72 protein-coding genes (1 of these 72 only partly in view) are annotated in these 97,626 nt (G+C 71.2%); 32 read left to right on the top strand and 40 right to left on the bottom strand.

The window, feature by feature from the left end; genetic code table 11:
• Nucleotides 1-264: 264 nt before the first annotated feature.
• Genes ABD817_RS24630 through ABD817_RS24620 form a run of 3 tightly spaced genes read right to left on the bottom strand, consistent with a single transcriptional unit; the run spans nt 265 to nt 6,470 of the window.
• Nucleotides 265-3,759 (bottom strand): condensation domain-containing protein, encoded by a 3,495-nt coding sequence (locus tag ABD817_RS24630; protein ID WP_344920479.1) that lies wholly within the window; start codon nt 3,757-3,759, stop codon nt 265-267.
• Nucleotides 3,756-6,203 carry a non-ribosomal peptide synthetase gene (locus ABD817_RS24625; protein ID WP_344920478.1) on the bottom strand — a complete coding sequence of 816 codons (2,448 nt, stop codon included), beginning with the start codon at nt 6,201-6,203 and terminating at the stop codon, nt 3,756-3,758. The genes ABD817_RS24630 and ABD817_RS24625 overlap by 4 nt, the downstream gene beginning before the upstream one ends.
• A 54-nt stretch (nt 6,204-6,257) precedes the next feature.
• Nucleotides 6,258-6,470: an MbtH family protein gene (locus ABD817_RS24620; protein ID WP_329080205.1), complete on the bottom strand. Its 213-nt coding sequence runs from the start codon at nt 6,468-6,470 to the stop codon at nt 6,258-6,260.
• A gap of 118 nt (nt 6,471-6,588) precedes the next feature.
• On the opposite strand from ABD817_RS24620, the gene purF reads away from it, so the two are divergent.
• From purF to ABD817_RS24600, 4 genes are all read left to right on the top strand, one after another.
• Nucleotides 6,589-8,043, top strand: a complete 1,455-nt coding sequence (gene purF, locus ABD817_RS24615; RefSeq protein ID WP_344920477.1) for an amidophosphoribosyltransferase — start codon at nt 6,589-6,591, stop codon at nt 8,041-8,043.
• Nucleotides 8,044-8,075: 32 nt separating this feature from the next.
• Nucleotides 8,076-8,774 carry a class I SAM-dependent methyltransferase gene (locus tag ABD817_RS24610; RefSeq protein WP_344920476.1) on the top strand — a complete coding sequence of 233 codons (699 nt, stop codon included), beginning with the start codon at nt 8,076-8,078 and terminating at the stop codon, nt 8,772-8,774.
• Entirely contained in the window at nt 8,771-10,105 is a 1,335-nt protein-coding gene (locus ABD817_RS24605) for a DegT/DnrJ/EryC1/StrS family aminotransferase (protein WP_344920475.1), read from the top strand. Before ABD817_RS24610 ends, ABD817_RS24605 begins: the two co-directional genes overlap by 4 nt.
• Nucleotides 10,106-10,166: 61 nt before the next feature.
• On the top strand, nt 10,167-11,183 hold the full coding sequence (locus tag ABD817_RS24600; RefSeq protein ID WP_344920474.1) for an ATP-binding protein: 1,017 nt from the start codon (nt 10,167-10,169) through the stop codon (nt 11,181-11,183).
• Between the two features lie 142 nt (nt 11,184-11,325).
• Here the strand turns inward: ABD817_RS24600 and ABD817_RS24595 are convergent, their stop codons facing one another.
• Nucleotides 11,326-12,816 carry a cation:proton antiporter domain-containing protein gene (locus ABD817_RS24595; protein WP_344920473.1) on the bottom strand — a complete coding sequence of 497 codons (1,491 nt, stop codon included), beginning with the start codon at nt 12,814-12,816 and terminating at the stop codon, nt 11,326-11,328.
• Between the two features lie 235 nt (nt 12,817-13,051).
• Here ABD817_RS24595 and ABD817_RS24590 point away from each other — a divergent pair, with 235 nt between their 5' ends.
• Genes ABD817_RS24590 through ABD817_RS24580 form a run of 3 tightly spaced genes read left to right on the top strand, consistent with a single transcriptional unit; the run spans nt 13,052 to nt 16,337 of the window.
• Nucleotides 13,052-13,768 (top strand): LmbU family transcriptional regulator, encoded by a 717-nt coding sequence (locus ABD817_RS24590; protein ID WP_344920472.1) that lies wholly within the window; start codon nt 13,052-13,054, stop codon nt 13,766-13,768.
• A gap of 14 nt (nt 13,769-13,782) precedes the next feature.
• Nucleotides 13,783-15,585 (top strand): non-ribosomal peptide synthetase, encoded by a 1,803-nt coding sequence (locus ABD817_RS24585; protein WP_344920471.1) that lies wholly within the window; start codon nt 13,783-13,785, stop codon nt 15,583-15,585.
• On the top strand, nt 15,582-16,337 hold the full coding sequence (locus ABD817_RS24580) for a thioesterase II family protein (protein ID WP_344920470.1): 756 nt from the start codon (nt 15,582-15,584) through the stop codon (nt 16,335-16,337). Before ABD817_RS24585 ends, ABD817_RS24580 begins: the two co-directional genes overlap by 4 nt.
• 19 nt (nt 16,338-16,356) lie before the next feature.
• Here ABD817_RS24580 and ABD817_RS24575 read toward each other — a convergent pair whose 3' ends face one another.
• Complete coding sequence (locus ABD817_RS24575) at nt 16,357-17,715, bottom strand: MFS transporter (protein WP_344920469.1); 1,359 nt, start codon at nt 17,713-17,715, stop codon at nt 16,357-16,359.
• Between the two features lie 70 nt (nt 17,716-17,785).
• Between ABD817_RS24575 and ABD817_RS24570 the strand changes: the two genes are divergently transcribed.
• From ABD817_RS24570 to ABD817_RS24560, 3 genes are read left to right on the top strand one after another with little or no spacing between them, the layout of a single operon-like run.
• A complete protein-coding gene (locus ABD817_RS24570; protein ID WP_344920468.1) occupies nt 17,786-18,595 on the top strand; it encodes an FkbM family methyltransferase in 810 nt (269 codons plus the stop codon).
• Entirely contained in the window at nt 18,592-19,824 is a 1,233-nt protein-coding gene (locus tag ABD817_RS24565) for a cytochrome P450 (RefSeq protein WP_344920467.1), read from the top strand. The genes ABD817_RS24570 and ABD817_RS24565 overlap by 4 nt, the downstream gene beginning before the upstream one ends.
• 12 nt (nt 19,825-19,836) lie before the next feature.
• A complete protein-coding gene (locus ABD817_RS24560; RefSeq protein ID WP_344920466.1) occupies nt 19,837-23,055 on the top strand; it encodes a non-ribosomal peptide synthetase in 3,219 nt (1,072 codons plus the stop codon).
• Nucleotides 23,056-23,205: 150 nt separating this feature from the next.
• Here the strand turns inward: ABD817_RS24560 and ABD817_RS24555 are convergent, their stop codons facing one another.
• Nucleotides 23,206-25,143 (bottom strand): B12-binding domain-containing radical SAM protein, encoded by a 1,938-nt coding sequence (locus ABD817_RS24555; RefSeq protein ID WP_344920465.1) that lies wholly within the window; start codon nt 25,141-25,143, stop codon nt 23,206-23,208.
• Nucleotides 25,144-25,317: 174 nt separating this feature from the next.
• On the opposite strand from ABD817_RS24555, the gene ABD817_RS24550 reads away from it, so the two are divergent.
• Nucleotides 25,318-26,085 carry a HalD/BesD family halogenase gene (locus tag ABD817_RS24550; RefSeq protein WP_344920464.1) on the top strand — a complete coding sequence of 256 codons (768 nt, stop codon included), beginning with the start codon at nt 25,318-25,320 and terminating at the stop codon, nt 26,083-26,085.
• Between the two features lie 171 nt (nt 26,086-26,256).
• Here ABD817_RS24550 and ABD817_RS24545 read toward each other — a convergent pair whose 3' ends face one another.
• From ABD817_RS24545 to ABD817_RS24535, 3 genes are all read right to left on the bottom strand, one after another.
• Nucleotides 26,257-26,448, bottom strand: coding sequence for a DUF6203 family protein (locus tag ABD817_RS24545; protein WP_344920463.1), 192 nt, complete (start codon nt 26,446-26,448; stop codon nt 26,257-26,259).
• 96 nt (nt 26,449-26,544) lie between these two features.
• Nucleotides 26,545-27,408 carry a helix-turn-helix transcriptional regulator gene (locus ABD817_RS24540; protein ID WP_344920462.1) on the bottom strand — a complete coding sequence of 288 codons (864 nt, stop codon included), beginning with the start codon at nt 27,406-27,408 and terminating at the stop codon, nt 26,545-26,547.
• Nucleotides 27,409-27,502: 94 nt separating this feature from the next.
• Nucleotides 27,503-28,294: a TetR/AcrR family transcriptional regulator gene (locus ABD817_RS24535; RefSeq protein ID WP_344920461.1), complete on the bottom strand. Its 792-nt coding sequence runs from the start codon at nt 28,292-28,294 to the stop codon at nt 27,503-27,505.
• A gap of 76 nt (nt 28,295-28,370) precedes the next feature.
• Between ABD817_RS24535 and ABD817_RS24530 the strand changes: the two genes are divergently transcribed.
• The gene (locus tag ABD817_RS24530) at nt 28,371-30,728 is read left to right on the top strand and encodes an ATP-binding cassette domain-containing protein (RefSeq protein WP_344920486.1); all 2,358 of its coding nucleotides are present in this window, start codon (nt 28,371-28,373) and stop codon (nt 30,726-30,728) included.
• A 109-nt stretch (nt 30,729-30,837) separates the two neighbouring features.
• Here ABD817_RS24530 and ABD817_RS24525 read toward each other — a convergent pair whose 3' ends face one another.
• The 5 genes from ABD817_RS24525 to ABD817_RS24505 form a co-directional block, all read right to left on the bottom strand.
• Complete coding sequence (locus ABD817_RS24525) at nt 30,838-31,254, bottom strand: SgcJ/EcaC family oxidoreductase (RefSeq protein ID WP_344920460.1); 417 nt, start codon at nt 31,252-31,254, stop codon at nt 30,838-30,840.
• 195 nt (nt 31,255-31,449) lie between these two features.
• A complete protein-coding gene (locus tag ABD817_RS24520) occupies nt 31,450-31,830 on the bottom strand; it encodes a hypothetical protein (RefSeq protein ID WP_344920459.1) in 381 nt (126 codons plus the stop codon).
• A gap of 88 nt (nt 31,831-31,918) precedes the next feature.
• A complete protein-coding gene (locus ABD817_RS24515) occupies nt 31,919-32,350 on the bottom strand; it encodes a DUF397 domain-containing protein (protein WP_344920458.1) in 432 nt (143 codons plus the stop codon).
• A gap of 16 nt (nt 32,351-32,366) precedes the next feature.
• Nucleotides 32,367-32,603 (bottom strand): DUF397 domain-containing protein, encoded by a 237-nt coding sequence (locus ABD817_RS24510; RefSeq protein WP_344920457.1) that lies wholly within the window; start codon nt 32,601-32,603, stop codon nt 32,367-32,369.
• On the bottom strand, nt 32,600-33,457 hold the full coding sequence (locus ABD817_RS24505) for a helix-turn-helix domain-containing protein (RefSeq protein WP_344920456.1): 858 nt from the start codon (nt 33,455-33,457) through the stop codon (nt 32,600-32,602). The genes ABD817_RS24510 and ABD817_RS24505 overlap by 4 nt, the downstream gene beginning before the upstream one ends.
• A 354-nt stretch (nt 33,458-33,811) precedes the next feature.
• Between ABD817_RS24505 and ABD817_RS24500 the strand changes: the two genes are divergently transcribed.
• Entirely contained in the window at nt 33,812-34,312 is a 501-nt protein-coding gene (locus ABD817_RS24500) for an ATP-binding protein (protein ID WP_344920455.1), read from the top strand.
• Between the two features lie 762 nt (nt 34,313-35,074).
• Here the strand turns inward: ABD817_RS24500 and ABD817_RS24495 are convergent.
• The 6 genes from ABD817_RS24495 to ABD817_RS24470 form a co-directional block, all read right to left on the bottom strand.
• Nucleotides 35,075-35,293, bottom strand: a complete 219-nt coding sequence (locus tag ABD817_RS24495) for a DUF397 domain-containing protein (protein ID WP_344920454.1) — start codon at nt 35,291-35,293, stop codon at nt 35,075-35,077.
• Between the two features lie 125 nt (nt 35,294-35,418).
• Nucleotides 35,419-36,048, bottom strand: coding sequence for a hypothetical protein (locus ABD817_RS24490; RefSeq protein ID WP_344920453.1), 630 nt, complete (start codon nt 36,046-36,048; stop codon nt 35,419-35,421).
• Nucleotides 36,045-36,230, bottom strand: a complete 186-nt coding sequence (locus ABD817_RS24485; RefSeq protein WP_344920452.1) for a hypothetical protein — start codon at nt 36,228-36,230, stop codon at nt 36,045-36,047. The genes ABD817_RS24490 and ABD817_RS24485 overlap by 4 nt, the downstream gene beginning before the upstream one ends.
• Nucleotides 36,227-36,463 (bottom strand): hypothetical protein, encoded by a 237-nt coding sequence (locus tag ABD817_RS24480; protein WP_344920451.1) that lies wholly within the window; start codon nt 36,461-36,463, stop codon nt 36,227-36,229. Before ABD817_RS24480 ends, ABD817_RS24485 begins: the two co-directional genes overlap by 4 nt.
• A 187-nt stretch (nt 36,464-36,650) precedes the next feature.
• Nucleotides 36,651-37,505 (bottom strand): Scr1 family TA system antitoxin-like transcriptional regulator, encoded by an 855-nt coding sequence (locus tag ABD817_RS24475; RefSeq protein ID WP_344920450.1) that lies wholly within the window; start codon nt 37,503-37,505, stop codon nt 36,651-36,653.
• 4 nt (nt 37,506-37,509) lie between these two features.
• Nucleotides 37,510-38,025, bottom strand: a complete 516-nt coding sequence (locus ABD817_RS24470; RefSeq protein ID WP_344920449.1) for a DUF6879 family protein — start codon at nt 38,023-38,025, stop codon at nt 37,510-37,512.
• Between the two features lie 649 nt (nt 38,026-38,674).
• Between ABD817_RS24470 and ABD817_RS24465 the strand changes: the two genes are divergently transcribed.
• The 4 genes from ABD817_RS24465 (at nt 38,675) to ABD817_RS24450 (ending at nt 44,806) form a co-directional block, all read left to right on the top strand.
• The gene (locus tag ABD817_RS24465; RefSeq protein WP_344920448.1) at nt 38,675-39,436 is read left to right on the top strand and encodes a Mut7-C RNAse domain-containing protein; all 762 of its coding nucleotides are present in this window, start codon (nt 38,675-38,677) and stop codon (nt 39,434-39,436) included.
• A 161-nt stretch (nt 39,437-39,597) separates the two neighbouring features.
• Nucleotides 39,598-40,380: an SAM-dependent methyltransferase gene (locus ABD817_RS24460; RefSeq protein ID WP_344920447.1), complete on the top strand. Its 783-nt coding sequence runs from the start codon at nt 39,598-39,600 to the stop codon at nt 40,378-40,380.
• A 359-nt stretch (nt 40,381-40,739) separates the two neighbouring features.
• A complete protein-coding gene (locus tag ABD817_RS24455) occupies nt 40,740-43,490 on the top strand; it encodes a glycosyl hydrolase family 95 catalytic domain-containing protein (RefSeq protein ID WP_344920446.1) in 2,751 nt (916 codons plus the stop codon).
• 152 nt (nt 43,491-43,642) lie between these two features.
• Nucleotides 43,643-44,806, top strand: coding sequence for a cytochrome P450 (locus ABD817_RS24450; protein WP_344920445.1), 1,164 nt, complete (start codon nt 43,643-43,645; stop codon nt 44,804-44,806).
• A 65-nt stretch (nt 44,807-44,871) separates the two neighbouring features.
• Here the strand turns inward: ABD817_RS24450 and ABD817_RS24445 are convergent, their stop codons facing one another.
• Nucleotides 44,872-46,308 (bottom strand): dihydrolipoyl dehydrogenase family protein, encoded by a 1,437-nt coding sequence (locus tag ABD817_RS24445; protein ID WP_344920443.1) that lies wholly within the window; start codon nt 46,306-46,308, stop codon nt 44,872-44,874.
• Between the two features lie 73 nt (nt 46,309-46,381).
• On the opposite strand from ABD817_RS24445, the gene ABD817_RS24440 reads away from it, so the two are divergent.
• Both ABD817_RS24440 and ABD817_RS24435 read left to right on the top strand, forming a co-directional pair.
• The gene (locus ABD817_RS24440) at nt 46,382-47,299 is read left to right on the top strand and encodes an AraC family transcriptional regulator (RefSeq protein WP_344920442.1); all 918 of its coding nucleotides are present in this window, start codon (nt 46,382-46,384) and stop codon (nt 47,297-47,299) included.
• 106 nt (nt 47,300-47,405) lie between these two features.
• Complete coding sequence (locus ABD817_RS24435) at nt 47,406-48,392, top strand: NAD-dependent epimerase/dehydratase family protein (protein ID WP_344920440.1); 987 nt, start codon at nt 47,406-47,408, stop codon at nt 48,390-48,392.
• 72 nt (nt 48,393-48,464) lie between these two features.
• Here the strand turns inward: ABD817_RS24435 and ABD817_RS24430 are convergent, their stop codons facing one another.
• A complete protein-coding gene (locus ABD817_RS24430; protein WP_344920439.1) occupies nt 48,465-49,790 on the bottom strand; it encodes a hypothetical protein in 1,326 nt (441 codons plus the stop codon).
• Nucleotides 49,791-49,959: 169 nt separating this feature from the next.
• Between ABD817_RS24430 and ABD817_RS24425 the strand changes: the two genes are divergently transcribed.
• The 4 genes from ABD817_RS24425 to ABD817_RS24410 all read left to right on the top strand — a co-directional run bounded on the left by ABD817_RS24425 (nt 49,960) and on the right by ABD817_RS24410 (nt 52,538).
• Nucleotides 49,960-50,607: a glycosyltransferase family 2 protein gene (locus ABD817_RS24425; RefSeq protein ID WP_344920438.1), complete on the top strand. Its 648-nt coding sequence runs from the start codon at nt 49,960-49,962 to the stop codon at nt 50,605-50,607.
• A complete protein-coding gene (locus ABD817_RS24420; RefSeq protein WP_344920437.1) occupies nt 50,604-51,248 on the top strand; it encodes a TIGR04282 family arsenosugar biosynthesis glycosyltransferase in 645 nt (214 codons plus the stop codon). The genes ABD817_RS24425 and ABD817_RS24420 overlap by 4 nt, the downstream gene beginning before the upstream one ends.
• On the top strand, nt 51,245-51,856 hold the full coding sequence (locus ABD817_RS24415; protein ID WP_344920436.1) for a class I SAM-dependent methyltransferase: 612 nt from the start codon (nt 51,245-51,247) through the stop codon (nt 51,854-51,856). Before ABD817_RS24420 ends, ABD817_RS24415 begins: the two co-directional genes overlap by 4 nt.
• 148 nt (nt 51,857-52,004) lie before the next feature.
• Complete coding sequence (locus tag ABD817_RS24410; protein WP_344920435.1) at nt 52,005-52,538, top strand: YetF domain-containing protein; 534 nt, start codon at nt 52,005-52,007, stop codon at nt 52,536-52,538.
• Between the two features lie 82 nt (nt 52,539-52,620).
• On the opposite strand, the gene ABD817_RS24405 is transcribed toward ABD817_RS24410, so the two are convergent.
• On the bottom strand, nt 52,621-54,216 hold the full coding sequence (locus ABD817_RS24405) for a sulfatase family protein (protein ID WP_344920434.1): 1,596 nt from the start codon (nt 54,214-54,216) through the stop codon (nt 52,621-52,623).
• A 269-nt stretch (nt 54,217-54,485) separates the two neighbouring features.
• On the opposite strand from ABD817_RS24405, the gene ABD817_RS24400 reads away from it, so the two are divergent.
• Both ABD817_RS24400 and ABD817_RS24395 read left to right on the top strand, forming a co-directional pair.
• Nucleotides 54,486-55,838 carry a molybdopterin-dependent oxidoreductase gene (locus ABD817_RS24400; protein ID WP_344920433.1) on the top strand — a complete coding sequence of 451 codons (1,353 nt, stop codon included), beginning with the start codon at nt 54,486-54,488 and terminating at the stop codon, nt 55,836-55,838.
• Nucleotides 55,835-56,380 carry a hypothetical protein gene (locus ABD817_RS24395; protein ID WP_344920432.1) on the top strand — a complete coding sequence of 182 codons (546 nt, stop codon included), beginning with the start codon at nt 55,835-55,837 and terminating at the stop codon, nt 56,378-56,380. Before ABD817_RS24400 ends, ABD817_RS24395 begins: the two co-directional genes overlap by 4 nt.
• On the opposite strand, the gene efeB is transcribed toward ABD817_RS24395, so the two are convergent.
• From efeB to efeU, 3 genes are read right to left on the bottom strand one after another with little or no spacing between them, the layout of a single operon-like run.
• Nucleotides 56,353-57,606, bottom strand: a complete 1,254-nt coding sequence (gene efeB, locus ABD817_RS24390) for an iron uptake transporter deferrochelatase/peroxidase subunit (RefSeq protein ID WP_344920431.1) — start codon at nt 57,604-57,606, stop codon at nt 56,353-56,355. The genes ABD817_RS24395 and efeB overlap by 28 nt on opposite strands.
• A 35-nt stretch (nt 57,607-57,641) precedes the next feature.
• A complete protein-coding gene (gene efeO, locus ABD817_RS24385) occupies nt 57,642-58,796 on the bottom strand; it encodes an iron uptake system protein EfeO (protein WP_344920429.1) in 1,155 nt (384 codons plus the stop codon).
• A gap of 21 nt (nt 58,797-58,817) precedes the next feature.
• Complete coding sequence (gene efeU, locus ABD817_RS24380; RefSeq protein WP_344920428.1) at nt 58,818-59,705, bottom strand: iron uptake transporter permease EfeU; 888 nt, start codon at nt 59,703-59,705, stop codon at nt 58,818-58,820.
• A gap of 714 nt (nt 59,706-60,419) precedes the next feature.
• On the opposite strand from efeU, the gene ABD817_RS24375 reads away from it, so the two are divergent.
• Nucleotides 60,420-62,351, top strand: coding sequence for a fibronectin type III domain-containing protein (locus ABD817_RS24375; protein ID WP_344920426.1), 1,932 nt, complete (start codon nt 60,420-60,422; stop codon nt 62,349-62,351).
• A gap of 146 nt (nt 62,352-62,497) precedes the next feature.
• Here ABD817_RS24375 and ABD817_RS24370 read toward each other — a convergent pair whose 3' ends face one another.
• From ABD817_RS24370 to ABD817_RS24350, 5 genes are all read right to left on the bottom strand, one after another.
• A complete protein-coding gene (locus tag ABD817_RS24370; RefSeq protein WP_344920425.1) occupies nt 62,498-62,701 on the bottom strand; it encodes a hypothetical protein in 204 nt (67 codons plus the stop codon).
• The gene (locus tag ABD817_RS24365) at nt 62,698-63,852 is read right to left on the bottom strand and encodes an inorganic phosphate transporter (protein WP_344920423.1); all 1,155 of its coding nucleotides are present in this window, start codon (nt 63,850-63,852) and stop codon (nt 62,698-62,700) included. Before ABD817_RS24365 ends, ABD817_RS24370 begins: the two co-directional genes overlap by 4 nt.
• Nucleotides 63,853-64,022: 170 nt before the next feature.
• Nucleotides 64,023-64,913: a sulfotransferase family protein gene (locus ABD817_RS24360; protein ID WP_344920422.1), complete on the bottom strand. Its 891-nt coding sequence runs from the start codon at nt 64,911-64,913 to the stop codon at nt 64,023-64,025.
• An 83-nt stretch (nt 64,914-64,996) separates the two neighbouring features.
• Nucleotides 64,997-66,154, bottom strand: coding sequence for an alkaline phosphatase PhoX (locus ABD817_RS24355; protein WP_344920421.1), 1,158 nt, complete (start codon nt 66,152-66,154; stop codon nt 64,997-64,999).
• A gap of 235 nt (nt 66,155-66,389) precedes the next feature.
• The gene (locus ABD817_RS24350; RefSeq protein ID WP_344920420.1) at nt 66,390-67,034 is read right to left on the bottom strand and encodes a TetR/AcrR family transcriptional regulator; all 645 of its coding nucleotides are present in this window, start codon (nt 67,032-67,034) and stop codon (nt 66,390-66,392) included.
• 357 nt (nt 67,035-67,391) lie between these two features.
• Here ABD817_RS24350 and ABD817_RS24345 point away from each other — a divergent pair, with 357 nt between their 5' ends.
• The gene (locus tag ABD817_RS24345; protein ID WP_344920419.1) at nt 67,392-68,777 is read left to right on the top strand and encodes a sensor histidine kinase; all 1,386 of its coding nucleotides are present in this window, start codon (nt 67,392-67,394) and stop codon (nt 68,775-68,777) included.
• Between the two features lie 149 nt (nt 68,778-68,926).
• A complete protein-coding gene (locus ABD817_RS24340) occupies nt 68,927-70,015 on the top strand; it encodes a right-handed parallel beta-helix repeat-containing protein (protein ID WP_344920418.1) in 1,089 nt (362 codons plus the stop codon).
• A gap of 284 nt (nt 70,016-70,299) precedes the next feature.
• Here the strand turns inward: ABD817_RS24340 and ABD817_RS24335 are convergent, their stop codons facing one another.
• From ABD817_RS24335 to ABD817_RS24325, 3 genes are all read right to left on the bottom strand, one after another.
• Nucleotides 70,300-71,574: a lysine N(6)-hydroxylase/L-ornithine N(5)-oxygenase family protein gene (locus ABD817_RS24335; RefSeq protein ID WP_344920417.1), complete on the bottom strand. Its 1,275-nt coding sequence runs from the start codon at nt 71,572-71,574 to the stop codon at nt 70,300-70,302.
• Between the two features lie 76 nt (nt 71,575-71,650).
• Nucleotides 71,651-72,682: an iron-siderophore ABC transporter substrate-binding protein gene (locus ABD817_RS24330; RefSeq protein ID WP_344920415.1), complete on the bottom strand. Its 1,032-nt coding sequence runs from the start codon at nt 72,680-72,682 to the stop codon at nt 71,651-71,653.
• Between the two features lie 92 nt (nt 72,683-72,774).
• The gene (locus tag ABD817_RS24325; RefSeq protein WP_344920414.1) at nt 72,775-85,008 is read right to left on the bottom strand and encodes an amino acid adenylation domain-containing protein; all 12,234 of its coding nucleotides are present in this window, start codon (nt 85,006-85,008) and stop codon (nt 72,775-72,777) included.
• A gap of 166 nt (nt 85,009-85,174) precedes the next feature.
• Here ABD817_RS24325 and ABD817_RS24320 point away from each other — a divergent pair, with 166 nt between their 5' ends.
• Nucleotides 85,175-86,488 carry a salicylate synthase gene (locus tag ABD817_RS24320; RefSeq protein ID WP_344920413.1) on the top strand — a complete coding sequence of 438 codons (1,314 nt, stop codon included), beginning with the start codon at nt 85,175-85,177 and terminating at the stop codon, nt 86,486-86,488.
• A 248-nt stretch (nt 86,489-86,736) separates the two neighbouring features.
• Here ABD817_RS24320 and ABD817_RS24315 read toward each other — a convergent pair whose 3' ends face one another.
• Nucleotides 86,737-88,344, bottom strand: a complete 1,608-nt coding sequence (locus ABD817_RS24315; RefSeq protein ID WP_344920412.1) for a (2,3-dihydroxybenzoyl)adenylate synthase — start codon at nt 88,342-88,344, stop codon at nt 86,737-86,739.
• A 3-nt stretch (nt 88,345-88,347) separates the two neighbouring features.
• On the bottom strand, nt 88,348-88,755 hold the full coding sequence (gene panD / locus ABD817_RS24310) for an aspartate 1-decarboxylase (protein ID WP_344920411.1): 408 nt from the start codon (nt 88,753-88,755) through the stop codon (nt 88,348-88,350).
• Nucleotides 88,756-89,047: 292 nt separating this feature from the next.
• Between panD and ABD817_RS24305 the strand changes: the two genes are divergently transcribed.
• The gene (locus ABD817_RS24305; protein WP_344920409.1) at nt 89,048-89,461 is read left to right on the top strand and encodes a hypothetical protein; all 414 of its coding nucleotides are present in this window, start codon (nt 89,048-89,050) and stop codon (nt 89,459-89,461) included.
• Nucleotides 89,462-89,542: 81 nt separating this feature from the next.
• Here the strand turns inward: ABD817_RS24305 and ABD817_RS24300 are convergent, their stop codons facing one another.
• The 3 genes from ABD817_RS24300 to ABD817_RS24290 all read right to left on the bottom strand — a co-directional run bounded on the left by ABD817_RS24300 (nt 89,543) and on the right by ABD817_RS24290 (nt 95,192).
• Nucleotides 89,543-93,037: a non-ribosomal peptide synthetase gene (locus ABD817_RS24300; protein ID WP_344920408.1), complete on the bottom strand. Its 3,495-nt coding sequence runs from the start codon at nt 93,035-93,037 to the stop codon at nt 89,543-89,545.
• Between the two features lie 110 nt (nt 93,038-93,147).
• Nucleotides 93,148-94,176: a FecCD family ABC transporter permease gene (locus ABD817_RS24295; RefSeq protein ID WP_344920407.1), complete on the bottom strand. Its 1,029-nt coding sequence runs from the start codon at nt 94,174-94,176 to the stop codon at nt 93,148-93,150.
• Complete coding sequence (locus tag ABD817_RS24290) at nt 94,173-95,192, bottom strand: FecCD family ABC transporter permease (RefSeq protein ID WP_344920406.1); 1,020 nt, start codon at nt 95,190-95,192, stop codon at nt 94,173-94,175. Before ABD817_RS24290 ends, ABD817_RS24295 begins: the two co-directional genes overlap by 4 nt.
• Before the next feature lie 355 nt (nt 95,193-95,547).
• Between ABD817_RS24290 and ABD817_RS24285 the strand changes: the two genes are divergently transcribed.
• The gene (locus ABD817_RS24285) at nt 95,548-96,012 is read left to right on the top strand and encodes a nuclear transport factor 2 family protein (RefSeq protein ID WP_344920405.1); all 465 of its coding nucleotides are present in this window, start codon (nt 95,548-95,550) and stop codon (nt 96,010-96,012) included.
• Between the two features lie 165 nt (nt 96,013-96,177).
• A complete protein-coding gene (locus tag ABD817_RS24280) occupies nt 96,178-96,819 on the top strand; it encodes a response regulator (protein ID WP_344920404.1) in 642 nt (213 codons plus the stop codon).
• A gap of 195 nt (nt 96,820-97,014) precedes the next feature.
• On the opposite strand, the gene ABD817_RS24275 is transcribed toward ABD817_RS24280, so the two are convergent.
• Nucleotides 97,015-97,626 carry the end of a sensor histidine kinase gene (locus ABD817_RS24275; RefSeq protein WP_344920403.1) on the bottom strand. The gene runs 1,101 nt beyond the window's last position, so only the last 612 of its 1,713 coding nucleotides appear in the window; its start codon lies off the right edge, out of view; its stop codon occupies nt 97,015-97,017.

The following is a 97,626-nucleotide window of genomic DNA, read 5'->3' as shown; positions in this document are numbered from 1 at the left end:
CCTCTACCGCTACCGCGACCTCAACCCCCACGACGGCAACGGCGACGACATCACCGGCCACGGCACCGTCGACACCAACGGCTGGTCCCAAACCCTCCTGTCCGCCCAGCCCAACACCGTCAGCTAATCCACAAGCACGCGATGACCCGGGCATTCCCGCTCCCAAGCGGGAATGCCCGCAGTCTTGTGCCCGGCGACGCGGACCACGCCGGATGACCGGTTGAGGTGAGGCGACCTCCGCGCGGGGAGGCCGCCTCACCGGCGTCAGCCGAGCAGCTCCGAGATCCTGGTCTCCGGTTCCACCACGGCCCGGGTGAGCAGCGTCGCCACCCGCTCCAGGCGCTCCTCGATCTCCTTTCGGTCCCACAGTTCGACGGCGTACTCCAGGTCGAGCACGACCCGCTCCCCCGCCATCCCCGCGTACATCTCCAGCTCATACCGGTTCGCCCGGGTGTGCACGTAGTCGAACCCGACCTCGCACCCGGCCAGCTCCGGGATCGCCGGCCCGTCCCCCGCCCAGTCGGACGTCACCTGGAACAGCGGCATCCGGCGCGGATCCGGGTGAATTTTCAACGCCCGCACCACCTCGTTGAACGGGGTGCTCTGGTGGGCGTACGCCTCCAGCACGGTCCTGCGCACCCGCCCGGTCAGCTCGGCGAAGGTGGGGTCGCCGCCGCAGTCGACGCGCAGCGCCACCATGTTGACGAAGCAGCCGACCACGCCCTCCAGGCCGGGCAGCGGCCGGTTGTCGGCGGTGGTGCCGATCACCACGTCGTCCTGGCCGCTCCACCGCGCCAGCATCGCCGCGAACGCGGCCGTGACCAGCATGTAGGGGGTGGCCCTGCTCTGCCGGGCCAGCGCGAGCAGCCGCCGTGACTCCGCGTGCGGCAGCCGGTGGGCGATCATCTCGGTGTCGCGGCCCTCGCGCCGCCCGTCGCGCGTCCTGGGCAGGACGAGCTCGGGCGCCTCGCGCAGCCGTTCGCGCCAGAACCGCTCCGAGGCCGCGGCCTCGGGTCCGCCGAGCCAGGCCTGCTCCCAGGCCACGTAGTCGGCGAAGCGCAGGTGCGGCGCGGCGGGCGCGGCGTCCCGCTCGGAGTACAGGCGGCCCAGCTCGCCGACGAGCAGTCCGATGGACACGCCGTCGGTGACCAGGTGGTGCTGGATCAGCGCGAGGACGTGGTCGTCATCGCCGAGCCGGTAGAGGACGGCCCGGACGAGCGGCGCGGTGGACAGGTCGAAGCCTCTGCCGGCGTCGCGCGCGGTGCGGCGGGCCGCCTCCCGCGCCCGTTCGTCCTCGGGCAGGGCGGTGAGGTCCTCGACGGGCAGTTCGACGCGTACGCCGGGGTCGAAGCGCAGCACCGGCACGTCGCCGACGAGCGCCACGCGGGCGCGCAGGTTCTCGTGCCGTGCGACCAGCGCGTCGAACGCGCCGCGCAGGGCGTCCACGTCGAGCGGGCCGCGCACCCGGTAGGTGACGGCGGCGATGAAGTCGCGGGCGTCGCCGCCCGCCAGCTGCTCGTTGATCCAGATCTGCAGCTGCGCGGTGGACAGCGCGCTGGTGTCGGGCTCCTCGCCGTCCCGCTCGACCTCCCCGGCCGCGACCGTACGGCCCGTGCGACCGGCGCGGCCCGCGTCGCCGAGCGTGCGCTCCAGCGCGGGGTGCTTGGCCGCCATGTAGTCGGCCAGGTCGGCGGGGGTGCAGTTCTCGAACAGGGCCATCAGCGGTACGCGCACGGCGAGCACGGAGGCGATCTCGCGCACCAGCCGGGCCGCCAGCATCGAGTGGCCGCCCAGGGCGAAGAAGTCGTCGTCGGGCTCCACCTCGTCGAGGTTCATGACGCGCGCCCAGATGACGCAGAGCGCGGCCTCCAGGGCGGGCAGCTCGGTCCGCTCGCCGCGTTCGCCCGCGTCGGGCAGCCGTCCGGTCTCGACGCGGCCGTCCTCGGTACGCGGGATGTGGTCCACCGGCACGATGACGGCGGGCACCATGTACTGCGGCAGCCGCTCGACGAGGGTGGCGCGCAGCGTGTCGGGTGGCGGCCCGGCGACGGTGTAGGCGACCAGTTCGCGGCCCGCGCCGCCCTCGACCGCCACGACGGCGGCGTCACGTACGGCGGGATGGGCGCGCAGGACCTCCTCGACGTCCTCCAGCTGCACCTGGAACGGGCCGATCCCGACCAGCCGGTCCTCGCGCCCGCGCTCGACCACCCGCCCGTCGGGCCTGCGGATGGCCAGGAGGCCGGTGGGACCGGCTCCGCCCTCGCCGGAGCGGCGGACCAGCTGGCCGACGGCCCCGGCGGGCAGCACGTTGCCGTCGTGGTCGAGCACGGTCATGTCGCCCTGGGTGAGGGTGGCCCGCTCCTCAGGAGTGATCATCGGGATGTCCGACAGGGGCTGGGCGGGGTCGTCGGCGACCGCCCGCAGCACCCGGTCGTAGTGGCGCATCACGCGGGCGATCGTGGCCTCGTCGAAGAGGGCGTCGTCGTACTCGACGAAGAAGTCGACCCGGTCGCCCCGGCGCACGGCCTCGACCGCGACGTCGAAGCGGGACCGGCCGCGCGTCACCTCGACCTCGGCGGCGGGCACGCCGCCGATGGAACGCGTCGCAGCCCCGGCGTCCCACATGGTGAAGACGACCTGCACGAGGGGGGTGTGCCCGGCGTCGCGCTCGGGTTGCAGGAACTCCACGAGCTTCTCGAAGGGCACGTACTGGTGGTCGAAGGCGTCGAAGGCGGCCTCGCTGACCGCGTCGGCCAGGTCGGTGAAGGGCGTCTCGCCCGCCGGGCGCAGCCGCACGGGCACGATGTTGGCGAAGAAGCCGAGCGCGTCGTCGAACTCGCGCCCGGGGCGGCCCGGGGCGCCGGTGCCGAGCACCATGTCGCCGCGCCCCGTGTAGCGGTAGAGGGTGGTGGCGAAGGCGGCGAGCAGCACGGTGAAGACGGTGCCGCCGACCCGTTCGGCGACCTTGCCGAGCGGGCCGGTCAGGCCGGGGTCGAGGGGGAAGCGCTCGCGCCTGCCCGCGCTGGCCCGGCGGCGCGGCCGGGGGCGGTCGGCGGGCAGTTCCAGCACGGTGGGCGCGCCGTCGAGTTCCTTCCGCCAGTGGTCGACGTCGGCGGCCAGGCGGCCCCCGGCGAACTGCTCGCGCTGCCAGCGGGCGAAGTCGCCGTACTGGGCGGGAGGCTCATCCCACGGCTCACCCTGCGGCTCTCCCAGCGGCTCGTCGCGTGGCCCGGGGGGTGGCCCACCGTGTGCCCCGTTCTGTGACTCGCCCACCGCCCCACCGGGGGGTTCGCGCCGGTAGGCGGCGTCCAGCTCGTCCAGCAGCAGGTTCATCGAGAACCCGTCGCTGATGATGTGGTGGACCCCGAGCACCAGCGCCTGCCTGCCCGCGCCGAGCGTGACGAGCGAGGCGCGCAGCAGCGGCCCCGAGGCCAGGTCGTAGGGGGCCTCGGCGACCTCGCGGGCGTACTCCATCAGCGCCTGCTCGCCGCCGACGGCCGCCTCGCGCAGCACGGGACCCCGCTCCCAGACCGCCTGCACCGGTTCCGCTCCCTGGTAGACGAAGGTGGTGCGCAGCACGTCGTGCCGCGCGACCACCCGTTCCAGCGCCCGCCCGAGCCTGGCGGCGTCGAGCGCGCCGTCCAGGACGAGCACCTTCAGCTCGTTGTACGAGCCGTTGCCCGGATCGTCCTGCTCGACGAACCAGAGCTGCTCCTGGAGGTAGGACAGCGGGGCGGTGCGGACGGGCAGGCCGGTCACGAGGGCCCCTCCGTCTTCCTCGCGATCACCCAGAGGAAGCGCGACTCCCCGAGCGGTGTCCGCTGCGCCACGACCTCGTCGCGTTCGGGGACCAGGCCCGCCTCGCGCAGCAGGCGCAGGTTCTCCTCGGTGGGGAAGCCGGAGAAGAACATGGTCGAGCCGAACCACTCCTCCACCGCGCCGGGGATGTCCTCGGTCATGAGCGTGGCCAGCAGCAGGCCGCCCGGCTTCAGCCAGCGGGTGATGCCCTCCAGCAGGCCGGGCAGCTCCTCCCTGGGCAGGTGGGTGAGGGTGTAGATGGACACGACCGCGTCGAAGGAGGCGTCGGGGAACTCCGCCTCGGCCATGTCGGCCTGGACGAGCCTCGCGCCGGGCAGGGTCTTGGCGGCGAGCCTGAGCTGCTCGGCGGAGATGTCCACGGCGGTGAGGTCGTGCGCCTCGGCCAGGCGGCGCGACGACTCGTGGCCGCCGCCGACGCCCAGTTCCAGCACGGCCGCGCCCTCGCCGGGCAGCATCCCGAGCAGGTGATCGGTCCAGGTCATCCGGGGGCCGTCGGAGAACTCCGACTGGAAGGCGGCGTAGCGGTCGGCGATGTCGTCCCAGCCCTCGCGGACGATGTCCTTGATGTCGGAGCGGACCTCGGAGTCGACGGCGTCGGCGACCCCGGCGATGGTGGGCCGGTCGAAGAACTCGACGACCGGCACCTCGATGCCGAAGATCGTGCGTACCTTGCCGAGGAGCTGGATGACCTGGATGCTGGTGCCGCCCAGTTCGAAGAAGTGGTCGTGCGGGCCGAGGGAGTCGACGCCGAGCAGCGGTTTCACGATCTCCTCGGCCACCCTGCGCCGGGTCGGCGTCCACTCACCGTCGTCGGTCTCGGTGGTCGTGTCCGTGCGCTCCCCCCTGGCCTGGGCCAGGGCGTCGTGGTCGACCTTGCCGGCCGGGGTGAGCGGGATCTCGGGCACGTGGACGAACTCGTTGGGCACCAGCGGGGCCGTCAGCCACCGGGCCGCGGTCTCGCGCAGCTCGGTCACGCCGGGCGGCTCCTCGGCGGTGGAGGCGACGTAGGCGATCAGGCGGGCGTCGCCGTCGTCGCGCGCCTCGGCCTCGACCACGGCGTGCGCGACCTCCGGGTGCCTGTGGAGGGTCGCCTCGATCTCCTCCAGCTCGACGCGGACACCGCGGACCTTGACCTGGCGGTCGGCCCGCCCGGCGAAGACCAGCTCGCCCTCGGGGGTCCAGCGCACCAGGTCGCCGGTGCGGTAGAGCCGCTCGCCGGGCGTGGTGGCGAACGGGTCGGGGACGAAGGAGGCCGCGCTCGTGCCGGGGCGGCCCAGGTAGCCGCGTCCGAGGCCGGGTCCGCCGACGTACAGCTCGCCGACCGTGCCGATCGGGACGGGACGCATCGCCTCGTCCAGGGCGTAGGCCCGGTGGTTGGGCATGGCGCGGCCGATGGGCGGTGAGGTGTCCCAGCTTCCCTCGCACTCCTGGGTGATGACGCCGACGGTGGTCTCGGTGGGCCCGTAGCTGTTGACGAACCTGCGCCCGGCCGCCCAGCGGGTGGTGAACTCGCCCGAGTAGCTCTCGCCGCCGACGGCGACGACCCGCAGGTCGGGGAAGTCGCCGGGCTCCAGGAGTCTCAGCATCCCGGGGGTGCCCATGTAGACGGAGATGCGGCGTTCGCGCAGCAGGTCGCGGAAGCGCGTCGAGGAGGTGCGGGTCTCGGTGGAGGCGACGTGCAGGGCCGCTCCCGACAGCAGCGCCCCGAAGGCGTCGAAGGTGGAGACGTCGAAGGCGATCGAGGAGAACTGCACGAAGCGGTCCTGCGGCGAGAGCCCGTACAGGTGCTGGGCGCCCCGGACGAACGCGGTGACCGCGCGGTGCTCGATGAGGACGCCCTTGGGCGCGCCCGTGCTGCCCGAGGTGTACATGACGTAGGCGAGGTTGGCCGGGTGCAGCGGCACGCCGGGGTCGCTCTCGTCGCTCCCCGGGTGGTCGTCGACGTTGACCACGCACCACGGGCCCGGCGGCACCTCGGCCTCGGTGGTGGAGTCGGCCAGCACCACGGCGGTGCCGGCGTCGCGCAGGATCGCCTCGACCCGCTCGGGCGGGTTGCCCTCGTCGATCGGCACGTACGCGCCCCCGGCGGCCAGTGTCCCGAACATGGACACGACCATTCCGGCCGAGCGGCGCTGGTAGACCGCGCAGCGGTCCTCGCGGCGCAGGCCGAGGCCGAGCAGGTGCCCGGCCAGGCGGTTGGCGGCGCGGCGCACCTCGTCGTAGGTGAGGGCGGTGCCCTCCTCGTCCGTCAGCGCCGGGGCGGCGGGCGACCTGGCGACCTGGGCGGCGAACCGTTCGATGACGGTCGCCGGCTCGTCGGCCAGCTCGGTGCGGTTCCACTCCTCGACGACCAGGCGCGCGTCGTGCTCCTGGATCGTGTCCATCGGCTCCTCCTTAGGGGACCGTCCTCGGGGACCGTTCGTCGGCGGGCCTGCGGGTCAGGATCGCTCGCCGTCCATCCAGCGGCGCAGGCTCAAAGGACGCATGTCCGTCCACACCTCCTCGATGTGGGCCAGGCACTGCTCGCGGGTGCCGCTGTGGCCGACGCTCCGCCAGCCCTCGGGAATGTCACGGTCGGCCCACCATATGGAGTACTGCTCCTCGTGATTGAGCACCACGGTGTACTCGGCGGTCTCCACGGACTCGGCCATTCGGGTCTCCTTTGCTTCATTCACCATTCGACACGACGTTGCAATCAAACAATGCCATGGTCAAGCAGAAGCGATTTAACGTACTTTCCGTGAAATGTTAGGGTTTTGAAGGGGAGCTATGTGTGGAATAGCCGGCGTATCTGTTCTCGACGGGACCGCCGGGCAGCCGGCCTTCGACGGGCTCGTCACCCTGCAGCACCGCGGCCAGGAGTCGTGGGGCATCGCGGTGGCCGGGCCCGGCGGCGTGCAGGTCCGGAGGTCGCTGGGATTCGCCTCGCGCTCGGAGCGCGGTGACTCGGCCCGCGACGCCCGCGACGACTGGCCGGCCGGGAGGCTCGCGGTCGCCCACACCCGGTACTCCACCACGGGCGCCACGCTGCTGGAGAACTCCCAGCCCCTCGTCCACGAGGCGCGGCGCATCGCGCTGGCGCACAACGGGGACCTCACCAACGCCGCCGACCTGCGCGCCCGGCTCTGCCGCGAGGGCTACGGGTTCCGCTCGACCAGCGACTCCGAGGTCATCCTCGCCCTCCTCGCGGGCGCCCTGGACGCCCCGGAACCTCGGCACGGCGATCCGATCGTGGCGGCGGTCGCGCGGGCCGTGCGGGAGTTGCGCGGCGCGTACTCGGTGGTGTGCGCCGTCGGCGACCGGCTCGTGGCCTTCAGGGACCCGCACGGCATGCGCCCCCTGGTCGCCGGGTTCGCCGAGGGCAGGGCGGTCGTCGCCTCGGAGACCTGCACGCTCGACGCGCTCGGCTGCTCCGGGCAGCGGGAGGTGGAGCCGGGCGAGCTGCTGGTCCTGCGCGACGGCCGCCTGGCCGGGGAGCACCGGGTGGCCGACCCCGCCCCGCGCAGCTTCTGCGTGTTCGAGCACCTCTACCTGACCAGGCAGGACTCCAGGATCGACGGCGCCAGGACCGGCGCGACGCGGGTGGCGTTCGGCGAGCGGCTCGCGCTGGAGTCCCCGGTGGACGCCGACCTGGTCGTGGCCGTCCCCGCCTCCGGGGTGCCCGCCGCCCGGGGGTACGCGCGGGCGGCCGGGCTCCCGCTGTCCGGGGCACTGGTCCGCGACGAGCAGGTGGGCCGGACGTTCATCGAGCCCGACCGGCGGCAGCGCGAGCGCAAGCTGCGGCGCAAGTTCTCCATCGGCTCGCCGGTGGACGGGGCCAGGGTCGTGGTGGTCGACGACTCGATCGTGCGCGGGTCCACCATGCGGCGGATCGTCACGCTGCTGCGCGAGTCGGGGGCGAGCGAGGTGCACGTGCGGATCGCCGCGCCGGCGCTGATTGCGCCCTGCCACTACGGGGTGGACATCGTCGACACCGGTGAGCTGGTGGCGACCGGCCGCGAGGTCGAGGAGGTGTGCCGGATCATCGGCGCGACGAGCCTGGCGCACCTGTCGGTGGCGGGCATGCGCCGGACGGTCGGGAGCGCGGCGGGCGAGGGGCTGTGCGAGGGCTGCATCACCGGCGAGTACCCCACCCCGGTGAGCGCGGGACGCGACAAGTTGAAGCTCGTACCCGCACAGGCCCCGCGGCACGCGGCGCCTCCGGCGGCCGTCCACCCCCGTTGACGGTGATCAAGGCCACGCCTAGCCTCCGCCAAATGGGACCTAACACACAGCCGAACGGCTACGACGACGGTGGTTGCGACGCCCGCTACACCAGGACCGCCTGCCTGTGGGGGCGCAGGCCGGACCAGATCTCCGACGCCCTGGGGGACGCGCTCTCCCTGCCCGGAGCCCCCGGGGAGATCGGCCCGCCCGCCACCCCGCCCGGCGCGGGCGCGCCCGCCGTCCTGGACGTGGGGTGCGGTGAGGGACGCAACGCGGTACGGCTCGCCCAGCGGGGCGCGCGGGTGCTGGCGATGGACGTGTCTGCCGCCGCCCTGGAGAACGGCGCGCGGGCGTGGGGCGACGCCGGCGGGATCGAGTGGCGGCAGGGCGACGCGCGCACCGCCGGGCTGGAGCCCGCCTCGTTCGACGGGGTGCTGGCGTGCAGCGTCCTGCACTGGCTGGAGGACGAGGATCAGGTCGCCGGCGTCGTCGCCGCGCTCCAGGCCGCGACCAGGCCGGGAGGGGTCAACGCCCTGCTGATGTTCAACCGGGGCCACGCCTACCTGCCTCCCGCCGGCGAGATGCGCATGCCGGTCCTGCTGCCCCACGACTGGTACCTCGCCAGGTACGCCGGGTGGACCGTGCTGAGCGCCACCGACACCGACTCCACGCACACGCACAAGGGCCACGAGGAACCGCACACCCACGCGGTGACCAGGCTCGTGGCCCGCAGGGGGGACGGCTCATGAGCCCGCTGAACCCCGCGGGCGCGGACGCGCGAGGGATCGGGACCACCGGCCGTACGGACGCGCGGGAGACCGAACCCACCGACCGCGCGAACGCGCGAGGGACCACGGCCTCCCCGGGTCCGCCGCACCCGCTCGAGTGGCCGGTCTACGACGACGGCGTGGCGGCCAGGGTCGCCGAGCTGGTCACGCTGGGACGCACGTTCGACTACGACTACGGCCCCGAGCTGGCCGAGCTGGAGCGGTCGTTCGCCGAACGGCACGGCCGCGCCCACGCCCTGGCGCTCACCTCGGGCACGGCGGGGCTGCTCGCCGCCTACTTCGCGCTGGGTATCGGGCCCGGCGACGAGGTGATCGTCCCGGACCTCACGTTCTTCAGCACCGCCTCGCCGCTGTTCCTGCTGGGCGCGGTGCCGGTGCTCTGCGACGCGGGCGACGCGAGCGGGAACGTGGCCGCGGCGGACGTGGAGGCGCTGGTCACCTCCCGTACGGTCGCGATCGTCGTCACCCACCTGTGGGGCCACAGCTGCGACATGGACGCCCTGCGCGCGGTGGCCGACCGGCGCGGGCTCGCCCTGGTCGAGGACTGCTCGCACGCCCACGGCTCCACCTTCCGCTCCCGGCCGGTGGGCTCCATGGGCGACATCTCGGTCTTCAGCGTGGGCGGCAGGAAGCTGATCTCCGGGGGCATGGGCGGCATGCTCCTCACCGACTCCGAGGACGTCTTCGCCCGCGCGTGCCTGCTGACCAACTTCCGGCACCGCACCGACCTGACCATCGACGCCGTCCGCTACAAGCCGTTCCTGCTCACCGGTCTCGGCGGCAACTTCCGCATCTCCACGCCGGGCGCGGTGCTCGCCCAGAGCCACCTCGACCGCCTGGACGAGCTGGTGGAGCGCAGGGTGGCCAACATGTCCGCCCTGGCCGCGGGGCTCGGCGAGCTGCCGGGCGTGCGCCCCTCCCCCGTCGCCGAGGGCGTCACGATGGGGGCGTGGTACGACGGGGTCGTCGAGGTGACGCCGGAGTGCCCGTTCAGCCGGGACGGGCTGGTGGTGGCCGGCCAGGAGCGCGGCCTGAAGGTGCGCGCCCCGGCCACCCGGCCGCTGCACGTCTTCCCGCTCTTCCAGGGCACCGCGCCCGACTGGTCACCCCAGGTCGCCGCCGCCGTACGGGCCGCCTCGGCGGTGAACGACCGGCCGTTCCCGCGTTCCACGGAATTGTTCGCCCGGTGGATGAAATTGCCGGTGAATTTTCTCTGGGAGCCGAACTCACCGCTGGTCGGCGCGTATCTCGACGCGTTCGACGACGCATTCTCGATGGCGCGCACCGCGTAACGTCTTTCCTGTTTCCAGCGTTTCCAGCGTCGATTCCGGAGTAATCCACATGAGCCGACAAATGTCCCCCGTCATCCACGCCGTCGCCCCTGCCAGCCTGGAGAGCTGGTTCGGCCACTTCGTCGACCTCGGCCCGCAGGACCGGGTCGTCTTCACCGGCGAGGACCACCGCGTCGATGTGGCCCCGCTGCTCGACGCGATCGGCGGGGCGCCGCAGGCGACGGTGGTCTTCCACTCCAGCCACACGACCCTCGGCCGCGACCAGCTGCTCGCCTTCCGGCTCCGCGAGCTCGGTCACGGGGCCGAGTGCCAGTCGCGGCTGTGCGCCTCGCTGGGCAGCGACAAGATCCTGATGAAGGAGTTCTTCGACCGTTACCACCTGGTCTCCCCGCCGTGGGCGCGGGCCGGCGAGCCGCTGCCCGACGCGGGCCCCGACACCCCCGTGGTCATCAAGGACCGGCACGGCACGCAGAGCGTCGGCACCCGGCTGGCCCGCGCGGGCGAGTGCGACCTGGCCCCCAACGAGCTGGGCGAGCTGTACGTCGACGGGATCGAGTACTCGGTGCTGATCTACCGCGACGAGCACGGCACGGCGACGTTCCCGCCGGTCTGGAAGGGGGCGACCTCACCGGACCTGGTCCCGCCGTGGCGGCGGCTGCGGCTGTGCCCCAGCCCGGCGCTCGGCGGCGCGTGGGAGCGCAAGCTGCGGGCCGTCGGCAAGCGGCTCGCCGACCTGGCCGAGGCGCACGGCTACCTGGAGGTGGAGTTCCTGCTGACCCGCAGTGGCGAGGTGCACCTGCTGGAGATCAATCCCCGGGTGTCGGGCACCATGCGGCTGGCCGCGATGGCGACCCGGCTGCCGATCTTCTCCCTGCACGCCCGGCCCGAGCTTCGCGACCATCTCTGCGCCGCCCGCTTCAGCGGCGAGGTCCCCTACAGCGGCGACCCGATCACCGACGCCGACGGCGAGGTGTTCGCCACGTCCCGGCTCACCGTCGCCGGGGAGAGCCCCGACGAGGTCCGTGCCAAGCTGCGCGAGCTGGGTACGGAGCCCCAGGCGCTGCCCCGCGCCTCCTGACCCCGCCCTCTCGGAAACCCGCGCCCCGCTCTCCCTCTGCCTTTGAAGCCCCTGGCCCCCGGAACCCGATCCTCGAAGCCCAGCCCTCGAAGCACCGGCCTCGGGCCTCCAGGCCGGACCCCCGTCGGCCCGTGTCCCCCGCTCAGGCGGATCGGCGCACCGCCCCCGCCTCCTCGGGTTCCCCCGGCTCCTCCGGCTCCCCCGGCTCTCCGGGCCCTCCGTCCCGGACCTCCCCGTCGCGCCGCGCGTCCCACCGGTCCAGCAGCCCGAGCAGGGGCGCGGTCGCGGCCGTGGAGAGCAGGGCGACGATCACCAGCATCGTGAACAGCACCTGGGTGATGATGCCGAGACTGAGGCCGATGCTCAGGATCACCAGCTCGGTCACCCCCCGGCAGTTCATCAGCACCCCGAGCCGCATCGCCTCCCGCCCCGGCACCCCCATCGGCCTGGCGATGACCAGCACACCGCCGACCTTGCCCGCCACGGCGACGACGAGGATCAGCAGGCACCAGCTCCACATGGCCAGGTCCTGGCTGAGCAGCCCGATCTGGGTGTTGAGCCCGACGAAGGCGAAGAAGGGCGGCAGCAGGAAGGAGGTGGTGAAGTCCTGGGTGCGCTCGCGGACCCGCCGCAGCCGCACGTCGCCGTCGCGCGGGAACAGGGCGCCGAACAGGAACGCGCCGAAGATCAGGTGGATGCCGATCAGCTCGGTCAGCAACCCGGAGACGAGCAGCCCCACGATGACGATGGGCAGCGTCGCCTCCTGGGAGAGCCTCCGGCGCAGCAGCCGGGTCAGCAGTGGCCGTACCACCCCGACCATGACGGCGGCGAAGGCGACGGTGAGGCCGAGCGTGCGCAGCGCCTCGGCGGGCGAGGAGCCGTTGGCCATGGTGATCGCCACGGCCAGCAGCAGCCACGCGGTCACGTCGGCGATGGCGGCGCAGGTGATGGTCAGCGCCCCGGTCGGGGTGTGGAAGAGCCCGCGTTCCAGCAGGATCCTGGCCAGTACGGGAAACGCGGTGACGCTCAGCGCGGCGCCGATGAACAGGGCGAAGACCGGGAACCCGACGGGCGCGGTCGCCAGCGGCGTGTAGATCAGCAGGGCCAGCGCGACACCGAGCGCGAACGGGATCGCCACGCTCGCCTGCCCGCAGAGCACCGCGACGCGGCCCCGCCCGCGCAGCAGGTCGCCGCGGAGTTCCAGCCCGACCAGGAACATGAAGAAGGCCAGCCCGAACTGGGCCAGCAGGTTCAGGTACGGCATGACGGCGCTGGGGAACAGCGCGCGGTGGGCCTCGGGCCACACGGCACCGAGCAGGGAGGGGCCGAGCACGATGCCCGCGGCCATCTCCCCGATCACCCGGGGCTGGCCCAGCCCGCGGAAGACGGCCCCGCCGAGATGGGCCAGCGCGATGACCACGGTGACGGACAGCAGCAGCAGGGGCGTGGCCGGAACCGCCTCCTCCCGCCCCGGCTCCACCGAGGGCACGGGGACGGGACCGGTGGCCGTTCCCGGGTCGAGCCCCAGCATCAGCAGCGCCAGCACGGAGGGCAGCACGACCGCGAGGCCGTACGCGACCAGGGAACGGCGCAGCGTGCGGGTATTCGCCGACCGAAACCGTGAATACGTCATGATCGATTCCATTTCCGAGAGGTTGAATTCCGAACCGGCGCGTATATCACAGAGCAAAAAAAATTGCCAAGCTGATTGAAGACTCAGCTGGTCAACGGCTTGATTCCGTCTTTCCGTTGTACCTCAGGAAGACCATCTGAAAATTACTCATGATCGAAAGTGCGCTTTACAGAACGGCGGGTAAGGGATCGTCCTGACTCACTCCAAGTGCACAGAAATCCGGAGGAACAGTCGCATGCAGGTGCTCTCCCCCAACCGAGAGGCGAACCGCCAAGCCCCGCCATCCTGCGATGAGAGGCCCCCCGTCCCGGCTCCGCGCCGCCCCACGTCCCAGGGCTCCAAGCTGGCCCTGGACGCGTCCGCCAAGCCGCGGCGAACCGGGCTCCAGCTCCCGTCGAGCCTTCCCTTCGACACCTGGCGGCGGATCGGCCACCAGATCTCCCTCATCGCCGACTCCTCCGCCTGGTGGCTCGGCGACTGGCTGGTTTACGGCGAAACCGAATACACCGACCGCTACAAGAGAGCGGTCGAGGAGAGCTCCCTCGATATCCAAACCCTGCGCAATTACGCCTGGGTCGCCCGGCGATTCCCGGTATCCCGCCGGCGAGACAAGCTCAGCCTTCAGCACCACGCGGAAGTGGCCGCGCTTCCCGAACACGAGCAGATGCTCTGGCTCGACCGCGCCGAACGCTTCAACTGGTCCAGAAACCGTTTACGCAGCCAGATCAAGGCGCACCGCACCGCCGCCCTGTCCGCGTCGGGCCGGGCCGCGGAGGCCGCCAAGGAGAAGGCCGTCATCCACATCGACGTACCGGTCGACCAGGAGCAGTCGTGGCGTGACGCGGCCCGCCGGATGAACCGCAGCGTGGAGGAGTGGGCGAGGCTCGTCCTCAACCAGGTCGCCACCGGCCAGATCCCCGCTCGCGGGATCCCCGACACCAAGGCCGGGTGAGGAACGGAGGACAGGTGGGCGCCGTCCACACGCTGTTCGAGAAGAAGGCGTCCGAGGCGCCGGACAGGACGGCCCTGGTCTCCGGGGCCGTCCTGTTCACGTATCGAGACCTCGACGCCCGTGCCAACGGCCTCGCCCGGTCGCTCCTGCGACGCGGCGTCGGCCCCGAGACCCTGGTCCCCCTGCGGCTGGACCGCTCCCCCGACCTGCTCGTCGCGCTGCTCGCCGTCTGCAAGGCGGGCGGCGCGGCGGTGCTGCTCGACCCCGGCTGGCCCGAGGACCGCGTCGTCGCGATCCTCGACGGCGCTCCCGTGGTGATCGACGGCCCCCTCGGCACCTTCGACGCCGAGCCCTCCGCCGAGAGCCCCGGCGTCCCCGTGCACGAGGACCAGCTCGCGTACGCGGTGCACACCTCCGGGTCGACGGGGCGGCCCAAGCTCGTCGGGGTGACCCATCGGGCGATCGCCCACCGGGTCGCCACCCACGCCGAGGCGTACCGCATCACCCCCGCCGACCGCTCCAGCTGGCTGGCTCCCCCGGCCTCGTCGGTCTCGGTGGTGGAGCTGTGGCCGTACCTCTGCTCCGGTGCGAGCGTGCATGTCGCCGACGCGGCGACCGCGGGCTCGCCGCCGGAGCTGCGCGACTGGATGGTCGCCTCCGGGATCACCCGCGCGTACGTGAACATGCCGCTCGCCGAGCTGCTGTACGGCCTGCCGTGGCCCGGGGAGACGGCGCTGCGGCTCATGACGGTCGGCAGCGACGCGGTGCGCGTGTGGCCCTCGCCCGGCCTGCCGTTCGAGGTCGCGGTGGAGTACGGCTCCGCCGAGGCCAACGGCGTGACGAGCTGCCTGGTCCCGCTGGAGGACCGCTGCACCTCGGCCACCGCCGACGAGACCGCCAGGCGCGCCCGGCCCCCCATCGGGCGCGCCTGGCCCGGCGTCGGCGTCCCCGTGCTCACCTCCGCCATGGAGCCGGTCGCGGCGGGCGAGGTCGGCGAGCTGTTCGTGTCCGGGCCCGAGCTGGCCCGGGGCTACCTGGGCGAGCCGGCCCGCACCGCGGAACGCTTCCTGCCCGACCCCTCGGGCGGGGGTGGCCGCGTCTACCGGACCGGTGATCTCGTACGGGAGCGGCCGGACGGGCGGCTGGAGCACCACGGCCGCGTCGACCAGCAGGTCAAGATCCGTGGTCACCGGGTGGAGCCCGCGGAGGTGGAGGCCGTGCTGCTCGACCACCCCTCGGTGCGCGAGTGCGTCGTGACGGGTGTGCCCGGCCCCGGCGGCGACCTGAGACTGTGCGCCTACGTCGTCCACGCCACCACCTCGAACGGCACCTCGAACGGCACCGCGGACGGTGTCCCGGGCGGGTCGTGGGCCGGGGAGCTGCGCGCCTTCGCCGAGGCACGGCTGCCCGCCCCGATGGTGCCGGCCTCCTGGACCGCGATGGAGCGGCTGCCGCTGAACTCCAGCAACAAGGTGGACCGCCGCGCGCTGCCCGCCCCCTCGTGGGGCGATCCCCCCGGAACCGGGGCCCCGGAGGCCGCTCCCCCGAAAGCGGAAGACGGCGAGCGCGAGGAGGGCGCCGACCCGGTGACCGCGGGGGTGCTGGAGCTGTGGGAGCAGGAGCTCGGGGCGCGCGGCGCGCTGGGCGACCACTTCATCCGCTCCGGCGGCGACTCCCTGTCGGCCACCCGCCTCGTCGACCGGATCGGGACCCGCTACGGCGTGCGGATCCGGCTGCGCGACTTCCTGCGGGCGCCGACACCGGAGACCCTCATCCGGAGCATCAGGAACATCAAGGCGGAAGGAAGAACCAGATGACCGAGAGGAAGCGGAGGAGGAGCCGCCCCACGTGGCTGCTGCGCACCCCCGACCCCGAGGCGAGGGCGAGGCTGTGGTGCCTGCCGTACCCGGGGTCGGGGGCGTCGATGTACCACGGGTGGCCGGCCGAGGTGGACGGGATCGAGCTGTGCCCCGTGCAGCTGCCCGGAAGGGAGAACCGGCTGCGCGAGCCGCTGTTCGAGAGTTACGCGGCCGTCGCCGCCGAGATGCTGGAGGGGCTGGAGCCCTACCTGGACCGGCCGTTCGGCTTCATCAGCCACTGCGGCACGGTCTTCATCGGCTACGAGGCGACGCTGCTGCTGATGGAGCGCGGTGGCCCGCTGCCCGGCCACCTGTTCGCCTCCTCGATGGTCCCGCCGCACCGGGCGTCGTGGCCGAGCATCCTCAAGCTCGACGAGGAGCAGGTGGGCGCGCTGGTGTCGGACCTCATGCGGGCGCGCGGCGCGGAGCCGCTGCCGGAGCTGGTGGACATGGCCGCGGGCGTCATGCGCGCCGACGTGGCCGCCTACAGCCGCTTCGACAAGACCGACCCGGTGGAGCTGCCCTGCCCGATCACCGCGATCGGCTGGTCGGACGACACGCAGATCCCCCCGGAGCAGATGGCCGGTTGGGAGGCCTACGGCGAGGCCCGCTACACCGTGCTGGACGGCGGGCACTGGAGTTACCTCCAGGCGCCCGCCGCCCTGCTGGACGAGATCTCGCGGAGCATGTCCGCGCGCGTGCCGGGCTGAACGGGTCGAACGGTTGACCTCAGGTGTCCTTGCCGTCCTCGCGCCCGCCGGGTCCGTCGGCCTCGGCGGGCTCCGGGTCGTCCCGCAGAAGCTCGGCGTCCTCGAGCCTGCGCAGGTTCGGCACCGGCGACAGGAACAGCAGGATGATCCAGGGCAGCAGGAACGCGGCACCGGCGTAGATGGCGGGCTTGACGCCGATCAGCTCGCCCAGCACCCCGGCCAGCATCGCGGCCAGCGGCAGGATGCCGAGGTAGACCGCGCGGCTCGCGCCGATGACCCTGCCCCGCAGGTGGTTGGGGATGACGTACTGGAAAAGCGTGAGCTGGCCGATGTTCCCGGCCACCACGCCGAACACCGTGACGAACCAGATCACCGAGAACAGGGTGATCTGCAGCCACTGCGGACCGGCCACGAACGGCGTGAAGCACAGCACCCGGAAGGCGATCAGGGCGGTCATGATGCCGCGCCCGTAGCCGAACTTCTCGAACAGCTTGCTCGCGAAGACGGCGCCGACGACGCCGCCGATGCTGCCGACGGCGTAGATGAAGCCGATCCAGGTGCCCGACATGCCGAGCTCCCTGGCCGCGTACAGGATGAACAGGGTCAGGATCATCATCGACCCGAAGTTCGCCCCGGCGGAGTTGAGGATCAGCGGCCGGGCGTAGTCGTTGCGGTAGGTGACCCTCAGGCCGTGCTTGATGTCGTGGACCATCGCCGCGACGGCGCCCCGGCCCTGGTTGCTCCGGCGCTCGACGGGCGGCTCGACGTGGCGGATGCGCGACAGGGCGAAGGCGGAGACGAGGAAGGAGATCGCGTCTCCCATCATCACGTACGCGGGCCGGAACATGTCGATGAGCACGCCTCCGGCGCTGGAGCCCGCGATGGCGCCCACCGACTCGGTCGCCGCCATCCGGCTGTTGCCGTCGACCAGCTGCTCCTCGCTCAGCAGGGTCGGCATGTAGGCGGCGTAGGCGATCTCGAAGACCACCGAGAGGCCGCCGACCACGACCGCGACCACGTAGAGCACCCACATGTCCATGAACCCGACGAAGGCCGCGATGGGGATGAGGGCCACGACCACGGCACGCCCGATGTCGGAGCCGACCATCAGCGGCCTGCGGCGGTAGCGGTCGATGAGCACACCGGCGATCAGCGTGAGCAGGAGGGCGGCGATCGTGCGCATGGTGTTGAGCAGGCCGACCTCGAAGGAGCTGGCCTGCAGCATGAGGATCGCGGTCAGCGGGAGTGCCAGGGTGGTCAGCTCGGAGCCGAGGACCGAGATCGACTGACCGGCCCAGAGCCGGTTGAAGTCGGGGTTTCGCCAGAGGGAGGGCGGCTTTTCCCTCGGCGCCCTGACTTCCGTTCTCTGAGTGTCCATAAGATCATTCCGTCCTTGTCGGGTTTCACCTCTGGTTGACTGTAATAAGGTTTTTGTTAAGGGTGATGATATGCGAAATCACCGGAGAGGCACACTGGAAAACAATCAGCGAGTACGTCAGATGACACTCCCCGACGGTCATGTGGTATTCCAGCTCAATCCCGCCGAGACCAGCCTGCAGTATCGCAGTATCGTGGGCGACAGAAGCTACTTCAGGCATGACGTGCGCCTTGAGCCGGGAATGACGGTGTTCGACGTGGGGGCTAACATCGGAATCGCCGCCCTGGCGTTTCATTGGGAATGTCCGGGCACGCGTATTCTCGCCTTCGAGCCCGCCAGGCCGCTTTACGACGCGTTGTGCGCGAATCTGTCCGCCCACGGCCTGAACGCCAAGGCGTTCGACTGCGCGCTCTCCCACACCCCGGGCACGGCGGTTCTCACCGTCTACCCGGAGACCACCGCGATGTCGGGGATGTACACCGACGTCGGCCACGACGCCGAGGTGACCAGGACGTTCCTGGCCAACAGCGGTTTCGCCCCCGAGGACGTCGCCGACATGGCCGAGGGCAGGCACGTCACGGAGAAGCAGGAGTGCCAGGTTCGGACGATCTCCGAGGTGATGGCCGCCGAGGGCGTGGACCGCATTGGACTGTTGAAAATCAACGTCGAGAAAGCCGAATGCGATGTCCTGGACGGAATCGCTCCCGGCGACTGGGAGGCGATCGATCAAATCGTCATGCAGGTCCACGACATCGACGGCAGGCTCGCGTCCGTGCGCGACGATCTCACCGGTCGTGGATTCCAGGTCGACATCGGCCAGGACCCCCTGCTGAAGGACACGGACATCTTCGACGTGTACGCACGGAGGAATTCCCCATGACAGTGGACACGACCGTGAATCTGAACGATCTGGATCTGGCGGATCCGGACATCTACACGGCCCCCGACTCCGGCCTCGGCGTCCTGCATTACCTGCAGGAGCACCGGCCGATGTTCTGGAACAAGAGGTCGGACGGGCCGAGCTTCTGGGCTTTCACCAAATACGCGGACGGCGTCGCCGTCTATCTCGACAAGACGAATTTCACCTCCGAGCGGGGCATGCAGGTCGGGCAGACCGAGTCCGCCGCCCGCGCCGCCGCGGGCAAGATGCTCATCGTCACCGACGGCCGCCACAGCCAGCTGCGCGACGTGATGAACCCCGCGCTCACCCCCCGGGTGGTACGCCGCCTGGAGGGCGCGATGCGCGAGACGGTGGGCGGGATGCTGGAGGAGAACGCCCAGAAGGACTCCTTCGACTTCGTCGACACGGTGGCGGGCAGGCTCCCGCTGTCGGTCATCTGCGAGCTGCTGGGCGTGCCCCGCGCCGACTGGGACCTGATGATCCAGTGGACGCGCACCGCGTTCGGCTCCGCCACCTCCGACGACGTCATCTCCGACGCCGAGAAGGCCGAGGCGAACGCCAACATCTTCGCCTACTACGCCGACCTGCTGGCCGAGCGGCGCGACAACCTCGGCGACGACGTGATCAGCGTGCTGATCCGGGGGCAGATCGACGGGACGCCCCTCACCGACGAGGAGATCCTGCTCAACATCAACGGCCTCATCACCGGCGGCAACGAGACGACCCGGCACGCCTCGGCGGGGGCCGTCATCGCCCTGGTGGAGAACCCCGATGAGTGGAGGCGGCTGCGCGAGGACCCCTCGCTCATCCCGACCGCCGTGGAGGAGGTGCTGCGCTGGACCGCCCCCAGCCTCAACGTCATGCGCACCGCGCTGCGCGACACGAGGATCGGAGATCAGACCATCCGGGCCGGTGAGCGGGTCAGCGTGTGGCACCCGGCCGTCAACCGCGACGAGGACGCCTTCCCCGACGCGCGCCGCTTCGACGTCGGGCGCACCCCCAACCGGCACCTCACGTTCGGCCTCGGCAAGCACCTGTGCATCGGCGCGGCGCTGGCCAGGTTCGAGCTGCGCGTGCTGCTGGAGGAACTGACCGGCCGGGTGGCCCGCATGGAGCTCACCGGGCCGGTCAAGCGGCTGCGCTCGAACCTCATGTGGGGCGTCGACCGCGTCCCCGTCCACCTAGAACTCGACCACGCCGGGCACTGATTGGAGCACCCCATGCCGGACAGTAAGACTCCGCTGTCGCCGATCCAGGAGAGCGGCTGGAGGTCCTACCGGGCAAAACCCGCAGGGGACCACACCGACCAGATCACGCTCGCGGCGCGGTTGCGCGGGCCCGTGGACGAGAAAGCCCTGACCGCCGCGCTGGAACGCGTGCTGGAGGCGCGCGAGGACCTGCGGCCGGCGTCGCCCGGCGGCTCCGGCGCGGAGCCACGGCCCGTCACCGTCCCGGATCCGGTGGAACTGGGCAGGCACGACGCGAGCCGCCGCGAGGAGGCGCTGGCCCGGCTCGTCTCCGAACAGGCCAACCGGGGCCTCGACCTGGAGACCGGCCCGCCGGTCCGGATCGCCCTGGCCCGGATGGCCGACGACGACCACGCGCTCGTCGTGACGGCGCACCGGCTCGTGGCCGACGAGCGCGTCCTGGCGGGCCTCGCGGAGGAGATCTCCCGGGCGTACGAGGACGCGTCGGGCACCCCGCGCGCCACCGCGTCTCCGAACGCGTCTCCGAACGGCCACCACTCCCCCGCGGCCTCGTCCAACGGCCACGCCGCGAACGGCACCGGCGGGGAGGCCGCCGACCTCGCCTACTGGCGTGACCGGCTCGACGGCACGCCCCCCGCCCTGGACCTGCCCGCCGACCGAGGCCGGCCCGCCGTACCCGGCTTCGCGGGTGCCCGGGTGACCTTCACCGTGCCGCCGGAGACGGCCGCGCTGGTCGAGACCGTCGCCCGCGAGGCGGGCACCGGGACCGCCGCCCAGGCGGCCCGGACGGCTCAGACGATGGCGCTGTCCCGCTGGTCGGGCCAGGCCGAGGCGACCCCGGAGACCGGTACCGACACCCGGGCCGTCACGCTGGCCGCGTGGGCGATCGCGCTGTGCCGCTGGTCGGGCCAGGACGAGGTCGTGGTCGGCGTACCCGTGCCGGGCGACGGGCGCGCCCCCGCGTTCCCGATCCGGATCGGCTGCGAGGACGATCCCTCGTTCGCCACCGTCGTCGCCCGGGTGCGCGACGCGCTGGACGGGGCGGCGGCGCACGGCTCCTACCCGGCGCACCGGCTGGCCGAGGAGCTGGGGCTGGACGCCTCCAGCGGCGTGCAGCCGCTCTACCAGGCGGAGTTCGACCAGGTGACCCCGGCCTGGGACGCGCTGCGGCTGCCCGGCGTGCGGACCTCCGAGCTGGTGGCGGGCCGTTTCCCGCTCGCCTCGGACCTGGCGCTGGTCCTGGTGCCGGGCTCGCTCGACGGGGAGCTGCGCTACGGGCTCGACCTGTTCGACGCGCCGGGCGCCCGGACCAGGGCCGAGCAGTACGTCACCCTGTTGTCCGAGGCCGTACGCGACCCCGGGCGGCCCGTCTCGTCGCTGTCCCTGCTGGACGCCGAGCAGCTGCGGCTGGTGGTCGAGGAGTGGAACCGCACCGAGGCCCCCTTCGACGAGGAGGCCGGTGTCGGCGCCCTGTTCGAGGCGCGCGCCGCCGCCGCGCCGGACGCGCTCGCGGTGCTCGCCGGTGAGCGGCGGCTGACCTACGGGGAGCTGGACGAGCGCGCCAACCGGGTGGCCCACCGGCTGGTCCGCGAGGGGGTGCGGCCCGGCCACGTCGTCGGCTCGATGACCGGCCGCTCGGCCGAGGCGCTCGTCGCCTTCCTCGGCATCGTCAAGTCCGGTGGCGTCTACCTGCCGCTGGATCCGGCGCTGCCGCCCGACCGGCTGGGCTACATCCTCGACGACAGCGGGACCCGGCTCGTCCTCACCGTGGCCGAGCACTCCGGCCGGGTGCGTGACGACCGGGTGCGCACGATCGAGCTGGACGCCGGGTGGCGCGCGATCGAGGCGGAGGAGCCGGGCACCAGCCCCGGCGTGACGCCCGCGCCCGACGCCCCCGCCTACCTCATCTACACCTCGGGCTCGACCGGGCGGCCCAAGGGCGTGGAGGTGCCGCACCGCGGCGTCGGCAACCTCGCCTCGGCCCTGTCGCGGGAGTTCTCCCTGACGCCCGACGACCGGGTGGCGCTGTTCGCCTCGCTCAGCTTCGACGCGTCGATCTGGGAGATCACGATGGCGCTGCTGAACGGGTCGGCGCTGTGCGTGCTGGACCCGTCGGCGATGACCCCGCAGGAGACGGCGAAGGCCATCAGCGACCAGGGGGTGACCGCGGCCACGTTCCCGCCGACGTTCCTCAGCACGCTCAGGGGCGACGAGCTGGGCACGGTCAGGCTCATGGTCGTCGCGGGCGAGCAGTGCCCGACCGGGCTGGTGCGGACCTGGGGTCCCGGCCGTACCTTCGTCAACGCCTACGGGCCGACGGAGACGACCGTGTGCGCCACGATGGGGACCTGTGATCCCGCCGCCGCGTACGCGCCGCCGATCGGCCGGCCGCTGGCCAACTTCAGGACCTACGTGATGGACCGCTGGCTCAACCCGCTCCCCGCGGGCGTGCCCGGCGAGCTGTACGTCGGCGGTACCGGCCTGGCCCACGGCTACCGGGGCAAGCCCGCGCTGACCGCGCAGTCGTTCATGCCCGACCCGTACGGCCCTCCCGGCGCGCGGCTGTACCGGACCGGCGACCTGGTCCGCTACCTGCCCGACGGCCGGCTGCAGTACGTGGGCCGGGTGGACCACCAGGTGAAGATCCGTGGTTTCCGGGTGGAGCTCGCCGAGATCGAGGCCGCGATCACCCGCTATCCGGGGGTGCGCGAGGCGGTGGTCAGCGTGCGCGACGACCGGCTCGTGGCCTACGTCGTGCTCGACGACGCCTCCAGGATCATCGCCGACCGCAGCGGCCTCACCGGCGAGCTGCACCGGTTCCTTCAGGGCTCGCTGCCCGCGTACATGCTGCCCTCCTCGTACGTGACGCTGGACGCGATGCCGCTGACCTCCTCGGGCAAGGTGGACCGCCAGGCGCTGCCCGAGCCCGGTCTGGACGGCGGCGAGGACGGCGACGACGACTTCGACGCGCCGCAGACCCCGACGGAGCAGACGATCGCCGCGATCTGGGCCGAGGTGCTGAAGCTCAGGCGGATCGCCCGCGAGGACGACTTCCTGGAGATCGGCGGTCACTCCCTGGTGGCCGCGCAGGTGATCACCCACGTGCGGGAGAGGTTCGCGGTGAACGTGCCGATCCGGGTGCTGTTCGAGAACCCGGTGCTCGCCGACTTCGCCGAGGCGGTGGACGGCGCTCTCGCCAAGGCCGAAGCCAAGGCCGGGGCGAAGGTCTGAGCGGGGGACCGGCGGGCGGGGCATCCCGCCCGGCGGGATGCCCGGCATGACCCGGCACGACGAGGGCCCGTGAGGATCATCCTCACGGGCCCTCGTCACGCGCGGCCCCGGTGCCCTGCGGGCGGTCCGGCGTGCGGTCCGGAAAGCGGCTCAGCGCCGGCCGGGCAGCGCGGCGGTCTCGGACTCCGGCCGCCAGGTGGGGAGATACTCCCGCAGCCGCAGCACCATGCCCTGGCAGTAGGAGGCGTTGTGCTCCAGGCTGCGCTCCGGCATGAACGGCAGCTTGCGCCCGCGCGGGTGGTCGAGCTCCAGACGGGTCAGGTGCTCCTGACCGGCCTCCAGGCCGGTCACGTCGAGGTCGATGAGGAGGGCGGCCAGGTCGGCGGGCATGTCCACGACCGAGGTCGTCTTCCCGCGCGCCCCGGCGCGCGACTCGACGCCCAGCTCGGCGAAGTCGTAGCGGGGCGGCTTCGGCTTGGCCAGGTAGATGTAGGGCCGGGCCAGCAGGTCGAGCTCGAACGCGGCCCGCGCCCGGGGGTCCTCCCACCAGGACTGGCCGCGGGCGAAGTCGACGAGCAGCCCGTCGAACTCCTCGCGGTGCGAGTGCAGGACGATGTGCGCGACCATCCCGAAATTATGGAAGTCGTAGTTCCAGAGTTTCTCCACCGAATCGCGGAAGAAAGCCGCGACCTCGGTGTCCGTGCGGCTCTCGAAATACGTCGCGGCATCGGTGAAGAAGTCCTCGAACTTCCTGGTTCCGGACCTGTCCAGGTAATTGGCGAGGTAATACAGGCCGCGCAGGTTGTAGAGCGAGTGGACCGCGTAGTAGAACCATGTGCCGCGTTCGCACTCCTCGCGGCTGACCCAGTTGGTGCCGACTACGACATCGGCCTCCGTGACATCACTGGGAACGCGTTCGACCTGCACGCCGAGAAGGTCGCGCTTGGCGTATATCGAGGTGTTGTGAAGAAGGAGCTGCGGATAGACGATCAGCGTGTCGGCCCGCAGGCGGCACAATTTCGCGACCCCTTCCTTGTACGAGTCCAGGGTTTCCCCGGGAAGCGGCCAGATCAGCTCGATGTAGGAGCTGATGCGCTTCTCCCTGAGCGTCCTCTGCAGCTCGGTGTAGGTCGCGGGCTTGATGTTCGAGCGGTCGACCAGCTCAAGGGTCCTGGAGCTCATCGACTGCAGGGAGATGGGCTGGCTGGTCAGCAGGCCGCCCTGTACGAGGATCTCGGTGATCTCGGCCATCCGGTCGGGCTTGTTCTTGGCCGCGGCCATCGAGACCATCACCGGGTAACCGTTCTCCTCGCTGCACTCCACCAGGTGGCGGGTGAGCTCCACGTCGCGCGGGGCCATGCCCCAGTTGGCGTCGGCGATGAAGATCGACACGAAGTTGTTCTTGCTGATCCAGGTGATGTCGTCGCGGACCCGCTGGTCCTCGAACTTGTGCACCTTGTCGTTGGTCGCCGCGCCCCAGAAGCAGAAACCGCAGCTGAACGGGCATCCGCGGTTGGTCTCCAGGATGGCGGTGGTGTACTTGCCCTCCTCGAAGACGCCGGAGGTGAAGGGCGAGGGCACCTCCATGAGGTCACGCACCCGCTCGGCGGCCTCGGTGGTGACGAGCTCACCCGAGCGCCAGAAGCTGACCCCGTGGACCTCGGCGAAGTCGGGCGCGTCGCTGATGATCTGGCGCAGGTACTGCACCATCGTCTTCTCGCCCTCGCCGTTGCAGACGACGACGTTCTCCCTCTCGGGGGCGACGTACTCGTCGGCGTGCAGCATGACCTGCGGGCCGCCGAGGATGAACTGGGCCTGGGGGAGCCGCTCGTGCAGCGCGTCCAGCACGGCGCGGGCGAATCCGATGTTCCAGATGTAACAGCTGATGGCGTACACGTCGCTGCGTTTGCCGAGGAGTTCGGCGATCACTTCCTCCCGGTCGGCGGACACCGGAGCGGAGTAGATCTCGAACTCACATCGTGGTCCCACCTCCGGATCGTGCTGCGCGTAAGCCTGCATGTAACCGGAGGCGAGGGGCAGGATGGCCTCGAATGCAGACAGCTCGACGAATGTGACTTTGGTGTTCATGACGCTCGTCCCTGCGTAGTCTGAGTAATTGCTGAAGCCGATCGGTTGGAATCCGCTCATGGTTTCACAGGGGGACGGGACGAACAACGCACGCCATTTGCGGTCGGCACCCGCGTGTTACGGTTCTGGAAACCTCGATAACCACGGACTCGATAACCACGGAGGAGAAACCGCATGCCGACTCCCAACTACGAGACCGGCCTCGGGACGCTCTCACTCGACGACCGGATCGCGGAGCATCTCGAAAAGACCTTTCAGGACCCCTGGGAAATCCGCAAATTGTCGCATGATTTCCGCAGGAACGGCTACGTCAAGCTGCGGGACGTGGTCTCCGGCGAGGTGAAGAACCTCGTCTCGGACGAGGTGAACCGGCTGCTCGACCTGCACGCGCGCCGGATCGACATCAACCTCAAGGAGACCAGCAACTCCCCGAGGAAGATGAGCACGGTCAGCCAGCAGTCCATCGCACAGGACAGCACCCTGATCCCCGAGCTCTACGACTCCGCCGCCCTCAAGGGCTTCCTCGGCCGGCTGGCCAACGAGCCGGTCGTCAACTGCCCCTGGGACGAGGAGAAGTACGTCATCATCCGCCAGGAGAAGCAGGGCGACACCCACGGCTGGCACTGGGGCGACTTCAGCTTCACCCTCATCTGGATCATGGAGGCGCCGAGCAGCGAGTACGGCGGCATGCTGCAGTGCGTCCCCCACACCAACTGGGTGAAGGACGACCCCCGGGTCCACGACCACCTCATCAAGCAGCAGATCAGCACCTACGCCCATGAGACCGGCGACATCTACTTCCTGCGCTCCGACACGACGCTGCACCGTACGGTCCCGCTCTCCGAGGACCGCACCCGGATCATCCTCAACACCTGCTGGGGCAGCGAGTCCGACGCCAAGAAGGAGCAGTCGCACGAGACCATGGAGGCGATGTTCAGCTGAGCCACCGGCCCCGGCCGGTTCCGGGACACCTGGGAGGTCCGGAGCGGCCCGGGGAACACGGGAACGACGAGACGGCCCGGTCAACCGACCGGGCCGTCTCGTCGTTCCCGCCTCCCTCGTTGCAGCGGGCGCGAGCCGGGGTGAGGCCGCCGGCCGTGCGGGGCCGGAGGTTCAGCGCCGCCGGCCCGAGCGGGGCGGGCGCCCGCTTCCCCGCGTCACGTACTTCCGTCCGCCTCGCCCGGCCTGCTCCTGCTCGCGCCGCCTGCGCCGCCGGCCCAGGAACCAGCCCGCCCCCAGGATCGCCAGACCGAACGGCGTACGGGCCAGCCAGCGTGCCACCACGACCTTGAAGAACCTTTTCATGAGAAGCCCCTGCCCAGCGGCGGTTCGATTAGGCCCTCAGCGTCCGCGAAGGTGTTCCGTCCGGGACGGGTCCGGACGTCCTGTCGCGACCAGACGCTACAACCGTGCCGGAGGCCGTACGGTCTCCGTCACGGCCCGCTGGGCGACCGTGGCCGCCAGTTCCCGCAGTGCCCGGTCGGAGTCGCTCTCCGGCTCGGCCGTGAAGACGACGAATCTCTGGCCGGTGCCGCTGGCGGAGAGCACCTCCCAGGAAAGGGTGAGGTCTCCCAGCGTCGGGTGGCGCACCTCCTTGGCCTCGTCGCCGCACGTGTGCACCTCGTGGCGGGCCCAGATGTGGCGGAACTCCTCGCTGTGGACGGTGAGCTCCTCCACCAGCCCGTGCAGGTACGGGTCGTCGGGGTCGGCCGCCACGGCGGAGCGCAGCTGCGCCGTCTTGGATCGGGCGGTCTTCTCCCAGTCGGGGTAGAAATCAGCCGCTCGCGGGTTGAGGTAGATCATGCGCAGGCAGTTGTCGAAGTGGGTCACGCCCTCGTACAGGGCCTCGATCATCGGATTGACGGCGAGCACGTCCAGGCGGCGGCCGATCACCATCGCGGGGGTGTCGGGGCACAGGCGCATGAGCCGCAGCAGGCTGGGGCTGACCCGGTCCACGGCACCGATCTCGGCCCGGGGGCGGACCCCGGGGTGGGCGAGCGAGTAGAGGTGGGCGGCGGTGTCGGGTTCCAGGCACAGCACCCGCGCCAGGGCACCCAGCACCTGGGCGGAGGGATTGCGTTCGCGTCCCTGCTCCAGCCGGATGTAGTACGAGGCGCTGACTCCGGCGAGCATGGCGACCTCCTCGCGCCGCAGCCCGGGGGTGCGGCAGGAGGGGGCGTGCAGGAAGCCCACCTGTGCTGGACTGGTGGCCTCGCGCCGGGCGCGAAGGAACTCGCCGAGCAGGTTGCGTCTACCGTTGTCCATTTGAGCACTATATGTCGGAATTGTCCGATTGGTTCGGACGGAACGCTCCGCCGAGGAGCCCCTCGCCTTCCAGAGCGGCCTCGCGACGCCGGAGTCAGGCTCCGGTCCTGCCCACGGTCGCCTCGATCCCGTCCAGGAGGATGGCGAGCCCGGTGGTGAAGGTGTCCCTTCCCTCCTGTTCCAGGTAGGGCACGGTCTCGTCCTGGGAGCGGTAGGCACCCTCGTCGTCGAGCCAGGTCAGCGTGGGGAACCGCTCGCGGAAGTCGGGCGCGACCTCCGCCAGCAGGGCCGAGCGGGCGTACCACCACTCCTCGTCGGACACCCCGGTCACCACCGGGGCCTGCCGCGACTCCGCGACCGTCTGCGCCGCGCCGCGCACGAAACAGAACAGCGTCCCGACGACGTGCCGCAGCACCCCGGCCCCCAGGCCGGTCTCGCGGAGGATCCGCGTCGCCTCCTCGATCATGACGTACTCGTTCGGACCCAGCACCGGCCGCGCCTGTGACACCTGCAGCACCCACGGATGCCGTACGTAGAACTCCCAGGCCTCCCCCGCCCAGGAGGTCACGGCCGCCCGCCAGCCCGCCTCCAGGTTGTGGTGGGTGGACAACTCGGCGAGGGCCCGGTCGTACATCAGGTCGACCAGTTCGCTCTTGCTGGGGACGTAGGTGTAGAGGGCCATCGCCGTGCGGCCGAGCCGCTCGCCCACCGCGCGCATGGAGAGCGCGGCCATCCCCTCCTCGTCGGCGATCGCGACGGCCGTGTCCACGATCAGGTCCACGCTCAGGCCGGGCTTGGGCCCGGGACGCGTCTCCTTCGACCTGGTGGTACGCCACAGCAGCGCCATCGAACGGCGCGCGTCGCCCTGTCCGGCGAAGACGACCACTTGCCACTCCTTACGGCATAAACTAACTTGGCCGAGCCAACTCTTTACACCCTAAGGATATCAAGTGAGAAGGTTCGTGTTCCCATCCGCCCCACCGGCCGCCGATCACGGCCCGCGACACGGCCGGGCCGCCGCGGACAGCCACGACGTGATCGAGGTTCGCGGCGCCAGGGAGAACAACCTGGCCGACATCTCGCTGGACATTCCCAAGCGGCGGCTCACCGTCTTCACCGGGGTCTCCGGGTCGGGGAAGTCCTCCCTCGTCTTCGGCACCGTCGCGGCGGAGTCGCAGCGCCTGATCAACGAGACCTACACGGCCTTCATCCAGTCGTTCATGCCCGACCTCGGCCGCCCCGACGTCGACGCCCTGCGCAACCTGAGCGCGGCGATCGTCGTCGACCAGGAGCGGATGGGCGCCAACTCCCGCTCCACGGTCGGCACGGCGACCGACGCGCAGACGATGCTGCGGATCGTCTTCAGCCGGATCGGCACCCCCCACGTCGGCACCTCGACCGCGTTCAGCTTCAACAGCGCCGAGGGCATGTGCCCCGAATGCGAGGGGCTCGGCCGGGTGTCGGACGTGGACGTCTCCCAGCTCGTCGACGTCGACCGCTCGCTCAACGAGGGCGCGATCACCGCCCCCAACTTCACCGTGGACTCGTGGTACTGGCAGGGTCTGGCCCATTCCGGGCTCTACGACCCCGACGTCAAGTTGAGGGACTACACCCCGGCCCAGTGGGAGGACTTCCTGCACAAACCCGCCACCAAAATCAAAATCGGCACGATGAACACCACCTACGAGGGGCTCCTGGTCAAGGTACGGCGGCTCTATCTCGCCAAGGACCGGGAGTCGATGCAGCCCCACATCCGGGCGTTCGTGGACCGGGCCGTGACGTTCACGACCTGCCGCGCGTGCGGCGGCAGCCGTCTCAACTCCGCCGCGCTCGCCTCGAAGATCGACGGCCGCAACATCGCCGACTGCGCGGCCATGCAGATCAGCGACCTGGCCGAGTTCGTCCGGGGCGTCGAGGACGCGTCGGTGGGACCGCTGGTCGCCACCCTGCGCAACACGCTGGAGTCGCTGGTCGAGATCGGCCTGGGCTACCTGAGCCTGGACCGCGAGTCGTCCACGCTGTCCGGGGGCGAGGCGCAGCGGGTGAAGATGGTCCGCCACCTCGGCTCCAGCCTCACCGACGTCACCTACGTCTTCGACGAGCCGACCGTGGGACTGCACCCGCACGACATCGAGCGGATGAACAACCTGCTGCTGCGCCTGCGCGACAAGGGCAACACGGTCCTGGTCGTCGAGCACAAGCCGGAGACGATCGAGATCGCCGACCACGTGGTGGACCTGGGCCCGGGGGCGGGCTCGTCCGGCGGGCGGGTGTGCTTCACCGGTGACGTGGCCGGGCTCCGGGCCTCCGACACCCTCACCGGCCGCCACCTGGACCACCGCGCCCGGCTGCGCGAGAAGGTACGGCGGCCTCTCGGGCAGCTGTCGATCACGGGCGCCACCCTGCACAACCTCAAGGACGTGAGCGTCGACATCCCGCTGGGCGTGCTCACCGTGGTCACCGGCGTCGCCGGGTCCGGCAAGAGCTCGCTGATCCACGGCTCGCTCCCCCGCAGGGAGGGCGTCGCCGTGGTCGACCAGACCGCGATCCGCGGGTCCCGCCGCAGCAACCCGGCCACCTACACCGGCCTGCTCGACCCGATCCGCACCGCCTTCGCCAAGGCCAACGGCGTCAGGGCGGCCCTGTTCAGCGCGAACTCCGAGGGGGCCTGCCCCAACTGCAAGGGCATCGGCCTCGTCTACACCGACCTCGCCATGATGGCCGGGGTGGCGTCGGTGTGCGAGCAGTGCGAGGGCAGGCGGTTCACGCCCGAGGTGCTCACCCACAAGCTGCGCGGCAAGGACATCAGCGAGGTGCTGGGCATGTCGGTGGCCGAGGCCCGCGACTTCTTCTCTCCCGGTACGGGTTCTTCCGGCGCGGCCCCGAAGGTGAGCTTCGGCGCGGCGCGGGCCGTCCTCGACCGGCTCGCCGACGTGGGCCTGGGCTACCTCGGCCTGGGCCAGCCGCTCACCACCCTGTCCGGCGGCGAGCGGCAGCGGCTCAAGCTGGCCATCCGGATGGCGGAGAAGGCCACGACGTACGTGCTCGACGAGCCGACCACCGGCCTGCACCTGGCGGACGTCGACCAGCTGCTCGCCCTGCTGGACCGGCTCGTCGACGACGGCAACACGGTCGTCGTCATCGAACACCACCAGGCCGTGATGGCCCACGCCGACTGGATTATCGACCTCGGCCCGGGAGCCGGACACGACGGCGGCCGGATCGTCTTCACCGGCACCCCCGCCGACCTCGTCTCCGGAGGGGACTCCCTCACCGCCCGGCACCTGCGCGCCTACCTGGGGAAGAACGGGGCGGTGTGAGCCGACGGGGGTCGCGGGAGTGTCGGCGACCCGGTGGCGGCCCGGCGACGACCGGCGGCGGCCCGGTGCGCGGGTCGTCGCCGGGGGCGGGTCGCGGCGCCGGACGCGGTCAGTCGTCGCCGGGCACGATGGTGTTCTGGCAGGCGGTCAGGCGCCACCGCCCGTCCTCCTTCGCCATGACGAACAGCGGCGTGCCCACCTCCTCCGTCCCGTCGGGCTTGCGGTAGACCTGACGCACCTTCACGGCGGCGACGTCGGGACGGATGAGCAGCACGTGTTCGATCTCGAACGTGACCGTCAAGTCCCGCATCCCGCCGGGAAGCACCTGGTGGGTGAACGTGGAGATCGCCTCACGGCCGAAGAGACGTTTGCCGCCGCCCGTCGTCCAGATCGCGTCGGCCCGGAACAGGGCGAGGAACTCGTCGGGGAGTTCGTTGTTCTGGGCGTGTTCGACCGTGGCGACCACCTGCCTGATCGCTTCCATATCGGCCTGGTTCACCTGGTCGGCGAAATTCGTTGTGCTCATGCGGATCACGGTAGAACCTTGACTTAACTTGAGGTCAACGGGTTCGAACGGGAACAGGCGTCAGGAGAGGGCTTCGAGGGCGCGCAGCGCCGCCGAGGTCGCGGTGTCGCTCGCGAGAAGCAGGGGCAGGCGGACGGCCGGGCCGGGAATGCGTTCGACCCCACCGGCCCCGAGCGGCCTCGGTCACCGCGTCGTTCACTTTCCGATTGTCCAGGTCCTTCCGTTACACAAGAGCGGACCGTACGTGTAGGTCTTTCCGCTTTCGGTGCCGGTGGCGACCAGCCAGCCGCTTTCCTTGGGCTCAAGTTCTCGACACATATCCTCGGTAAGGCCCCTGCTCACCCCCTCTTTCGGCGCGAGGGTAGCGAAAGAACCGCCGCCGACTCTGTGTTTGACCGTCACCGTCTCCGCAGTGTAGTTGGAGATATGAAACTGTTCATCGTCTCGGGGCGTACACGCACCGAGAAGAACCACGAAGATCACCGCCAGAGCCGCCGAACACGGAAGGGACGACGTTGGGCACGCGCTACGGCGCGTGTTCATGAAAACCTCCTCGACCTCGTCTCCAACGTTCATCCGTAATGTCCGTCGACTGGAAGCCCGGATTCCCGTGAGTTACCGACCGCCCGCGCAAACCAGACACCCTCCCCCGATGCCGGGCAGCTTAGGCGAGGTGGTCGAATTCGCCGTCCTTGGCTCCGGAGAGCCAGGCGTTCCACTCGCCGGGAGTGAACACGAGCGTCTCCACTGTGGGGAGGAGACGCATCGCCACGTGGTCGTCAACGAAAGCGATCGACAGGTGGATGTCGCCCGGATTGAGAGTGGGCAGCCACTCGGCGGCGCCCAGCCCGAGGTCCGCGACTGCCGGTTTGGGCAGGTGGGACGGTGTTTCGAGGAAGTGCGTGGGCAGGTCGTAGGAGCCATTTCGCGCTTCGGCCACCAAGGATCTCCAGGCGTCGGAGCTACAGAGCAGCCTGGGGCCGTCCGGGTTCTTGGAGTCACGGACGGCGACCCCGGACGGAGCCGGTCTCATCTGGACACACTGCTGGCCGCTGCCGCTGTAGCTGCTGGTGATCCAACCCTGCTCGTCGATCATTGAATCGCCTTTCTCCTCAGGGACGTCGGAGTTCGCCGCGTTCGATGCCGCCGGTGAAGGCGTCGTATTCGGCGTCGGTGAACAGGTGCGGAGCCTTCTCGGGATTCTTGGAGTCGCGCAGGGCCACGATGCCCCGTTCCAGGAAGGCGATTTGGACGCAGTTGCTGCCGCCGCTGCTGAGGCTGCTGGTGTGCCAGCGGGCGTCGCGGAGTTGGGTTTTCACCCAGTCGGGATCGAGGGTGTTCTTGTTCATGAGAGGTCCTTGGCGATCGCAGCGAGAAGCGGTATCGACGCCTTCGGTGACAAGGCGTCGGACTTCAGCAGGTCGCTGGTGGTGCGGTAGAGCTCGACGACTTCGGGTTCGTTCAAGTGCAGGGAGGCGCGCAGGGACTCGATGCACACGAGGTCGCGACCGGTGGAAAACGACATGAACATAAACGGGCCGTCCATTCCCGCGTGGGCTCCGGCGGAGAACGGCAGGACCTGGATCGTGACGGCGGGGTTGGTGCGAGCGAGGTGTATCAGGTGCTCGATCTGGGCGCGCATACAGGCACGTCCACCGACTTCCTGGTGCAACACTCCTTCGGGAAGCACAGTCCAGATCTTCAGCGGGAGTCGGCGTTCCAGCATGGTGCGCTGATGTTCCAGGCGAAGCGCTACGAAGTGGTCGATCTCTTCGGGGGTCTTCCAGACGCGGCTGCCCTCGGTCACCGCACGGGCATACTCGGGTGTCTGGAGCAGTCCGTGGACGGCGAGAGGGTTGAAGACGAACAGGGCATTGGCGTTCTCGACCTGGGAGAGGTAGTCGCCGAGCGGGTCGTCGACCACGCCTTCGTAGCGCTGCCACCAGTCGGCTTCACCGGCCCGGCGTACGAGGTCGCGGAGTTCTTCCCGCAGGACGGTGTCGGTGATGCCGAAGACCTCGAAGAAGTGTGGAAGCTGCTGGATCCTGAGCCCTTGCAGCCCGTTCTCGATCTTGCTGACCGTCGAGAGGGACTGGTACCCGAGGTGGCCTGCCGCTTCCTCCTGGGTCCAGCCGAGGGCCTCGCGGATGCGCCTGAGTTCCGCACCCAGGCGTCGGCGTCGCGGGGTGGGTTCGACGGGCATGGCCACCTCCTTCCTCGTGCTTCCTCATGCTGCCCCGTGGGGAGCGTAGTGCCCGGGATGGCTTGAGAAAGCGCTATCTCTTCTTGAGGAAAGACTTTCTTCTAGGAATGACTTGCCTAGAGGGTGGCTTGCGCTGCATCATCAAGGCGTGACAGCGGTACGTGTTCACGACGTCACAGATAGGCATGACCGTCGGCGCTGTTCGTCCGCCGCCATCGGACGCCCTGCACACCGCCGGTCCCGCTACCCCCTTGACCTCACGCTTTCCCACCGGGGCGAAACCCGAGCGAGCCCGCAGAGCATCTGCCGACCTGATCGCAGGACTGCCCCCAGTCCCACCCGTTAGGAGCGACGATGCTCATCGAGCGCGTTCCCGTCCCGGACTCCGGCGAGTACGGCAGACCTCATGCCCGCTTCCGGATGATCGCCTGGTGTCTGCCTCCCGGCAGCGCGGCCCGTCGCGCCCGGGAACTGTTCCGCGACCAGCTGGCCAAGCTCCCGCTGGACCCAGACGTGCTCGACGAGTTGGAGATCGTGGTCTCCGAGCTGGTCACCAACGCCACCCGCTACGCCCCCGGCCCCTACGAACTCCGCCTCCTGCACGACCACGGCCTACCCGTCCGCGCCGAGGTCGTCGACGCCGGAGCCGGAACCACCCTCATCGACCACCTCCTGCACCGCCCCCCACCCATCCCTCAGCGCATCGACGACCTCGAACTCGGCGGCCGGGGCCTGCGCATCGTCACCGAACTCACCCACGGACGCTGCGGCACCCAATGGACCCGCCTGTGCGGCACCGGCCAACTCGGCACCGCCGTCTGGTTCGACCTCCCCACCCGGTCCCAGCAGCCCTAACCTCCCCAGACCTCCGGGCAGACGGGATTGCCCCCAATCCCACCGACCCCGGAGCCGGTCCACGCCCACGACTCCCCCGTGCCGAGCGTGGACCGTACACAGAGGCCGGCGTCCACGGACCCGATCCCCCCGTCCGGGACGCCGGCCTCCCCATCCCCGCCACGCCGGAAGGCGACGGTTCTCCTGACCACCCCGCCGAGGCACTGGCCTCTATGGCTTCACGGATATGTCATCTCTCGACCGGCGTACGTGAACTCGGTGACGTACCGGCTCACCCGCCGACCGGGCACCGATAATGAGGAGCGTGAACGTCGGGACAGCCGACCACGGCCGTGAGGCCGAAACGCTCTGCCCTCAGCCAATGCCCCCATGCCATGCTTCCGCAACACATCAGCGCGGCCTGAGCGTCCTGGAGCCGCCCTTCACTGCCTCCCAAACGCTTTTCTCGGTCTGGGTGGGCGAAAGAGGGCTCAAGCTGGTGCCATTGTTCTTCCAGCCAGGTGAGCGCCGTTTCGAGATCCCCGGTTACCTTGATGTGGGTTGACGGCTTGAGAAGCCAATCACACATGCGAAAGGGCGGCAGCGGAGAATTGCGGAACTCGTCCATAGGCGTCGGCGGGAGCGGTGGCCTGCGCACCCCGTCCGCTTTGTCGAGGGAAGCAGCCTGGCCGATCCACTGGTAAGAATGGTAATGCCCCGACATATCATCCTCACTAAGGACAACAGCCCCCGCGTGGAGACACGCGGGGGCCTTTTCTGGTTTCACAGCGTACCCACACCGGCGGCGAAGCCGACCAGCTCTTCGTGCGTGAACCGCAGCATGCCCGCTGCGGGGTTCTTGCTGTCTCGCAGCGCGAACATTCCCGGCTGTCCCGGAACATCCGCTATTTCCACACAGCTTTCCTGGTTCTCCTCCTGCTGATTACCCCCGCAGAGACGGCGGAATGAGACCCCGGTCATATCCACGGTATAAATGTCCATTTATGTACACCTCCCTTCATGACGATGAAGCAACCTTGGATTCCCGGAGGGTCAGGGGGACGGGCCACGGGTGTGAGGCCGCTCCGGGGAAGACATCTGACCCTCCGGGAAGTAGAGGGAAGAACTCACGTCACTTTCAGGGGCCGCATGTCCTCGATGCGGACAATCAATTGGGTGGCGAGCGCGCTGCGCAGCAGGGCCGGTTCGTTCAGGCCGACCAGGACGTTGTGCTCTCCGGTGTGAACGGCCCGCCCGCCGGGGCCGGGGCTGAACATGTCCGCCAGGACGGCGGCGGGCTCACTGCGGGCCACGGTGTACACGGCTGACGACACGTGGAGTTGAGGGCACATGCCAAGGGATTCGGGGATGCACGCCAGGCAGGTGGCGGGTGCGCTGGTGTAGCCGCTGTTCGAAACATCGGGGATGGCGCGGAAAGCCGTGGCGGTGGTGATCCACGGGATGCGTCCGGTTATCGGGTCCGTCGCGTCCAGACCGCAGACCTGGCACAGGTTTCTCTCCATGCATCGCCACTGGCGCAGCGTGTTGAGCTTGCGCCACTGCGGCGCCCCCTGGCGGTTGTTCAGGACGCGGGCACGAAGCACTCCGCGGACCAGGTCGCTGCGGCGAGGGTTGTCGTAGGCGAGCCGCAACCCACCAAACGGACGCCGGGCGAACCGCAGGCGTTGCGGCGCGCCCTCGTCGGCGTGCGCGATGACGTAGGGGACACGAAGCGCCCTCGGCGCGGCACCGGTCATCGCGTCTCCCCGTCCGGTTCGAGGGACCACAGCACCCGCGCGGCCGGGCACTCCAGCTCAAGCTCTCGGACTGTCGTTCCGCTCACGTCGGCAGGGGCACTCACAGAGTTGCCTTCGCGCCGTGCCTCAGGGGTGCCGTCCGGGTTTTCCGTGACGTCGGACTCCGGTATCTCCAGCCTCACGCCGTCTCCTTCGGGAGTGCGGCGAGGATCAGGTCCACGACCGCGTGCGGCTGGTCGGCGTTGACCTGCTGGCAACCGACCGCGACCGTGGGAAGCGAGACCATGAAGCAACCGGAGCGGTCCCCCATGGTCACCGTCGCGATTTCCCAGCCACCACGACTATGCGCGACCAGCTCGAAGCGGTCACTTCGCGGGAACGGGTCGGGGCGATCACCGTAGAGGCGAAGCCCCACACAGTGAATGATCGACGTACGTATCCCCTGGGCTCTGACCAGCCGTGCGAGGTTACTCAACCCCTCGGGGAGCCCTTGCTCAGCGAGGCTCGCCCTCTCGTCGCCCTCTTGCCCTCCGGCACGGGCCTCTGTCACTGTCTGTCCGGATGCCATAACCCAGACGGTAGGAGTCCAGTCAGAACCGGGGCTAGAAAGTTTCCCGAGATTGCAGATACCTCCGAGCCGCCTCGATCTCAGCTCGGGCGGCGTCGCCGTAGACGGCCTGCTCACGCAGCAGGTTGAAGATCCTTAGGAAGGTGGCAATCTCAATCGGCCTGCTCGTCTCGTACGTCCCGGTCCACTGGTCGCTACGCACGGTGTGCTCATCGAAGATGTAGAAGTTCTCGCCCGCCCAGACCCGGTTACGGGTCGTCCCCAGCGGGATGATGCCTAGGGACACGTGATTCATCCGCGTTGCCGCGATAAGAAAATCGAACTGTTCCTCCATCGTGGCCTGGTCTCCGAGGGCTACGTACAGCGCTGACGCCTCGACTGCGAAAGCGAACTGACCCGGCCCCGAGGTCAGGACTTGGAGACGGCCCAGCCGGGCCTGGACCGCTTCGTCTACGTCGTCCGGAAGCGCGTGAAACTGCGTTACCGCCTCTACCACGGCACGGACGTACATCGGCTTCTGCAGGAAGCCGGGGATGTTGAGCGACGTGTAAACGCGCATCAGCCTCGTTCGCTCATACAGTGGCTTGTTCTTCGCAGAAAGGTTCTTGAGCCCTTGGCGTAGCTGTTGCCGGTGCTCCTGCCACATCTCGTCGATCTGCCGATGGGCGGCGATCAACTCGGGTATTTGGTTCTCCGCAGAGCACGCCCGACACCATGTCCTGATGTCGTCCTCTGTGGGGTTCTGTCGAGCGTGCTCGATACGGGAGACCTTGGACGGTCGCATGCCTGTTACCGCTGAGAGCTGGCGACCACTCAGCCTCGCGTCAAGGCGTAGGTTCCGGAGCCGGACACCGAACGCCTTCTTGGCTTCTCCTTGTTGCTCGGGCACTCGACTATGACAGTGGGTACTCGTGGTGCGGGATCGACAGATCCCAAAGTCTTGCGAAGGTGTCCAGGCAGAACCGGACGACGTCCGGGTCTCGGGAAAGCAGGATGTCCGTTCGCATGTCGTTGCCGTCGAAGAGGCCGAACGTCACGATCTCGGAGTCGAACAACCAGAAGTCGTTACCGGGTAGAGCTACGGCGGACACGAGTCGCCGAGGCACCCAACGCAGGTCTTCCCCGGCCTTGACCTTGAGGTCGTTCATCTCGTGACACCAGCGCTGATATTCCGAGAGCGGTTCGGAGACGACACACAGACGCCGGTACGTCTTCCCTCTGGCGACTCCGTCCCGGACCTGATCGCACCATGGCCGCATGTCGGCCTTGACGCCTTCCTGATCCCCTGCGCGCCAGCGGTCGAACCACGGCCTGTCACCCTCGTAGTTGTCCCGCATCTCCAGGTGCAGGGCCTCACGGCTGAAGTCAGCGATCAGCGCGCTACGGTCCTTCGGGGAGATCGACTCCATACCGCTCCCTTACGTACATACGCGCGAATCTGTTGGCGAGCGCGTCGGGGATCTCTAGATAGGTCTCGTGGTCGGCAAGAGCCGTCAGCTTCGGGGCCACCTCAGGCGCCATGCTGTCACCCTGCACTACCCATGATCCTCGGTTCGTCCGATAGAACGTCGCACAGTCGTTCTGGAAGTTTGAGTTGGGGTCCTTGCAGTAGAAGGTAACCGCTAGATCGTCATCGCCGTGAAGTTTCCCCATGTTGCGCGCTCCCGACTTGTTGGATGGCCACCATCCGAACCCACGACAGTCTCGGCAGTCAAGCGGTTCGCAGGAATCGCAGCCATCGCGGGTCAGCACAACGTCAGCACCGGCGCTGACAACACCCCGGAACGACGGACATCATCCAGAGAGGCCAAAAGTTGGGGCTTTGGTCGGAAATCTGACCAGTTCAGGCATCGTGTACCTACCGAGGGTATCGGTAAAGGAACGACATCGAATTTCAACGCCCACCGCCGGTTTCCGGTGTCCCTCTCCTCGTGAGATACCCCACCCCAGTCGTGCGGACAAGGGCTCGACACCGCCCCGACCCCCGCGTCCGGGCGTCCCCCTGAGCCGTCGTTTAACGCGTTTCGGGGTGCCTGCCGCGAATGGCATGCTGGCGGTGTGAGCGAATCCGATGTCCACCTGCGCATCGCCACCGAGTTGCTGCTGTTCCTGCCCGCGCGGCGGCGGCGCGAGTGGCAGCGGGTGGTGCCCGACGGAACGTCGACGCTGGGCCATGTCGTGGAGTCGCTCGGCGTTCCACTGCCCGAGGTGGGGCCGCTCACCGTCGAGGGTGTGGAGGTCGGCAGGTCCTACCAGCCCGTCGCCGGTGACGTGGTCCACGTCCACGCCGTGCCCCGCCCCCAGCCGGTGCCCCTCGAACCGGGGTGGCACGCGCCCCGGTTCCTGCTCGACGTCCATCTGGGCACCCTGGCGCGGCGGCTCCGGCTGCTGGGCGTGGACGCGACGTACCACAACGACATGGACGATCCCTCGCTGGTCGTCGAGGCGAACAGGGAACATCGCGTCCTGCTCACCCAGGACCACGGCCTGCTGTGCCGCCGGGCGCTCTGGCTCGGCGCCTACGTACGGGGAAGCAAGGCGGACGACCAGCTCCGCGACCTGCTGGAGCGGTTCGCGCCACCCCTGCGGCCGTGGACCCGCTGCACGGCCTGCAACGGGGAGCTGGCCCCGGTCGACAAGACCGAGGTAGACCGCCTGCTGGAGGCCGGGACCAGGCGTTCCTACGACGTGTACGGCCGATGCTCGGAATGCGGCCAGATCTACTGGCGCGGCGCGCACAGCGAGCACCTGGAGGAGATCGTACGGTCGGCCCTGCGCATGGTCCGCCCGGAGTCACAGGTCGGCGGAGGTCCCCGCTGAGGCAGGCCGGTCTCGTACCGGGAGCACGCCGGGCGCGGGAGGCGGTGTACGGACGTAATCTCCCTGCAAAGACATCTAAGGCAGGAGATCCCCCCATGGCCGATGAGCCGACCGTCTCGAACCCGTCATCCGATCCGTCAGCGGGCGCGGGGAGTCCCGGGATGGCACGGATCAACGCCCAGGTGCCGCACTCGGCTCGCATCTGGAACTACCTGCTGGGCGGGAAGGACAACTTCGCCGTCGACCGCGAGGCGGGCGAGAGGGTGTCCGCCGTCTTCCCCGGCATGGTCGACGTCGCCCGCCACTCCCGGTACATGCTCGCCCGCGTGGTGCGTCACCTGGCCGGTGAGGCGGGCATCCGCCAGTTCCTGGACATCGGCACCGGGCTGCCGACCGTCGACAACACCCACGAGGTCGCCCAGCGGGTGGCGCCCGACTCGCGCATCGTCTACGTGGACAACGACCCCCTGGTGCTGGTGCACGCTCGGGCGCTGCTCACCAGCACGCCCGAGGGCGCCACCGACTACATCGAGTCGGACGTACGCGACCCCGAGCACATCCTGCGGGCGGCGGCGAAGACGCTGGACCTCGGCCGGCCCACCGCGCTCATGCTGATGGGCATCATGGGCCTGATCGACGACCACGACGAGGCGCTCTCGATCGTGCGCCGGTTGATGCGGGACCTGCCCTCGGGCAGCTACCTGGCGCTCTACGACGGCGTCGACACCGACCCCGCGTACGTCGAGGCGATGCGCCGCCACAACGCGAGAGGCGGCGTGGTCCCCTACACACCGCGCAGCCCGGAGCTGATCACCCGCTACTTCGACGGCCTGACGTTGCTGGAGCCCGGCGTCGTACCGGTGCAGCGGTGGCGGCCGGAGCCCGCCCCCTGGGGTGACGCCCCCGAGGTGGCCTGCGCCGGAGGCGTCGCGCGCAAACCCTAGAGGATCGGTTCCGAGGGATCCTCCAGGCCGGAGCCGGGCGGACGACGGGCGCGGAGGTCGTCGGCGCGTCCGGACCCAACCCCGGAACCGGGCGGCCCTCCCCCTGCCGGGTGCTGGGACACCGCGTCCCGGTCCGGCTCGTGGCTCCCGGCGACCGGGCGCCACCGGCGCTCTCGGCGTGGCCCCGGGATTCCCCCGCGTGGCACGCGGCCGAAGTGCGTGATGAACCTGTAACAGGGATCCGCCTTCAGAAATCCATCGGTAACACCCTACCCTTCGAGATAACGTTATCTCGAACGGTCCAGCCAGGCCGGGAGAGGTATTTCGCCTGCTCAGGCAGGGGCAGAAAGGCACCCCCCATGAGAAACACGCGAGGCGTCCTGGCGGCCGCCGTCATGGCGACGGCGCTCACCGGCTCGCTGGTCACGGCGCTCCCCGCCACGGCCGCGGCCCCGACCACCGAGGAGCGGTGGAACGAGATCCAGTCGCTCGTCGGCCCGGTCAAGGGTCGCTGGACCAACCAGAGCCACTCCGGCTCGGTCAACAGCACCATGCCCGACACGGCCCTCCTCGGAAACGGCGACGTCGGTGTGACCTCCGGCGGCGGCGACGGCTACAAGACCTTCCACATCTCCAAGGGCGACTTCTGGACCGCCGCGCCCAGCCCCTCGCTGGTCGCCCTCGGCTCCGTGACGATCACGCCCGACACCACCGTCACCGCCTCCAACCTGGCGCTCGGTGCCGCCGCCACCTCCTCCAGCAACCACCCGGCCTTCCCGGCCGGTCGCGCGGTCGGCGGCGCCTGGGCGGCCGGTTACGAGGGCTGGGTCTCCGAGGTCGGCAAGCCGCAGTGGCTCCGGCTCGACCTGGGCTCCGCGAAGACCTTCCGGCGTTACATCCTGCGCCACGACGCCGCGGCCCGCCCCGGCGAGACGGCCAACACCAGCAAGAACTGGACCCTTGAGGCCAGCACCGACGGCACCGCGTGGACCACGATCGACACCGTCGCGAACAACACCCTCGCGACGACCGACCGCACCTTCCCGGAGGTGACCGCCCGCTACCTGCGCCTGAACCTGACCGAGCCGACACAGGGCACCACCCCCGACTCGATCAACAACCCACGTGCCCGCATCGGGCAGTTCGAGCTCTACGACGTCGAGGGCCCCACCGCCCCGACCGGTCCCTTCCTCGAAGAGCAGGACATCGTCAAGGGTGACGTCGACACCTCGATGGTGATCAACGGCACCCCGGTGACCATGAGGACCTTCATGGGCGCCGACAGCAACCTGGTGGTCACCTCGATCACCTCACGGGGCACCGCGCCGGTCCGGCTGCGCGCGCAGACCGCCGTCGGCGCCCAGGGCGGCCGGAACATGCCCGTCGCCACCGGCGTGTCCGGCGACACCCAGTGGGCCACCCGGTCGACTCCCTCCGGCGGCGCCTGGGTCTCCCGCGCCTCGCTGGCGACCCGCGTCATCGGCGGCACCCGGATCGGCGCCCCCTCGGGCGGCCGGACCACCTTCGAGCTGGCTCCCGGCGAGACCGTCGACATCGTGACCGCCGTCACCGGCGGCGGCGCGAACACCCCCGACCCCGGCCCCGCCGCGATCGACCTGGCCGCCGCCCAGACCGCCTCCTCGGTCGACGCGCTCTACGCCGAGCACCTGGACTGGTGGAAGGAGTACTGGCTGCGCTCGTACGTCGACCTCGACGACGACGTGCTGGAGAGGTTCTACTACAGCTCGTTGTACTTCCTGGGCTCCTCGCTGCGCGAGGGCAAGACCGCCTCCGGCCTGTACGGCATCTGGGCCACGTCGGACTACCCCCTGTGGGGCGGCGACATGCACATGAACTACAACTGGCAGGCCAACTACTACGGCGTCTACAGCAGCAACCGGCCGGAGCTGGCGCTGCCGTACTTCGACCTGGTGACCGACTACCTGCCGCGGGCTCGCGAGCGGGCCAGGACCGACCTGCGTGACGTCAAGGCCGACTATGTCGACCGCCGTTTCCCGTCCGGCGGCATGCCCTCCGGCGTGCTGTTCCCGGTGGGTATCGGGCCGTTCGGCTCGACCGTCGGCGACATCTACCACCAGCAGGTGGTGAACTCGCTGTTCGCGGTGACGCAGTACCTGTCGTACTGGGAGTACACCCAGGACGAGGAGTGGCTGCGCCGGACCGGCTACCCGTTCATGAAGGAGGTCGCCGCCTTCTTCGAGAACTGGCTGGAGCGCGACGAGGCCACCGGTCAGTACTTCTCCATGGGCGGCCCCCACGAGGGCACCTGGGGCAAGAACTCCAGCGCCGACCTGGGCATCCTGAAGCACCTGCTCACCACGCTGGAGGAGGCGAGCACCCGCCTCGGCCTCGACGCCGACCGGCGCTGGACGTGGGGCAAGATCCTGCGCAACCTCCCACCGGCGCCCACCACCGTCCACAACGGCAAGACGGTGTACGCCCTGGGCGAGCCCGGCACCCTGGTCGGCCTCCCGGCCATCCGCCCCGGTGACAACACCGTCAACCTGGAGTTCATCCACCCGGGTGACCAGATCGGCATCGGCTCGCCCGAGGTCGAGCGGCAGACCGCGATCGACACCATCACCGCGATGAACGCGTGGGGGCAGGACAACAGCTTCCCGAAGGTCTACACCCAGGCCGCCCGGGTCGGCTACCCCGCCCAGACGATCATCGACCGTCTCAAGCAGCAGATCGTCAACAGGTCGGTGGCGAACCTGCGGATCGCCGACGGCTACCACGGCCTGGAGAAGGCCGGCGCGATCGAAGCCCTGAACAACATGCTGCTCCAGAGCTGGAACGGCCTGGTCCAGGTCTTCCCGGTCTGGCCCGCGGGCAAGAGCGGCGCGTTCCACGACCTTCGGGAGAAGGGCGGCCTGGTCGTCAGTGCCAAGCGCACCGGTGACGCGGTGGAGTACATCACCGTGAAGAGCGAGCAGGGCGGCAAGTTCGAGATCAAGAACCCGTGGACGGGGACGAAGGTCGACGTCTCGGGCGACAACGGGACGGTGAGCAACGTCGGCGCGGGGAAGGCGACGCTGCGCGTCGTGGCCGAGAAGGGCGCGACCTACACCTTCACGCCCGCCCGGTGACACCCGGATGAGGGAGGGCCCGGCGCCGTGGCGCCGGGCCCTCCCGTCCCCTCTCCGGCCCGCGGTTCGCGCGCCCGACCGGTGGAGTTGCGCGGAACGGGCCAGGACGGGATCTTGCAGGGGTAGCCGATTTCCCCCTTCAGGAGACAATCATGTTGCCCCTCCATATGCGCCGCCGGGAGTTCGATCCCGATCCCGAGCTGGCCGCCGTCCGCGAGCGGCCGGGCCTGCCACGGGTGCCGACGCCCTACGGCCGCGAGGCCTGGCTGGTCACCCGGTACGACGACGTGCGTCACGTGCTCAGGAACGCCGAGCTGTTCAGCTACGGCAGCGGCCTGGGCCTGCCGCCCATGAGCGAGGAGCAGGCCAGGCGGTTGCGCGCCGGCGCGTTGCTCCTGATGGACCCGCCCGACCACACCCGTCTGCGCCGCATGCTCACCCCCGAGTTCACGATGCGCCGCATCCGCCGCCTGGAGCCGCGCGTCCGCGAGATCGTCGCCGACCACCTGGACGCGATGGAACGCACCGGTGCCCCGGCCGACCTGGTCTCCGAGTTCGCCACCCCGATCCCGTCGCTGGTCATCTGCGAACTGCTCGGCGTGCCCTACGAGGACAGGGAGTCCTTCCAGGCGCGTACCCGGTCGATCCTCGACTTCAACCAGCCACCGGAGGCACGCGGGAAGGCCCAGATGGAGTCCTCCGTGTACATGGCCGAGCTGGTCGGCCGGGCCCGGGTCGAGCCGGGCGAGGACCTGCTCGGCATGCTCGTCCGCGAGCACGGTGACGGGATATCGGACGACGAGCTGGCCGGGATCGGCGGGCTGCTGCTGGTGGCGGGCCACGAGACGACGGCCAGCATGATCGGCCTGGGCACGCTGGCCATGTTGCGCCACCCGGACCAGCTCGACCTGGTGCGCGCCGACCCCGGCAGGGTCGAGGGCATGGTCGAGGAGCTGCTGCGCTGGCTGACGATCATCCACCAGGGCGCCGCCAAGGTCGCCACGGCCGACACCGAGATCGCGGGTGTGCCCATCGCGAAGGGCGACGTGGTGGTGGTCTCGCTCCCGGCCGCCAACCGTGACCCGGCGCTGGCCGAGGACCCCGAACGTTTCGACATCCGGCGGGCCGACATGCCGCATGTCGCCTTCGGCTACGGCGCGCACCACTGCATCGGCGCGCCGCTGGCCCGGATGGAGATGCGGATCGCCTTCCCCGCCCTCTTCGACCGCTTCCCCGGGCTGCGCGAGGCCGGGGAGCCGGAGTTCCGTTCGTTCAACGTGGTCTACGGCCTGACGGCCTTCCCGGTCGCCTGGTGACACCGATGTGCCCGCCCGGCCACCCATCCGGGCGGGCACATCGGTCGGGGTTCCCGGCCACCCGCTCAGCGGGGCGCGGATCCGCCACTGGGAAGACGTTCGAGTGGCTCGTCGGTGCGCACGATGGTGGCGAGCACCTCGTTGAACGCCTCGGTCGAGGTGGGGTGGTTGTAGACGGCGTCGCGGAGTTCGGCCGCCTTGACGCCGTGCCGCATGGCGAGCGCGACCGTGTTGACGAGTTCCTGCGCGTCGACGCTCAGCAGGACGGCTCCGAGGATCTCGTCCGTCTCGGCGTCGATCACGAATTTCATGAACCCACGAGTCTCCCCGACGATGTACGCGCGAGGCATCGCCACGATCCCGGCGACGGGTTCGCTCGCGATCTTCACCCGGTACCCCGCGGCTCTGGCCTCCTTCTCGGTGAGGCCGACGGTCGCGAGCGGCGGGGTCATGAACAGGGTGCGGGGAACCGCGACCCGGTCCGACACCGAGCGCCGGCCCTCGCCCACGAGCTGGTCGAGGACGACGCGGCTGTCATCGAGGGAGAGGTAGGTGTGCTGCGGCCCGCCTCGGACGTCGCCGAGGGCGTAGATGTGCGGCCGGCTCGTGCGCAGGTGCTCGTCGACCTCGACCGCCCCGTGTTCGGTGGTGCGGACACCGGCGGCCTCCAGCCCGAGGTCGCGGGTGGCCGGGGCGCGACCGGTGGCGGCGAGGATGGTGTCAGCTTCGAGGGTGTGCCTTAGCCCGTCCTTCTCGTAGAAGACGGTCGCGCCGGTCTCGCCGTCGCGAACCTCCGTGACGTGCGCGCCCTTGACGATCTCGATGCCGTCGCCGGTGAGGATGTCCTCGGCGACGGCGACGGCATCGTCGTCCTCACGGCCCAGGATCCTCGAAGAGGCCTCGAACACGGTGACCCGCGAGCCGAACCTGCGGTAGATCGAGGCGAACTCGATGCCGAGGTATCCGCCGCCCACGATCGCGAGCCGTTCGGGCAGGAGCGTCGTCTCGATCAGGCCGGTGCTGGTCAGGGTGTGCTTGCTCTCCCTCAGGCCGGGGATGTCGGGGATGATCGTCTCTGCGCCGGTGTTGATCAGGATGGTCTCGGCGGAGATCGTGAGACGTTCGCCGCCCGCGTCGACGCCGACGGTGTGCGGGTCGATGAACACGGCCTGGCCGGTGACGAGCGTCGTGGTCTCGGCGCCGCTCATCGCCTCGTAGTTGCCTCGGCGGAACAGCGCGGTGAGCGCCTGCACCTCTTCGACGGAGCGCTCGTACCATTCCTGCGCCGGGTCGCTCTCCCGGCGCTTACCCGCGTGGTGGACCAGCGCCTTCGTCGGCACACAGCCGACGTTGGGACACGTGCCCCCGTACATCCGCTCCGACCGCTCGACGAGCACCACGCGCCTGCCGAGGCGCCCCATCGCCTTCGCGACGGCCGTGCCGCCCTTGCCGAAGCCGATCACGAGAAGATCGGCGTGAAGAGTGTCGTTCGTGGTGTCCATGGCTCCAGTCTCACTATGTAAGATTGAGCTCACAAGGCGTATTAATCTCATTTTTCCTCGCGAGCGTCTCATCATGGATTCAGTCAGTCACCTCGTCCGCCTGGCGAGAGCACAGGCGACCCTGGACCGGCGTTGCCTCCTGGCCGGCGCGACCCTCATGGATATGCCCGCGCAGGGCGAGGGCAAGGCGCCCTTCCACGTCCTGCTCGACGGCGTGTGCACGCTCGAGCTTCCCGACCGGCACATCGAGCTCCGGCCGGGTGACGTCGTGCTGCTCCCCCGTGGCGCGCCGCATCGCGTCCGCACGACCGGAGCCGGGCACGCGCAGGGGGTGGTCGAGACTCCTGGTGGCGCGTTCTCCACCGTCCGCAGCCGGACGGGGGAGGGCGTGATCGATCTCTTCTGCGGGCACTACTCCTTCGGTCCCGGCGCGGGAGCCATGCTCTTCCGGAGCCTTCCCGACCCCTTACGCGTGTCCTTCGTGGAATCCGGTGAGATGGATGAGATCGTTCGGGCGCTGAGCGCGATCATGCGACGGGAGGCGCGGAACGAGGGCCCCGGCACCGCCGCCATCCTCTCGGCCCTCTGCGACGCGCTGCTCGCGATGGTGCTGCGGAAATCGAGCGGACGACTCACCGAGACGGCGCTGTGGACCGCCGCCCGCGACGAGCGGATCCGCGCCGTCATCGACGAGGTGCTCCGAGACCCCGGCGCCGACTGGCCGATCGCCCGCCTGGCGCGGGTGGCGGCGATGTCGCGGGCCACGTTCATCCGGCACTTCTCCCGTGGCACCGGGATGACCGTCGGCGCGTTCCTCACGCACATCCGGTTGATGACCGCGGCCGAGCTGCTCATCGGCACCGAACGCACGATCGCCGCGGTCGCCGCCGAGGTCGGGTACCGTTCCGAGTCCGCCTTCAGCCGGGCGTTCCGCCTGGCGACCGGGTCGACGCCCGCGCGGTTCCGCCGGAACCTCGAACCCGCGGCGTGAACGACGCCGTCCGCGCGGAGGCCGTCCGGCCCCGGAACCCTTACGGCCCGCGAACGTCCGCGTGCCGGACCGCCGGGGCGGTGGCGTCGCCTCGTACCCTCGACGGGTGAAGATACTGCTCACCGGCGCGGCCGGGTTCATCGGAGGCCACGTGTCCGAAGCCCTCCACGCCTCGGGCCACGACGTGATCGGCTTCGACCTGCGCACCGGCGCCGACGTGCGGGACGGCACGGCACTGGAGGAGCCACTGGGCCGGGTGGACGCCGTGGTGCACCAGGCGGCCAAGGTCGGGCTCGGCGTGGACGTGGCCGACCTGCCCGGCTACGCGTCGGTGAACGTGTACGGCACCGCCGTGCTGCTGGCCGCGATGGCCCGCCACGGCGTGGCGAGGCTGGTGCTGGCGTCGTCGATGGTGGTGTATGGGGAGGGCGCCTACGACTGCGCCGACCACGGCCGGGTGCGGCCGGGGCCGAGGGCGGCCACGGATCTGGACCGGGGGTCCTTCGAGCCGCGCTGCCCTCGGTGCGACGCCCAGGTGGTGTCGGCGGTCGTCGACGAGTACGCGCCGATGGATCCGCGCAACGCCTACGCCACCACCAAACTCGCCCAGGAGCACCTGGCGGCGAACTGGGCGCGCGAGACCGGTGGCACCGCCGTCGCGCTGCGCTATCACAACGTGTACGGCCCCCGGATGCCACGCGACACCCCGTACGCGGGGGTGGCGGCCATCTTCCGGTCGGCGCTGGAGGCGGGGCGCGCGCCGCGCGTCTTCGAGGACGGCGGCCAGCGCCGCGACTTCGTCCACGTGCGGGACGTCGCCAGGGCCACCGTGGCCGCGCTGGGCGGCGGGAAGCCGGGCTCGCTGGCCGCCTACAACGTCGCCAGCGGTGAGCCGCACACCGTGGGCGAGATGGCCGAGGCCCTCGCCGAGTGGCGTGGCGGACCCGCACCGGTGATCACCGGCGAGTACCGGCTGGGTGACGTACGCCATGTCGTGGCCTCGCCGGAGCGTACCCGCAGGGAGCTGGGGTTCACCGCGGAGATCGGCTTCGCGGAGGGGATGAAGGAGTTCGCCACCGCCCCGCTTGGATGACACGCCCGGGGTGCCGGGGCGGCGGGGGCGTGTCGCGGGACCGGCTCACCAGGGTCACCAGGGTCACCAGGGTCACCAGGGCGAGAGAACCAGTCCCTGCAACAGCGACCCCGTCACGACCTGGGCGGTCAGCCACCGCCTGCCGGGCGTCAGACTCGCGGCCAGGCCGATCCACAGCGCGTAGGGCACCCAGATGCGTTCCACCTCGCCCCGGGTCACGCCGCTGACGTCCAGTGCGAGCACCGCCACCAGGGCGGCCGCCACCACGGCGCGCACCCCGCCCGGACCGGGCCGCGCCAGGCCCACGGCGGTGGCCGGCCCGGTGAGCATGGCCAGCACGCCCAGATTGGCGAACAGGAAGTACAGGTAGGGCCGGGCGGCGCCCGGATCGGCCGCCCACTCGGCATGGGTGGCCAGCACCCCGGACGGCCACAGGAAGCCCGCGGCGGCGAAGGCGGCGGTCACCGCCGAGGCACCGGCCAGGGCAGCGAGCGCCACCTCGCGCGGCACGCGGGCGGCGACCGCGACGACCACGGGGATCAGCAGGTAGGGGACCAGGCCGTAGCTGAGGTACGGCAGCGCGCCGAGCAGCACCCCGGCACCGGCCCCCCACCCCGCCCCTCGCGCGATCCGGCCGCGCCTACCGGCGCGCCCGCCGAGCACCAGGAGGGCCACGCCCCACGCCCCCACCCCGGCGAAGAAGGCGTCCATGCTGGTGGCGATCCAGACCGAGGCCGGGGTGAGCGCCAGGTACGGCAGTGCCCTCCGGGCCGCCCGCTCCCCGGCCAGTTCCCGTACCGTCAGCGCGATCGCCACGGTCGCCGAGCAGCCGACCGCGACGACCAGCAGTGCCGCCCACAGCGGCCCGGACAGGCCGAGCGCGGCCAGCGACCAGAGCACCAGCACGGGCAGCGGCGGGTGCCCGCGCACGTGGGTGGGATACTCCGGCAGGCGCCGGGTGAAGGAGGCCAGCCAGCCCAGCGGGTCGTCGCCCACCATGGGCAGCACCGCCGGATACTCCTGCGGGTGGGTCAGCGGAGCGGACAGCCCGTCGGCGGAGATCGCCAGCAGCGTCGTCCAGGCCAGCGCGCAGCCGTAGGACACGAGCAGGGCACGCCTGAAGCCCAGCCGCGCGGTGAGGGCGGGCAGGAACAGGACGGCGGCGCCCCCGAACACGATGGCGGGCAGCAGCGTGAGGGGCGGCACGCGGAAATGCCCGTGCAGCGGCGGCAGGTGGTCGATGGTGAGCACGCCGAGCGCGTGCAGGATCGCGCCCGCCGCGAAGGACACGGCGACCAGCAGCGCCCAGGTCCAGAGCGCGCGTGCCGTCCTCCTGTCACGGGGGGAACGCGCGGCGCGGGCGCCTCGCGCCGCGCCCGTGGCCTCGGTCGCCGACATGTCAGGAACCTCCGGTGAGGAACTACTCAAAAGGCGCGCCTCTCCGCTTCGATCCGCCGCCCCCGGTCGTGGACCACCTTCCCAAACTAGGGCTGAGCTGGCCGTTTACTGAATACGCGTCACCGTTTTGTAAGAGGTGATCGTCGCTTCCTGCCCTACCCTCGAAGCCATGAAGATCGACGTGGTGCTGCCATGTCTGAACGAGGAGGCCGCGCTCTCCTGGGTTCTCGGCCGGATGCCGCACGGCTACCGGCCGATCGTGGTCGACAACGGCTCCACCGACAACTCGGCCGGTGTCGCCGCCGAGTACGGCGCGGCGGTGGTGAGCGAGCCACGGCGCGGGTTCGGCGCCGCCTGCCACGCCGGGTTGCTGGCCTCGACCGCCGACGTCGTCTGCTTCATGGACGCCGACGCCTCGCTCGACCCGGGCCAGCTGCCACGGGTGGCCGACCCGGTCCTGGCGGGCGAGAGCGACCTGGTGCTCGGCCGCCGGACGCCGCACTCCGGGCCCGCGCACGCCCGGGTCGCCAACGCCGTGCTGGCCGCACGCCTGCGCCGCCGCACCGGCGCCCCGCTGCACGACCTGGGGCCGATGCGCGCCTGCGAACGCGCCGGGCTGGTCGCGCTGGGGCTGGCCGACCGCCGGTTCGGCTACCCCCTGGAGATGGTGCTGCGCGCGGCCTCGGCCGGCTGGCGGATCACCGAGGCCGACGTCGACTACCTGCCGAGGGTGGGTCGTTCCAAGGTGACCGGCACCGTGCGCGGCACCCTTCGGGCGATCGCCGACATGCGCCGCGTCATGGGAGAGAGGAGATGAGCGCCGCGCAGATCGTGGTCATCGCCAAGGAGCCGGTGGCCGGGCGGGTGAAGACCCGGCTGACCCCGCCGTTCACCCCCGCCCAGGCCGCCCACCTGGCCTCGGCCGCCCTGCGGGACACGCTGCACGCCGTGGCCGCAACGCGGGTCCATCGGCGGGTGCTCGCGCTCGAAGGGCTCCCCGGGACCTGGCTCCCGGACGGCTTCACCGTGATTCCCCAGCGCGGCGACGGCCTCGACCAGCGCCTGGCCGCCGCCTTCCACGACGCCCACCGGCTGTACCGGCTGCCCGTGGTCCTGATCGGCATGGACACCCCGCAGGTCACCCCGGACCTGCTGGACACCGCCGTCACCCTGCTGGCCACTCACGACGCGGTGTACGGACCGGCGTCCGACGGAGGCTTCTGGCTGCTCGGGTTGCGCCACCCCGACCCGTCCCTGCTGCTCGGCGTGGCGATGTCGCGGCCCACCACCGGCACCACCCAGCTGCGGCGCCTGCGCGAGACCGGGCTGGACGTGGCCCGCATGCCGGAGCTGGACGACGTCGACACCGCCGCCGACGCCTTCCGCGTCGCGGCGCGGGCACCCGGGTCCCGTTTCGCCGAGGCCCTGGCGGCCGTCGGGGCGGGAGTGTCCCGATGATCGGCGAACTCTACGCGGAGTCCCTGACCGGTACGGCCACCGAGATCGAGTACATCGACGGGACCGTGGAGCCGCTGGAGCCGGATCGCTGGTTCGGGCCGATCGACGGCGACGAGGCCATGCTGGCCCGCTGCGCCGCTCCGACGCTGGACGTCGGCTCCGGCCCCGGACGGCTCACCGTCGCGCTGACGCGCAGGGGCGTCCCCGCGCTGGGCATCGACATCACCCCCCGCGCGGTCGATCTGACCCGTCGCGCCGGGGGCCTCGCCCTCTGCCGCGACGTCTTCGACCGGGTCCCGAGCAGCGGCCGGTGGGCGACCGTGCTGCTCGCCGACGGCAACATCGGCATCGGCGGCGACCCGGCCGCCCTGGTACGCCGGGTCAGGCAGCTCGTCCGTCCGGGCGGCGAGGTCCTCGCCGAGGTGGAGGGACCGGGCACGGCCAGCCGGGTGGACCGGGTGCGGCTGCGCAACGGGGAGACGGCAGGCGGCTGGTTCGGCTGGGCCCGGGTCTCGGTGACCGACATCGCGCGCCTGGCACGGGCCGGCGGCTTCTCGGCGACCGAGCACTGGCAGGAGGCGGGACGATGGTTCGCGAGCCTTCGCTGACCGCGCGCCCGCCCCGGCCCGATCGACCGGGGCGGCGGTGGGAGAACACCCGTGCGGGCACGGCCGGCGGCGGGCCGGGCAGCCGGTCGCCACGAGAGGTGGCGGCGCGGCGACACCGGCCGCCACCTCGTGCCGAGGGCGGCCGGTCGTGAACGGCTTCGGCGACGCCCTGATCGGTGACTGGCATCGTGCCGCCTACGCCGCGGTCAAGGCGCTGGCGTTGTTCCTGACCGCCGTGGTGGCGTTCCGGCTCACCGAACGCCGGACCATGGCGGAGTTCGCCCCGTTCGACTGGGTCGCCGCCGTCGCGGTCGGTGCCATCGTGGGACGTACCGCCACCGCGTCGGACGCCTCGTGGCTGACGGGCGCCGCGGCGCTGCTGGCCCTGCTCGCCGCCCACGCGGCCATCACCAGGCTGCGGTTCCTCCCGGTCGTCGGCCGCCTGGTCGACCCGCCGATCCGGATCCTGATCCGCGACGGACACGTCAACCGGCGCGACCTGCGCCGGTGCGGGCTCACCGAGGCCGACCTCGACTCCGTGCTCCACCAGCACGGCTATCACGGCCCGGCCGGCATCCACCTCGCGATCTTCGAGGCCAAGGGCGCCGTCTCCATCCTGCCGTACCCTCCGGGCGCGACCGGTGGCACGGGCCCGCGCCCGCACGGGAGACCCCGCGGATGAGGGCGACCGCGGGGCCCGTTTCTCCCGGGGTTCCGCTTCGCCCTCACCGTCGACGTGGTACCGGCGCGTGTCCGGCGCGCCGTCAGCCGAGGTGCGCGGCGCTCCAGCAGTCGGCCTGGCCGGAGCCGCCGCAGCCGGACAGCCTGTCGAGAACCCTGGCCATCTCGGTGGTGCGGGCGTGGCCGGGGTCGTTGCGCTCCTGGTGGGGATCGGCCACGGTGTCGTAGTACTCGGGGACGGGGTCGCCCTCGTACTCGACGTAGAGTTCGCCCGCGGTGCGCACGCCGACGTAGCTGGGTGGCTGGGCGTTGCCCTGCCCGGGGTCCTCGGCGTCCGGGTCGGGCTCGCCCGTCGCCTTGGGGTTCGGCCTGACGTGCTCGATGAGGGCGGCGTCGCGCCAGTCCTTCGGCCGGTGTCCCGAGATGAGCGGCAGCAGGCTGCGCCCGTCGCGGCTGTCACGCTGCGCCCCGCCGATCCCGGCCATGTCGAGGAAGGTCGCGAAGAGGTCGACGTTCTGGGTGATCCTGTTGTCGACGAGGTCGCCCTGCCGTCCCGCGCTCGGGCGCTTGACCAGCAGTGGCAGCCGCACGTCGTGGTCGTAGGCGGTGGACTTGCCGCGTACGAGGCGATGCTGGCCGAGATGGAATCCGTTGTCCGAGGTGAACACGATGTAGGTGTTCTTCTTCTCCTCGGCCGAGAGCGCCGAGGTGACGCGCTCGACCATGTCGTCGACGGCCTGCACCATGCGGATCCGGTTGCGGAAGTCCTCGCGCAGCTCTTTCGCCAGCTTGGTGTCGGTGCCGATGGCCTGCCTGCGGACCCAGGCCGGTTTGTCGGAGGTGTCCTCGTCGAAGGCGGGCAGCGTGGTGACGTCGATGGTGCCGCAGTCGGTGCCGCCGCAGTCGCCGCGCGGGAACTCCCCCGCCGGCCACGCCGCCTTGGGCCGGTCACGGTACGCGGGCGGGAACCGGGGCTCCTTCTCGCCCGGCTTGACGCCGACCCTGGCGTGCGGGGAGAAGGGGGCGACCTGCAGGAAGAACGGTTTGCCAGGAGCGTGCTCGCGGGAGCGTTCGATGAAGTCGACCGCCCGCTCACCGAGCACGTCCACCAGATACCTGCCGCCGGAGGCGATCGGCCTCTGCCCGTCGCTCTCCTCCTCGACGTAGTCGGTGAGCAGATACTTGAACTCGCTGTAGCCGCCGCCTCCGGCCACGTGCCACTCGCTCCAGCCCACCGGCACCCGGTAGTCGGCGTCCACCGGATACTCGTTGATGTACTTGCCCAGGTAGCCGGTGCGGTAGCCCGCTCCCCGCAGCGCGGCGGCGTAGGTCCGGCTCTCGTGCTTCTCGAAGGCCGCGTAGCCACCCCCGTCGGATCCCTTGTTGGTCTCCACGCCGGTGTTGTGCGGGAACTGGCCGGTGAACGTCGAGGCGCGCGAGGGGCAGCACAGCGAGTTGGAGACGTAGTAGTTGGTGAACGTCGTCCCGTTGTCGCCGAGGCTCTTGACGGTGTCCATGTACCGCAGCAGATCGGCCGACATGTCGTCGACGAGGAAGAACACGATGTTCGGCTGCCGGGGACGCTCCGCCTGCGCGCCCGCGGGGGGAGCACCGGAGCCGGAGAGTGCCACCGCGACGGCCGCACCCGCCGCGGCGAGGCGCCTGCTGAGAGTTCGCATGACTGTGGCCCTTACAGCTGTCAGAAATACGGTCGTAGATCACCATAATCGTGCTGAAGCCGCCCAATAACCGATTCCTCCTGAAAGATCCCTGGGAAACGCGCGCCGGACGAGCCCGTCCCGCCGACCGGCGATCGGGAGGGAACCACCCGCGGACCTGGTGAAAAACGGGAAGAAGCCGGGCTTTGAGAACGGCCTTTTCCGGCAAGGACCCCCGGCGGGCCGACAAAGTGGTCGTCTCACGTCGGCACCGGCTTCGGGGGTGATCAGTGTCGGACGCGTCCCGCGAGCGTGGCCCCGCCGGGGGCGAGACCACGAAGGGCGGGGGAATCTCGCGGGTGAGGGCGTGGCTGCGGGGGGACGAGCGGCCGCCGGGTCCGTTCCGCCCGGAGTTCTGGCGCAGCCCGCTGCGGGGACCCTGGCTGACGTCGGTGTTCGGTCTGGTGCTGCTGGCAGGGATTCCGATCGTGGCCCTCACCGGTCTGGTGTCCTACGCCGCCTACGATCCCCGGCTGCCCGGCAACGACATCACCCCGGAGAAGGGACTGCTGGGCTTCTACCTCTTCGACTGGCCGACCGATCCAGTCTGGTTGTATCGGCTCACCCAGGGGGTCCACGTCATCCTCGGGCTCACCCTGGTGCCGGTGTTGCTGGCCAAGCTGTGGTCGGTGATCCCCAAACTGTTCGCCTGGCCACCCGCCCGCTCCCCCGCCGAGTTGCTGGAGCGGGCCAGCCTGCTGCTCCTGGTCGGCGGCGCGGTCTTCCAGTTCACCACCGGCATCCTGAACATACAGCTGCTCTACGTCTTCCCGTTCTCCTTCTACCCGGCCCACCTGTACGGCGCCTGGCTCTTCATGGTCGCGCTCGTGGCGCACGTCGTCTTCAAGCTCCCCCGGGCGATCACCGCGCTGCGGTCCCGCGACTTCCGCCAGGAGCTGCGCACCGGCTTGCGCGACACCTGCCCGGAACCACCCGACCGCGAGAGGCTGGTGCCCGTCGCCCCCGCCCGGCCGACCGTCTCCCGGCGCGGCCTGCTGGCCTTCGTCGGCGGTGGTTCGCTGACGATGTTCGGCCTGTCCGTCGGCCAGACCCTCGACGGGCCGTTGCGCGGCACCGCGCTGCTGGCCCCGCACGGCCGCGCGTACGGTCCGGGCCCGAACGACTTCCAGGTGAACAAGACCGCGTCCAGCGTGGGCGTCAGGGAGGCCGAGACCGGTCCCGGCTGGCGGCTGACCCTGACCGGGCCGCGTCCGGTACGGCTGTCGCGCGCGGACCTGCTGGCACTGCCGCTGCACACCTACCCGCTGCCGATCGCCTGCGTGGAGGGCTGGTCCACCGAGCAGGAGTGGACCGGTGTACGGCTGGCCGACCTGGCCGGGCTCGCCGGGGCCGCCGACGGGAGCGGGGTTTTCGTCCGCTCGCTGCAGCGCGGCGGCGCGTTCAGCCACGCCTCGCTGAGCGCCCGGCAGGTGGCCGACCCGCGCTCGCTGCTGGCGCTGCGGGTCAACGGCGCCGACCTGTCGCTGGACCACGGCTTCCCGGCCCGGATCATCGTGCCCAACGCTCCCGGTGTGCACAACACCAAATGGGTACGCGAACTCGACTTCCGGTCGTTCTCGTGACCCGCCGCAGGGGTGTGCCGTACCGGTGGACGACCACGTACGGCGCCGGGCCGGGACACCTGCTCACACTGGCCGTCTGCCTGGCGGTGGCCGGCTACGTCGCCACCCGGGTGATCTCCGCCGGGATCTGGGTGGGATTCCTGCTGTGGTTCGTCGGCGCCGTGATCATCCACGACCTGGTGCTGTTCCCGCTCTACTCCTTCGCCGACACCACCGTCCAGTCACGGTCGCGCCCCCCGGCGCCGCCACCCCGGGCATCGCCCACCGGCCGGTGGCCGCCACCGGTCAACTACGTGCGCGTGCCGGCCGGGCTGTCCGGCCTGCTGCTGCTCGTCTGGTTTCCTCTCGTCCTGCGCGCCTCGGAGCACAACTACCGGGAGGCGACGGGGCTGAGCACCGCCCCCTACCTCGGACGATGGCTGCTGATCACCCTCCTGTTCTTCGCCGCCTCGGGCCTCCTGTACGCGCTGCGGCACCGGACCGGGAGAAAGCTGCGGCACCGGGCCGGGAGAGATCAGGAGAAAAGGGCGCGGCCCCAGTAGTCGCCCGCGTCGCGCACGCCCGGCGGGCAGGCGAACAGGCCGCTGGAGACGTGCTTGATGTACTCGTTGAGGGAGTCCTTCCCGGCCAGGGACCTCTGCACGGCGACGAACTGCCGGTGGGGGTCGCGCTGGTAGGCGATGAAGAACAGCCCGGCGTCCAGGCGGCCCAGCCCGTCGGAGCCGTCCACGTAGTTGTAGCCCCGGCGCAGCAGGCGCGCGCCGCCGTTGTGGGAGGGGTGCGCCAGCCGTACGTGCGCGTCGTCCTTGATCAGGGCCTCGCCGTCGGGGCCCTTGGCGTCGAAGTCGATCACGTCGAACTCGGCCTTTCCCCCCAGCGGTGCCCCCTCCCCCTTGTCCCGGCCGAAGATCTGCTCCTGCTCGGCGAGCGGCGCCCGGTCCCACGTCTCGACCAGCATCCGGATCTTGCGGGTCACCAGGTAGCTGCCCCCGGTCATCCAGCCGGAGCCGTCGTCCGGCCCCACCCAGAGCTGCTCCCTCAGCAGTGCCACGTCCTCCAGCTTGAGGTTGGCGGTGCCGTCCTTGAAACCCATCAGGTTGCGCGGCGTCGCCTGCGCGCGCGACGTCGAGGACGTACGGCCGAAGCCGAGCTGGGACCAGCGCACCGAGACCCGGCCGAAGCCGATGCGCGCCAGGTTGCGGATGGCGTGCACCGCCACCTGCGGGTCGTGCGCGCACGCCTGCACGCACAGGTCACCGCCGGAGATCTCCGGCAGCAGCGCGTCACCGGGCAGGTGCGGCAGGTCGGCGAGCGCGGCCGGCCTGCGGGAGGCGAGCCCGAACCGGTCGTCGAACAGCGAACCGCCGAAGCCGACGGTCAGCGTCAGTCCGGAGGCGGGCAGGCCGAGGGCCTCGCCGGTGTCGTCGGGCGGCGCCTCGGGCTCACCGCCGACCGCGCCGAACGCGCCGGCCTCCTGCCCCTGCGTCATCCGGGCCGCGGCGGCGGTCCACTCCTGCAGCAGCTCGGCGAGCTCCGCCTTCTTGTCCGTCGTCACGTCGAAGGAGACGAAGTGCAGCCGGTCCTGCGCCGGGGTGACGATGCCCGCCTGGTGCTCGCCGTAGAAGGGGACGGGATCGGAGGTGGAGGCGGCACGGGCGGGTGCGGGCTCGCCGCCCGCCCCGCGCACCGCGATGGCGCCCGCGCCGGCGACCGCCACGCCCGCGGCGCCCATCCCGAACAGCTTCCTGCGGCTGATCCGCTCGCTCATCGCACCTCTCCCCTACGGCTACGGCCGGGCCCCCGCTACTTGGCCACCACTGCGGCGATCTTGCTGATCGGCTCGGCGAGCGCGTTGATCGCGTCCGACAGCTTCTTGAGGTCGTCCTTGGACAGCTCGGTGTGCAGCTTCCAGCCGTCGCCCTTCCGGTGGGCGCCGAGCGCGGCCTCGGCTCCGGCGAACTTCTCGTCCAGTGTCTTCACCAGCTCGGGGGCGCGCTCCTCCAGGACGGGACGGAGCGCCTGGACCGCGGCCTTGGAGCCCTGGAGGTTGGCGTCGAAGTCCCACAGGTCGGTGTGCGAGTAGCGGTCCTCCTCACCGGTGATCTTTCCGGAGGCGACCTCGTCGAGCAGGCCCTTGGCCCCGTTGGCGAGCAGCACAGGCGACAGCTCGGCCGCGTTGGACTGTTCCACGATGGTCTTGATGTCGGCCATCAGCTTGTCGGCGACCGGCCCGTCCTCACCGACGTCCTTGGTGACCCAGAGGTCCTTCTCGATCTTGTGGAAGCCGGTCCACTCCTCGCCCTCGGCCACGTCGTTCTCGCGGGCGTCGATGGCCGGGTCGAGGTCGCCGAAGATCTCCGCGACCGGCTCGATCCGCTCCCAGTAGGTGCGGGAGACGGGGAAGAGCTCCTTGGCCCTGTCGATGTCCTCGGCCTTGACCGCGTCGACGAACTCCTGCGTCTTGGTCAGCAGCGTGTCACTCTGACTCTTGATGTAGCGCTTGTATCCGGCGGTCGCCGCGGCGAGCTGGGCGTCGTCGCTGAGCGGCTTGTGCTCGCCGGTGACCTTGAGCGGTCCGCGGACGCCCTTGCCGATCATGCCGGGCTTGCAGGCGGTCTGGTAGCTACCGGCCGGCAGCTCCACGATCACCTCGCGGGTCAGGCCGGGCACGATGTTCTCCACCTCGCCCATGACCCGGTCACCGGCGGCGTAGACGTAGAACTCGGTCACCTTGCTGCCGCCGTTGGTGATGGAGAACGTCGAGGTGCCCGCGGGCACCTCGGTGACGGCGACCTTGCACTCGGTGTCGGTGGCGGCCACCGCGACGGGACCGCCCTGGGCCGGGGCGGCGGACGCTCCGGCGCCGGTGCCCGCGGTGGGCGCGGTGGGCTCGGAGGAGCAGGCGGCGAGACCGGCGAGCGCGAGAGCGCCCGCGGCGATGGCAAGGGAAGTACGCATGGTCGTCCTGTTCAAACGGTTTCAGCCCGCGGGCCGCGGGTCGGTCGGGGAAGACTGGGAACTCGGGGACGTCTGGGGCGCTGAGGGGACGGTGGACGAGGGGGCCGGGCGACCGCGTCGCGGCCTCAGGAAGAGGATGAGCGTCGGCACCGCGTAGAGGACCCACGCCACCGTCTCCAGCACGCTCGGCTGCGGGGTGATGTTGAACATCCCGGACAGCAGGGCGCCGTACCAGGAGTCGGCGGGCAGCACGCCGCTGATGTCGAAGGCGTAGGTGGACAGGCCCGGCAGGACACCGGCCTCCTGAAGGTCGTGCACGCCGTACTTGAGGATGCCGGCGGCGACCAGGATCAGCAGCAGGCCCGTCCAGGTGAAGAACGTGGTCAGGTTGATCCGCATCGCGCTGCGGTAGATGGCCCAGCCCAGCGCGACCGCGGTGAGCAGGCCCAGGCTGATCCCGATCAGCGGGACGGCGGTGGTGGTGGCCCCCTGCACGGAGGCGAAGAACAGCAGCGCGGTCTCCAGGCCCTCGCGCGCCACGGCGAGGAAGGCCATCACGACCACCGCGGTCGCGCCGACCTCCAGGGCCTGGGTCAGCCTGGCGCGCAACTCGCCGGAGAGGGTACGGGAGGCGCGCCGCATCCAGAAGATCATCCAGGTGACGAACGCGGCGGCGAGCAGCGAGGTGATCGCCTCGAACAGCTCCTGCCGCTGATACTCCAGGTGCGCGACGGTGAAGGTGAGCAGCGCGCCGAACGCGACCGACAGGGCGAGGGCGGCGCCGACCCCGGCCCACACGAGGGGCAGCCGGTCGCGCCGGTCGCTCTTGACGAGGAGCGCGACGAGCACGGAGACGACGAGCGTGGCCTCCAGACCTTCGCGCAATCCGATGAGGTAGCTGGCGAACACCGTCACTCCATAGATGGGAAGCCTTACCTAAATTAGGGCAGGGCAACCTTACTCTCCGCAAGAGGACGAACCCCTACAGGGGGTACGGCTCTGAGCAGGGACGATGATCACGACGGGCGGGCTGCTCGTGCGTTTCCCGGGTGAACCGCACGTTTCCCAGGTGAACCGTGCGTTTCCCGGGGAGATCGCGCCACGAGGTCCCCTCACGGGAGGATTCCCCCTCGGCGGGTGGGCGACACCGGTGGCCATCATCGTGGCGTCCGGTCGTCAGACTCCCCTGCCGGTGAGGATAGATCCGATGATTCGGAATCATCATGCTGACGACAAATGACACCCTGTTGACGTGGACCGATCCATTTCAACCGCTGAACTGGGTGTTTTCCCGAAGAGGTTACCGCTTTTTTTTCGGCACATCTCTTAAGTGTTGCGTTTAGGTGTCAGATCCTGTCAGGATGACCGCAAGCGGTCCGATGTTACTCGGCGATGACATATACCGCTTCGCGTCTCCTGGTGGCGTTCCCCCGGACGAGAACCAGCCCGGAAAGGGCCACCGAGCTCCTCCTCGTGACGCGGTGATCGCTCATCGTCGGCGGGCCAGGCCCGGCTCCGATCCCGATGGCGACGACCGCCGATCGACGTACCGGGCTCCGGTGGCTCCATCTTTCGGCGGACGCGCACGCACGAACAGTTCCGCAACTACCCGAAGGAGTTCACGTGGCCGTCTCGCGTCGGAGGTTCATGACCTCCGTGGTGCCCGGGTCCGCTCTCGCCGCGGTGTCGTCGTCGCAGCTACTGTCCGCGCTGGGCAGCGCGGCCCACGCCGACAGCCCGATCGGGGACGTGGTCGGGAAGATCACCGTCGGCTACCAGGGCTGGTTCGCCTGCAAGGGCGACAACGCCCCCATCAACGGCTGGTGGCACTGGAGCGCCAACATGGGCCAAAGCCCCTCGCCCTCCAACAACACCATCGTCGCCTGGCCCGACATGCGCGAATACACCAACACCTACCCCACCGCGTACGCCAATCTCAACAACGGCCGCCCCGCCACCCTGTTCTCCTCCTACGACCAGCAGACCGTCGACACCCACTTCCGCTGGATGCGGGAGAACAACATCGACACCGCCGCCCTGCAGCGCTTCAACCCGATGGGCGGCGAGGGCCCCACCCGCGACGCCATGGCCACCAAGGTCCGCGCCGCCGCCGAGGCCAACGGCCGCAAGTACTACATCATGTACGACGTCACCGACTGGACGAACATGCAGCCGGAGATCAAAACCGACTGGCTGAACAAGATGAAGGCCCACACCGCCTCATCGGCCTACGCCATGCAGAACGGCAAGCCCGTCGTCGGCATCTGGGGCTTCGGCTTCAACGACCCCAAACGCCCCTGGGCCCCCGGCCCCTGCCTGGAGGTCGTCAACTGGTTCAAGGCCCAGGGCTGCTACGTGATGGGCGGGGTGCCCACCCACTGGCGCCGCGGCGTCGAGGACTCCCGGCCCGGTTTCCTGGAGGTCTACCACGCCTTCAACATGATCTCGCCCTGGATGGTGGGCCGCATCGGCACCCTCGCCGACGTCGACCACTTCTACACCAACGTCAACCTGCCCGACCAGGCCGACTGCGACGCCCACGGCATCGACTACCAGCCCTGCGTGCTGCCCGGCGACGTCACCAGCCGCCAGCGCCGCCACGGCGACTTCATGTGGCGCCAGTTCTACAACATGGTCCGCCTCGGCGCCCAGGGCATCTACATCTCCATGTTCGACGAGTACAACGAGGGCAACCAGATCGCCAAGACCGCCGAGACCCTCGCCGACGTCCCGGCCAACTCCGGGATGCTCGCCCTGGACGAGGACGGCACCGCCTGCTCGGCCGACTACTACCTGCGCCTGACCGGCGACGGCGGCAGGATGCTCAAGGGCCAGATCGCCCTCACCGCCACCCGCCCCACCCCACCCAAGGTCGGGGGCGGGGGTGACGGGCAGGCGCCGACCGTGCCGGGCAACCTCGCCGTGACGGCGAAGACGGCCACCACCGTGACGCTCTCCTGGTCGGCCTCCACCGACAACGTGGGGGTGGCCGGCTACCAGGTGCGCCGAGGCGGCACGGTCGTGGCCACCGTCCCGAACTCGCCGTACACCGTGACCGGCCTGACCCCGGCCACGGCGTACAGCTTCACCGTCGTCGCGCGCGACGCGGCCGGCAACACCTCCGGCGCGTCGAACGCCGTGAGCGTGACCACGTCGGCGTCGTCGGCCGCGGTGGTCTCCCTGCGCTCCAGGGCCAACAGCCGCTATGTCAGCGCCGCCAACGGCTCGCCGCTGATCGCGAACGGGACGTCCGTCGGGACCGCGCAGCAGTTCGAGCGCGTCGACCTGGGCAACGGCAACGTGGGGTTGCGCGCGAGGCTCAACAACCAGTTCGTGTGCGCCGAGGGCGCCGGGGCGCAGCCGCTCATCGCCAACCGTCCCTCGGCCGGGGCGTGGGAGACCTTCCAGCTGATCACCAACCCCAACGGGTCGGTCAGCCTCCGGGCCCAGGTCAACGGCAAGTACGTGTGCGCCGAGGGTGCCGGGGCGCAGCCGCTCGTCGCCAACCGCGACGCGATCGGCCCGTGGGAGCAGTTCGACCTCGTGACCGGCTGAACCGGTCGAACCGGCTGAACCGCCCCGGACGGCTGGGATCGTGACCGGCTGAGACCGTGTCCGCGCCGGGCGGGCCACAGGGCCCGCCCGGCGCGCTCGTTTCGTCTCTTCACGGCAGAACAACGACACGATGACATGGCGTACGGCTACTTCGCGAGCATGACGTACAGGCCGAGGACGATGCCGGCGGCCACGACCAGGAAGCAGAGCCCGGCTCCCGCGCGGCCCGCCGTCCGCCCGCTGGACAGGCCGACCAGGGCGAGGGAGAAGACGGCGACCAGTCCGGCGCCCGCCAGCAGCGAGGCGAGCAGGACCTTCCACAGCGCGTCCAGGTCGAGATACTCGTTCATGCGGCGTGCTCCCTCATCTTCGCGGCCGGGGCGAGGCGGCCGGCCCATTCGTCGTTGACGTTCCCGGCGTTGACCGGCTGGCGCCGCGAGGCCAGGTACAGCGCCCCCGACAGGATCAGGGCGACGCCGAAGACGACGGCGACGCCCAGCGCGCCGCCGATCACGGTGGCGCCCGCCCAGGCCAGCGCGCCGACCGCGGCGGCGGCCGGGAGGGTGATCAGCCACGCGGCCCCCATCCTGGCCGCGAGGCTCCAGCGGACCTCCGACAGGTGCTTGCCGATGCCGGAGCCGATCACCGAGCCCGTGCACACGTGCGTGGTCGACAGCGGGAAGCCGAAGTGGGAGGAGGCGAAGATGACGGCCGCCGAGGAGCCCTCCGCCGCGAACCCCTGCGGGGTCTCGATCTCGGTCAGGCCCTTGCCGAGGGTACGGATCACCCGCCAGCCGCCCAGGTAGGTGCCCAGCGCGATGGCGGTCGCGCTGGCCACGATCACCCACGCCGGGGTTCCCTCGTCCTTGCCGATGGCACCGGCGGCGATCATCGCGAGGGTGATGATGCCCATCGTCTTCTGCGCGTCGTTGGTGCCGTGGGCCAGGGAGACCAGCGAGGCCGAGCCGATCTGGCCGTACCTGAACCCGCGGCCCCTGGTGCCCTCGGGGACGTTCCTGGTGATGACGTAGACCAGGTAGGTGCCGACGGTGGCCACCAGGATCGCCGCCAGCGGCGCCAGCACGGCCGGGACGAGCACCTTGGACACGATCTCCGCGCCCTTGACGGCCGAGGCGCCCGCCGCGATCAGCGTGGCCCCGACCACACCGCCGATCAACGCGTGCGAGGAACTGGAGGGGATGCCGAAGTACCAGGTCAGCAGGTTCCAGGCCAGGCCGCCGATCAGTCCGGCGAAGACGACCGTCAAGGTGATGGCACCGGTCTCGACGATGCCGGTCGCGATGGTGGCCGCGACCTTCAGCGACAGGAACGCCCCGGCGAAGTTGAGCACCGCCGAGAGCGCGACCGCGACCTTGGGACGTAGCGCACCGGTGGCGATCGAGGTCGCCATGGCGTTGGCGGTGTCGTGGAAGCCATTGGTGAAGTCGAAGGACAACGCGGTGACGACCACGATGGCGAGCAACACGAAGTTCGCATCCATGCCCGCAGATATGACACCTCAGAGAACATCTATGCAGATCAACGAGGTCCATACGAAGAATTCATCATCCCGTCGACCGCGCGTCACCTCGGGAATCGGGGGTCGTGTCCTCCCCCGGCGCCGGGGTGCCCGTACAGGTGGGAGGCCGTTCCGGGGGCGCGGGCGATCGATCAGAGGTATCCCCACTCGACGCAGATCTCGCGCAGTTCCTCCGGGACCTCCTCCGGGGCGGGCAGCGGCCTGCCCGGCTGGACCCTGCCGCTTCTGATCTTGTCGCGCCAGTCCCCGATGCCCTTCACGAACTCCCCGTGCCCGTGGTCGCCGTACGTGATCATGCCGGGCTCGTAGCCGACCCCGAGGTAGGCGCAGACCCGTCGCATCTCCTTCTCGGGGTCGGCGACGATCTCCTCGTACCTCAGGGTGAGCCCATCGAGCGTCCGCCTGGCCTCGGTGAGGTAGCGCATGTACTGCAGGGTGTGCCGGATCGCCTCCGCCCAGGGGCGCTCCAGTGGAGCGGCCTCGTGCCAGGACAGGGCGATCGAGGCGGGATGGCGCATCAGGAAGATGTAGCGCGCGTCGGGCCAGCAGGTCGCGAGGCGCCGGTGGGCGAAGACGTTGCTGGGCGTCTTGTCGACGATGACCTGCTTGCCGCTCCCGACCAGCTCGCGGTGGAGCATGCGGTCCCACAGGATGTGCTCGATGTCGCTGGTGGAGACGCCGAGCGCCTCCATCGCCTGGCGCAGCGGGTCGGTGGTCATCGTGACCGCCAGGCGCCGCACGTGCAGCTCGTGCGGCGCGTGGATCCGGGAGTGGCTGTTCAGCATGACGCGCAGCAGGGTGGAGCCGGATCGCACCGGCGACAGCACGAACACCGGTTCGCGCAGCAGCCGGTCGACCTCCGGATCGGCCGGTGGCCGGGGAACGTCCGCGGGAGGGGGCGGCGGCGGGGGCGGCGTGACCTTACGCCGCACCCGGGTGATGTTGTAGCCCGTCATCCCCTCAAGAGCCGTGTTGACTCTGGTCTTCCACGCCATGACCAGCACCGTAGGGAGCCCAGGCATCGGGAAAGTGAACGTGACCTGTGGGTTGGGTGTGCCGCGCCGTGCGACCGCCGCCGCACGGCGCGGCACACCCTCAAGTCGGATCAGGTACGGAACGGGCCGGTCACGCAGTAGGTGATGCCCCCGGAGGAGGAACCGGACGTGCCGCGCTGGGAGGAGAAGTACAGGCGGTTGCCCGCGGGGCTGAAGGCCGGGCCGGTGATCTCCGAGGATCCCTGGCCGCCGACGCGCAGGAAGGAGGAGACGGTGTCGTTCGCGGTGATCAGGCAGATCTCCATGTTGCCGCCGTCCTCGGCGACGTAGAGGTCGCCGAAGGTCGAGCCGGTGACGTTGTCCACGCCGGTCAGCGGGGCGGTGCCGGGGCTGACGAGACTGTCGTCGTAGGCGAGCTCGTAGGTGCCGGCGGCGACGTTGACCTGCCAGACCCGGTTGTCGCCCTTGGTGGTGAACCACACCGTGTCGTTGGCGTAGTAGCACCCCTCGCCGCCGTTGAAGGACTTCGATCCGGAGACCTGGCTGCGGGTCGCGGTCGGGGAGCCGTCTGGATCGGGGACGTTCGCCCAGGTGAACGAGCCGCTCGTGGCCGATCCCGCGCGCAGTACCTGCAGCGTGCCGGAGGACAGGTCGCCCCAGGTGGTGGGAACGAACCGGTAGAACCGCCCGTTGGTCTCGTCCTCGGTGAGATAGATGACCTTGCGGACCGGGTCGGCCGCCGCCGCCTCGTGCTTGAAGCGGCCCATGGCCGGGCGCTGTGTCGCCGCGCCCCCGAAGGGCCGGGTCTCGTAGACGAAGCCTCGGTCGACCTCCTCGCACGACAGCCAGGTGTTCCACGGCGTCGCGCCGCCCGCGCAGTTCTGCCGGGTGCCCGACAGGATCGAGGAGGCGGAGACCACGTTGCCGGAGGAGTTGAAGCGGATCGCCGAGGCGCCGCCGCCGGGGTTGATCTCCGAGTTGGACACGTAGATCCAGCCGGTGCCGTCGGCGAAGCAGGCGCCGCCGTCGGGGGCGCTGTGCCAGGTGTAGGAGGTGCCGGGAACCACCTGGCCCGATCGGGCGATCACCCGGCTGGTGAACCCCGCCGGGAGCTGGATGCCGTTGGCGTCGGCGGCCAGCAGGGGGCCGTAGGGGCCGGGGGCGTTCTGGGCCGGGGCCGCGAGGGCGGCCTCCTGCCAGAGACTTCCGGTGAGGGCCAGGGTGCTCGTACCGAGCACCGAGGCACGAAGGAATGTGCGGCGTTCCATCGACGAACCTCCAAGACGAGGATCAGCAGAACCACTTCCCTGAGCGATCCCAACGGTAGGAGCGCCGGTGAACACTCGCCAGTTAATACGGTTAACGGCGTATGGCCCGTATGTGCTGATTGAGATGGAATGGTGATCGCCGACCGGCGTCGACGTGGGGCAGCCGGGCGAGGTCGGTGGCATCCTTTGCCAACCGGCACACCCGTCCTGCGGCGCCCTCACATCGGGACAGGCTTCAGTGCCCTTGCTCCGAAACCGTCATCTCGCTCCCGGCGACTCCGGTCGCCGTTTCGGCCGTCTGATGATCCACGCGTGTCCGGGCCGCCTGTCTGGTGGCGTCGAGGAGCAGCGCGGCGGCGGACCTGGCCTGGGTGGCCGCCTCCTGGCCGCCGAAGATCCCGGCGATGACCATGGCGCCCTCGGTGAGGATCCACAACTGGTCGGCCAGGCCGGTGGGCAGGCCGGCGGCGATCACGAGGTCGCGCAGGTATTTCCTGACCCATTCCTTGTGCCGCCGGGCCAGACCGGCGACGGCGTCCGAGGTGGCTCCCAGTTCGCCGTAGGAGTTGATCAGCGCACACCCCCGGTACGCGGGATCGGTGAACCGCGACGACAGCCAGTCGAAGATCGCCAGGATCCTGTCGTCGGGATCCTCGTATTCCTCGACGTGGACGATCAGCTCCTGCCGCAGCCGGGCGACACGGCGCTCAAGGTAGGCCTCGGTGAGATGCTCCTTGGCGGGAAAGAGCCCGTAGAGCCGTTTGAGTGATATCCCCGAGGCGTCGCGGATGTCGTCCATGCCCACGCCGTGGACGCCGCGGCCGTAGAAAAGTCTCTCGGCGGCGTCCAGCACCTGGGCCCGTACGGCTTCGTGATCCACTTAACGTCTCCTTGACGGGAGAACGAACGTTCTCTAGTTTGGCAGAACAGCTGGTAAACGGGGGTTCTCCAGCTGGGGGGTCACGTGATGAAGAGGTCAACGGGAGTTATGGGCCGTACGCGCTCGGCACGAAGCCGACCGTGTGGACACCTCGCACTCCCACCTCGTCACCGTACCCTCAGCCATCGCCAAGCCCCCGCCACGACAAAACGGGGGTAAGGAAATGGGCACGTCCGCAGGCGCGGCCGTCACGACAGACCACCACGCGATGCTCGCGGGAGCCGATCCCGCCGGTCGGCGGCGCCCCGGACACCGGTGATGGCCGGGAGCCGACTGCTCCCACGACTTTGGAAAGCGGTGATCGCCGCCCTGCGGTGGTGCGTCCGGCGTCCCCTGTTCGAGGGTCTTGGTGTCGACCTCCATTCGATCCAGGCCCGCTTCACCCTGGCCATCGCGACGCTGGCGGTCGTCCTCTTCTCCGTGATGAGCGCGATCATCGATCTGGGTGTCCGCGCCCACGTCGAGGGGGATGCCTTCGAGATGGGCGAACAGGTGGCCAGCCAGTGGAGCGCGGTCGCGCGTACCGGCCGGATGCCTCACCTGATCCCCGCGGCGGCTCCCGTCGACCTGGTCCAGCTGGTCGGCTCCAACGGCGAGGTCATGGACGCCAGCAGGCAGGCCTCCCGCCTGCCCGCGCTGAGCACGCACCGCCCCCCGCCGGACGACCGGTTCCAGCGGCTGAGCGAGTACGTCGGGGACCGGCGTGTCCTGCTGATGGCCATCCGGATCTCCCCCGCGCCCGACGCCCCCGTCATCTACGCGGGCCTGAGGGCTCCGACCGTCGTGGCCAGCCACGGCCTGGAGTACGCCGGCGTCGGCACCACCCTCCTCCTCTCGCTCCTCGCGGCCTGGATGACGTGGTCGGTGACGGGCCGGGCACTGCGCCCGGTGGAGGCGATTCGCCGGCAGCTGTCCACCATCACCGCCGGTGACCTGAGCCTGCGCCTGCCCACCCCCGCGGGCAGGGACGAGATCGCCCTGCTGGCCCGTACCGCCAACCAGACCCTGACCATGCTGGAGGAGGCGATGAGCAAGCAGCGCCAGTTCACCTCCACCACCTCCCATGAGCTCAGGACCCCGCTCGCCGGGCTGCGTGTCCAACTGGAGGAGGCGCTGACCTACCCCGGCGACGTCGATCCGCAGGAGACCATCCGGACCGCGCTGGCGACCACCGACCGGCTGGAGACGATCGTCAACGACCTGCTGCTGATGGCCCGCCTCCACTCCGGGCAGCCGGCGGTCCTCGAGCCGATCGATCTGGGCGCGCTGGTGACCGAGGAGGCGTCGCCGCAGACTCCTGGCGTGCCGGTACGGATCCGGGTGCTCCCCGGGGTGTGGGTCCACGGCTCACGGATCCAGCTGATCCGTGTCCTGGACAACCTGCTGGTCAACGCGCGCCGTCACGCGCGCACCCTCGTCGAGGTGGTCGTGGAACCGGTGTCCGGCCAGGCCGTCGTGTCGGTGAGCGACGACGGCGCCGGTATCGCGGCCGCCGACCGCGAGCGCGTCTTCGAACGCTTCACCCGCCTGGCCGACGCCCAGCGCCGCGACCCCGGCGGCAGCGGGCTCGGCCTGGCCATCTCCCGCGACATCGCGCACGCCCACCACGGATCCCTGCGGGTCGAGGACTCTTCCCAGGGCGCTTGCTTCGTCCTGCGACTGCCACTGATCCCGTGTTCCTGAACATCGGATCGCCGAAGAGTGCCTGCTTTCCGGGTAATGTCGTCCCTTGATCATCAGTAAGCGACATCTCAAGATTTTTCGTAATAAGAAAAGTCTTGTGCTCTTTGTGGAGTAATCGTCTGTCGACCCCCCGGAAAGGGAGACGAGTTATGAAGATCGGTATCAGGTTGGCCGCCGGGCTGGTGGGCCCGCTGGTCATGGCCACGGGGCTCTGGGCGGTGGCCGGTGGCAACGGGGGCACGGGCCTTGGAAACGGCGGGGGCGGGGAGGCGAGCGACCTCAAGGGCCTGAGGTTGGCGTCCGTGTCCGCTCCCGCGCCGACCATGACCGTGCCGACCGGTCCCGGCGCGGTGCGCTGCCCACGGCCGACCAAGACCGTCGGCAGCGCCGATGAGCTCCAGCGGGCGATCAGGTCGGCCCGGCCGGGCGACGTCATCCGGCTGCGTCCGGGCACCTACACGGGCGCGTTCGTCGCCCAGAGGTCGGGAACACGGGGGAAGCCGATCTTTCTGTGCGGCAGCGCCCAGTCGGTTCTGAACGGCAGCGGCATCAAGAAGGGCTACGCCTTCCACCTCGACAGGGCGAGTTTCTGGCGGTTGGTGAGCTTCACCGTGCAGAACGCCCAGAAGGGCGTCATGGCGGACAGGACCAACGGCTCGATCATCCAGGGCCTCACCGTGCGTGACATCGGCGACGAGGCCGTCCATCTGCGCAGTTTCAGCACCGGCAACACGGTGCAGTACAACAAGATCTACAACACCGGCCTGCGCCGCGCGAAGTTCGGTGAGGGCGTCTACCTCGGATCGGCGGAGTCGAACTGGAAGCGGTACTCCGGCGGGCAGATGGACAAGAGCGACAACAACCTGGTGCGCGGAAATGTGATCAGGGCCACGGCTGAGGCCGTGGACATCAAGGAAGGCACCAGCGGGGGCCGCGTCGTCGGCAACATCTTCGACGGGTCGGCACTCGGCGGGGACAAGCTCAACGACTCCTGGGTCGACGTCAAGGGCAACAACTACGTGATCGAGGGCAACACCGGAAAGAAGACACCGCAGGACGGCTTCCAGACCCACGAGATCGTCGATGGCTGGGGCACCGGCAACGTCTTCCGCAAGAATACCATCGATCTCGCCGGTGGCAGGGGCGTCGGCGTCAACGACACCGTGGGCGGCAACACGATCGCCTGCGACAACAAGGTCATCGGCGGTCAGCTCACCAAGAAGGGCGGCTGTTCCTGACACTCCGGCGGCGGCACCGGGCTGAGGTGACGCACCGGTTCCGCGAACCTCGCCCGCCCGCGCGGCCCGTGGCCGACCTCCGTCAGGAGGCGATGCGCGCCAAGGGCCGCGCGGCGTCGGCGAGCGCCCACAGGCGGTGGAGCTCCCTGCCGCGGGCGGGGAAGGCCGACGCGCGAATCGGCCGGCACGGCCTTTCCCGGTGCCGCGCGGACGGGTGCGCGAACCAGATCACGGCTTCACCGGCGCGGGCCGTCCGGGAACGGGAGCCTCGGACGGCCCGCCGGTCACATCTCGGCGACCTGGGGGATCGACGCCGAGCGCCGGGCGATGGAGCGCACGATCTCGCCGGTGCGGACGGCGGTCATGGACAGCAGCGACGAGGCGATCCCGTGGCTGTCCTCGGTGGCGCCCTGCAGGTAGACGCCCCAGGTCTGCCCGGGGTCGGTGGCGATCCGGTAGTCGCGCTCCACCAGCAGCTCGCCCGCCTCGCCCGTACGGCAGTGCCCGCGCGCCTCGCCGAGCAGGTCGAGGGGATTGCGCTCGCGGTAGCCGGTCGCGCAGACGACCGCGTCGGCCTCGATCGTGCTCACCTCGCCCGTGGGCAGGAAGCACATCCGGACGCGGGCGGTGTCGCCGTCGTCGTGCACGTCGAGCAGCCGGGAGGCGTTGAGCATGCGCAGCCGCTGGACACCGGCGACCTTCTCGGCGTAGGAGCGCCGGTAGAGCTCGTCGATGAGGTCGAGGTCCACCACCGAGTAGTTGGTGTTGCGGGAGTAGGCGAACAGCATGCGCTTCACCTCCTCGGGGGCGGTGAAGAAGTGGTCGACGGCCTCCGGGTCGAAGATGCGGTTGGCGAAGGGGCTGTCGTCGGCCGGTGAGTAGCCGTACCGGGTGAAGACGGCGCAGACCTCCGCGGCCGGGTAGGTGCGGTGCAGGTGCTCGACGGTCTCGGCCGCGCTCTGGCCCGCGCCGACCACGACGAACCGCCTGGGCTCGCGCTCGCCGAGGGTTTCGAGCCGGGACAGCAGCTCCTCGGTGTGCCAGATCCGCTCGCCCTGCCGTACGCCGTCGGGGAGCACGGGGTCGAGGCCGACCGCGATCACGAGGTTGCGGGTCAGGCAGGTGTGCAGCTCGTCGCCGTGCTGCACGACGACTTCGAGGGTGTCGTCGTCGTGCGGGCGCACCGCGACGACCTCGGAGTCGTAGCGCACCAGTTCGGTGAAGGAGGACGCGACCCACTCCAGGTAGTCGTGGAACTCCAGGCGGGTGGGGAACATGGTCTTGTGGTTGATGAAGTCGACCAGCCTCCCCTTCTCCTGGAGATAGGACAGGAAGGAGTAGGGGCTGGTGGGGTTGCGCAGGGTGACCAGGTCCTTGAGGAAGTGGACCTGCATCGTGGCGCCCTCGATGAGCATGTTGCGGTGCCAGCCGAACCTCGGTTGCCTCTCGAAGAAGACCGCGTTCACGCTGGAGCCGTACTCCTCCTCCAGGGCCACCGCGAGCGCGAGGTTGGAAGGGCCGAAACCGATGCCCACGACGTCATAGACCGGGCTCGACATGTTCGCCTCTCACGTACTGAAGGGATGGTCCCCCCGCGGCCGGGCGGCGGCGGGGGGCAGCATGGAACGGGGTGGTTCAGGGCGCGCCGACGGCCTTGGCGGCCTCGGCGACCTGGGGAACGATCTGGTCGATCACGTAGGGGACCGCGAGCGGCGTCGGCGTGCGCAGCGGCCAGAACGCCTTGAGGTCCAGCGGCACGTACGAGCCGCGCTTGACGACGTCGAGACCGGCGAACAGCTTGTTGGCCTCGATCTTCTTCTGGGTGGCGGCGTCGTCGTTGTAGTGGCTGAGCAGCAGGTCGACGTCGAGGACCTTGACCTTCTCCATGCTCAGCTCGGCCGCGAAGCCCTCGCCGGGAAGCGCCTTGATCTCCTCGGGCAGCACGAGCCCGAACTGGCCGAAGAGCTTGACGCTGATGTCGGCGTCGGCCTTCATCACGCCGATGTTCCCGGAGGGGAAGACGCTGGTCAGCGCGAACGTCTTGCCGTCCAGCTCGGGGTGGGTGGTCTTGACCGAGGCGATCTTCGCCTCGACGTCGGTGACGAGCTTCTCCCCCTCGTCCGCCTTGCCGACCGCCTTGGCGACCTGGCGGGCCACCACCTGCCAGGAGTCCTCGGCGGGGCCGGTCTCGTAGGCGGTGGTCGGCGCGAGCTGGGAGAGGTTCGCGTACTCCTTGTCGATGTAGTAGTCGCCGCCCGCGAGGATCAGGTCGGGCTTGAGCGCGGCGATCTGCTCCAGCGAGAAGCCCGCCTCTCCGGCTTTCAGCAGCGTCGGCTTGGTCCCGGAGATCTTGGGGGCGGTCCAGGGGGTGAGCCCGTCGTCCTGGATCCCGGTCAGCTCCGCCATCGCGACCGGCTGCACGCCCAGGGCGAGCAGGGTGTCCTGGTCGATCTCGCCGAGGGCGACGATGCGCTGGGGCGCGGATTCGATCGTGGTGGTGCCGAGCTTGTGCGTGATGGTGACCGGGAATCCGGAGGCGGCCTGGGTCGCGGGAGCGTTCGCGGCGGGCTGTTCGGCTCCGCCGCTCTCACCGGCGCACGCGCCCACCAGACCGAGGCCCAGCAGCAACGTTCCGGTCGCGGCCAGGCGGCGCATCGTGTCGCGCATGAGGATGGATGTCCTTCCAAAGCCCATGAGGGCGTCAACTTTTAGGTTAGGCTCACCTAACCTAACAATCTTTGGCGGTCGTGTGAAGCGCCTCATTCCAGGCGATTAACGAGTTCCGCAACGGTTTGGGCTGTCATGAGGGTCGCGACCTTCACCCCGGCGCAGCCCGGTTCCCGCCGGATGCGGCGCACCAGTTGCATGACGAGCAGCGAGTGTCCGCCCAGGTCGAAGAAGTTGTCGTGCGGGCCGACCGCGTCCACCTCCAGGACCTCGGCGAACGCCCGGCACAGCATCGCCTCGCGGTCGTCGTCGCGCCTGGTCGCACCGCCGTCGCCGCGTCCGGTTCCGGTGACCGTACGGGCGGTGAGCGTGGCGGGCAGGTCGCTCAGGCACGCCTCCGGGTCGGCCGCGACGGTCTCCAGCACGCCGACGAGCGCCCCGATCATCGTGTCGATCGTGGCCGGGTCGAACAGGTCGGCCGAGTAGTCGACGATCAGGTGGAGCTCCTCCCCCCGCTCCCGGAAGATGAAGTCGAGGTCGAACTTCGCCGCGGGCGGGCTGAAGAGCGCCTCCCGCTGCCGCAGCCCGGGGAAGCGCACATCGCCCATGGCCTGGTTCTCGTAGCCGACCATCACCTGGAACAGCGGGTTGCGGCCGGGCACCCGGGACGGCCGCAGCGCCTCGACGAGCGCCTCGAACGGCAGGTCCTGGTTGGCGAGACCGGCCAGGTCGGTGTCGCGGACCCGGGCGAGCAACTCGGCGAAGGAGGGGTCCCCCGAGGTGTCGGCGCGCAGCACGAGCGTGTTGACGAAGAAGCCGACCAGGTCACCGGCCGCCTCGTCGGTACGGCCCGCGACGGGGCTGCCCAGCGGGATGTCCTCCCCCGCGCCCGTGCGGTGCAGCAGCGCGGCGACCGCGCTCTGACAGACCATGAACATGCTGGCCTGGGCGCCGCGCGCCAGCTCGCGGAGCCGCCCGACCAGCGGGCCCGGCAGCTCCCTGGTCGTGGTGCCGCCGCGCTGGCCGACGGTGGCGGGCCTGGGCCGGTCCACCGGCAGCGGGATCTCCTCCGGCATGCCCGACAATGCCTTGGCCCAGTAGGCGAGCTGGCGGGCGTGCGGGCTGCCCGGGTCGAGGGGGTCGCCGAGCAGCTCGCGCTGCCAGAGCGTGTAGTCGGCGTACTGCACCGCGGGCGGCCTCCACCCCGGCGCCCCGCCGGACACCGCGCCCGGCTCCCCGTCCGGCCCCTCGCCCGGCGCCGTCCCGTCCAGCCGCGCGGCGTAGGCGCGCGCCACGTCCCTGGCGAACGGCCCGAAGGACCACTCGTCGAACGCGATGTGGTGGAACACGGCGAGCAGCAGGTGCTCGTCCTCCCCCTCCGGGATGAGCGCGACCCGCAGCGGGATCTGGGTGGCGAGGTCGAACGGCCGCGCGATCACCTCCTCGGGCGAGCGGGTGGTGACCTCCAGGACCGGGCGCGCCTCCTCGGGCGACAGGATCCGCTGGTAGGGCACGCCCTCGTGCTCGGCGAAGACGGTACGCAGGCTCTCGTGCCTGGCCGTCACGTCGCCGATCGCGGCCCGCAGCGCGTCCACGTCCAGCGCGCCGCTCAGGTGCACGGCGAGCGGCAGGTGGTACGCCTCGCGGGGGCCGTCGTCCTCGCGCAGGATCTGGTCGAGCAACCAGAGCCTGCGCTGCGCGTACGACAGCGGGACGCGCTCGGGCCGTTCCCCGGCCACCAGCGGTGGCCTGAGCGCGACACCGGCGCGGTCGTGCAGCCGGGTGGCCAGCTCCGCGACGTTCGGCGCCTCGAACAGGTCGCGGATCGCGAGCTCGGTGCGCAGCACCGCGCGGACCCTGCCGACCAGCCGGGTCGCGAGCAGCGAGTGCCCGCCCAGGTCGAAGAAGTTGTCGTCGACGCCGACGCCCGAGACGTCGAGCACCTCGCCGAACAGGGTGCACAGCAGGTGTTCCACGGCGGTCCTGGCCGCGCGCCCCGACCCGCGCGGGCCCTGCCGGTCGGGGGCGGGCAGTGCCCGCCGGTCCAGCTTGCCGTTGACGGTGAGCGGCAGCGCGTCCAGCGTGACGATCGCGCTCGGCACCATGTAGCCGGGCAGCCGCTTCTTCAGCCCCTCGCGCACCCGCGCGGCGAGCGCCCCGTGGTCGCGGGCCGCGGCCGGGTTGTTCGCGTACGACGCGGGCCTGCGGTCCGGGTCCGCCGGGAGGAAGGCGGCCCCTCCGCCGAAGACGGCGTCGTAGTGGCCGATCTCGTCCGAGGGGGTGGTCACCACGCCGGGGTCGAGCGCGTAGAGCAGCTCGGGCTCGACCCCCTGAGCCGGTGCCCGCAGCGCCTCGCGCGCCTCCCGGTGGGAGGCGCCGCCCTCCAGCGCGCGCAGCGCGGCGAGCTCGGCCGACAGCCTGGGGTCGGGGATGGCGCGCACCCGCAGCGGCCCGGCGTTCCCGGACAGCCGGGCCGCCAGGTCCTCCAGCCCGGCCCAGTCCACGACCGTGGTCCCGGCGGGCTGTACGGCGGGTGCCTTCCAGAGGGTCACGTCGTAGCGGTGCCTGCTGAGCTCGTTGTGGTGGACGCCCCGCTTGGTACGGACCTCCACCCGCGCGGCCACGCCGAGGGAGGCGAAGAACTCGGGGTCGAGGAGGAGTTCCTTCTCCATCCGCACGGCCCGGTCGACCGCCGCCGTACCGGTGCCGTCACCACCGCCGTCCCCGCCCCTGCCGAGCTGGATCGCCGCGTGCAGGCAGCGCACCGACCGCAGGTCGCGCACGTCGCCGACGAACAGCGCGCCGCCGGGGGCGAGCAGGTCCATCGCGGCGGTGATCACGTCGGCGAGGTATCCGGCGCTCGGGAAGTACTGGACCACGGAGTTGACGACGATCGTGTCGAAGTGGCCCTCGGGCAGGCCGGTGGTGTCGTGCGCGGCCTGGCAGCTCAGGCGCACCGGCGAGCCGGGGCCGAGGTCGGCTTCGAGCTTGGCGATGACGGGGGCCGCGAAGTCGGTGCCCCGGTACTCCTCGCGTCCGGGGGCGAGCCGCGACAGCAGCAGGCCGGTGCCGACACCGATCTCCAGCACCCGCCGGGGCTTGAGGTCCTCGATACGGGCCACGGTCGTGTCGCGCCACTCGCGCATGTGCTCCAGCGGGATGGGCGTCCCGTCGTAGCTGCTGTCCCAGCCCGCGAAGTCCTCGGTGTGGACGGCCGTGCCGATCTCGGTGTACTCGGCGTCGTAGACCTGCCGCCACTCGGCCAGGTGCTCGCGCTCGGCGTCGGGCCGGGCGGCGCCGTCGGGCACCACGTAGCCGATGAGGCGCCTCACCCCGGGCACCTCGGTGCCGACGGCGACGACGGCGGCCTGCCCGACCCCGGGCTCGGCGGCCAGCGCGGTCTCGACCTCCTCCAGCTCGACCCGGTAGCCGCGGATCTTCACCTGCTCGTCGGTACGGCCGAGGAAGTCGATGTTGCCGTCCTGGCGCACCCGTACGAGGTCGCCGGTGCGGTACATCCGGCCGCCGCCGAACGGGTCGGCGACGAAACGCTCGGCGGTCAGGCCCGGCCGGTCGAGGTAGCCCCGGGCCAGACCGGCTCCGGCGATGTAGAGCTCCCCCGGCGCGCCGGGCGGGACCGGGCGCAGCCAGCCGTCGAGCACGTAGCCCCGGGTGTTCCAGATCGGCTTGCCGACCGTGGGCGTGGCGCTGTCCTCGGTGCCGCCGCCCAGCGTGTTGATGGTGTATTCGGTCGGGCCGTAGAGGTTGTAGCCGAGCACCCCCTCGGCCGCCGCGAGCCGGTCCCACACGGCGGCCGGGACGGCCTCGCCGCCCAGCAGCACGAGCGGGGGGCGGTGCTCGCCGTCGAGCAGGCCCTCCTCCAGGAGCTGCTGCGCGTAGGTCGGCGTCACGTTGACGACGTCGATCCGGTGGCGCCGCAGGTACTCGGTGAGCGCCTCGGCGTCGCGCCGCAGTTCCTCGTCGCAGACGTGCACCTCGTGGCCCTCGATGAGCCAGAGCAGCTCCTCCCACGACATGTCGAAGGAGAACGACACGGTGTGCGCGATCCGCAGCCGCCGCCCCGCGGAGGCCACCACCGGGTCGAAGATGTTGGCCCGGTGGTTGAACTGCATGTTGGTCAGACCCCGGTAGGGGGTGACCACGCCCTTGGGACGCCCGGTGGACCCGGAGGTGTAGATCACGTACGCCGGGTGCTCCAGCCGTCCCGGCACGTCCCTGCCGAAGCCGGGCAGCTCCTCCGCGGTCAGCTCGGTGCCGGGCAGGCCCGCCAGCGTCTCCCGCACGGCGGGGTCGTCGAGCGGGATCGAGGAGCCGGGCATCGCCAGCCCGGCGGCGATGTCGCGGTGCGAGACCAGGCAGACGGGGGCGGCGTCGGCCAGCATGAAGTCGAGCCGGTCGGCCGGGTAGTCCAGTTCCAGGGGAAGGTAGGCGGCACCCGTCTTGAGCACCGCGAACAGCGCGACGACCATCTCCGCGGAGCGGGGCAGGGCGAGGGCGACCACGCGTTCGGGACCGGCCCCGTGCGCCTTCAGCAGCCGGGCCAGGCGGTTGACGGCGGCGTCCAGCTCGGCGTAGGTGAGCCGCGTGTCCGGCTGGGAGACCAGGGCGAGCTCGTCCGGGGTGCGCGCGGCCTGCTCGGCGAGCAGTTCGGCGATGGTGAGGCCGGGGACGAACCGCTCGGCCTCGGCCCAGTCACGGCGCAGCCGGTCGTGCTCGTCGGGCAGGAGCAGGTCGAGCCGGTGGCAGGGGGTCTCGGGCGCGGTGGCGAGGGTCTCCAGGACGCGCACGTACCGGTCGGTGAGCCGTCCGGCCTCGGCCTCGGTGAAGGCGTCGCCCCGGTACATGACGCGCAGGCCCGCGCCGGGCTCGACGACCATGGTGACCGGGTAGTGAGTGGCGTCGCGCACCTGGCGGCCGGTCACCCGCACGTCGCCGCCGGGGCCGAAACCGCGCCCGGTGGGCATGCCGGGGAAGTTCTGGAACACGAAGAGGGTGTCGAAGAGGGTCCCGAGGCCCGTCACCCGCTGCACGTCGGCGAGCGCGACGTAGGAGTGGTCGAACAGCTCCGACTGGAACGTCTGCACCCGCTCCAGGACGGTACGCAACGGGTCGGCCGCCGAGGCGCGCACCCGGACGGGGACGGTGTTGAACAGCAGGCCGACGACGGACTCGACGCCGTCGACGTCGGGGTGGCGGCCGGAGACCGAGACGCCGAAGACCACGTCGTCGCGGCCGGTGAGACCGGCCAGCAGCAGCCCCCAGGCGCTCTCGTACAGGGTGCCGAGGGTGAGGCCGGACTCGCGGGCGAGGGCGCCGAGCCGGGCGGCGAGGTCCCCGGGCAGCGCGCGGTGGATCTCCCCCGCGGTGGCGAGGTCGGCGGGGCGGCCGGCCAGCTCCGGCCTGAGCAGGGTCGGCTCGTCGAGCCCCTCCAGGCTGCGGCCCCACGTCTTGATCGTGGCCTGCCGGTCCTGCCCGTTCACCCAGTCGAGGTAGGCGTGGAAGGGGACCGCGGGCCGGGCGCGCTCGGTGCGCGCGTCGGTGTAGAACTCCAGCAGCGAGGTGACGAGCAGGCCGCCCGACCAGCCGTCCAGCAGGATCAGCTCGGAGGTGAGCACCAGCCGGAAGTCGTCCTCGCCCACCCTGGCCAGCGCGAAGCGGATCAGCGGCGGCTCGTCGGGGACGAACGGCCGGGCGCGCTGGGCCTCGACGAACGCCTCCAGCGCCTCCGGGTCGCCGGTCTCGGCGTAGGTCCAGTCGACCTCGAAGTGTTCGGGGACGAACTGCGCGGTACGGCCGCCGTCGGTGCGGAACCCGGCCCGCAGATTGGGGAACTTCAGCAGCACCTCGCGCGCGGCCCCGGCCAGCCGGTCGGCCTCGACGGGCCCGGACAGGGTCACCACGGCCTGCTGGACGTAGATGTCGCGGTCCTCACCGGCGAGCATCAGGTGGAAGAGCAGCCCTTCCTGCAGCGGCGACAGCGGCAGCTCGGCCCGCTCCCCCACCGGCCCGCCCGCCACGACCTCACCGGAGAGAACCGGCGCGTCATCGGACGGGGCCGTCGCGTCCGTCCCGGACGGGACCGTCACGTCCCCGGCGGGCACGTCGCCTCGCGCAGGCGTGTCACCTCGCGCGGGCGTACCGCTCTGCGCGGGCACACCACCTCGCGCGGGCGCGCCGTCGGAGATGGCCGCGACCCTGGCCAGGGCCTCGACCGTACGCAGCCGGAAGACGTCGCGGACGGTGAAGGGCAGGCCCGCGCGGCGGGCGCGTCCCACGAGCAGGGCCGCGCTGATGCTGTCGCCGCCGGTGCGGAAGAAGTCGTCGTCGGCGTTGACGCCGTCGCGCCCGAGGATCTCGGCGACGAGCCCGGCGAGGGCGGTCTCGGCGCCGGCTCGCGGCGCCCTGCCCTCGCGGACGGCGGGCTCGGGCAGCGCGCGGCGGTCGAGCTTGCCGTTGGGAGTGCGCGGCAGCCGGTCGAGACCGACGAGCACCGAGGGGACGAGGTGGTCCGGCAGGATCTCCCCGAGCCGGACCCGCAGCACGTCGAAGTCGAGGCCCGGGTCGCCCACGACGTAGCCGACGAGGCGCGGCCCCGAGCGGGCCGCCACGGCCGCCTGACGCACGCCGGGCTGCGCGGCGAGCACCGCCTCCACCTCCCCCGGCTCGATGCGGAAGCCGCGGATCTTGATCTGGTCGTCGGCCCGGCCCAGGAACTCCAGGGTGCCGTCGCGGCGGCGGCGCACCCGGTCGCCGGTGCGGTAGAGCCGCGATCCCGGCGGGCCGAAGGGGCTGGCCACGAACCGCTCCGCGGTGCGGGCCGGGTCGCCGAGATACCCGCGCGCCAGGCCGTCCCCGGCGAGGTAGAGCTCGCCGACCGGGACCTCGCGGAGCCCGGCGTCCAGGACGTACGCCACGGTGTTGGCGATCGGGACCAGCCCTCCGGCGCCCTCGGCGATCAGGCTGTCCCCGGCCGCCTCCGAGCAGCCGTACAGGTTGACGAGCCGGGCGGGGACCCGCTCGGCCAGGGCGGCGGGCAGGGCCTCGCCGCTGCTCACCCACGTGGTCACCGAGCCGAGGCCCCCGGGCTCTCCGGCCTCCCCGGCCTGTTCCCCGGTCTCCATGAGCGCGGCCAGCAGGCTTGGCACGACCGTCACCAGGTTCACCCCGTGACGGTGGATCAGCTCGGCCAGGGCGAGCGCGTCGGTGGCGGTGTCGTCGTCCGCGACGACGACGGTGTCACCGGCGACGAGGCCGCCGAGCAGCTCGGTGCTGCCGTCGATGAAGGCCGGTGAGCTCTTGGCGACCCGTACGCCGGTGGGGGCGAGGTCCGCGCCCCAGGCGAGCCGGTTGGCCAGCGCCCGCTGGGTGCCGACGACGGCCTTCGGGGTCCCGGTGGACCCCGAGGTGAAGATCACGTACGCGGGGTGGCCGGGGTGGACGGTGACCCCGGCGCGGGGCGGGGCGTCCGCGAGCGGCTCGTCGGCGCCGAGGACCAGCAGCGGCCTGACGGTGTCGAGCATCAGGTCGATCCTGGAGCGCGGGTAGGTCGTGTCGATCGGCAGATAGGCCGCGCCGGTCTTGAGCACGGCGAGCAGGGCGACGACGAACTCGGCCGATCGGGGCAGCGCGATCGCGACGACCTCCTCGGGACCCACCCCCACTGCGGCGAGCCGGTCGGCGAGGGCCTCGGCGCGCTCGTCCAGCTCGGCGTAGCTGAGCGTGAGCCCGCCACCGTCGCCGGGGACGCCACCGGAGACGACGGCCGTGGCGTGCGGGGTGCGCGCCACCTGCGCCTCGAACCGCTGGGCGACGGTGAGCGGGGCGAACTCGCGGGCGGTGTCGGGGCGCGCGGGCGGGGTACCGAGCGACGACAGGCGCCGCGCCGGGTCCTCGGTCGCCTGGTCGAGCAGCTCGCCGAGTTCGGTGAGCATGCCGGTGACGGTCTCGGCGTCGAAGAAGTCGGTGGCGTAGGCGACGAACCCCTCGATCAGCTCCTCGCCCTCGGCGAAGTAGATGTCCAGGTCGAACTTGACGCCGCCGGTCTCGGGCAGGAACGGTTCGGCGCGCACGCCGGGCAGCCGCAGCCGCACGTCCTCCAGCCGCTGGTGGACGATCATCACCTGGAACAGCGGGCTGCGGGCGAGCGAGCGTTCGGGGGCGAGCCGCTCCACGACCTGCTCGAACGGCACGTCCGCGTTGGAGAAGGCGGCCAGGTCGGTGCGGCGGACCCGCTCCAGGAGCTCGGTGAAGGTCGGGTCGCCGGTCAGGTCGGTGCGCAGCACGACGAGGTTGACGAACACGCCGACCAGGTCCGCGAGGTCCTCGTCGGCGCGGCCCGCGATGGGCGAGCCGAGTGCCACGTCGTCGCCCGCACCGGCCCGGTGCAGGAGCGCGGCCACGGCGGCGTGCAGGACCATGAAGACGCTGGTGCCGGTCTCCAGGGCGAGCCGTCGCGCCCCGGCCAGCGGCAGCCGGAACGGCGCGAGCCCGCCCCGGTGGCTCGCCTCGGCGGGGCGGGGCCGGTCGGGCGGCGGCGCGCTCTCCTCGGGCAGCCCGCGCAGCGTGCGCTCCCAGAAGTCGAGCTGGCCGGTGGGGGCCGGGGACTCGCTCCGCCAGACGGCGTAGTCGGCGTACTGCACGGGCAGCGGCGCCCAGTCCGGCGCGGTGCCCGAGGCGCGGGCGGTGTAGGCGCGCGACAGGTCGGCGAGCAGCGGGGTGAACGACCACTCGTCGGCGGCGGCGTGGTGCTGGAGCACGACGAGCACGGACTCCTCGGCGGAGACCCGCAGCAGGGTCGCCCGGATGGGCAGGTCGGTCCCGAGGTCGAAGACGTGCGAGGCGGCCCTCGTCTCGGCCGCGCGCAGCCGCTCCTCGGACCAGCCGCGCGCGTCCACCACGTCGAAGGCGGCCTCGCCGGTGTCGAGGACGCGCTGGACCGGCAGCCCGTCGGGGCCCTCCTCCAGCAGGGTGCGCAGCGCCTCGTGCCGGGCGACGACGTCGGCGAACGCGGCGCACAGCGCGTCGACGTCGACCGGCCCGTACAGGCGCAGGCCGAGCGGCAGCGCGTCGGCGGCCGAGGGGCCGCGCAGGCGTTCCTCGAACCAGAAGCCGCGCTGGGCGGGCGAGGCGGGGACGATCCCGGGCCGGGTCACGTCGCGGACCCTCGGCCGGGCGCCCCGCACCAGCCGGGGCGCCAGCGTGGCGACCGTGGGCGCCTCGAAGACGTCGGCGATGGTGAGCTCCGCGTCGAGCGCGGCGCGCACCCGTCCGGCGAGGCGGGTGGCGAGCAGGGAGTGGCCGCCCAGGGCGAAGAAGTCGTCGTCGATGCCCACCGCGTCCAGGCCGAGGTTCTCGGCGAAGACCGCGCACAGCGTCGCCTCGCGGTCGTCGCGGGGCCCCCGGCTCGACACCCGCACCTCGGGCGCGGGCAGCGCGGCCCGGTCGAGTTTGCCGTTGACGGTGCGCGGCAGCGCCTCAAGGCGGACCGTCGCGGCGGGAAGCATGTACTCGGGCAGCGCCTCGGCCGCCGCCGCCCGCAGGTCCGCGTCGTCGAGGTCGCCGTCCGGCACGACGTACGCGACGAGCCGCTTCTCGCCCGGTGTGTCCTCGCGGACCACGACGGCGGCCTGGGCGACGCCGGGGCAGGCGGCGAGCACGGCCTGCACCTCGGCGGGCTCGATGCGGAACCCTCGGATCTTCACCTGGTCGTCGGTGCGTCCCAGGTACTCCAGCGTCCCGTCACGGCCCCACCGGGCCAGGTCGCCGGTGCGGTACATGCGCTCGCCGGGCGGGCCGAGGGGGTCGGCGACGAAGCGTTCCGCGGTCAGGCCCGGCCTGCCCGCGTAGCCTCGGGCCAGCTGCGTCCCGGCGAGGTAGAGCTCGCCGGGGACGCCGACCGGGGCGGGGCGCAGCGCGGCGTCCAGGACGTACGCGCGGGTGTTGGGGAACGGCGTGCCGATCCCGGACGACGGCAGTTCGGCGGAGGTCGCCCAGATCGTCGCCTCGGTCGGCCCGTACACGTTCACGGCCGACGCCGCCACCGCGTGCAGGGTCGCGGCGAGCGCGGACGGGAGCGCCTCGCCGCCGACGAGCACCCGCAGGCCGCGCAGCGCGGCCGGGTCCAGCGAGCCCAGCAGCGACGGGGTGCCCTGGACGACGGTCGCCCCGGCGAGCAGCGCGCCCAGCGCGGCGGGGTCGCGCACGGTCTCGCGTCCGGCGAGCACGACGGTGGCGCCGCTGATCAGCGGCACGTACAGCTCCAGCGCGGCGATGTCGAAGGCGATCGTGGTCACCGCGACCAGCCGGTCGGCGGCGTCCAGGGCGAGGCGCTCCCCCATGGTGGCGAGGAAGGCGGTGAGCGCGGAGTGCGGGATGGCCACGCCCTTGGGCCGTCCGGTGGAGCCCGAGGTGTAGATGACGTACGCCAGGTCGCCGCCCCGGACCGGATGCGACGGCTCCTTCGTGCCGGGGGAGGCGTCGCCCGGGGTCAGCGTCTCGGTCCCCGGCGGGAGGAGGGCGGCGGTCTCCGGGGTCGCGATCGCGCAGAGCGGGGCCGCGTCCCGGATCATGTAGGCGAGCCGGTCGGCCGGGTGGTCCAGGTCCAGCGGCAGGTAGGCGGCGCCCGACTTCAGCACGGCGAGCAGCGCGACCACCAGGTCGGGGGTGCGGGGCAGGGCGAGCGCGACGACCCGGCCGGGTCCGGCGCCGCGCTCGCGCAGCAGCCGGGCGAGGGCGGAGGCCCGCAGGTCCAGCTCCGCGTAGGTGAGCGTGGCCCCGCCGGCGCCCTCGACGGCGACCGCGCCGGGGGTGCGGGCGACCTGCTCCTCGAACAGGGAGGTCACCGTCGTGTCCGGGACGGGGGTCGCGGTGTCGTTCCACCCCGCCAGCAGGGCGGACTCGGCCGCGCCGAGCAGCTCCAGGTCGGCGATCCGCAGGTCGGGACGGCTCACCGCGTCGCCGAGCAGCGTCTCCAGGTGGGCGAGGAGGGCGTCGACGCGCTCGTCGTCGAACAGCTCGCGCCGGAAGGTGGCCTCGACGGTCATCCCCTGGGACCGGACGAACGCCTCCAGCGACAGGTCGAAGTGGGTGGTGCCGTTGTGGATGTGCGTCCAGCCCGTGGTGACGCCGGGCAGGTCCAGCTCGCCGATCTCCTGGGCGAGGAACAGCAGCATGGTGTCGAAGAACGGCGAGCCGCCGCGCCTGCGGGCGGGCCGCAGCTCCTGCACGATCCTGTCGTAGGGCAGGGTCCGGTTCGCGAACCCCTCGGTGCAGGTGTCGCGGACCCGGCGCAGGACCTCGCGGAAGGTGGGGGCGCCGGACAGGTCGGTACGCAGCACGAGGGTGTTGCCGAAGTTCCCGGCCAGCCGCTCGATCTCGGTGTGCTCGCGGTTCATCACGGCCGAGCCGATCGCGATGTCGGTCGCGCCGGTGTAGCGGTGCAGGAGCACGGCGTGGGCGGCGAGCATCACCATGTACGGGGTGAGGTTCTCCCGCGCGGCCAGCTCCCGCATCCCGGCGGTGACGGCGTCGTCGAAGCGGCGGGCCCGGCGCCCGCCGCGCTCGGACGCGGTCGCGCCGCGCGGGCGGTCGGCGGGCAGGTCGAGGGGGGCGGGCGGCGGGTCGAGGCGCCGCCGCCAGTAGTCCATCTCCTCCGCCGGGTGCGGGCGGTCCTGCTCCCAGGCGGCGAAGTCGGGATAGTGGACGGTCAGCGTGGGCAGGCCGTGCGGCTCCCCGGAGACGGCGGCGCGGTACAGGGCCGACAGGTCGCGCGACAGCGACCCCCAGGTCATGCCGTCCCAGGCGATGTGGTGCACGACCAGGACCAGGGCGTACTCCTCGGTGCCGAGCCGGAGCAGTTCGAGCCGGATCGGCCGGTCGGCGCGCAGGTCGAAGGGGAGCGCCGCGAGCCGTTCGGCGTACGCCTCGGCGTCGTCCTCGGCGTGGTCGCGCACCGGCAGGTCGAGGGAGTCGTCGGCGACGACGTGCTGGAACGGTGTCCCGTCGTCGTTCTCGTCGTAGAGGGTACGCAGCACCGCGTGCCTGCGCAGGAGGGCGCGCAACGCCTCGCGGAGCGCCTCGGTGTCGAGCGCGCCCGACATGCGTACCAGCAGGCACACGTTGTAGGCGGGGCTCGCGGGGAACGTCCGGTGGTGCAGCCACATGCTCTGCTGCGCGTAGGACAGCGGGGCGGGTCCACCGGAGCGGCGTGGGGTGATGCGGTCCTTGTCGAGGCCGAGCCCCGCCTCGGCCATCATCCGCCGCATCAGTTCGCGCCGTCGTGCAACGTCCTGCTGCTGTTCCCGCACGCTCAACTCTTCCTTTGGGCCGGGGTTGGGGCACTCTGTCCTGATCAAGACTTAGGTTAGCCTTGCCTCTTAAATCGACACAAGGTTAGCCTTACCTAAATTGACTGCGGTTGTCCGGTTTCACGGAGGAGTGGGTTCGTTGTCCTTTGGTGTCCGCACGGATGAGATGCGCACTGAGGTAGTTGTCGAGAGCGCAACCGACCCATTGCGTCTGGTCACCCGCCTGGCCGGGTCCGGGCTGTTCGACGACTACACCGTGTACGAGCGGCCGGGCCTGTGGACCTTCGCGGGCGGGGTGGCGGGCGAGGTGATCCTCGAACCCGGAGTCGTGCGCAGCCGCTGGCCGTCCTCCACCGGCGCGCCGGACCCGGCCGACCCGGCGGGCTGGGCCGACGAGCCGTGGTCGGGCCGTCCGGCCGCGGCGCTGGAGGCGGCGTTTCGGGCCGCCCCGTGGCCGGTGTGGAACGCCTACGGCTGGATCGCGTTCGAGTTCGCCGCGCTCACCCCGGCGGGCCGGCTCGCCCACCTGGTCGTGCCGCGTACCGAGGTGCGTATCGAGGCGGGACGCGCGCTGGTGGTGAGCGCGGACGCCGAGGAGGCCGAGCGGGTCGCCGAGCTGCTGTCCGGCCAGGGCACGCCCGGGGCGCCGTCACCGTCACCGGTCGACGTGCGACCCGGCGGCGACGTCTACCGGTCACGGGTCGCCCAGGCGATCTCCGAGATCGACGCCGGGCTCTACGAGAAGGTCATCGTCTCCCGGCGGCTGCCGATCCCGTTCCCCGTCGACGTCGTCGCGACGTACGCGTGCGGCCGTGCCGCCAACACCCCGGCCCGCTCGTTCCTCCTCGACCTGGACGGTTTCCAGGCCGCCGGGTTCAGTCCCGAGGTGCTGGTGGGCGTCGACGGGCACGGCACGGTGACGACCCAGCCGCTGGCCGGCACGCGGGCCTTCGGCCGGGGTGAGAACGCGGACTCCGAGACCCGCCGCGAGCTGGAGAGCGACCCCAAGGAGATCTTCGAGCACGCGGTCTCCGTACGCGCCTCGCAGGACGAGCTGTACCGGGTGTGCGCGCCCGGCACGGTGCGGGTCACCGGATTCATGACGGTGAAGGAGCGCGGCAGCGTACAGCACCTGGGGTCGAGCGTCAGCGGCGAGCTGACGCCGGGCCGCACCGGCTGGGACGCGCTCGACGTGCTGTTCCCCGGCGTGACCGCCTCCGGCATCCCCAAGGCGGGGGCCATCGACGCGATCGCCCGGCTGGAGGAGCCCCGGGGCCTCTACGCCGGAGCCGTCCTCGCCGTCTCACAGGACGGGGCGATGGACGCCGCCCTGGTGCTGCGCGCCATCTACAGCGAGAACGGCCGCGCCTGGCTGCGGGCCGGTGCCGGTATCGTGTCCGGCTCGACGCCCGAACGGGAGTACGAGGAGACCTGCGAGAAGCTCTCCAGCATCGCCCCGTACGTGGTCCCGCGCGCCTGAGGGGCCACCCGTCACCGGGCCGGGCCCACCGGCGTGCCGATCCGTGATCCCGCGCGCCCGAGGAGACATCGCGGGGAGGCGGCACCCGCCCTCACGCGCCTTCCCCGCGCGTGAGGGCGGCCGGTGTCCGCCGCACGTAAAAGCGCCGCCACACGTTAAAGCGCCGCCACCACCCGCGCGAGTCTCCCGCCCGCAGGGACGCCCGGCACTTTCGCCGCCGTCACCACAGGCCTTCCGCGTGGAGGGGTTCAGCGCAGGCTCGCGACGAGCTCCTTCTTGCTGATCTTGCCGACCGGGGTGCGGGGGAAGGTCTCGACCAGCTCGACGCGGTCGGGCCACTTGTATCCCGCCACGCCGCGCTCCTTGAGGAACCGCTTGATCTCCCTCAGGGTCGGCGCCTGGTCCCGTACGATCAGGAAGGCGCAGGTCCGCTCCCCCATCACCGGGTCCGGGGTGCCGACAACGGCGGCGTCGTGCACCGCCGGATGGGCCAGCAGGTGGTTCTCCAGCTCCTCGGCCGAGATCTTGTCACCGCCCCGGTTGATCTGGTCCTTGTCACGGCCCTCCACGACGAGGTGCCCGGAGGGGAGCACCCGCACCAGGTCTCCGGTCCGGTAGAAGCCGTCGGGGGTGAAGGAGCGCACGTTGTGCTCCGGCGCGCGGTAGTAGCCGCGCAGGGTGTAGGGGCCACGGGTGAGCAGCTCGCCGACCTCGCCGGGGGCGACCTCGGCGCCGTCGGAGTCGACCACGAGGATCTCGTCGGCCGGGGACAGCGGTCTGCCCTGCGTGGTGTCGACCAGCTCGCGGGGATCGTCCAGCCGGGTGTAGTTGAGCAGCCCCTCGGCCATTCCCAGCACCTGCTGCACCGCGCAGCCCAGCACGCCGGGGACCTGCGCGGCCCGCTCGGCGGCGAACTTGGCCCCGCCCACCTGCAGCAGCTGGAGCGACGACAGGTCCTCCTCCGACCAGGAGGCCGCCTCCAGCCAGAGCAGCGCGATGGGGGGCACCACCGCGCACACCGTCGCCCGCTCCCGCTCGATGAGGGGGAACGCCTCGTCGGGCGACCCGGAGGGCGCCAGGACGACGGTGCCGCCCTTGGCGAACACCCCCAGCACGCCGGGGCAGGCGAGCGCGAAGTTGTGCGCGACCGGGAGCACCACGAGGTAGACGGTCTCGGAGGTGAAGCCGCAGACCTCGGCGCTGGCCTCCAGGTTGTAGACGTAGTCGCGATGGGTGCGCGGGATCAGCTTCGGAAGCCCGGTGGTGCCACCGGAGAGCAGAAACACCCCCACGTCGGCCGGATCGGGCCGCTCGTACGACACGGCCTCGGCACCGGGAGCGAGGCCGGGAGCGATGGAGGAGCCGAGGTCGGAGGTGAGGTCGGCCAGGGCGAGGAACTCCTGGGCGTCCCCGTCCACCACGACGTGCTCCACGGACAGCGAGCGGGCCAGGTCACGGTGGTCGAACCCGCCGTGCACGTCGGGGATGACGTACGCCCTGGCCTCGCTCAGCTCGCACAGGTAGCCGATCTCGCTGCTGCGGTGCGCGGGCAGGGCGAGCACCGGGGCGGCGCCGATCCTGACCAGGGCGAGGAAGACGACGACGAAGGAGGCGGTGTTGGGCAGTTGCACCACGACGCGGTCACCGCGCCGGATGCCCAGCCGCGCGAAACCGGCGGCGGTGCGCTCGGCGCGGCGGTCCAGCTCGGCGTAGGTCAGCCGCTCGTCCCCGGCCACGAGCGCGGTCCGCTCGGGGTCGCCACCGCTCAGCACGTCACCGAGCAGCCGGTCGCTCCAGTACCCCTCGGCCAGGTAGCGCGCCGCGAACTCCTCGGGCCAGGGGGTGAATCCCTCCACGGGTCACCGCCCCGCGATCTGGGCCACCGCGCCCGCGACCGGCTCGGCCGGGTCGGTGCCGAGTGCGACGACGCGGTTGGCGCCGTCCACGTGGACGACCCTGGGCCGGTGCGCCCGCACCTCCGCGTCGTCGAAGTTCCCGTACGAGATGATGATGACCAGGTGTCCGGGGTGGACCAGGTGGGCCGCCGCGCCGTTGACGCCGATGACCCCGCTGCCCGCCTCACCGGTGATCGCGTAGGTGACCAGGCGGGCGCCGTTGTCGATGTCGACGACGTGGACCTGCTCGCCCTCGACGATGTCTGCGGCGGCCATCAGCTCGGCGTCGATCGTGAGGGAACCCACGTAGTGCAAATCCGCCTGGGTCACGGTGGCACGGTGGATTTTTCCGTTCATAAGGACCCGCTGCACTGGTCTGTCCTCTTTCCTTAAGGTCAACTAAGGTTAGCCTCACCTTAGCCACTCCGCCCGTCGAGGAGAACCCCGAAGATATTGCGCCGTCTGGCCATGGACATCAGCCCGCGAAATCAGCGGAGGCCGTACGGGGGAACGGTTGGAAAACGGCCCCCTCTGTCAGATGGTGAGGGGTGACGGCAAAACCGTCATATCCCATGCCGACGTACGACCACCGGCGACGCCCGGCCGGCTGGCGGACCACCGCCCGCTCCCCGGAGGGGTCCGGAGGAACGACGAGAGGAAGAACATGGCTCAGACGTCCATCGCCCTCCTGCTGGCCGCCGCGCTGACCGGCGGCACCGCACCGGCGTACTCCGGCCTGACACCCGTGGAGACGCGGACGGCCGCCCTCGCACCGGTCTCGGCCGCCGCCCCGGCGGCGAACACGGTCAAACCAAATCTCCGCGCCTGCTACGACGGGAAGTGCAAGCTCACCCTCTCGAAGACGGTGCGGTTCCGGGTCAGCCCCCGGTTCGGCGTCACCCGGCTGTCCATCTCCTTCAACCGGACCTCCGTACGGGTGCGGGCCACCGGGCCCGGCGTGACCTCGCAGGCGGTGCTCGGTCTTCGCTCGACGGGGTCGGTCAACGGCATCGGCGTGCGCGTGGTGTCGCTCTCCGGTACCAAGGCGGTGCTGAGTCTCGCGCCCGTACGCCGGTGACCGAGCCGACAACCAGGCCGGTGACCGAGCCGGTGACCTCGGCCGTCCCGGCGGCGTGACCGCCGGGACGGCCGCGAGCCGCTAGCCGGGCTCCCCCGCGCCCAGGCGCTCGGTGAGCTCCTCCTCGGACATGCCCTCGACCATGAGCCAGATCTCGGCGACCGCCTCCAGCCTGCCGGGGGTCTCCTCCAGCTCGATGAACCGGTGGGCGACGCGCGACACGGTCCGCTCGGTGAACAACGCCCGCAGCGGGAGCGAGGAGGCGTCGAGCGCCTCGCGCAGCCGCGCGATGACGGTGGTGGCCAGCACCGAGTCTCCGCCGAGCGCGAAGATGTCGTCGTGCGCGCCGACCCTCGGCACGCCGAGCACCTGGCCGACGACCCGGGCGAGCACCCGCTCCAGCGCCGTGTCCGGGGCGGTGTAGGGCGTGCCCGTCTCCCCGGCCGCCGAGGCGACGAGGGCGGCGAGCGCCTTGCGGTCCACCTTGTTGTTCGCGGTGAGCGGCAACTCGGCCAGGGGCACCAGCAGGTCGGGGACCATGTGCGGGGGCAGCAGTTCCCGTACGTGGGCGAGCAGTTCCTCGGTCCCGGTCTCCCCCGCCTCCCCGGTGAGCACGACCGCGGCGGCCAGTCGCGAGTCGGCGAGCAGGCCGACGGCGCGGCGCACCCGGGGGTGGTTCTCCAGCGCGGTCTCGACCTCGCCGAGCTCGATCCGGAACCCGCGCACCTTCACCTGGTGGTCACGCCGTCCCAGGAACTCCAGCGTGCCGTCGGGCCGGTAGCGGGCCATGTCCCCTGTCCGGTACCAGCGGGTGCCCTCGTGGACGACGAAACGGTCGGCGGTGCGCCCGGCGTCGCCGCTGTAGCCGTCCGCGACCCCCGCGCCGCCGATCCACAGCTCGCCCTGCGCCCAGTCGGGGCGGTCGCGCCCGGCCTCGTCCACGACCCGGCAGGCCACCCCGCGCAGCGGCACACCGTACGGGACCGCCGTCCAGTCCGCGGACACCTCGCCGTCGACCTCGATCACGGTCGAGTGGATGGCGGTCTCCGTCGTACCGCCGAGCGCGACGAACCGGGCCTTCGGTGAGCGTTCCCGCAGCAGCGCGGGCAGGTGCGTGCCGACCCAGTCGCCGCCGAGCAGGACCAGCCGCAGGCTGGGCGCGGGGCCGGTCCGCAGCAGCATCTCCAGCACCGACGGCACGCAGTTCAGCACGGTCACCGACCACCGCTCGACCAGCTCGGACCAGCGGGTGGCGTCGCGCCGGTCGTCCTCCAGGGGGATCGCCACCGCGCCGCCCCGGGACAGGAGGGCGAACAGGTCGAACACCGACAGGTCGAAGTCGAGGGCCGACACGGCGAGCGACACGTCCGCCTCACCGATCGAGAACCGCTCGACCAGATCGCCGATCGTGTTCATCGCGGCCCGGTGCGAGACCTCGACGCCCTTGGGCTCCCCGGTGGAGCCCGAGGTGAACAGCACGTAGCCGACCTGGCCTGGCGGGACGGGCACCGGCCCGTCCAGCGGCGCGGGGTGCGTCACGGCGGAGGTGAGCGAGACCGCGACCCCGGCCGTCTTGAGGATCCTCTCCCGCCGGGCGGCGGGCTGCCCCGCCCCGACGGGCACGTACGCGGCCCCGGCCGCCAGCACGCCGAGCACCGCCACGACCTGGTCCGGCCCCTTGGGCAGCTCGACCGAGACCCGGTCTCCCGGCCGTACCTCCCGCTCCACGAGATGGGCGGCGACGCGCAGGGCGCGGTCGGCCAGCTCGCCGTACGTGAGCGTGCCGTCGGTGCCGTCGGTGCCGTCGGCGTTCCCGGTACCCCAGTACAGGGCCGGGAGGTCGGGGGTGCGCCGCGCCCGCGCGAAGAACTCCTCGTGCAGCGTCCGCGCGGGCAGCGGCGGCTGGGCGTTGAGCTCGTGCCGCAGGCGCAGCTGGTGCGGCGAGGCGCCGATCCGCAGCGGCTCGTCCCAGTCGGCGTCCGGCGCTCCCAGGCGGGTGATCGCACCCGTGTAGGCGGCGAACATCGCGTCGGCGACGCCGTCGGGGAAGGCGGGGTCGCGCACGTCCCAGTTCAGCAGCAGCCCGCCGGAGACCTCGGTGACCTGGGCGTCGAGAAGCACCTGCGGCCCCTGGGAGATGATCCACTCCGGCTCCCCGAAGCTGCGCCGCGCCCGGTCGCCGAACAGCTCGCCGAGGTTGAGCGCGCTGGTGTAGACGATCGGCGCGAGCACCTGCTCGCCCCGCGAGCGCGACAGGTCGCGCAGCACCTCCAGGCCGGAGTAGTCGCTGTGCTCACCGGCCGTGTGCAGCAGTGCCTGCAACTCGCGGGCGCGTTCGGTGAACGGCAGCTCCCGCGACAGGTCGGCCTCCAGCAGGATGGAGCCGGTGAAGTCGCCGACCAGGGCGTCCACGTCGGGGTGGATCGGCTCGCGGTGGAACAGCGGCAGGTTCAGCAGGAAGCGCGGGGTCGCCGACCAGGCGCCCATCACCTCGGCGAAGACGGCGGCGAGCGCCATCGCGGGGGTGACGCCCTCGCGGTGGGCGCGGGCGATCAGCCGCTGCCTGTCCTCGGGGGCGAGCCAGTGGTGCTTGCGGACGACCCGGTCGCCCGGCTGCGGCACGACCGGCAGCTCGGGCGGCCCGGACAGCTCGCCGAGCCGCTCGCCCCACCAGCGCCGGTCGCGGGCGCGGGCCTCGGCGCGCGGGTCGGCGGCGAGATAGCGCGCGTAGTCGTAGCCGATCGGCGGCAGGCTCTCGCCCTCGTACAGCGCCGCGAGGTCGGCCAGCAGCGTGCGGTAGCTCATCGCGTCGGCGGCGACCATGTCGACGTCCAGGTGCAGCCGCGCCGCGCCGGACGGCAGCAGGCTCAGCCGCGCGTCGAAGACGCGGCCCGTCTCGATGGGGAGCCGCTGGGTGGACATCTCGGCGCGCAGCCGTTCCAGCTCCTCGCCGGGATCCGGCACCGCGCGCAGGTCGTGCACCGTGACGGCGGGTCCTGGCCGCTCCGGCAGGACGCGCTGGGTCCCGTCGTCGGAGATCGCGACCCGCAACATCGGATGCCGCTCGACGAGCGCCACGAGGGCCGCCTCCAGCCGGGCGGGGTCGATCTCGCGGCCGTCGAGCTCCACGTAGAGGTGCGCGGCGACGGAGCCGAGCGACTGGCCGGAGTCGCGGCCGATCCAGTAGGCGTGCTGCATGAGCGCGAGGGGGAACGACCCGTCCGGCTCCGCGGATCCCCGCTCGGCAGCGAGGTCGGCACCGGGAGTGGAGGCGCTGTCGAGGTCGGCACCGGAGGCGGAACCGGGCACGGACGTGGAAGCGGAGCCGGGGTCCGGGCTCGGTGCCGGATGCGGCGCGATGGCGCCGCGCTCGGCGAGGAGTTCCCACCACTCGGCCAGCGTGGGCCGCCGCGCGAGTTCGGCGAAGCCGATCTCGACGCCGAGGCGGCGCAGGCGGCCGGTCAGGCTCATCAGCTGGATCGAGTCCATGCCCAGCTCGATGAGGTTGTCGTGCGCCTCCACCTGCTCTCCGAGCAGTTCTGTCAGCGAACGGTGCAGTTCTTCCCTGGTCAGCACAGAGCTCCCCTTAGGTCAGGTAAGGCTAACCTAATTTAGGAGCGTTCGAGCGTCAACGCGCGTCTCGTGACGACACCCCATGCCCCCGGTCCGCCGCCACACCCTCACCTTCACGCCCGCCCTCTCATCCCCTCGGTCGACAGCAGCCAGACCAGGTAGACGCCACCGAGCACCCCGGTCACCACACCGACCGGCACCGCGACCGGCAGGTGCAGCGTCACCAGGTCGCTGAGCACGAGCAGTGCCGCGCCCATCAGCGCGGCCGGTACGAGCTGCGTACCGGGCCTGCGGGTGAGCCCGCGCGCCAGCTGCGGCGCGGCCAGCGCGACGAACGGGACGGGTCCCACCGCCGCGGTCGCCACCGCCACCAGTCCCACCCCGATCACCACGAGCGCGGCCCGCGTCCGCTGGACCGGTACGCCGAGCGCCTGGGCCGCGTCGTCCCCGAGCTCGCCCATGCGCAACCGGCCGCCGAAGGCCAGCGCGACCGGTACGAGCACGGCCACGGCCAGGGCGAGCGGCCACGCGTGCTGCCAGCCCCTGCCGTTCAGGCTGCCGGTGAGCCAGAACGCCGCCTCGTACGCCTCGCGCAACTCGGCGCGGGTGACGAGGTAGGCGTTGAACGCCTCCAGCATCGCGGCCGCGGCGACCCCGACCAGGACCAGCCGGTAGCCGTGCACCCCGCCCCGGTAGGCGACCAGGTAGACGACGAGCGCGGTCAGCACCGCGCCGAACACGGAACTGGCCGCGATGGCGGCGGTGCCGCCGCCGACGACCAGGATCTGCAGCAGGGCTCCGGTGGCCGACCCCGTGGTGAACCCGATGATGTCGGGGCTGCCCAGCGGGTTGCGCGTGATGCTCTGGAAGATCGCCCCGCTCAGGCCGAGTGCCGCACCGGCGAGCAGGCCGGTGAGCGCCCTGGGCAGGCGCAACGTGAGCACGATGAACTCCGTGGCCCGGTCCCCCTGCCCGGTCAGCGCCCCCACCACCTCGGTGACGGGGATGGGGAAGTCGCCGCTGCCGACCACGGACACGGCCGCCCCCAGGGTGGCGGCCACCAGTACGGCGCACACCGCGACGACGCGCGGCTCCCACCGCAGGGACGTCGTCCCGACGCGCAGGACACGACTCGTGCTCACAGCTGGGGAACCCTTCCGCGACGGACCATCAGTGCCAGGAGGGGGGCGCCCAGGAACGCGGTGACGATGCCCGTCTCCAGCTCGCCGGGCGCGGCGACCACGCGTCCGGCGACGTCGGCGGCGAGCGTCAGCACCGGCGCCAGCAGCAGCGAGTACGGCAGCACCCAGCGCTGGTCGGGACCGACCAGCGCCCGGACCACGAAGGGCACCGCCAGCCCGACGAACGCGATCGGTCCCACCGCCGCCGTGGCGGCGCCGCACAGCACCACGACCGCCAGCGCCCCCAGCGCGCGGGTCCGGCCCGGCTTGGCGCCCAGTGCCCGCCCGGTGTCCTCCCCCAGGGCCAGGGCGTTGAGCGGGCGCGCCAGACAGAGCGCCAGCACCACCCCCACCAGCAGGAACGGGCCGATCTGGACGAAGAGCGCGAGGTCGCGCCCGGACAGCGAGCCCACCTGCCAGAAACGGAAGCTGTTGAAACTGCGCGGGCTGAACAGCATCATCCCCGCCGTCAGGGAGCTGAACACCGCGTTGATACCGGCCCCGGCCAGGACCAGCCGCGCCGGTGTGGCGCCGGACCGGCCGCGCGACCCGATCAGGTAGACCAGCAGCGCGGCTCCGGCGGCCCCGAGGAACGCCGCCCACACGTAGACGAGGACGTCGTCCACCCGGAACAGGCCGATCACCGTCACGACCGCCACCGCGGCGCCGCCGTTGACGCCGAGCAGACCGGGTTCGGCCAGCGGGTTGCGGGTCAGCGCCTGCATGAGCGCGCCCGCCAGTCCGAGCGCCGCCCCGACGGCCACCCCCAGCAGCGTGCGCGGCAGCCGCAGCTCCTGGATGATCAGCGCGTTCTCCGAGCCGTCCGGGGAGAACACCCCGGAGAAGGCCTCGCCGAGCGGGATCTGCTTGGCACCGATCACGATGCTGGCCAGCACGGCGAGCAGCAGCAGGCCGCCGAGCAGGCACAGACCGGCCAGCCGTTTGGGGAGATACGCGCTCTTTGCGGGAGGAGGCACGCGCTTCAAGTTAGCCTAACCTTACCGGGACGGCGACGAACGGCCCGGACGACTCCCCGCGCGGGGTCTCCCCGACCCGGGACGCACGTCCGCGTCCGGCCCGCGACCGTCCATGGGAAGGGCACCGAGGCACCAAGAAACCACCGGACACGCGCGGCGGAATCCGTACGCGAACCGCGGGTTCCGTACCGTGCACGAAGGCGGCCACGCCGGATCGGGCGGCGGCGACCCCCGCATCCGGAACGACCCACTGCGGTACGGCCTTATCTGGAATTTTCCGAATTTTTCCGGAAATGGAGGCACGCGTCGCTTCAGGTGCCTCCATCGCGCGAAGCACGACAATGGAGATGGTGACATGACACGTCCGCCGGTCCCGCCCTTCACCCTCGACACCGCCCTCCAGAAGGTACGGCTGGCGGAGGACGGCTGGAACACCCGCGACCCGGAGACGGTGGCCCAGGTCTACACCCCGGACTCCCACTGGAGGAACCGCGCGGAGTTCGTCGACGGGCGGGACGCGATCATCGCGTTCCTCCGGCGCAAGTGGACCAGGGAGCTGGACTACCGGCTCATCAAGGAACTGTGGGCCTTCGACGGGAACCGCATCGCCGTACGTTTCGCCTACGAGTGCCACGACGACTCCGGCAACTGGTTCCGCTCCTACGGCAACGAGAACTGGGAGTTCGACGAGGAGGGACTGATGCGCACCAGGCACGCGTCCATCAACGACCTGCCGATCCGGGAGGAGGATCGCAAATATCACTGGCCCCTGGGGCGCCGCCCGGACGACCATCCGGGACTGAGCGACCTGGGCTTCTAGGGAACGCTCACGGGCCGTGGGCAGGATCCGCGAGCTCCGCGTCACGATCCCCCGCCGCCGAGATCACCGGCCGCCGCGTCCGGCACGCCCCGGCCCGTACGACCCGGCGGCACGAAGGACCTTGGTCCCTACCTGCGAGGTCGCGAGGGGACTAACGTTCGAGACATGATTCGCGTGTTCCTGGTCGACGATCACGAAGTGGTACGGCGGGGCGTGGCCGCGCTGCTGGAGTCCGAGGGCGACATCGAGGTGATCGGCGAGGCGGGGACCGCGGAGTCGGCGGTGGCCCGCATCCCGGCGCTGCGGCCGGACGTCGCCGTCCTGGACGTACGCCTGCCCGACGGCAGCGGGGTGGACGTGTGCCGGGAGGTCCGCTCCAAGGTGCCGGATCTGGCCTGCCTGATGCTCACCTCCTTCGCCGACGACGACGCCCTGTTCAACGCGGTGATGGCGGGCGCGTCCGGCTACGTGCTCAAGCAGATCCACGGCTCGGACCTGGTCGGCGCCGTGCGTACGGTGGCGGGCGGCCAGTCGCTGCTGGACCCGCAGACGACCTCGGCCATGCTGGCACGGCTGCGCGAACAGGCCGCCCGCAAGGACCCCCTGGAGGCGCTGACGGACCAGGAGCGGCACATCCTGGAACTGATCGGCGAGGGCCTGACCAACCGGCAGATCGGCGAGCGGATGCATCTGGCCGAGAAGACCGTCAAGAACTACGTCTCCACCATGCTGTCCAAGCTCAGCATGGAGCGCCGCACCCAGGCGGCGGCCCTGTCGGCGCGGTTGAAGGCCCGCAGGCGGAGCTGACGGAACCTCGGCCGCGCCCGGCGGGGCTCACCCGGCGTCCCGCGAACCCCCGCCGTCCCGGCCCTCACCGTCCTGACTCGTCACCGTCCCGGCCATTACCGTCCCGGCCGTCGCTGTTCCGGTCGTCACCGTCCCGGCCCTGTCACCGTTCCAGTCGTCGCCGTTCCGGTCGTCACCGTCTCGGCCGTCGCCTTCCTAGTCATCGCCTTCCTGGTCGAGCGGGACGCTCCACACCAGCCGGGTGCCGCCCCGCTCCGGTGTCTCGGTGGCGAGGAACCCGCCGAGGTCCTCGGCCCGCTCCTGGAGGTTGCGCAGCCCGCTGCGCCTGCCGCCGGTGGGAAGGCCGACGCCGTCGTCCGTCACGACGAGGACGAGCCGCTCCTCGCCGAGTTCCACCGACACCTCCACCCTGGAGGCCCTGGCGTGCCGCACCACGTTGGACAGCGCCTCACGCAGCACCGCCGGCAGGTGCTCGGCGATCGCCTGCGGAACCCCGCTGTCCAGCCGTCCCTCCATGGTCAGGCCCGGCATGAAGCCGAGGTGACCGCGCGATCCCTCCACCAGGGTCACGATCTGGGCGCGCAGACCGTCGTCGCCGTCGCCGGGAGTCTGCAGGGCGAAGATGGTCGAGCGGATCTGCCGGATGGTGCCGTCCAGCTCGTCGATCGCGTTGCGCAGCCGCTCGGACGCCTCGGGCCGCTCGACGAGCCGTACCGTGCTCATCAGCGTCATGGCCACCGCGAACAGCCGCTGGATCACCACGTCGTGCAGGTCCTTGGCGATCCGGTCGCGGTCTTCCAGCAGGCC

The organism is Streptosporangium oxazolinicum, assembly GCF_039537505.1.
GTDB classification, from domain to species: Bacteria; Actinomycetota; Actinomycetes; order Streptosporangiales; family Streptosporangiaceae; genus Streptosporangium; species Streptosporangium oxazolinicum.
This window is presented reverse-complemented; position numbering and strand designations above follow the sequence as displayed.

Coding starts and splice junctions, on each gene's coding strand:
- ABD817_RS24360 (WP_344920422.1), bottom strand. CDS start 64,913: ATGCCTGGGCTCCCTACGGTGCTGGTCATGGCGTGGAAGACCAGAGTC.
- ABD817_RS24610 (WP_344920476.1), top strand. CDS start 8,076: ATGGGACCTAACACACAGCCGAACGGCTACGACGACGGTGGTTGCGAC.
- ABD817_RS24425 (WP_344920438.1), top strand. CDS start 49,960: ATGAAGATCGACGTGGTGCTGCCATGTCTGAACGAGGAGGCCGCGCTC.
- ABD817_RS24445 (WP_344920443.1), bottom strand. CDS start 46,308: ATGGACACCACGAACGACACTCTTCACGCCGATCTTCTCGTGATCGGC.
- ABD817_RS24335 (WP_344920417.1), bottom strand. CDS start 71,574: ATGTCGAGCCCGGTCTATGACGTCGTGGGCATCGGTTTCGGCCCTTCC.
- ABD817_RS24450 (WP_344920445.1), top strand. CDS start 43,643: ATGTTGCCCCTCCATATGCGCCGCCGGGAGTTCGATCCCGATCCCGAG.
- ABD817_RS24545 (WP_344920463.1), bottom strand. CDS start 26,448: ATGAAAAGGTTCTTCAAGGTCGTGGTGGCACGCTGGCTGGCCCGTACG.
- ABD817_RS24280 (WP_344920404.1), top strand. CDS start 96,178: ATGATTCGCGTGTTCCTGGTCGACGATCACGAAGTGGTACGGCGGGGC.
- ABD817_RS24595 (WP_344920473.1), bottom strand. CDS start 12,816: ATGACGTATTCACGGTTTCGGTCGGCGAATACCCGCACGCTGCGCCGT.
- ABD817_RS24285 (WP_344920405.1), top strand. CDS start 95,548: ATGACACGTCCGCCGGTCCCGCCCTTCACCCTCGACACCGCCCTCCAG.
- ABD817_RS24365 (WP_344920423.1), bottom strand. CDS start 63,852: ATGGATGCGAACTTCGTGTTGCTCGCCATCGTGGTCGTCACCGCGTTG.
- ABD817_RS24420 (WP_344920437.1), top strand. CDS start 50,604: ATGAGCGCCGCGCAGATCGTGGTCATCGCCAAGGAGCCGGTGGCCGGG.
- ABD817_RS24515 (WP_344920458.1), bottom strand. CDS start 32,350: ATGATCGACGAGCAGGGTTGGATCACCAGCAGCTACAGCGGCAGCGGC.
- ABD817_RS24625 (WP_344920478.1), bottom strand. CDS start 6,203: ATGGACACGATCCAGGAGCACGACGCGCGCCTGGTCGTCGAGGAGTGG.
- ABD817_RS24340 (WP_344920418.1), top strand. CDS start 68,927: ATGAAGATCGGTATCAGGTTGGCCGCCGGGCTGGTGGGCCCGCTGGTC.
- ABD817_RS24305 (WP_344920409.1), top strand. CDS start 89,048: ATGGCTCAGACGTCCATCGCCCTCCTGCTGGCCGCCGCGCTGACCGGC.
- ABD817_RS24370 (WP_344920425.1), bottom strand. CDS start 62,701: ATGAACGAGTATCTCGACCTGGACGCGCTGTGGAAGGTCCTGCTCGCC.
- ABD817_RS24510 (WP_344920457.1), bottom strand. CDS start 32,603: ATGAACAAGAACACCCTCGATCCCGACTGGGTGAAAACCCAACTCCGC.
- purF (WP_344920477.1), top strand. CDS start 6,589: ATGTGTGGAATAGCCGGCGTATCTGTTCTCGACGGGACCGCCGGGCAG.
- ABD817_RS24590 (WP_344920472.1), top strand. CDS start 13,052: ATGCAGGTGCTCTCCCCCAACCGAGAGGCGAACCGCCAAGCCCCGCCA.
- ABD817_RS24415 (WP_344920436.1), top strand. CDS start 51,245: ATGATCGGCGAACTCTACGCGGAGTCCCTGACCGGTACGGCCACCGAG.
- ABD817_RS24505 (WP_344920456.1), bottom strand. CDS start 33,457: ATGCCCGTCGAACCCACCCCGCGACGCCGACGCCTGGGTGCGGAACTC.
- ABD817_RS24555 (WP_344920465.1), bottom strand. CDS start 25,143: ATGAACACCAAAGTCACATTCGTCGAGCTGTCTGCATTCGAGGCCATC.
- ABD817_RS24575 (WP_344920469.1), bottom strand. CDS start 17,715: ATGGACACTCAGAGAACGGAAGTCAGGGCGCCGAGGGAAAAGCCGCCC.
- ABD817_RS24320 (WP_344920413.1), top strand. CDS start 85,175: ATGCGCACTGAGGTAGTTGTCGAGAGCGCAACCGACCCATTGCGTCTG.
- ABD817_RS24405 (WP_344920434.1), bottom strand. CDS start 54,216: ATGCGAACTCTCAGCAGGCGCCTCGCCGCGGCGGGTGCGGCCGTCGCG.
- efeB (WP_344920431.1), bottom strand. CDS start 57,606: ATGAGCGAGCGGATCAGCCGCAGGAAGCTGTTCGGGATGGGCGCCGCG.
- efeO (WP_344920429.1), bottom strand. CDS start 58,796: ATGCGTACTTCCCTTGCCATCGCCGCGGGCGCTCTCGCGCTCGCCGGT.
- ABD817_RS24430 (WP_344920439.1), bottom strand. CDS start 49,790: ATGTCGGCGACCGAGGCCACGGGCGCGGCGCGAGGCGCCCGCGCCGCG.
- ABD817_RS24540 (WP_344920462.1), bottom strand. CDS start 27,408: ATGGACAACGGTAGACGCAACCTGCTCGGCGAGTTCCTTCGCGCCCGG.
- ABD817_RS24565 (WP_344920467.1), top strand. CDS start 18,592: ATGACAGTGGACACGACCGTGAATCTGAACGATCTGGATCTGGCGGAT.
- ABD817_RS24525 (WP_344920460.1), bottom strand. CDS start 31,254: ATGAGCACAACGAATTTCGCCGACCAGGTGAACCAGGCCGATATGGAA.
- ABD817_RS24570 (WP_344920468.1), top strand. CDS start 17,786: ATGCGAAATCACCGGAGAGGCACACTGGAAAACAATCAGCGAGTACGT.
- ABD817_RS24495 (WP_344920454.1), bottom strand. CDS start 35,293: ATGGACATTTATACCGTGGATATGACCGGGGTCTCATTCCGCCGTCTC.
- ABD817_RS24455 (WP_344920446.1), top strand. CDS start 40,740: ATGAGAAACACGCGAGGCGTCCTGGCGGCCGCCGTCATGGCGACGGCG.
- ABD817_RS24470 (WP_344920449.1), bottom strand. CDS start 38,025: ATGGAGTCGATCTCCCCGAAGGACCGTAGCGCGCTGATCGCTGACTTC.
- ABD817_RS24490 (WP_344920453.1), bottom strand. CDS start 36,048: ATGACCGGTGCCGCGCCGAGGGCGCTTCGTGTCCCCTACGTCATCGCG.
- ABD817_RS24560 (WP_344920466.1), top strand. CDS start 19,837: ATGCCGGACAGTAAGACTCCGCTGTCGCCGATCCAGGAGAGCGGCTGG.
- ABD817_RS24550 (WP_344920464.1), top strand. CDS start 25,318: ATGCCGACTCCCAACTACGAGACCGGCCTCGGGACGCTCTCACTCGAC.
- ABD817_RS24605 (WP_344920475.1), top strand. CDS start 8,771: ATGAGCCCGCTGAACCCCGCGGGCGCGGACGCGCGAGGGATCGGGACC.
- ABD817_RS24440 (WP_344920442.1), top strand. CDS start 46,382: ATGGATTCAGTCAGTCACCTCGTCCGCCTGGCGAGAGCACAGGCGACC.
- ABD817_RS24355 (WP_344920421.1), bottom strand. CDS start 66,154: ATGGAACGCCGCACATTCCTTCGTGCCTCGGTGCTCGGTACGAGCACC.
- ABD817_RS24580 (WP_344920470.1), top strand. CDS start 15,582: ATGACCGAGAGGAAGCGGAGGAGGAGCCGCCCCACGTGGCTGCTGCGC.
- ABD817_RS24520 (WP_344920459.1), bottom strand. CDS start 31,830: ATGAACGTTGGAGACGAGGTCGAGGAGGTTTTCATGAACACGCGCCGT.
- ABD817_RS24600 (WP_344920474.1), top strand. CDS start 10,167: ATGTCCCCCGTCATCCACGCCGTCGCCCCTGCCAGCCTGGAGAGCTGG.
- ABD817_RS24620 (WP_329080205.1), bottom strand. CDS start 6,470: ATGGCCGAGTCCGTGGAGACCGCCGAGTACACCGTGGTGCTCAATCAC.
- ABD817_RS24500 (WP_344920455.1), top strand. CDS start 33,812: ATGCTCATCGAGCGCGTTCCCGTCCCGGACTCCGGCGAGTACGGCAGA.
- ABD817_RS24460 (WP_344920447.1), top strand. CDS start 39,598: ATGGCACGGATCAACGCCCAGGTGCCGCACTCGGCTCGCATCTGGAAC.
- ABD817_RS24330 (WP_344920415.1), bottom strand. CDS start 72,682: ATGCGCGACACGATGCGCCGCCTGGCCGCGACCGGAACGTTGCTGCTG.